This is a genomic window from Enterobacter sp. DVT3837, from assembly GCF_056238685.1.
In genome coordinates this window covers 1,093,605-1,208,947 of record NZ_JBWDLA010000001.1, presented here as the reverse complement: position 1 = coordinate 1,208,947, position 115,343 = coordinate 1,093,605, and the positions used below count along the sequence as shown (strand labels likewise).

99 protein-coding genes, 1 tRNA gene, 3 rRNA genes, 1 pseudogene and 1 riboswitch (2 of these 105 cut by a window edge) are annotated in these 115,343 nt (G+C 54.7%); of the genes and pseudogenes, 73 read left to right on the top strand and 31 right to left on the bottom strand.

What is annotated here, in order from left to right:
• The 5 genes from rplA to rpoC all read left to right on the top strand — a co-directional run.
• Positions 1–536: the 3' portion of a 50S ribosomal protein L1 gene (gene rplA / locus AC0XWG_RS05865; protein ID WP_013095000.1), read on the top strand. 169 nt of this gene lie to the left of the window's left edge; only the last 536 of its 705 coding nucleotides appear in the window; its start codon lies off the left edge, out of view; the stop codon is at positions 534–536.
• Positions 537–827: 291 nt separating this feature from the next.
• The gene (rplJ, locus tag AC0XWG_RS05860) at positions 828–1,325 is read left to right on the top strand and encodes a 50S ribosomal protein L10 (protein WP_004097644.1); all 498 of its coding nucleotides are present in this window, start codon (positions 828–830) and stop codon (positions 1,323–1,325) included.
• 66 nt (positions 1,326–1,391) lie between these two features.
• On the top strand, positions 1,392–1,760 hold the full coding sequence (gene rplL, locus AC0XWG_RS05855; protein ID WP_014882064.1) for a 50S ribosomal protein L7/L12: 369 nt from the start codon (positions 1,392–1,394) through the stop codon (positions 1,758–1,760).
• A gap of 319 nt (positions 1,761–2,079) precedes the next feature.
• Positions 2,080–6,108 (top strand): DNA-directed RNA polymerase subunit beta, encoded by a 4,029-nt coding sequence (gene rpoB, locus AC0XWG_RS05850; protein ID WP_014882065.1) that lies wholly within the window; start codon positions 2,080–2,082, stop codon positions 6,106–6,108.
• A gap of 76 nt (positions 6,109–6,184) precedes the next feature.
• Positions 6,185–10,408, top strand: coding sequence for a DNA-directed RNA polymerase subunit beta' (gene rpoC, locus AC0XWG_RS05845; protein WP_028018476.1), 4,224 nt, complete (start codon positions 6,185–6,187; stop codon positions 10,406–10,408).
• A gap of 55 nt (positions 10,409–10,463) precedes the next feature.
• On the opposite strand, the gene AC0XWG_RS05840 is transcribed toward rpoC, so the two are convergent.
• The 10 genes from AC0XWG_RS05840 to AC0XWG_RS05795 form a co-directional block, all read right to left on the bottom strand.
• A complete protein-coding gene (locus AC0XWG_RS05840; RefSeq protein WP_028018475.1) occupies positions 10,464–10,781 on the bottom strand; it encodes a PTS lactose/cellobiose transporter subunit IIA in 318 nt (105 codons plus the stop codon).
• Entirely contained in the window at positions 10,781–11,089 is a 309-nt protein-coding gene (locus AC0XWG_RS05835; protein ID WP_010425948.1) for a PTS sugar transporter subunit IIB, read from the bottom strand. Before AC0XWG_RS05835 ends, AC0XWG_RS05840 begins: the two co-directional genes overlap by 1 nt.
• A gap of 179 nt (positions 11,090–11,268) precedes the next feature.
• A complete protein-coding gene (locus tag AC0XWG_RS05830; RefSeq protein WP_128348909.1) occupies positions 11,269–12,810 on the bottom strand; it encodes a sensor domain-containing diguanylate cyclase in 1,542 nt (513 codons plus the stop codon).
• Positions 12,811–13,128: 318 nt separating this feature from the next.
• A complete protein-coding gene (gene thiH / locus AC0XWG_RS05825; protein ID WP_128348910.1) occupies positions 13,129–14,262 on the bottom strand; it encodes a 2-iminoacetate synthase ThiH in 1,134 nt (377 codons plus the stop codon).
• Positions 14,259–15,029 carry a thiazole synthase gene (thiG, locus tag AC0XWG_RS05820; protein WP_128348911.1) on the bottom strand — a complete coding sequence of 257 codons (771 nt, stop codon included), beginning with the start codon at positions 15,027–15,029 and terminating at the stop codon, positions 14,259–14,261. The genes thiH and thiG overlap by 4 nt, the downstream gene beginning before the upstream one ends.
• A gap of 1 nt (position 15,030) precedes the next feature.
• On the bottom strand, positions 15,031–15,231 hold the full coding sequence (gene thiS / locus AC0XWG_RS05815) for a sulfur carrier protein ThiS (protein WP_028018471.1): 201 nt from the start codon (positions 15,229–15,231) through the stop codon (positions 15,031–15,033).
• Positions 15,215–15,970, bottom strand: a complete 756-nt coding sequence (gene thiF / locus AC0XWG_RS05810) for a thiazole biosynthesis adenylyltransferase ThiF (protein WP_475680449.1) — start codon at positions 15,968–15,970, stop codon at positions 15,215–15,217. Before thiF ends, thiS begins: the two co-directional genes overlap by 17 nt.
• Positions 15,963–16,598 (bottom strand): thiamine phosphate synthase, encoded by a 636-nt coding sequence (thiE, locus tag AC0XWG_RS05805; protein ID WP_128348913.1) that lies wholly within the window; start codon positions 16,596–16,598, stop codon positions 15,963–15,965. The genes thiF and thiE overlap by 8 nt, the downstream gene beginning before the upstream one ends.
• Positions 16,598–18,496: a phosphomethylpyrimidine synthase ThiC gene (thiC, locus tag AC0XWG_RS05800; RefSeq protein ID WP_475680448.1), complete on the bottom strand. Its 1,899-nt coding sequence runs from the start codon at positions 18,494–18,496 to the stop codon at positions 16,598–16,600. Before thiC ends, thiE begins: the two co-directional genes overlap by 1 nt.
• Positions 18,497–18,574: 78 nt before the next feature.
• Positions 18,575–18,688, bottom strand: a riboswitch (TPP riboswitch).
• A gap of 54 nt (positions 18,689–18,742) precedes the next feature.
• Positions 18,743–19,240 (bottom strand): Rsd/AlgQ family anti-sigma factor, encoded by a 498-nt coding sequence (locus AC0XWG_RS05795; RefSeq protein ID WP_028018467.1) that lies wholly within the window; start codon positions 19,238–19,240, stop codon positions 18,743–18,745.
• Between the two features lie 95 nt (positions 19,241–19,335).
• On the opposite strand from AC0XWG_RS05795, the gene nudC reads away from it, so the two are divergent.
• The 6 genes from nudC to AC0XWG_RS05765 all read left to right on the top strand — a co-directional run bounded on the left by nudC (position 19,336) and on the right by AC0XWG_RS05765 (position 23,688).
• On the top strand, positions 19,336–20,109 hold the full coding sequence (gene nudC / locus AC0XWG_RS05790) for an NAD(+) diphosphatase (RefSeq protein WP_028018466.1): 774 nt from the start codon (positions 19,336–19,338) through the stop codon (positions 20,107–20,109).
• A 38-nt stretch (positions 20,110–20,147) separates the two neighbouring features.
• A complete protein-coding gene (hemE, locus tag AC0XWG_RS05785; RefSeq protein WP_114980110.1) occupies positions 20,148–21,212 on the top strand; it encodes a uroporphyrinogen decarboxylase in 1,065 nt (354 codons plus the stop codon).
• Between the two features lie 9 nt (positions 21,213–21,221).
• A complete protein-coding gene (nfi, locus tag AC0XWG_RS05780; RefSeq protein ID WP_128348916.1) occupies positions 21,222–21,893 on the top strand; it encodes a deoxyribonuclease V in 672 nt (223 codons plus the stop codon).
• A 41-nt stretch (positions 21,894–21,934) separates the two neighbouring features.
• Positions 21,935–22,525 carry a YjaG family protein gene (locus AC0XWG_RS05775; RefSeq protein WP_028018463.1) on the top strand — a complete coding sequence of 197 codons (591 nt, stop codon included), beginning with the start codon at positions 21,935–21,937 and terminating at the stop codon, positions 22,523–22,525.
• Positions 22,526–22,711: 186 nt separating this feature from the next.
• Positions 22,712–22,984 (top strand): nucleoid-associated protein HU-alpha, encoded by a 273-nt coding sequence (gene hupA, locus AC0XWG_RS05770; protein WP_002445246.1) that lies wholly within the window; start codon positions 22,712–22,714, stop codon positions 22,982–22,984.
• A gap of 11 nt (positions 22,985–22,995) precedes the next feature.
• Complete coding sequence (locus AC0XWG_RS05765) at positions 22,996–23,688, top strand: DUF1481 domain-containing protein (protein WP_108089376.1); 693 nt, start codon at positions 22,996–22,998, stop codon at positions 23,686–23,688.
• 57 nt (positions 23,689–23,745) lie between these two features.
• Here AC0XWG_RS05765 and purD read toward each other — a convergent pair whose 3' ends face one another.
• Positions 23,746–25,038, bottom strand: a complete 1,293-nt coding sequence (gene purD, locus AC0XWG_RS05760) for a phosphoribosylamine--glycine ligase (protein ID WP_128348917.1) — start codon at positions 25,036–25,038, stop codon at positions 23,746–23,748.
• Positions 25,039–25,053: 15 nt separating this feature from the next.
• On the bottom strand, positions 25,054–26,643 hold the full coding sequence (purH, locus tag AC0XWG_RS05755) for a bifunctional phosphoribosylaminoimidazolecarboxamide formyltransferase/IMP cyclohydrolase (RefSeq protein WP_475680447.1): 1,590 nt from the start codon (positions 26,641–26,643) through the stop codon (positions 25,054–25,056).
• Positions 26,644–27,207: 564 nt separating this feature from the next.
• On the opposite strand from purH, the gene AC0XWG_RS05750 reads away from it, so the two are divergent.
• The 8 genes from AC0XWG_RS05750 (at position 27,208) to aceK (ending at position 38,305) form a co-directional block, all read left to right on the top strand.
• Positions 27,208–28,747 (top strand): 16S ribosomal RNA (locus AC0XWG_RS05750).
• Between the two features lie 85 nt (positions 28,748–28,832).
• Positions 28,833–28,908 (top strand) — tRNA-Glu (locus AC0XWG_RS05745).
• A gap of 192 nt (positions 28,909–29,100) precedes the next feature.
• A 23S ribosomal RNA gene (locus tag AC0XWG_RS05740) occupies positions 29,101–32,005 on the top strand.
• Between the two features lie 70 nt (positions 32,006–32,075).
• Positions 32,076–32,191 (top strand): 5S ribosomal RNA (rrf, locus tag AC0XWG_RS05735).
• Together the 16S, 23S and 5S rRNA genes with 1 tRNA gene alongside form the textbook arrangement of a ribosomal RNA operon.
• A 179-nt stretch (positions 32,192–32,370) precedes the next feature.
• Positions 32,371–33,300: a homoserine O-acetyltransferase MetA gene (metA, locus tag AC0XWG_RS05730; protein WP_028017990.1), complete on the top strand. Its 930-nt coding sequence runs from the start codon at positions 32,371–32,373 to the stop codon at positions 33,298–33,300.
• A gap of 270 nt (positions 33,301–33,570) precedes the next feature.
• Positions 33,571–35,172 carry a malate synthase A gene (aceB, locus tag AC0XWG_RS05725; RefSeq protein WP_129325466.1) on the top strand — a complete coding sequence of 534 codons (1,602 nt, stop codon included), beginning with the start codon at positions 33,571–33,573 and terminating at the stop codon, positions 35,170–35,172.
• A 31-nt stretch (positions 35,173–35,203) separates the two neighbouring features.
• A complete protein-coding gene (gene aceA / locus AC0XWG_RS05720; protein WP_028017988.1) occupies positions 35,204–36,508 on the top strand; it encodes an isocitrate lyase in 1,305 nt (434 codons plus the stop codon).
• A gap of 51 nt (positions 36,509–36,559) precedes the next feature.
• The gene (gene aceK / locus AC0XWG_RS05715) at positions 36,560–38,305 is read left to right on the top strand and encodes a bifunctional isocitrate dehydrogenase kinase/phosphatase (protein WP_475680446.1); all 1,746 of its coding nucleotides are present in this window, start codon (positions 36,560–36,562) and stop codon (positions 38,303–38,305) included.
• Here aceK and iclR read toward each other — a convergent pair.
• Positions 38,277–39,104, bottom strand: coding sequence for a glyoxylate bypass operon transcriptional repressor IclR (gene iclR, locus AC0XWG_RS05710; protein WP_075204663.1), 828 nt, complete (start codon positions 39,102–39,104; stop codon positions 38,277–38,279). The two genes, aceK and iclR, sit on opposite strands and share 29 nt — an antisense overlap.
• 193 nt (positions 39,105–39,297) lie before the next feature.
• Here iclR and metH point away from each other — a divergent pair, with 193 nt between their 5' ends.
• From metH to rluF, 5 genes are all read left to right on the top strand, one after another.
• Positions 39,298–42,981, top strand: coding sequence for a methionine synthase (gene metH / locus AC0XWG_RS05705; RefSeq protein WP_475680445.1), 3,684 nt, complete (start codon positions 39,298–39,300; stop codon positions 42,979–42,981).
• Positions 42,982–43,097: 116 nt separating this feature from the next.
• Positions 43,098–44,729, top strand: coding sequence for a Na/Pi cotransporter family protein (locus AC0XWG_RS05700; RefSeq protein WP_049007762.1), 1,632 nt, complete (start codon positions 43,098–43,100; stop codon positions 44,727–44,729).
• 95 nt (positions 44,730–44,824) lie between these two features.
• The gene (locus AC0XWG_RS05695) at positions 44,825–45,118 is read left to right on the top strand and encodes a type II toxin-antitoxin system CcdA family antitoxin (protein ID WP_049007761.1); all 294 of its coding nucleotides are present in this window, start codon (positions 44,825–44,827) and stop codon (positions 45,116–45,118) included.
• On the top strand, positions 45,096–45,344 hold the full coding sequence (locus AC0XWG_RS05690; protein ID WP_240739595.1) for a CcdB family protein: 249 nt from the start codon (positions 45,096–45,098) through the stop codon (positions 45,342–45,344). Before AC0XWG_RS05695 ends, AC0XWG_RS05690 begins: the two co-directional genes overlap by 23 nt.
• A gap of 54 nt (positions 45,345–45,398) precedes the next feature.
• Positions 45,399–46,271 (top strand): 23S rRNA pseudouridine(2604) synthase RluF, encoded by an 873-nt coding sequence (gene rluF / locus AC0XWG_RS05685; RefSeq protein ID WP_475680444.1) that lies wholly within the window; start codon positions 45,399–45,401, stop codon positions 46,269–46,271.
• Here the strand turns inward: rluF and AC0XWG_RS05680 are convergent, their stop codons facing one another.
• The 3 genes from AC0XWG_RS05680 to lysC all read right to left on the bottom strand — a co-directional run bounded on the left by AC0XWG_RS05680 (position 46,272) and on the right by lysC (position 48,979).
• Positions 46,272–46,544, bottom strand: coding sequence for a YjbD family protein (locus AC0XWG_RS05680; protein ID WP_032662654.1), 273 nt, complete (start codon positions 46,542–46,544; stop codon positions 46,272–46,274).
• A 50-nt stretch (positions 46,545–46,594) separates the two neighbouring features.
• Positions 46,595–47,539 carry a ketopantoate/pantoate/pantothenate transporter PanS gene (gene panS, locus AC0XWG_RS05675; protein ID WP_407220085.1) on the bottom strand — a complete coding sequence of 315 codons (945 nt, stop codon included), beginning with the start codon at positions 47,537–47,539 and terminating at the stop codon, positions 46,595–46,597.
• A gap of 90 nt (positions 47,540–47,629) precedes the next feature.
• Positions 47,630–48,979: a lysine-sensitive aspartokinase 3 gene (gene lysC / locus AC0XWG_RS05670; RefSeq protein WP_134708598.1), complete on the bottom strand. Its 1,350-nt coding sequence runs from the start codon at positions 48,977–48,979 to the stop codon at positions 47,630–47,632.
• A gap of 375 nt (positions 48,980–49,354) precedes the next feature.
• On the opposite strand from lysC, the gene pgi reads away from it, so the two are divergent.
• From pgi to psiE, 6 genes are all read left to right on the top strand, one after another.
• Positions 49,355–51,004, top strand: a complete 1,650-nt coding sequence (gene pgi / locus AC0XWG_RS05665; RefSeq protein WP_108089384.1) for a glucose-6-phosphate isomerase — start codon at positions 49,355–49,357, stop codon at positions 51,002–51,004.
• Between the two features lie 366 nt (positions 51,005–51,370).
• Positions 51,371–51,613: an exopolysaccharide production protein YjbE gene (gene yjbE, locus AC0XWG_RS05660; protein ID WP_475680443.1), complete on the top strand. Its 243-nt coding sequence runs from the start codon at positions 51,371–51,373 to the stop codon at positions 51,611–51,613.
• 62 nt (positions 51,614–51,675) lie between these two features.
• Positions 51,676–52,314 carry a YjbF family lipoprotein gene (locus tag AC0XWG_RS05655; protein WP_475680442.1) on the top strand — a complete coding sequence of 213 codons (639 nt, stop codon included), beginning with the start codon at positions 51,676–51,678 and terminating at the stop codon, positions 52,312–52,314.
• Positions 52,311–53,048, top strand: a complete 738-nt coding sequence (locus tag AC0XWG_RS05650; protein WP_049007753.1) for a capsule biosynthesis GfcC family protein — start codon at positions 52,311–52,313, stop codon at positions 53,046–53,048. The genes AC0XWG_RS05655 and AC0XWG_RS05650 overlap by 4 nt, the downstream gene beginning before the upstream one ends.
• Positions 53,048–55,144: a YjbH domain-containing protein gene (locus AC0XWG_RS05645; protein WP_049007752.1), complete on the top strand. Its 2,097-nt coding sequence runs from the start codon at positions 53,048–53,050 to the stop codon at positions 55,142–55,144. The genes AC0XWG_RS05650 and AC0XWG_RS05645 overlap by 1 nt, the downstream gene beginning before the upstream one ends.
• A gap of 122 nt (positions 55,145–55,266) precedes the next feature.
• A complete protein-coding gene (gene psiE / locus AC0XWG_RS05640; protein ID WP_000202963.1) occupies positions 55,267–55,677 on the top strand; it encodes a phosphate-starvation-inducible protein PsiE in 411 nt (136 codons plus the stop codon).
• A 97-nt stretch (positions 55,678–55,774) separates the two neighbouring features.
• On the opposite strand, the gene malG is transcribed toward psiE, so the two are convergent.
• From malG to malE, 3 genes are all read right to left on the bottom strand, one after another.
• The gene (gene malG, locus AC0XWG_RS05635) at positions 55,775–56,665 is read right to left on the bottom strand and encodes a maltose ABC transporter permease MalG (RefSeq protein ID WP_014830272.1); all 891 of its coding nucleotides are present in this window, start codon (positions 56,663–56,665) and stop codon (positions 55,775–55,777) included.
• 14 nt (positions 56,666–56,679) lie between these two features.
• On the bottom strand, positions 56,680–58,224 hold the full coding sequence (gene malF / locus AC0XWG_RS05630) for a maltose ABC transporter permease MalF (RefSeq protein WP_475680441.1): 1,545 nt from the start codon (positions 58,222–58,224) through the stop codon (positions 56,680–56,682).
• A 121-nt stretch (positions 58,225–58,345) separates the two neighbouring features.
• Positions 58,346–59,536, bottom strand: a complete 1,191-nt coding sequence (gene malE / locus AC0XWG_RS05625; RefSeq protein ID WP_032666867.1) for a maltose/maltodextrin ABC transporter substrate-binding protein MalE — start codon at positions 59,534–59,536, stop codon at positions 58,346–58,348.
• A 372-nt stretch (positions 59,537–59,908) separates the two neighbouring features.
• Here malE and malK point away from each other — a divergent pair, with 372 nt between their 5' ends.
• The 5 genes from malK to ubiA all read left to right on the top strand — a co-directional run bounded on the left by malK (position 59,909) and on the right by ubiA (position 65,033).
• Positions 59,909–61,018: a maltose/maltodextrin ABC transporter ATP-binding protein MalK gene (gene malK, locus AC0XWG_RS05620; protein WP_028017971.1), complete on the top strand. Its 1,110-nt coding sequence runs from the start codon at positions 59,909–59,911 to the stop codon at positions 61,016–61,018.
• Between the two features lie 71 nt (positions 61,019–61,089).
• Positions 61,090–62,403, top strand: a complete 1,314-nt coding sequence (locus AC0XWG_RS05615; protein WP_128348333.1) for a maltoporin — start codon at positions 61,090–61,092, stop codon at positions 62,401–62,403.
• 113 nt (positions 62,404–62,516) lie between these two features.
• Complete coding sequence (gene malM, locus AC0XWG_RS05610) at positions 62,517–63,473, top strand: maltose operon protein MalM (protein ID WP_134708601.1); 957 nt, start codon at positions 62,517–62,519, stop codon at positions 63,471–63,473.
• Positions 63,474–63,653: 180 nt separating this feature from the next.
• A complete protein-coding gene (gene ubiC, locus AC0XWG_RS05605) occupies positions 63,654–64,151 on the top strand; it encodes a chorismate lyase (protein ID WP_028017968.1) in 498 nt (165 codons plus the stop codon).
• A 12-nt stretch (positions 64,152–64,163) separates the two neighbouring features.
• On the top strand, positions 64,164–65,033 hold the full coding sequence (ubiA, locus tag AC0XWG_RS05600) for a 4-hydroxybenzoate octaprenyltransferase (protein WP_134708602.1): 870 nt from the start codon (positions 64,164–64,166) through the stop codon (positions 65,031–65,033).
• 87 nt (positions 65,034–65,120) lie between these two features.
• Here the strand turns inward: ubiA and zntA are convergent, their stop codons facing one another.
• Together zntA and AC0XWG_RS05590 are read right to left on the bottom strand one after the other, a co-directional pair.
• Positions 65,121–67,292, bottom strand: a complete 2,172-nt coding sequence (gene zntA, locus AC0XWG_RS05595) for a Zn(II)/Cd(II)/Pb(II) translocating P-type ATPase ZntA (protein WP_475680440.1) — start codon at positions 67,290–67,292, stop codon at positions 65,121–65,123.
• 76 nt (positions 67,293–67,368) lie between these two features.
• Entirely contained in the window at positions 67,369–67,995 is a 627-nt protein-coding gene (locus AC0XWG_RS05590) for a lysoplasmalogenase (protein ID WP_114979566.1), read from the bottom strand.
• A gap of 129 nt (positions 67,996–68,124) precedes the next feature.
• On the opposite strand from AC0XWG_RS05590, the gene AC0XWG_RS05585 reads away from it, so the two are divergent.
• On the top strand, positions 68,125–68,481 hold the full coding sequence (locus tag AC0XWG_RS05585; protein ID WP_049007748.1) for a DUF2500 domain-containing protein: 357 nt from the start codon (positions 68,125–68,127) through the stop codon (positions 68,479–68,481).
• Between the two features lie 54 nt (positions 68,482–68,535).
• Here AC0XWG_RS05585 and AC0XWG_RS05580 read toward each other — a convergent pair whose 3' ends face one another.
• On the bottom strand, positions 68,536–68,817 hold the full coding sequence (locus tag AC0XWG_RS05580) for a DUF1145 family protein (protein ID WP_049007747.1): 282 nt from the start codon (positions 68,815–68,817) through the stop codon (positions 68,536–68,538).
• Entirely contained in the window at positions 68,801–69,403 is a 603-nt protein-coding gene (gene rsmD, locus AC0XWG_RS05575) for a 16S rRNA (guanine(966)-N(2))-methyltransferase (RefSeq protein ID WP_129324858.1), read from the bottom strand. Before rsmD ends, AC0XWG_RS05580 begins: the two co-directional genes overlap by 17 nt.
• A 127-nt stretch (positions 69,404–69,530) precedes the next feature.
• On the opposite strand from rsmD, the gene ftsY reads away from it, so the two are divergent.
• From ftsY to livJ, 6 genes are all read left to right on the top strand, one after another.
• A complete protein-coding gene (ftsY, locus tag AC0XWG_RS05570) occupies positions 69,531–70,991 on the top strand; it encodes a signal recognition particle-docking protein FtsY (RefSeq protein ID WP_128348331.1) in 1,461 nt (486 codons plus the stop codon).
• Between the two features lie 2 nt (positions 70,992–70,993).
• A complete protein-coding gene (ftsE, locus tag AC0XWG_RS05565; RefSeq protein ID WP_025758973.1) occupies positions 70,994–71,659 on the top strand; it encodes a cell division ATP-binding protein FtsE in 666 nt (221 codons plus the stop codon).
• Positions 71,652–72,707, top strand: a complete 1,056-nt coding sequence (ftsX, locus tag AC0XWG_RS05560; protein ID WP_028017960.1) for a permease-like cell division protein FtsX — start codon at positions 71,652–71,654, stop codon at positions 72,705–72,707. The genes ftsE and ftsX overlap by 8 nt, the downstream gene beginning before the upstream one ends.
• Positions 72,708–72,958: 251 nt before the next feature.
• A complete protein-coding gene (gene rpoH / locus AC0XWG_RS05555; RefSeq protein WP_028017959.1) occupies positions 72,959–73,816 on the top strand; it encodes an RNA polymerase sigma factor RpoH in 858 nt (285 codons plus the stop codon).
• A 136-nt stretch (positions 73,817–73,952) separates the two neighbouring features.
• Positions 73,953–75,218 carry a 4-aminobutyrate--2-oxoglutarate transaminase gene (locus AC0XWG_RS05550; RefSeq protein ID WP_128348330.1) on the top strand — a complete coding sequence of 422 codons (1,266 nt, stop codon included), beginning with the start codon at positions 73,953–73,955 and terminating at the stop codon, positions 75,216–75,218.
• 197 nt (positions 75,219–75,415) lie between these two features.
• The gene (livJ, locus tag AC0XWG_RS05545; RefSeq protein WP_152546598.1) at positions 75,416–76,516 is read left to right on the top strand and encodes a branched chain amino acid ABC transporter substrate-binding protein LivJ; all 1,101 of its coding nucleotides are present in this window, start codon (positions 75,416–75,418) and stop codon (positions 76,514–76,516) included.
• A 217-nt stretch (positions 76,517–76,733) separates the two neighbouring features.
• On the opposite strand, the gene panM is transcribed toward livJ, so the two are convergent.
• On the bottom strand, positions 76,734–77,123 hold the full coding sequence (panM, locus tag AC0XWG_RS05540) for an aspartate 1-decarboxylase autocleavage activator PanM (protein WP_028017956.1): 390 nt from the start codon (positions 77,121–77,123) through the stop codon (positions 76,734–76,736).
• A 424-nt stretch (positions 77,124–77,547) separates the two neighbouring features.
• Between panM and livK the strand changes: the two genes are divergently transcribed.
• The 10 genes from livK (at position 77,548) to ugpQ (ending at position 87,611) form a co-directional block, all read left to right on the top strand.
• On the top strand, positions 77,548–78,657 hold the full coding sequence (gene livK, locus AC0XWG_RS05535) for a high-affinity branched-chain amino acid ABC transporter substrate-binding protein LivK (protein ID WP_028017955.1): 1,110 nt from the start codon (positions 77,548–77,550) through the stop codon (positions 78,655–78,657).
• A gap of 46 nt (positions 78,658–78,703) precedes the next feature.
• Entirely contained in the window at positions 78,704–79,630 is a 927-nt protein-coding gene (gene livH / locus AC0XWG_RS05530; protein ID WP_028017954.1) for a high-affinity branched-chain amino acid ABC transporter permease LivH, read from the top strand.
• Positions 79,627–80,904 (top strand): branched chain amino acid ABC transporter permease LivM, encoded by a 1,278-nt coding sequence (livM, locus tag AC0XWG_RS05525; RefSeq protein ID WP_013099130.1) that lies wholly within the window; start codon positions 79,627–79,629, stop codon positions 80,902–80,904. The genes livH and livM overlap by 4 nt, the downstream gene beginning before the upstream one ends.
• Positions 80,901–81,668 (top strand): high-affinity branched-chain amino acid ABC transporter ATP-binding protein LivG, encoded by a 768-nt coding sequence (livG, locus tag AC0XWG_RS05520; protein ID WP_008500101.1) that lies wholly within the window; start codon positions 80,901–80,903, stop codon positions 81,666–81,668. Before livM ends, livG begins: the two co-directional genes overlap by 4 nt.
• 17 nt (positions 81,669–81,685) lie before the next feature.
• Entirely contained in the window at positions 81,686–82,399 is a 714-nt protein-coding gene (livF, locus tag AC0XWG_RS05515; RefSeq protein ID WP_022651964.1) for a high-affinity branched-chain amino acid ABC transporter ATP-binding protein LivF, read from the top strand.
• A 248-nt stretch (positions 82,400–82,647) separates the two neighbouring features.
• Positions 82,648–83,964 (top strand): sn-glycerol-3-phosphate ABC transporter substrate-binding protein UgpB, encoded by a 1,317-nt coding sequence (ugpB, locus tag AC0XWG_RS05510; protein WP_134708606.1) that lies wholly within the window; start codon positions 82,648–82,650, stop codon positions 83,962–83,964.
• Between the two features lie 102 nt (positions 83,965–84,066).
• Positions 84,067–84,954: a sn-glycerol-3-phosphate ABC transporter permease UgpA gene (ugpA, locus tag AC0XWG_RS05505; protein ID WP_023618241.1), complete on the top strand. Its 888-nt coding sequence runs from the start codon at positions 84,067–84,069 to the stop codon at positions 84,952–84,954.
• Positions 84,951–85,796, top strand: a complete 846-nt coding sequence (gene ugpE, locus AC0XWG_RS05500) for a sn-glycerol-3-phosphate ABC transporter permease UgpE (protein WP_028017952.1) — start codon at positions 84,951–84,953, stop codon at positions 85,794–85,796. Before ugpA ends, ugpE begins: the two co-directional genes overlap by 4 nt.
• Position 85,797: 1 nt before the next feature.
• Positions 85,798–86,868 carry a sn-glycerol-3-phosphate import ATP-binding protein UgpC gene (locus tag AC0XWG_RS05495; protein WP_028017951.1) on the top strand — a complete coding sequence of 357 codons (1,071 nt, stop codon included), beginning with the start codon at positions 85,798–85,800 and terminating at the stop codon, positions 86,866–86,868.
• Positions 86,865–87,611 carry a glycerophosphodiester phosphodiesterase gene (gene ugpQ / locus AC0XWG_RS05490; protein ID WP_128348328.1) on the top strand — a complete coding sequence of 249 codons (747 nt, stop codon included), beginning with the start codon at positions 86,865–86,867 and terminating at the stop codon, positions 87,609–87,611. The genes AC0XWG_RS05495 and ugpQ overlap by 4 nt, the downstream gene beginning before the upstream one ends.
• Here the strand turns inward: ugpQ and AC0XWG_RS05485 are convergent.
• Entirely contained in the window at positions 87,595–87,972 is a 378-nt protein-coding gene (locus tag AC0XWG_RS05485) for a DUF2756 family protein (RefSeq protein ID WP_108089399.1), read from the bottom strand. The two genes, ugpQ and AC0XWG_RS05485, sit on opposite strands and share 17 nt — an antisense overlap.
• A 123-nt stretch (positions 87,973–88,095) precedes the next feature.
• Here AC0XWG_RS05485 and ggt point away from each other — a divergent pair, with 123 nt between their 5' ends.
• Entirely contained in the window at positions 88,096–89,841 is a 1,746-nt protein-coding gene (ggt, locus tag AC0XWG_RS05480) for a gamma-glutamyltransferase (protein WP_206616253.1), read from the top strand.
• 60 nt (positions 89,842–89,901) lie between these two features.
• Here ggt and yhhY read toward each other — a convergent pair whose 3' ends face one another.
• Positions 89,902–90,390, bottom strand: a complete 489-nt coding sequence (gene yhhY / locus AC0XWG_RS05475) for an N-acetyltransferase (RefSeq protein ID WP_128348327.1) — start codon at positions 90,388–90,390, stop codon at positions 89,902–89,904.
• 254 nt (positions 90,391–90,644) lie between these two features.
• On the opposite strand from yhhY, the gene AC0XWG_RS05470 reads away from it, so the two are divergent.
• From AC0XWG_RS05470 to gntU, 5 genes are all read left to right on the top strand, one after another.
• Positions 90,645–91,682 carry an oxidoreductase gene (locus AC0XWG_RS05470; protein WP_028017946.1) on the top strand — a complete coding sequence of 346 codons (1,038 nt, stop codon included), beginning with the start codon at positions 90,645–90,647 and terminating at the stop codon, positions 91,680–91,682.
• Positions 91,683–91,805: 123 nt separating this feature from the next.
• Positions 91,806–92,501, top strand: coding sequence for a pirin family protein (locus tag AC0XWG_RS05465; RefSeq protein WP_108089401.1), 696 nt, complete (start codon positions 91,806–91,808; stop codon positions 92,499–92,501).
• A 101-nt stretch (positions 92,502–92,602) separates the two neighbouring features.
• A complete protein-coding gene (gntR, locus tag AC0XWG_RS05460; protein WP_028017944.1) occupies positions 92,603–93,598 on the top strand; it encodes a gluconate operon transcriptional repressor GntR in 996 nt (331 codons plus the stop codon).
• 126 nt (positions 93,599–93,724) lie between these two features.
• Entirely contained in the window at positions 93,725–94,252 is a 528-nt protein-coding gene (gene gntK, locus AC0XWG_RS05455; protein WP_008503362.1) for a gluconokinase, read from the top strand.
• Between the two features lie 3 nt (positions 94,253–94,255).
• On the top strand, positions 94,256–95,596 hold the full coding sequence (gntU, locus tag AC0XWG_RS05450) for a gluconate transporter (RefSeq protein ID WP_049007738.1): 1,341 nt from the start codon (positions 94,256–94,258) through the stop codon (positions 95,594–95,596).
• A 117-nt stretch (positions 95,597–95,713) separates the two neighbouring features.
• On the opposite strand, the gene plsB is transcribed toward gntU, so the two are convergent.
• A complete protein-coding gene (gene plsB, locus AC0XWG_RS05445) occupies positions 95,714–98,134 on the bottom strand; it encodes a glycerol-3-phosphate 1-O-acyltransferase PlsB (RefSeq protein ID WP_475680439.1) in 2,421 nt (806 codons plus the stop codon).
• A gap of 154 nt (positions 98,135–98,288) precedes the next feature.
• Here plsB and AC0XWG_RS05440 point away from each other — a divergent pair, with 154 nt between their 5' ends.
• The 5 genes and pseudogenes from AC0XWG_RS05440 (at position 98,289) to AC0XWG_RS05420 (ending at position 101,104) form a co-directional block, all read left to right on the top strand.
• Positions 98,289–98,657 carry a diacylglycerol kinase gene (locus AC0XWG_RS05440; protein WP_028017941.1) on the top strand — a complete coding sequence of 123 codons (369 nt, stop codon included), beginning with the start codon at positions 98,289–98,291 and terminating at the stop codon, positions 98,655–98,657.
• A gap of 108 nt (positions 98,658–98,765) precedes the next feature.
• Positions 98,766–99,374, top strand: coding sequence for a transcriptional repressor LexA (lexA, locus tag AC0XWG_RS05435; protein ID WP_025757830.1), 609 nt, complete (start codon positions 98,766–98,768; stop codon positions 99,372–99,374).
• Positions 99,375–99,437: 63 nt separating this feature from the next.
• The gene (dinF, locus tag AC0XWG_RS05430) at positions 99,438–100,775 is read left to right on the top strand and encodes an MATE family efflux transporter DinF (protein WP_128348326.1); all 1,338 of its coding nucleotides are present in this window, start codon (positions 99,438–99,440) and stop codon (positions 100,773–100,775) included.
• A pseudogene (locus AC0XWG_RS05425) lies at positions 100,772–100,846 on the top strand (hypothetical protein); the annotation flags it as partial. The gene dinF and the pseudogene AC0XWG_RS05425, both read left to right, overlap by 4 nt.
• Before the next feature lie 48 nt (positions 100,847–100,894).
• On the top strand, positions 100,895–101,104 hold the full coding sequence (locus AC0XWG_RS05420; protein ID WP_028017939.1) for a CsbD family protein: 210 nt from the start codon (positions 100,895–100,897) through the stop codon (positions 101,102–101,104).
• Positions 101,105–101,170: 66 nt separating this feature from the next.
• Here AC0XWG_RS05420 and zur read toward each other — a convergent pair whose 3' ends face one another.
• Complete coding sequence (gene zur / locus AC0XWG_RS05415) at positions 101,171–101,683, bottom strand: zinc uptake transcriptional repressor Zur (protein WP_028017938.1); 513 nt, start codon at positions 101,681–101,683, stop codon at positions 101,171–101,173.
• A 115-nt stretch (positions 101,684–101,798) separates the two neighbouring features.
• Between zur and AC0XWG_RS05410 the strand changes: the two genes are divergently transcribed.
• The 4 genes from AC0XWG_RS05410 (at position 101,799) to pspG (ending at position 105,161) form a co-directional block, all read left to right on the top strand.
• Positions 101,799–102,287: a cupin domain-containing protein gene (locus tag AC0XWG_RS05410; RefSeq protein ID WP_049007735.1), complete on the top strand. Its 489-nt coding sequence runs from the start codon at positions 101,799–101,801 to the stop codon at positions 102,285–102,287.
• A gap of 170 nt (positions 102,288–102,457) precedes the next feature.
• A complete protein-coding gene (locus AC0XWG_RS05405; RefSeq protein ID WP_108089405.1) occupies positions 102,458–103,705 on the top strand; it encodes a conjugal transfer protein TraF in 1,248 nt (415 codons plus the stop codon).
• A gap of 81 nt (positions 103,706–103,786) precedes the next feature.
• Positions 103,787–104,782, top strand: a complete 996-nt coding sequence (gene dusA / locus AC0XWG_RS05400; RefSeq protein WP_028017935.1) for a tRNA dihydrouridine(20/20a) synthase DusA — start codon at positions 103,787–103,789, stop codon at positions 104,780–104,782.
• Between the two features lie 136 nt (positions 104,783–104,918).
• Positions 104,919–105,161: an envelope stress response protein PspG gene (gene pspG / locus AC0XWG_RS05395; RefSeq protein WP_028017934.1), complete on the top strand. Its 243-nt coding sequence runs from the start codon at positions 104,919–104,921 to the stop codon at positions 105,159–105,161.
• Between the two features lie 184 nt (positions 105,162–105,345).
• Here pspG and AC0XWG_RS05390 read toward each other — a convergent pair whose 3' ends face one another.
• Complete coding sequence (locus AC0XWG_RS05390; protein WP_108089407.1) at positions 105,346–106,329, bottom strand: quinone oxidoreductase; 984 nt, start codon at positions 106,327–106,329, stop codon at positions 105,346–105,348.
• A gap of 66 nt (positions 106,330–106,395) precedes the next feature.
• Here AC0XWG_RS05390 and dnaB point away from each other — a divergent pair, with 66 nt between their 5' ends.
• From dnaB to AC0XWG_RS05365, 5 genes are all read left to right on the top strand, one after another.
• Positions 106,396–107,808, top strand: a complete 1,413-nt coding sequence (gene dnaB / locus AC0XWG_RS05385) for a replicative DNA helicase (protein WP_025757838.1) — start codon at positions 106,396–106,398, stop codon at positions 107,806–107,808.
• A 16-nt stretch (positions 107,809–107,824) separates the two neighbouring features.
• Positions 107,825–108,904, top strand: a complete 1,080-nt coding sequence (gene alr, locus AC0XWG_RS05380) for an alanine racemase (RefSeq protein WP_475680438.1) — start codon at positions 107,825–107,827, stop codon at positions 108,902–108,904.
• Positions 108,905–109,023: 119 nt separating this feature from the next.
• Entirely contained in the window at positions 109,024–110,217 is a 1,194-nt protein-coding gene (tyrB, locus tag AC0XWG_RS05375; protein ID WP_028017931.1) for an aromatic amino acid transaminase, read from the top strand.
• 174 nt (positions 110,218–110,391) lie between these two features.
• On the top strand, positions 110,392–111,105 hold the full coding sequence (aphA, locus tag AC0XWG_RS05370) for an acid phosphatase AphA (RefSeq protein WP_128348324.1): 714 nt from the start codon (positions 110,392–110,394) through the stop codon (positions 111,103–111,105).
• A 116-nt stretch (positions 111,106–111,221) separates the two neighbouring features.
• A complete protein-coding gene (locus AC0XWG_RS05365) occupies positions 111,222–111,575 on the top strand; it encodes an MmcQ/YjbR family DNA-binding protein (RefSeq protein ID WP_028017929.1) in 354 nt (117 codons plus the stop codon).
• A 3-nt stretch (positions 111,576–111,578) separates the two neighbouring features.
• On the opposite strand, the gene uvrA is transcribed toward AC0XWG_RS05365, so the two are convergent.
• Positions 111,579–114,401, bottom strand: coding sequence for an excinuclease ABC subunit UvrA (gene uvrA / locus AC0XWG_RS05360; protein ID WP_028017928.1), 2,823 nt, complete (start codon positions 114,399–114,401; stop codon positions 111,579–111,581).
• A 251-nt stretch (positions 114,402–114,652) separates the two neighbouring features.
• Here uvrA and ssb1 point away from each other — a divergent pair, with 251 nt between their 5' ends.
• Positions 114,653–115,177 carry a single-stranded DNA-binding protein SSB1 gene (ssb1, locus tag AC0XWG_RS05355; protein ID WP_257246744.1) on the top strand — a complete coding sequence of 175 codons (525 nt, stop codon included), beginning with the start codon at positions 114,653–114,655 and terminating at the stop codon, positions 115,175–115,177.
• 60 nt (positions 115,178–115,237) lie between these two features.
• Here ssb1 and AC0XWG_RS05350 read toward each other — a convergent pair whose 3' ends face one another.
• A protein-coding gene (locus tag AC0XWG_RS05350; protein WP_028017927.1) for a YjcB family protein crosses the window boundary here: on the bottom strand, positions 115,238–115,343 show its end. Its footprint extends 176 nt past the window's final position; only the last 106 of its 282 coding nucleotides appear in the window; its start codon lies beyond the right edge, outside the window; it ends in the stop codon at positions 115,238–115,240.

The window sequence follows — 115,343 nt, the reverse complement described above, 5'->3', positions numbered from 1 at the left end:
AGAACGTTCGTGGTGCAACTGTACTGCCACACGGTACTGGCCGTTCCGTTCGCGTAGCTGTATTTACTCAGGGTGCAAACGCAGAAGCTGCTAAAGCTGCTGGCGCTGAACTGGTAGGTATGGAAGATCTGGCTGACCAGATCAAGAAAGGCGAAATGAACTTCGACGTTGTTATCGCATCTCCAGATGCAATGCGCGTTGTTGGCCAGCTGGGCCAGGTTCTGGGTCCACGCGGCCTGATGCCAAACCCGAAAGTGGGTACCGTTACTCCTAACGTTGCTGAAGCGGTTAAGAACGCTAAAGCAGGTCAGGTTCGTTATCGTAACGACAAAAACGGCATCATCCACACCACCATCGGTAAAGTGGACTTCGACGCTGACAAACTGAAAGAAAACCTGGAAGCTCTGCTGGTTGCGCTGAAAAAAGCAAAACCAACTCAGGCGAAAGGCGTGTACATCAAGAAAGTTAGCATCTCCACCACCATGGGTGCAGGTGTTGCAGTTGACCAGGCTGGCCTGAGCGCTGCTGCAAACTAATGCCTTTACGTGGGCGGTGATTTTGTCTACAATCTTACCCCCACGTTTGCTAACGAAAGTTAGCGGCTAAAAGATTTGTTCGTTGGAGCCTGGCCTATCCAGGCCTCCGTCGAAGACCGCAGGTGTTTCGTAAGAGACTTAATCCCCTGCGTAGACGGTGACAGAACGCTAAGATTATTTTTTGAATACTCTGGCTTGTTTCTGCTCACCGTATTTAGACGCTCTTCCCGTTGGGTCGAGTGAAGTGAGTTCCGGAACATGAGTTCCGGCAAACATCCAGGAGCAAAGCTAATGGCTTTAAATCTTCAAGACAAACAAGCGATTGTTGCTGAAGTCAGCGAAGTAGCCAAAGGCGCGCTGTCTGCAGTAGTTGCGGATTCCCGTGGCGTTACTGTAGATAAAATGACTGAACTGCGTAAAGCAGGTCGTGAAGCTGGCGTATACATGCGTGTTGTTCGTAACACCCTGCTGCGTCGCGTAGTTGAAGGTACTCCATTCGAGTGCCTGAAAGACACGTTTGTTGGTCCGACCCTGATTGCATACTCTATGGAACACCCGGGCGCTGCTGCTCGTCTGTTCAAAGAGTTCGCGAAAGCGAATGCAAAATTTGAGGTCAAAGCTGCAGCCTTTGAAGGTGAGTTGATCCCGGCATCGCAAATCGATCGCCTGGCAACCCTGCCGACCTACGAAGAAGCAATTGCACGCCTGATGGCAACCATGAAAGAAGCTTCGGCTGGCAAACTGGTTCGCACTCTGGCTGCTGTTCGCGATGCGAAAGAAGCTGCTTAATCGCAGTTGTCTTTATAAAGCATTTGCTTACGTATAAACTTATTCTGATTTTCAGGAACAATTTAAATGTCTATCACTAAAGATCAAATCATTGAAGCAGTTGCAGCTATGTCCGTAATGGACGTTGTAGAACTGATTTCTGCAATGGAAGAAAAATTCGGTGTTTCTGCTGCTGCCGCTGTAGCTGTGGCTGCTGGCCCAGCTGCTGACGCTGCTGAAGAAAAAACTGAATTCGACGTAATTCTGAAAGCTGCAGGCGCTAACAAAGTTGCTGTTATCAAAGCAGTACGTGGCGCAACTGGCCTGGGTCTGAAAGAAGCTAAAGACCTGGTAGAATCTGCTCCAGCTGCGCTGAAAGAAGGCGTGAGCAAAGACGACGCAGAAGCACTGAAAAAATCTCTGGAAGAAGCTGGCGCTGAAGTTGAAGTTAAATAAGCCAACTTTTCTGGTTGCAGCCTAAGTAATTAGGCTGATGGCTGGTGACTTTTTAGTCACCAGCCTTTTTGCGCTGTAAGGCATCAGTAGCATTTCACACTGTTTGACTGCTGGTTGTCCTGACAATGCTTGTTTCTATCGACGACTTAATATATTGCGACAGGGTGCTCGCTCTGTGTAAATCGCAACGAAATGGTTTAAGCGTGATAGCAACAGGTATTGCGGAAAGTATTCGATTTTCCGGTCCACAAAATGGTGTTGCACAAACTGTCCCTTCGTCGGACAGATGGGTCGACTTGTCAGCGAGCTGAGGAACCCTATGGTTTACTCCTATACCGAGAAAAAACGTATTCGTAAGGATTTTGGTAAACGTCCACAAGTTCTGGACATTCCATATCTCCTTTCTATCCAGCTTGACTCGTTCCAGAAGTTTATCGAGCAAGATCCTGAAGGGCAGTACGGTCTGGAAGCAGCCTTCCGTTCCGTGTTCCCGATTCAGAGCTACAGCGGTAATTCCGAGCTGCAGTACGTCAGCTATCGCCTTGGCGAGCCGGTGTTTGACGTTCAGGAATGTCAGATCCGTGGCGTGACCTATTCCGCACCGCTGCGCGTAAAACTGCGTCTGGTGATCTATGAGCGCGAAGCGCCAGAAGGCACCGTAAAAGACATTAAAGAACAAGAAGTCTACATGGGTGAAATTCCACTCATGACAGACAACGGTACTTTCGTCATCAACGGTACTGAGCGTGTTATCGTTTCCCAGCTGCATCGTAGCCCGGGCGTCTTCTTCGACAGCGATAAAGGTAAAACACACTCTTCCGGTAAAGTACTGTATAACGCGCGCATCATTCCTTACCGTGGTTCATGGCTGGACTTCGAGTTCGATCCAAAAGACAACCTGTTTGTCCGTATCGACCGTCGTCGTAAACTGCCTGCAACCATCATTCTGCGTGCGCTGCAATATACCACTGAGCAGATCCTGGACCTGTTCTTTGAGAAAGTGATCTTTGAAATCCGCGACAACAAGCTGCAGATGGAGCTGGTGCCGGAACGTCTGCGTGGTGAGACCGCGTCGTTCGACATCGAAGCCGACGGCAAAGTGTATGTGGAAAAAGGTCGCCGTATCACCGCGCGCCACATCCGCCAGCTGGAAAAAGATGATATCAAACACATCGAAGTTCCAGTTGAATACATTGCAGGAAAAGTAGCCGCGAAAGATTACGTTGATGAATCAACTGGCGAGCTGATCTGCCCGGCGAACATGGAGCTGAGCCTGGATCTGCTGGCTAAGCTGAGCCAGTCTGGCCACAAACGTATCGAAACGCTGTTCACCAACGATCTGGACCATGGTCCATACATCTCTGAGACTATCCGCGTCGACCCAACGACCGATCGTCTGAGTGCGCTGGTTGAAATCTACCGCATGATGCGTCCTGGTGAGCCACCAACTCGCGAAGCGGCTGAAAGCCTGTTCGAGAACCTGTTCTTCTCCGAAGACCGCTACGATCTGTCCGCGGTTGGACGTATGAAGTTCAACCGTTCTCTGCTGCGTGATGAGATCGAAGGTTCCGGTATCCTGAGCAAAGACGACATCATCGAAGTGATGAAGAAGCTCATCGATATCCGTAACGGTAAAGGCGAAGTGGATGATATCGACCACCTCGGCAACCGTCGTATCCGTTCCGTTGGCGAAATGGCGGAAAACCAGTTCCGCGTTGGCCTGGTACGTGTAGAGCGTGCGGTGAAAGAGCGTCTGTCTCTGGGCGATCTGGATACCCTGATGCCTCAGGATATGATCAACGCCAAGCCGATCTCTGCAGCAGTGAAAGAGTTCTTCGGTTCCAGCCAGCTGTCTCAGTTCATGGACCAGAACAACCCGCTGTCTGAGATCACGCACAAGCGTCGTATCTCTGCACTCGGCCCAGGCGGTCTGACCCGTGAACGCGCAGGCTTCGAAGTTCGAGACGTACACCCGACTCACTATGGTCGCGTATGTCCAATCGAAACGCCTGAAGGTCCAAACATCGGTCTGATCAACTCCCTGTCCGTGTACGCACAGACAAACGAATACGGTTTCCTCGAGACCCCGTATCGTAAAGTGACCGACGGTGTTGTAACCGACGAGATTCATTACCTGTCTGCTATCGAAGAAGGCAACTACGTTATCGCTCAGGCGAACTCCAACCTGGATGACGAAGGCCACTTTGTAGAAGATCTGGTTACCTGCCGTAGCAAAGGCGAATCCAGCTTGTTCAGCCGCGACCAGGTTGACTACATGGACGTATCCACCCAACAGGTGGTATCCGTCGGTGCGTCCCTGATCCCGTTCCTGGAACACGATGACGCCAACCGTGCATTGATGGGTGCAAACATGCAACGTCAGGCCGTTCCGACTCTGCGCGCTGATAAGCCGCTGGTTGGTACCGGTATGGAACGTGCTGTTGCCGTTGACTCCGGTGTTACTGCGGTTGCTAAACGTGGCGGTACTGTTCAGTACGTGGATGCCTCTCGTATCGTTATCAAAGTTAACGAAGACGAGATGTACCCGGGTGAAGCAGGTATCGACATTTATAACCTGACCAAATACACCCGTTCTAACCAGAACACCTGTATCAACCAGATGCCTTGCGTATCTCTGGGTGAGCCAGTTGAGCGCGGCGACGTGCTGGCAGACGGTCCGTCCACCGACCTCGGTGAACTGGCGCTCGGTCAGAACATGCGCGTAGCGTTCATGCCGTGGAACGGTTACAACTTCGAAGACTCCATCCTCGTCTCCGAGCGTGTGGTTCAGGAAGATCGTTTCACCACCATCCACATTCAGGAACTGGCATGTGTGTCCCGTGACACCAAGCTGGGGCCCGAAGAGATCACCGCTGACATCCCTAACGTGGGTGAAGCTGCGCTCTCCAAACTGGATGAATCCGGTATTGTTTACATCGGTGCGGAAGTGACCGGCGGTGACATTCTGGTTGGTAAGGTAACGCCGAAAGGTGAAACCCAGCTGACGCCAGAAGAGAAACTGCTGCGTGCAATCTTCGGTGAGAAAGCGTCTGACGTTAAAGACTCTTCTCTGCGCGTACCAAACGGTGTTTCCGGTACGGTTATCGACGTTCAGGTCTTCACTCGTGATGGCGTTGAAAAAGATAAGCGTGCGCTGGAAATCGAAGAGATGCAGCTCAAACAGGCTAAGAAAGACCTGTCTGAAGAACTGCAGATCCTCGAAGCAGGTCTGTTCAGCCGTATTTATGCGGTGCTGGTTGCCGGTGGCGTTGAAGCTGAGAAGCTCGACAAACTGCCACGCGATCGCTGGCTGGAACTGGGCCTGACCGACGAAGAGAAACAAAATCAGCTGGAACAACTGGCTGAGCAGTATGACGAACTGAAACACGAGTTCGAGAAAAAACTCGAAGCGAAACGCCGTAAAATCACTCAGGGCGACGATCTGGCACCAGGCGTGCTGAAGATTGTTAAGGTATATCTGGCTGTTAAACGTCAGATCCAGCCTGGTGATAAGATGGCAGGTCGTCACGGTAACAAGGGTGTTATCTCTAAGATCAACCCGATCGAAGATATGCCGCACGATGCTAACGGTACGCCGGTAGATATCGTACTGAACCCACTGGGCGTACCGTCTCGTATGAACATCGGTCAGATTCTGGAAACCCACCTGGGTATGGCTGCAAAAGGTATTGGCGACAAGATTAACGCCATGCTGAAACAGCAGCAGGAAGTCGCGAAACTGCGCGAATTCATCCAGCGTGCCTACGATCTGGGTACCGACGTGCGTCAGAAAGTCGACCTGAACACCTTCAGCGATGAAGAAGTGCTGCGTCTGGCAGAGAACCTGCGCAAAGGTATGCCAATTGCAACGCCGGTATTCGACGGTGCAAAAGAAGCTGAAATTAAAGAGCTGCTGCAACTGGGTGGTCTGCCAACGTCTGGTCAGATTACGCTGTTTGACGGCCGTACCGGTGAACAGTTCGAACGTCCGGTAACCGTAGGTTACATGTACATGCTGAAACTGAACCACCTGGTCGACGACAAAATGCACGCTCGTTCTACCGGTTCTTACAGCCTGGTTACTCAGCAGCCGCTGGGTGGTAAGGCACAGTTCGGTGGTCAGCGCTTCGGGGAGATGGAAGTGTGGGCGCTGGAAGCATACGGCGCGGCATACACCCTGCAGGAAATGCTCACCGTTAAGTCTGATGACGTGAACGGTCGTACCAAGATGTATAAAAACATCGTGGACGGCAACCATCAGATGGAACCGGGCATGCCAGAATCCTTCAACGTACTGTTGAAAGAGATTCGTTCGCTGGGTATCAACATCGAACTGGAAGACGAGTAATTCTCGCTCAAACAGGTCACTGGTGCCGGGTTAACCCCCGGCACCAGATTGTGCTAACTCCGACGGGAGCAAATCCGTGAAAGATTTATTAAAGTTTCTGAAAGCGCAGACTAAAACCGAAGAGTTTGATGCGATCAAAATTGCTCTGGCTTCGCCAGACATGATCCGTTCATGGTCGTTCGGTGAAGTTAAAAAGCCGGAAACCATCAACTACCGTACGTTCAAACCTGAGCGTGACGGCCTTTTCTGTGCGCGTATTTTCGGGCCAGTAAAAGATTACGAGTGCCTGTGCGGTAAGTACAAGCGCCTGAAACACCGTGGTGTGATCTGTGAGAAGTGCGGCGTTGAAGTGACCCAGACCAAAGTGCGCCGTGAGCGCATGGGCCACATCGAGCTGGCATCTCCAACCGCTCACATCTGGTTCCTGAAATCTCTGCCGTCCCGTATCGGTCTGCTGCTGGATATGCCGCTGCGCGATATCGAACGTGTTCTGTACTTCGAATCTTATGTGGTTATCGAAGGCGGGATGACGAATCTGGAACGTCACCAGATCCTGACTGAAGAGCAGTATCTGGACGCGCTGGAAGAGTTCGGTGACGAATTCGACGCGAAGATGGGTGCGGAAGCTATTCAGGCCCTGCTGAAGAGCATGGATCTGGAGCAAGAGTGCGAGCAGCTGCGTGAAGAGCTGAACGAAACCAACTCCGAAACCAAGCGTAAAAAGCTGACCAAGCGTATCAAACTGCTGGAAGCGTTCGTTCAGTCTGGTAACAAACCAGAGTGGATGATCCTGACCGTTCTGCCGGTTCTGCCGCCAGATCTGCGTCCACTGGTTCCGCTGGATGGTGGTCGTTTCGCGACTTCTGACCTGAACGATCTGTATCGTCGCGTCATTAACCGTAACAACCGTCTGAAACGTCTGCTGGATCTGGCTGCGCCAGATATCATCGTACGCAACGAAAAACGTATGCTGCAGGAAGCAGTAGATGCCCTGCTGGATAACGGTCGTCGCGGTCGTGCGATCACCGGTTCTAACAAACGTCCTCTGAAATCTTTGGCCGACATGATCAAAGGTAAACAGGGTCGTTTCCGTCAGAACCTGCTCGGTAAGCGTGTTGACTACTCCGGTCGTTCTGTAATCACCGTAGGTCCATACCTGCGTCTGCATCAGTGCGGTCTGCCTAAGAAAATGGCACTGGAGCTGTTCAAACCGTTCATCTACGGCAAGCTGGAGCTGCGTGGCCTGGCCACCACCATCAAAGCCGCTAAGAAAATGGTTGAGCGTGAAGAAGCTGTCGTTTGGGATATCCTGGACGAAGTTATCCGCGAACACCCGGTACTGCTGAACCGTGCACCAACCCTGCACCGTCTGGGTATCCAGGCATTTGAACCAGTACTGATCGAAGGTAAAGCTATCCAGCTGCACCCGCTGGTTTGTGCGGCATATAACGCCGACTTCGATGGTGACCAGATGGCTGTTCACGTACCGCTGACGCTGGAAGCCCAGTTGGAAGCGCGTGCGCTGATGATGTCTACCAACAACATCCTGTCTCCAGCGAACGGTGAACCTATTATCGTTCCTTCTCAGGACGTTGTATTGGGTCTGTACTACATGACCCGTGACTGTGTTAACGCCAAAGGCGAAGGCATGGTGCTGACTGGCCCGAAAGAAGCTGAGCGTATTTATCGCGCTGGCCTGGCCTCTCTGCATGCGCGCGTTAAAGTGCGTATCACCGAATACGAAAAAGATGAAAACGGCGAGTTCGTTGCGAAAACCAGCCTGAAAGACACGACCGTTGGCCGTGCCATTCTGTGGATGATCGTACCGAAGGGGCTGCCTTTCTCCATCGTCAACCAGGCGCTGGGCAAGAAAGCGATCTCCAAAATGCTGAACACCTGTTACCGCATTCTGGGTCTGAAGCCGACCGTAATCTTCGCTGACCAGACAATGTACACCGGCTTTGCTTATGCAGCGCGTTCAGGTGCATCTGTTGGTATTGATGACATGGTCATCCCAGAGAAGAAACACGAGATCATCTCTGAAGCGGAAGCCGAAGTTGCTGAGATCCAGGAGCAGTTCCAGTCTGGTCTGGTAACCGCGGGCGAACGCTATAACAAAGTTATCGATATCTGGGCTGCGGCGAACGATCGTGTATCCAAGGCGATGATGGATAACCTGCAGACCGAAACCGTGATTAACCGTGACGGCGTTGAAGAACAGCAGGTTTCCTTCAACAGCATCTACATGATGGCCGACTCCGGTGCGCGTGGTTCTGCTGCACAGATTCGTCAGCTGGCAGGTATGCGTGGTCTGATGGCGAAGCCAGATGGCTCCATCATCGAAACGCCAATCACCGCGAACTTCCGTGAAGGTCTGAACGTACTCCAGTACTTCATCTCTACTCACGGTGCTCGTAAAGGTCTGGCGGATACCGCACTGAAAACAGCGAACTCCGGTTATCTGACGCGTCGTCTGGTTGACGTTGCGCAGGATCTGGTTGTAACCGAAGACGATTGTGGCACCCTCGAAGGTATCACCATGACCCCGGTTATCGAGGGTGGTGATGTTAAAGAGCCACTGCGCGATCGCGTACTGGGTCGTGTAACCGCGGAAGACATTCTGAAGCCGGGTACTGCAGACATTCTGGTTCCACGCAATACGCTGCTGCACGAACAGTGGTGTGACCTGCTGGAAGCAAACTCTGTTGACTCAGTGAAAGTACGTTCCGTTGTATCCTGTGACACCGACTTTGGTGTATGTGCGCACTGCTATGGTCGTGACCTGGCGCGTGGCCACATCATCAACAAAGGTGAAGCAATCGGTGTTATCGCGGCACAGTCCATCGGTGAGCCGGGTACACAGCTGACGATGCGTACGTTCCACATCGGTGGTGCGGCATCTCGTGCGGCTGCTGAATCCAGCATCCAGGTGAAAAACAAAGGTAGCATCAAGCTCAGCAACGCGAAGTCTGTTGTTAACTCCGCAGGCAAACTGGTTGTGACCTCTCGTAACACCGAGCTGAAACTGATCGACGAATTCGGTCGTACCAAAGAGAGCTATAAAGTACCTTACGGTGCGGTTATGGCGAAAGGTGATGGTGAGCAGGTTGCCGGCGGTGAAACCGTTGCAAACTGGGATCCACACACCATGCCAGTTATCACCGAAGTAAGTGGTTTCATCCGCTTCACTGACATGATCGACGGCCAGACCATTACTCGTCAGACTGACGAGCTGACTGGTCTGTCTTCTCTGGTGGTTCTGGATTCCGCAGAGCGTACTACTGGCGGTAAAGATCTGCGTCCTGCACTGAAAATCGTTGATGCTCAGGGTAACGACGTTCTGATCCCGGGTACCGATATGCCTGCGCAGTACTTCCTGCCAGGTAAAGCGATTGTACAGCTGGAAGATGGCGTACAGATCAGCTCTGGTGACACCCTGGCGCGTATTCCTCAGGAATCCGGCGGTACCAAGGACATCACCGGTGGTCTGCCACGCGTTGCGGACCTGTTCGAAGCACGTCGTCCGAAAGAGCCGGCAATCCTGGCTGAAATCAGCGGTATCATCTCCTTCGGTAAAGAGACCAAAGGTAAACGCCGTCTGGTTATCACTCCAGTAGATGGCAGCGAGCCGTACGAAGAGATGATTCCTAAGTGGCGTCAGCTCAACGTGTTCGAAGGTGAACGTGTAGAACGTGGTGACGTGGTTTCCGACGGTCCAGAAGCGCCGCACGATATCCTGCGTCTGCGTGGTGTGCATGCTGTTACTCGTTACATCGTTAACGAAGTACAGGACGTATACCGTCTGCAGGGCGTTAAGATTAACGATAAACACATCGAAGTTATCGTTCGTCAGATGCTGCGTAAAGCAACCATCGAAAACGCAGGTAGCTCTGAGTTCCTGGAAGGCGAGCAGGTTGAATACTCTCGCGTTAAGATCGCTAACCGCGATCTGGAAGCGAACGGCAAAATCGGTGCGACCTTCGCACGCGATCTGCTGGGTATCACCAAAGCGTCTCTGGCAACCGAGTCCTTCATCTCTGCAGCATCGTTCCAGGAAACTACTCGTGTCCTGACCGAAGCGGCTGTTGCAGGTAAACGTGATGAACTGCGCGGTCTGAAAGAGAACGTTATCGTGGGTCGTCTGATCCCGGCTGGTACCGGCTATGCGTACCATCAGGATCGTATGCGTCGTCGTGCTGCGGGTGAACTGCCAGCTGCACCGCAGGTCACTGCTGAAGATGCATCCGCGAGCCTGGCAGAACTGCTGAACGCAGGTCTGGGTGGTTCCGATAACGAGTAATTGTTGATTCAGCTAATAAAAAACCCGCTTCGGCGGGTTTTTTTATATCTTTTTTTCAGTTAATCAGCGGTAGCCGACGGTACAGCTCTATCATATCGCCCGCCAGGTCCTGAATGACCATCGCGTTCATCAGGTGATCCTGAGAATGGACGGTGATCAGGTTAACCGGCAGCTTCCCGGTACCTTCATCAAGACCAATAAGCTGCGTCTGAATCGTGTGCGCATGCTTCACATATTCGCGCGACTCTTCCATCGCCTTTTCGGCTTCGGCAAAGTCACCTTTACGTGCCATCTGCAACGCCGTAAGGGCAGCACTGCGTGCCGCACCTGCGTTGACCAGCAGTTCCATGATTGTGGTTTCTAAGTCTTCCATTATGACTCCAGCAGTTTGAGCGCTTTTTCCAGTACAGCATCGCCTTTCATCATGCCGTAATCCATCATGTCGATCACCGCGACCTTTTTACCCAGTGGGTCGGCCTGTGCCTGTAGTTTAGCCTGCTCGTATTTAACCTGTGGCCCCAGTAATACGATGTCGGCCGTCGCGATGTTGTCTTTAAACTCCGCAACCGGAACGGCTTTAATGGTGACTTCAACCCCTTTTTTCTGTGCGGCATCTTTCATACGTTGAACCAGCATGCTGGTTGACATTCCCGCTGCACAGCATAAAACGATGTTCTTCATAATCAGCCTCGATCTACATGTGTTTATTGATAATTATCCCGTGCAGAACGCTTCAACAACCGCTTTACCGTGATTGTGTGTGAGGCATCACAAAGAAACCGACGATTTTCTGAAACCGGTTACAATTTTGCATTGGTGAGCAGCTTACCCGCCGAAACGGGCAGGCTGAAAGATGAGGATTAGCTGATGGACGTGCGGATAATGCGATTTTTTCCCTGCTGCTTCGCGCTGTAAAGTGCGTTATCAACACTACCCACAAATTGTTCCAGCGGTTCGTGGTGCCATTCTCCCAAGCCACCACTGAACGTTACCCGCAGGTTTTCTTCTCGCCAGGCGCGTTTTTCAACGGCGGTACGCCACGCCTCAAGTAATGAAAGTGCAGAAGCAATCTGCTCAGCCTGGAAGACTACCGCGAACTCTTCCCCTCCGTAACGGTAAACCGAGACGTGATGTGGCTGCATTATCTGGAGCCCTTCGCGGGCCACGTTGCGCAGGACGATGTCACCGGTTAAGTGGCCCAGCGTATCGTTAATCGACTTGAAGTTATCAATATCCACCAGCGCCATTGCAAAAGGCTGGTGTGCTTCCAGAAGCTCCGCCACATCGCTATCGAACGCGCGACGGTTTTTGCAGCCCGTCAGCGAATCGTGCGTTGCCTGGCGGACATACGCCATCTCACGCTCTTTATTGGACTGGATAGTGTGGCTCAGCATCGCTTCCAGACGCGGCGCTTCGCTGACGTCGCCGGTTTTGATGGCATTGATAATGTGCATCAGCACGGTACGCGATGCATGGCGCAGGTATAAACCAAAGAGGATGATGATGATGGCCGCCAGGGCAAACCCCCAGCCAACAATCGTCGTTTCGTGGCGAGTAATATCAGTGAGCGTCGCACCCGATACCCGGTAAATAACAAACCAGTCCGGGTTGGTAAACGAATAATAGTAATACCAGGCGTTGCTTTTCTTGTCGTAAAGATGCCCTTCGCCGCTGGTCATTTTGTCCATCAGCGCTTCGCTCACGTACTGCTTGAAGAGTGCACCGGTATCCGGGTGCAGCACCACAGCGCCGTCGCGTTCGACGATGAAGAACTCCCCCTGAACGGGTGCTACCATCTGGCGCAGAGTATAGCCCATTGACGTGAGATCGAGATGAAAAGCGAGCGTTCCCTTCAGCCTGCCTTCTGGTGAAATCACGGGCTTATAAAGAGTGACCGTGGGGTGACCCGTAAAGTAATCCATATAAGGGCGGGTATAGTGGCTGAAGATGCTGGCTTCCGCCTGGGCGACAAACCACGGTCGCGTCCGGGGATCGAAGGTTTTACTCGTCTCCGTGGGGAGCACTTCCGGTGCGCGGAGATAATGCCCCTGCGTGTCTGCCAGTGAAATGGATGAGACGGTCGGCATCAGGTTCTGCAAATGCATCATCATCTGCAGCCCCTGCGTCGGGTTAACGTTTAGCGTCTCGTTTAGCCTGTCGTCGCGCGCGAAGTACATTGCGGAGCGGCCAAGGATATAGTCATTTTCACGCAGGATGGATTCGGTGTAATTCACCGCCAGGTTATGCGTGAAATTGCTATTAATCTTGTGATAATCCTCAAGAAAATCCTTTCGTTGCGAAAGCGTCACCGCGACCGCGATCAGCACAAAACTGCACAGGATCCCCGCGAAGCTGAGCATAATTGGCCGGGTGAAAGAGAGTTTTTTGCTGTGAAGTGCCATGAGTTGTACATCGATCCTGATGGTGAATGCTTTTTGTCTGCCGATATCCTCTCAGCATAGTCGCTGTCCTGCGATTGGCTGTGAATTATACGATGTACGGTTTCAGACGAGATGATTTATATTAAGAATCACTAAGAAATTACTTATGAACATTCTGGATTCAGGCAGAGGCAGGGCGAAACGAGGAAGAAGCTTTTTCGCCCTGGCCAGCGTCCGTTGCTGGCCTTGAGACAATAAAAAACCGGACGATTGCTGACAATCATCCGGTTTTGCCTTTTCGTCGCGTCTCGACAATTTTTTAACGTGTTGCAGTGCGTTTCAACGCAATTGCGAGGCTCTTCCCAGCCAGCTGTCCCAGTCTTTCCAGACAGGCTGTAGACCCTGTTCAATCAGGGCGGCAGCGACGGCTTCCGGACGTCGCCCGTCATGTGGCGCAAACTGCTCCAGTTCCGGATGGTCGTCGGCGTAGCCGCCAGGCTGCGTTTTGGAAAATGCGCTAACGTTGTTGATCGCAAGTGGGATCACGCGATCGCGAAACGCCGGGGACTCGCGCGTTGAGAGAGACAACTCAACCTCCGGAGCAAGCAGGCGGAATGCACAGATGGTTTGCACCAGTTGACGCTCATCCATCAGAGAAGCCGGTTCAACCCCTCCCGTGCAAGGCCGCAGCCGGGGGAAGGAGATAGAGTAACGGCTCTGCCAGTAGCGTTGCTGGAGCCATAGCAGATGTTCTGCCACCATGTAGCAATCTACCCGCCAGCTATCCGATAGCCCGATCAGCGCCCCCAGACCGATTTTGTCGATCCCGGCGCGTCCCAGTCTGTCCGGTGTCTCCAGCCGGAAAAAGAAATCCTGTTTCTTTCCCTTGAGGTGGTGCCGGGCATATGTCGCCTCGTGGTAGGTTTCCTGATAAACCATGACCCCGTCCAGCCCGAGCGTTTTTAACTCCGCGTATTCCTCTTGCGACAGGGGCTGCACTTCCATTTGCAAAGAGGCAAACTGACGACGAATGGCGGGGAGGTGCTGACGAAAATAGTCCATCCCCACTTTCCCCTGATGTTCACCCGTGACCAGCAGAAGATGCTCAAAGCCCATTTCACGAATGGCCGCACACTCACGCGCAATTTCACTCTCATCGAGCGTTTTCCGCTTGATGCGGTTACTCATGGAGAAACCGCAATAGGTACAGTCATTGGCGCACAGGTTAGAGAGGTAAAGCGGGACGTAAAAACTCACCGTGTTGCCAAAGCGCTGGCGTGTCAGCCTCTGAGCACGCTGTGCCATCGGTTCAAGATAGGCGCTGGCTGCCGGGGAGAGCAGGGCCATCAAATCCTCACGGGTGAGGTGACGGGCGTTCAATGCTCGCTCCACGTCAGCAGCCGTCTTGCTGTTGATGCGCAGGGCAATGTCGTCCCAGTTAAGCTGCCGCCAGCGCTCGGTAAACGTGCTCATGAGATTGCCTCCAGAAAACCGGTCAACGGGCTGGTGGCCTGAGCCTGAAAACTGCGCGAGCCGGGGCCGGACTCCCTTGCCAGCACGCCGGCCTCTACAGCCATGCGGAACGCGCGCGCCATCATGACCGGGTCATCAGCTACCGCGATGGCCGTATTCACCAGCACAGCGTCTGCACCCATCTCCAGCGCCTGTGCAGCATGGCTGGGCACGCCAATGCCCGCATCCACAACGACTGGCACGGTGGCCTGCTCAATAATGATTTCAAGCATCGCACGGGTTTCCAGCCCCTGATTGGAGCCGATGGGGGCGCCCAGCGGCATGACGGCGGCACAGCCGACCTCTTCCAGACGCTTGCATAGTACGGGGTCGGCTCCGCAGTAAGGCAGAACGATAAACCCCTGCTGAACCAGTTTTTCGGCTGCTTTCAGCGTTTCGATAGGGTCAGGCAGCAGCCAGCGGGCATCCGGGTGAATTTCCAGCTTCAGCCAGCGGGTGCCGAGCGCTTCTCGCGCCAGTTGTGCGGCAAAAATCGCCTCCTCTGCCGTTTTCGCGCCGGACGTATTGGGCAGCAGCGTAACGCCTGCTTCCAGTAAAGGTGCCAGAATGGCATCGCTGTGGTGACGCAGGTCCACGCGCTTCATGGCCAGCGTCACCAACTGGCTGCCGCTTTCCCGGATGGCCTCCACCATCAGCTGTGGAGAGGCGAATTTTCCAGTTCCGGTAAACAGATGTGAATCAAAGACTTTATCGGCAATACGTAACATCTCAGCCCCCTGCGATAACCTGAAACAGCAGGATCTGATCACCTTCATTGACCTGCTGAAGCTCCCACTGCTCGCGCGGCAGGATCTGTTGATTGAGCGCCAGCGCTGTGCCTGGTTTAAGCTGACGTAATTTATCGAGCAAAACGGCAACGGTAAGCCCGTCGTCGCAGCTCATCGGCTCATCGTTAAACAGAATGCGCATCGTGGCCTCCGCATACCGGGCAGTGGCTGGCACGGTGAAGCGCCAGCTGTCGCCAGCCGCTGGAGCGGGCATCAAACAAGCGCAGCGTATTGCGTTCCGTCTCCATGCCGCTAAGCAGCTTGATAGCTTCCAGCGCCTGCATTGTGCCCATCACGCCGACCACCGGACCAAGAATGCCCGCCGTCCGGCAGTTGCGCGTTGACTCGGCATCATCCGGCCACAGGCAGCGATAGCAGCCCTGCGACCACGGCGGAGTCAGGACCATCATCTGCCCGCCGAAACCCACCGCGCTGGCGGTGATAAGCGGCGTATTATTTGCCACGCAGGCGGCGTTGATCGCCTGACGCGTCGCCATATTGTCGGTGCAGTCCAGCACCACGTCGGCCAGGGCAACTTCGCGTTGCAGGCTTTCACCGCTGAGCCGTTGCTGTAAGGCAATCAGTTCGATATCCGGGTTAAGCTGGTTCAGCCGCTGGCGGGTGATTTGCGCTTTAGGCTGGTTAATATCCTCGGTGGTAAAGAGAATTTGCCGTTGCAGGTTGCTGAGGTGAACGTCGTCGTCATCGGCCAGTACCAGCGTGCCGACGCCCGCCCCTGCCAGATAGAGCGCGGCAGGGGCTCCTAACCCGCCCAGACCCACAATCAGAACCCGGCTGGCGAGCAGCTTTTGCTGTCCGTCAATGGCGATATCCTCCAGCAGAAGCTGACGGCTGTAGCGCATAAAATCACGATCATTCATCGCCTGCTCCTGCCAGCTGTAACAGCTGCTCGGTAGCCGACTGCCAGTCTGCTGCCTGGGTAATGGCGCTGACGACGGCAATGCTGCCGACCCCGGTCTCCAGCACCGCCGGGGCACGTTCAAGGCTAATGCCGCCGATGGCAACGGTGGGATAATCGGCAAGGCGTTCAACGTGACTCGCCAGCTGCGCCAGACCTTGCGGTGCGGAGGGCATCTGCTTGGTTTGCGTCGGGAAGACGTGGCCGAGGGCGATGTAAGAAGGGCGGGCGGTCAGCGCGACGTCGATTTCCATATCGTCATGCGTTGATACCCCCAGACGCAGCCCTGCGTCGCGGATCGCATTGAGGTCGGTTGTCTCAAGGTCTTCCTGACCCAGATGTACGCCGTAAGCCTGATGTTTGATCGCCAGTCGCCAGTAGTCGTTGATAAACAGGCGAGCGTCATAGCGACGCCCCAGCGCGATGGCAGAAACCACATCCGTCTCTACCTCTTCATCGTGTTTATCTTTAATGCGTAGCTGGATTGTGCGAACGCCCGTCGCAAGCAGGCGCTCTATCCATTCCACGCTATCCACCACCGGATAGAGCCCTAAACGAAAGGGCACAGGTGGAAAATCGGGCTGGTACATTACGCCTCCTCTTTTTTGAGGTAGATTTCACCGCCTTTGGCGCGGAAGGTTTCTGACATATCCGCCATGCCCACTTCAATGGTTTGTGCGGCAGCGTAGTCACGTACCTCCTGGCTGATTTTCATCGAGCAGAATTTCGGCCCGCACATGGAGCAGAAGTGTGCCACTTTGCCTGATTCCTGCGGCAGTGTTTCGTCGTGATAGGCGCGAGCAGTGAATGGGTCGAGCGCCAGGTTGAACTGATCTTCCCAGCGGAATTCGAAGCGTGCTTTCGACATGGCGTTATCACGGATTTGCGCTCCCGGGTGGCCTTTCGCCAGATCGGCTGCGTGGGCGGCAATCTTGTAGGTGATCAGACCCTGTTTTACATCTTCTTTGTTTGGCAGGCCGAGGTGCTCTTTCGGCGTGACGTAGCAGAGCATGGCGCAGCCGAACCAGCCAATCATTGCCGCACCAATCCCGGAGGTGAAATGGTCATAGCCCGGCGCGATATCGGTGGTCAATGGCCCGAGGGTGTAGAACGGCGCTTCGTGGCAGTGCTCCAGCTCTTCGGTCATGTTGCGACGGATCATCTGCATTGGCACATGTCCCGGGCCTTCAATCATCACCTGTACGTCATATTCCCAGGCGATTTTGGTGAGTTCACCCAGCGTGTGCAGTTCGGCAAACTGCGCTTCGTCATTGGCATCGCGGATGGAGCCAGGACGCAGGCCGTCGCCCAGCGACAGAGAGACATCGTACGCGGCGCAGATTTCGCAAATCTCACGGAAGTGTTCGTAGAGGAAGTTTTCCTGATGATGGGACAGACACCACTTCGCCATGATCGAACCGCCGCGCGAGACGATGCCGGTCAGACGTTTCGCCGTCATCGGTACGTAGCGCAGCAGGACACCTGCGTGAATAGTGAAGTAGTCTACGCCCTGTTCAGCCTGTTCCAGTAACGTGTCGCGGAAGGCCTCCCAGGTAAGATCTTCGGCAATGCCGTTGACCTTCTCCAGCGCCTGATACACAGGCACCGTCCCGATTGGTACCGGGCTGTTACGTAGGATCCATTCGCGGGTTTCGTGAATATAACGGCCAGTGGAGAGGTCCATCACCGTGTCCGCACCCCAGCGCGTCGACCAGACCAGTTTTTCCACCTCTTCTTCGATAGACGAAGTAACGGCCGAGTTACCGATGTTAGCGTTGACCTTCACCAGGAAATTACGGCCAATAATCATTGGCTCAGATTCCGGGTGGTTGATGTTGGCAGGGATAATCGCGCGGCCAGCGGCGACTTCATCACGCACAAATTCCGGCGTAATGTTTTCCGGCAGGCGAGCGCCAAAAGATTCTCCCGGATGCTGGTGGCGCAGAATTTCGCTACGGATGCGCTCACGGCCCATGTTTTCGCGAATGGCGATGAACTCCATTTCGGGGGTGACGATCCCCTGACGCGCGTAGTGCAACTGGGTCACGCATTTGCCCGCTTTAGCGCGTTTCGGTGTCAGCAGGCCGGAGAAGCGCAGCTCGTCCAGACCGTCGTCGGCCAGGCGCTCTTTGGTATAGGCAGAACTTTGCTCGTTTAGCTCCTCGCTGTCCTGGCGGGCGTCGATCCACGGTTGACGCAGCTTAGCCAGGCCTTTCTGAACGTTGATGGCAATTTCAGGGTCACCGTAGGGACCGGAGGTGTCATACACCGGCACAGCTTCGTTGTCTTCATACTGTGGGTTATCTTTGCTGCCGCCGATAAGCGTTGGGCTAAGCTGAATTTCACGCATCGGCACGCGGATATCCGCCTGAGAGCCGGTGATGTAGATGCGTTTAGAGTTCGGGAAAGCGGTGCCTTCCAGGGTATCAATGAAGTGTTGGGCGTGTGCGCGCTGTTCGCGGCGGGTCAGTTTAGTAGTGGTAGACATAGCTCATTCCAAAAGTGAAGGACATGGCTTGTCAGACGACGGATGAAGCAAGAGAAGATCGCCCGCAGGCGATACAACAGCAGTGTGACTCTTGTTCCCTTCGCAGGTATTAGCCTGATCAGGTTCCGCGGATCCCGAATTAACGGTCTCAGCCCGCGTTTTTGCAAACGCTGGGCACTCCGACAAGAAAAATCCCCCTCGTGAGAGGGGCGAATGTTTGTAAATTACTCGTTAACGATTAAGAACTCAAGCAGGGCGCGCGATGTTATCTTCGTTGCTGGCACTGAGATTGCTATCCAGCACGAGGGCGATCAGCTTATCTTCCAGTGTGAATCGCTCTTCCAGCGCTTCGCCAAGGTCGGAAAGCGCCTGCTGAAACTCAAGATAGTTATCGTGATCGATCGCATTCTCAAGCGTGGAATCGTAGTAGTCCATAATCTGCTGGGTATTGGCTTCCAGCAGCGGATAGAGTTTGCTGGCCGCTAAATACGGCGTAGTCCCTTCCATTTCGCGGATAATGCGTTCATAAATATTGAAATGGCCGTCGGACAGGTAGTCGACCAGGCTCTGACAAAAATCATCCAGCGCTTTTTCATTCAGACGCATAAACGATTCTTTGCCAGGCTTAATACCGACCAGATTGTAATAAGCCACGAGTAGATGCTTGCGCACATGTAGCCAGCGATCCACCAGTTTGTTACTTCCTCTAACGCGCTCAGTCAGGCTTTCTAGCTGGTTTAACATGTTCGACTCCGCAAAGTTTAGAATTGAATCTGCTTATCCAAAATGTAACCACAATGCTAACAACATGTCAGTGAAGCGAAGGTAGTGCAATAGATATGGATCGTATTATTGAAAAATCAGATCTTGGTTGGTGGATCGTCAGTCACGAACAAAAATTATGGCTCCCCGTCGGGGAAATTCCCTATGGTGCGGCGGAAAAATTCGATCTTGTTGGTCAACCTGCACTGAGGATCGGTGAGTGGCAGGGCGATCCCGTGTGGATGGTCCAGCAGGCTCGACGTCAGGACATGGGATCGGTTCGTCAGGTGCTGGATCTGGATGTGGGGCTGTTCCAGCTGGCGGGCCGTGGTGTACAGCTGGCGGAGTTTTATCGTTCGCATAAATACTGCGGTTACTGCGGGCATACCATGCACCCGAGCAAAACCGAGTGGGCGATGCTCTGCAGCCACTGCCGTGAACGCTACTATCCGCAGATCGCGCCGTGCATTATCGTCGCTATCCGTCGCGAGGATTCCATCCTGCTGGCGCAGCATACCCGTCACCGCAACGGCATTCACACTGTGCTGGCCGGGTTTGTCGAAGTGGGCGAAACGCTGGAGCAGGCGGTGGCGCGCGAAGTGATGGAGGAGAGCGGGATTAAAGTGAAGAACCTGCGCTATGTTACCTCCCAGCCGTGGCCGTTCCCGCAGTCATTAATGACGGCATTTATGGCCGAATATGATAGCGGGGACATCGTCATCGACCAGAAAGAGTTACTGGAAGCGAACTGGTATCGGTATGACGATTTACCTCTGTTACCGCCGCCAGGTACGGTGGCGCGTCGGCTAATAGAAGATACTGTGGCAATGTGTCGGGCTGAGTATGAGTAGTGTTACACTGAGGCCATGACGCTTAAGGAACTGCAAAAATGACCGAACTGAAGAACGATCGTTATCTGCGTGCGCTGCTGCGCCAGCCCGTTGATGTCACCCCGGTGTGGATGATGCGCCAGGCGGGACGCTATCTGCCAGAGTACAAAGCCACGCGCGCGCAGGCAGGCGATTTTATGTCGCTGTGCAAAAACGCTGAGCTGGCCTGTGAAGTGACGCTCCAGCCGCTGCGCCGCTTCCCGCTGGATGCTGCGATCCTCTTCTCGGATATTCTGACCATCCCGGATGCGATGGGCCTTGGGCTCTATTTTGAAACCGGTGAAGGTCCACGTTTCACCTCCCCAATCAAAAGCAAAGCCGACGTCGACAAGCTGCCTGTTCCCGATCCTGAAGATGAACTGGGCTATGTGATGAATGCCGTGCGCACTATTCGCCGTGAGCTGAAAGGTGAAGTGCCGCTGATCGGTTTCTCTGGCAGTCCGTGGACGCTGGCGACTTACATGGTTGAAGGTGGCAGCAGCAAGGCTTTCACCGTGATTAAAAAGATGATGTACGCGGAGCCGCTGGCGTTGCATGCGCTGCTCGACAAGCTGGCGAAGAGCGTCACGCTCTACCTCAACGCGCAGATTAAAGCGGGCGCACAGTCGGTGATGATTTTCGACACCTGGGGCGGCGTACTTACCGGACGCGATTATCAGCAGTTTTCGCTCTATTACATGCACAAGATCGTTGATGGCCTGCTGCGTGAAAACGAAGGCCGCCGCGTGCCGGTGACCTTGTTCACTAAAGGCGGCGGTCAGTGGCTGGAGGCGATGGCTGCAACGGGATGTGACGCGCTGGGTCTCGACTGGACAACCGATATTGCCGATGCGCGCCGTCGCGTGGGTGACAAGGTGGCGCTGCAGGGCAATATGGATCCGTCCATGCTTTATGCACAGCCGGCTCGCATTGAAGAAGAGGTGGCAACTATTCTCGCCGGTTTCGGCCAGGGCGAAGGGCACGTCTTTAACCTCGGGCATGGTATTCATCAGGACGTGCCGCCAGAACACGCTGGCGCGTTTGTGGAGGCGGTACACCGACTCTCTGCGCAATACCACAAGTAAGGAATCTCTATGGATCTCGCGTCATTACGCGCCCAACAAATTGAACTGGCTTCATCCGTGATCCGCGAGGATCGTCTGGATAAGGATCCCCCGCAGTTTATCGGTGGAGCTGACGTCGGGTTTGAGCAGGGTGGGGACGTGACGCGAGCAGCGATGGTGGTACTGAAATATCCCTCGCTTGAGCTGGTGGAGTACAAAGTGGCGCGTATTGCCACCACTATGCCGTACATCCCGGGCTTTCTCTCCTTCCGCGAATACCCCGCGCTGCTGGCAGCGTGGGAGCAGCTCTCGCAAAAACCTGACCTGCTGTTTGTTGATGGACACGGTATCTCACACCCGCGCCGTTTAGGCGTGGCCAGCCACTTTGGCCTGCTGGTGGATGTTCCCACCATCGGCGTTGCTAAGAAACGCTTGTGTGGTGCGTTTGAACCGCTTTCTGCCAAGCCTGGCGCGCTGGCACCGCTCATTGATAAAGGTGAGCAACTGGCGTGGGTATGGCGCAGCAAAGCCCGTTGTAACCCGCTGTTTATTGCCACCGGACATCGGGTGAGCATGGATAGCGCTCTGGCGTGGGTGCAGCGCTGTATGAAGGGATACCGTTTGCCTGAGCCAACACGCTGGGCAGACGCGGTAGCTTCTTCACGCCCGGCTTTTGTTCGTTGGCAGGAAATTCAGCGATGATTCAGGTAAACTGCGCCTAATTTTCGATTCGAGAGATCATCATGTTACAAAACCCGATTCACCTGCGCCTTGAGAAGCTGGAAAGCTGGCAGCACGTCACCTTTATGGCTTGCCTGTGCGAGCGCATGTATCCCAACTATGCCGCGTTCTGCAAGCAGACGGGCTTTGGTGATGGTCATATTTATCGCCGAATTCTGGATCTGATCTGGGAAACGCTGACGGTGAAAGACGCGAAGGTGAATTTCGACTCTCAGCTCGAAAAGCTGGAAGAGGCGATTCCGGTCGCGGATGATTTTGACCTGTACGGTGTCTATCCGGCGATCGATGCTTGTGTGGCGTTAAGCGAGTTGATTCACTCCCGCCTGAGTGGTGAAACGCTGGAGCATGCTATCGAAGTCAGTAAGGCATCAATTACGACCGTTGCGATGCTGGAAATGACTCAGGAAGGTCGTGAAATGACCGACGAAGAGCTGCGTGCGAACCCGGCGGTAGAACAAGAATGGGACATTCAGTGGGAAATTTTCCGCCTGCTGGCAGAGTGTGAAGAACGCGATATCGAGCTGATAAAAGGGCTGCGCGCGGACTTACGTGAGGCCGGCGAGAGCAATATTGGTATAATTTTTAACCAATGAGACAATAAAACTTGAGATAACGCCCGTTTTGTCGCTCCTCGACTCTTCCCTTTCGCCCCTTGTCTGGTCTACATTTGGGGGGCGAAAAAAAGTGGCTATCGGTGCGTGTATGCAGGAGAGTGCTTTTTTGGCATTTTCGTCGCACTCGATGCTTAGCAAGCGATAAACACATTGAAAGGATAACTTATGAACAAGACTCAACTGATTGATGTAATTGCGGACAAGGCTGATCTGTCTAAAGTGCAGGCTAAAGCTGCTCTGGAATCTACCCTGGCTGCTATTACTGAGTCTCTGAAAGAAGGCGATGCTGTACAACTGGTTGGTTTCGGTACCTTCAAAGTGAACCACCGTGCTGAGCGCACTGGCCGCAACCCGCAGACCGGTAAAGAAATCAAAATCGCCGCAGCTAACGTGCCAGCATTCGTTTCTGGTAAAGCTCTGAAAGACGCTGTTAAGTAAGACGCGTGGCAGTGAACAGTTTTAACGAAGGGGCGGTAACGCCCCTTTTGTCTGTCTGGCGTGGTGCGCTCACGTTAGCGGGCGTGCTGTTGCTGTCAGCCTGTAGCCATGACTCCACTCTGCCACCGTTTACTGCCAGCGGCTACGCTGACAATCAGGGGGCGGTCAGGATCTGGCGCAAAGATTCCGGCGGTGAAGTGCATCTGCTTTCTGCTTTTAGCCCGTGGCATAACGGCAATACCTCGACCGCGGAGTATCGCTGGCAGGGCGATGACCTCACGCTGATCGAACTGAACGTCTACAGTAAAACCCCCGAACATGTGAAAGTGCGTTTTGATGACCATGGTGAGCTGAGCTTTATGCAGCGTGAAGTGAGTGGTCAAAAACAGCAGCTTTCCAGCGATCAAATTGCTCTCTATCGTTATCGTGCCGAACAGATCCGCCAGACCAGCGATGCGCTGCGTCAGGGGCGCGTTGTACTGCGCCAGGGGCGCTGGCACGCCGATGGGACGGTAACAACTTGCGAAGGGCAGACAGTGAAGCCTGAGCTTGAATCCTGGGCAACCGAACATATTGAACGTCGTCAGCGTCATTCATCTATGGAGGTGAGTGTGGCGTGGCTTGAAGCACCGGAAGGTTCTCAACTGCTGCTGGTGGCGAACGAAGACTTCTGCACCTGGCAGCCGACAGAAAAAAGTTTCTGACGTAAATCCCCTCTCCCTTGAGGGAGAGGAGTTGGGTGAGTGTAACAGACGCTTCCGTTACTCCCTTTGCTCACGCGCAATCGCGCGATAGCCGATATCCTGACGGCTAAAGCTACCGTTCCAGTGAATATCCGCCATCAGCGCATAGGCGCGCTTCTGTGCTTCTGCAACGCTATGACCCAATGCGGTCGCACACAGCACGCGGCCACCGTTGGTCAGTACGCGATCGTCGTCAGACAGTTTCGTACCCGCATGGAACACTTTACCGCCTTCGAGCTCTTCCAGCGGCAGACCGTGGATCTCATCTCCGGTGTTGTAATTGCCTGGATAGCCGCCAGCGGCAATCACCACGCCCAGAGACGCACGTTCGTCCCACTCGGAAGTTTTCTCATCCAGCTTACCTTCACAGGCTGCCAGGCACAGATCGACCAGATCGGATTTCATGCGCAGCATGATCGGCTGAGTTTCTGGATCGCCAAAGCGGCAGTTGAACTCGATGACCTTCGGGTTACCCTGTTTGTCGATCATCAGACCCGCATAGAGGAAACCGGTGTAAGTATTCCCTTCTGCTGCCATACCTTTTACGGTTGGCCAGATGATGCGATCCATCGTGCGCTGATGTACTTCGTCAGTCACGACCGGAGCGGGTGAGTAAGCGCCCATACCGCCGGTGTTCGGGCCGGTATCCGCATTGCCTACGCGTTTATGATCCTGGCTGGTAGCCATCGGTAGAACGTGCTCGCCGTCGACCATTACAATGAAGCTCGCCTCTTCACCATCGAGGAACTCTTCGATCACGATGCGATGGCCTGCGTCGCCGAATGCGTTACCTGCCAGCATGTCCTGCACCGCGGCCTCCGCTTCTTCGAGAGTCATCGCCACGATAACGCCTTTACCGGCAGCCAGGCCGTCGGCCTTAATGACAATCGGCGCGCCTTTTTCACGCAGATAAGCCAGGGCTGGCTCAACTTCCGTGAAGTTCTGATATTCCGCCGTCGGGATGTTGTGACGCGCGAGGAAATCTTTGGTGAAGGCTTTGGAGCCTTCGAGCTGTGCTGCACCTTCGGTTGGCCCGAAGATTTTAAGGCCGGCCGCGCGGAACGCATCCACCACGCCAATCACCAGCGGCGCTTCCGGGCCGACGATGGTCAGATCGATTTTCTCGTTCTGGGCAAAGCTCAGCAGTGCTGGAATATCGGTCACGCCGATAGCCACGTTCTGCAGCGCAGGCTCCAGCGCCGTACCGGCGTTGCCCGGTGCCACAAAGACGGTTTTCACCAGCGGAGACTGTGCCGCTTTCCACGCCAGAGCGTGCTCGCGTCCGCCATTACCAATCACTAATACTTTCATTTTCTACTCCGGGAATTAATGGCGGAAGTGGCGCATGTCGGTGAAGATCATCGCAATACCGTGTTCATCGGCAGCGGCAATCACTTCGTCATCACGAATGGAACCGCCAGGCTGGATCACACAGGTGATGCCTACTGCTGCGGCAGCATCGATACCGTCACGGAACGGGAAGAAGGCGTCAGACGCCATGGCGGAGCCTTTCACTTCCAGACCTTCATCACCTGCTTTAATCCCGGCAATTTTTGCAGAGTAGACACGGCTCATCTGGCCTGCACCTATCCCGATGGTCATGTTCTCTTTCGCGTAGACAATGGCGTTGGATTTCACGAATTTCGCCACTTTCCAGCAGAACAGCGCGTCACGCAGTTCCTGCTCGGTTGGTTGACGTTTGGTCACCACGCGCAGGTCGGCTTCTGTCACCATACCCAGGTCGCGGTCCTGAACCAGCAGACCGCCGTTCACGCGTTTGAAGTCCAGGCCTGGTACACGCTCAGCCCACTGGCCGCAAACCAGCACGCGCACGTTCTGTTTTGCAGAGGTGATTTTCAGCGCTTCTTCAGATGCGGATGGCGCGATGATCACTTCGACAAACTGACGGGAGATGATGGCCTGTGCCGTTTCAGCATCCAGCTCGCGGTTGAAGGCGATAATGCCGCCGAACGCCGAGGTCGGGTCGGTTTTATACGCACGATCGTAGGCGTCCAGAATAGAGGTGCTTACCGCCACGCCGCATGGGTTTGCGTGCTTCACGATAACGCAGGCTGGTTCGCTGAACTCTTTTACACATTCCAGCGCGGCATCGGTGTCGGCAATGTTGTTATAAGAGAGCGCTTTACCCTGAACCTGCTGTGCAGTCGCCACAGACGCTTCTTTGACTTCTTCTTCTATATAGAAAGCAGCCTGCTGGTGGCTGTTCTCACCGTAACGCATATCCTGCTTCTTAATGAAGTTCAGGTTCAGGGTACGTGGGAAGCGACCAGACGGCTCATTGCTTTCGCCATGGTAAGCCGGGACCAGGCTACCGAAGTAGTTGGCAATCATGCTGTCGTAAGCGGCGGTGTGTTCGAATGCTTTAATGGCGAGGTCGAAACGCGTATCCAGAGTCAGGGAGCCTTCGTTGGCATCCATCTCTTTAATAATGGCAGCGTAGTCGTTGCTCTTTACTACGATGGCGACATCTTTATGGTTCTTGGCCGCGGAGCGCACCATGGTTGGGCCACCAATATCAATATTCTCCACTGCATCTTCCAGAGAGCAGCCTTCGCGGGCAACGGTCTGGGCAAACGGGTAGAGGTTAACAACAACCATATCGATAGGTGCGATATCGTGTTGTTCCATAATACCGTCATCCTGGCCGCGACGACCAAGGATGCCGCCATGCACTTTCGGGTGCAGGGTTTTCACGCGTCCATCCATCATTTCCGGGAAACCGGTGTAATCGGACACTTCGGTTACCGGCAAGCCTTTATCTGCTAACAGGCGAGCAGTTCCGCCAGTAGAAAGCAGCTCTACACCACGTGCAGAAAGTGCCTGAGCGAATTCGACGATACCGGCTTTATCAGAAACACTGAGCAGAGCGCGGCGGATTGGACGACGTTGTTGCATGGTAAATCCCCTGGATTTCACGATTACAGAGAGCGTTAGATGAATTTTCCACAAAAAAACTCAGCTAACACCCCTAACGGGGCATCCTTGTCAGGCGCGAGCATTTTAACGAAAACGTTTGCGCAACGCTCGCGAATTTTCACTTTTTCGTAGCATTGTGGATAAGTCTGTGTGTAAAAAGGTATAAGGCGGGGTTTTGCTGTGGAATGCAGCAGTCAGTCATTTTTCTGCAATTTTTCTATTGCGGCCTGCGGAGAACTCCCTATAATGCGCCTCCATCGACACGGCGGATGTGAATCACTTCACAAACAAGCCGGTCGGTTGAAGAGAAAAAATCCTGAAATAACGGGTTGACTCTGAAAGAGGAAAGCGTAATATACGCCACCTCGCAACGGTGAGCTGAAAGCCGCGTTGCACTGCTCTTTAACAATTTATCAGACAATCTGTGTGGGCACTCAAAGTGACATGGATTCTTAACGTCCTCGGACGAAAAATGAATACCAAGTCTCAACGAGTGAACACGTAATTCATTACGAAGTTTAATTCATTGAGCATCAAACTTTTAAATTGAAGAGTTTGATCATGGCTCAGATTGAACGCTGGCGGCAGGCCTAACACATGCAAGTCGAGCGGTAGCACAGAGAGCTTGCTCTCGGGTGACGAGCGGCGGACGGGTGAGTAATGTCTGGGAAACTGCCTGATGGAGGGGGATAACTACTGGAAACGGTAGCTAATACCGCATAACGTCGCAAGACCAAAGAGGGGGACCTTCGGGCCTCTTGCCATCAGATGTGCCCAGATGGGATTAGCTAGTAGGTGGGGTAACGGCTCACCTAGGCGACGATCCCTAGCTGGTCTGAGAGGATGACCAGCCACACTGGAACTGAGACACGGTCCAGACTCCTACGGGAGGCAGCAGTGGGGAATATTGCACAATGGGCGCAAGCCTGATGCAGCCATGCCGCGTGTATGAAGAAGGCCTTCGGGTTGTAAAGTACTTTCAGCGGGGAGGAAGGTGCTGAGGTTAATAACCTCAGCAATTGACGTTACCCGCAGAAGAAGCACCGGCTAACTCCGTGCCAGCAGCCGCGGTAATACGGAGGGTGCAAGCGTTAATCGGAATTACTGGGCGTAAAGCGCACGCAGGCGGTCTGTCAAGTCGGATGTGAAATCCCCGGGCTCAACCTGGGAACTGCATTCGAAACTGGCAGGCTAGAGTCTTGTAGAGGGGGGTAGAATTCCAGGTGTAGCGGTGAAATGCGTAGAGATCTGGAGGAATACCGGTGGCGAAGGCGGCCCCCTGGACAAAGACTGACGCTCAGGTGCGAAAGCGTGGGGAGCAAACAGGATTAGATACCCTGGTAGTCCACGCCGTAAACGATGTCGACTTGGAGGTTGTGCCCTTGAGGCGTGGCTTCCGGAGCTAACGCGTTAAGTCGACCGCCTGGGGAGTACGGCCGCAAGGTTAAAACTCAAATGAATTGACGGGGGCCCGCACAAGCGGTGGAGCATGTGGTTTAATTCGATGCAACGCGAAGAACCTTACCTACTCTTGACATCCAGAGAACTTTCCAGAGATGGATTGGTGCCTTCGGGAACTCTGAGACAGGTGCTGCATGGCTGTCGTCAGCTCGTGTTGTGAAATGTTGGGTTAAGTCCCGCAACGAGCGCAACCCTTATCCTTTGTTGCCAGCGGTCCGGCCGGGAACTCAAAGGAGACTGCCAGTGATAAACTGGAGGAAGGTGGGGATGACGTCAAGTCATCATGGCCCTTACGAGTAGGGCTACACACGTGCTACAATGGCGCATACAAAGAGAAGCGACCTCGCGAGAGCAAGCGGACCTCATAAAGTGCGTCGTAGTCCGGATTGGAGTCTGCAACTCGACTCCATGAAGTCGGAATCGCTAGTAATCGTAGATCAGAATGCTACGGTGAATACGTTCCCGGGCCTTGTACACACCGCCCGTCACACCATGGGAGTGGGTTGCAAAAGAAGTAGGTAGCTTAACCTTCGGGAGGGCGCTTACCACTTTGTGATTCATGACTGGGGTGAAGTCGTAACAAGGTAACCGTAGGGGAACCTGCGGTTGGATCACCTCCTTACCTTAAAGAACCTGCCTTTGCAGTGCTCACACAGATTGTCTGATGAAAAGTAAATAGCAAGGCGTCTTGCGATTGAGACTTATACGTCCCCTTCGTCTAGAGGCCCAGGACACCGCCCTTTCACGGCGGTAACAGGGGTTCGAATCCCCTAGGGGACGCCACTTGCTGGTTCGTGAGTGAAAGTCACCTGCCGTCATATCTCAAAACTGACTTGCGAGTCATGTTTGAGATATTTGCTCTTTAAAAATCTGGATCAAGCTGAAAATTGAAACGACACACATGTTATGTGTGTTCGAGTCTCTCAAATTTTCGCAAGTCGATGGTGAATCGAAAGAAACATCTTCGGGTTGTGAGGTTAAGCGACTAAGCGTACACGGTGGATGCCCTGGCAGTCAGAGGCGATGAAGGACGTGCTAATCTGCGAAAAGCGCCGGCGAGGTGATATGAACCTTTGACCCGGCGATGTCCGAATGGGGAAACCCAGTGTGATTCGTCACACTATCGTTAACTGAATACATAGGTTAACGAGGCGAACCGGGGGAACTGAAACATCTAAGTACCCCGAGGAAAAGAAATCAACCGAGATTCCCCCAGTAGCGGCGAGCGAACGGGGAGCAGCCCAGAGTCTGAATCAGCTTGTGTGTTAGTGGAACGGTCTGGAAAGTCCGACGGTACAGGGTGATAGTCCCGTACACGAAAATGCACAGGTTGTGAACTCGAAGAGTAGGGCGGGACACGTGGTATCCTGTCTGAATATGGGGGGACCATCCTCCAAGGCTAAATACTCCTGACTGACCGATAGTGAACCAGTACCGTGAGGGAAAGGCGAAAAGAACCCCGGCGAGGGGAGTGAAAAAGAACCTGAAACCGTGTACGTACAAGCAGTGGGAGCACCTTCGTGGTGTGACTGCGTACCTTTTGTATAATGGGTCAGCGACTTATATTCTGTAGCAAGGTTAACCGTATAGGGGAGCCGAAGGGAAACCGAGTCTTAACTGGGCGTTAAGTTGCAGGGTATAGACCCGAAACCCGGTGATCTAGCCATGGGCAGGTTGAAGGTTGGGTAACACTAACTGGAGGACCGAACCGACTAATGTTGAAAAATTAGCGGATGACTTGTGGCTGGGGGTGAAAGGCCAATCAAACCGGGAGATAGCTGGTTCTCCCCGAAAGCTATTTAGGTAGCGCCTCGTGAACTCATCTTCGGGGGTAGAGCACTGTTTCGGCTAGGGGGCCATCCCGGCTTACCAACCCGATGCAAACTACGAATACCGAAGAATGTTATCACGGGAGACACACGGCGGGTGCTAACGTCCGTCGTGAAGAGGGAAACAACCCAGACCGCCAGCTAAGGTCCCAAAGTCATGGTTAAGTGGGAAACGATGTGGGAAGGCACAGACAGCCAGGATGTTGGCTTAGAAGCAGCCATCATTTAAAGAAAGCGTAATAGCTCACTGGTCGAGTCGGCCTGCGCGGAAGATGTAACGGGGCTAAACCATGCACCGAAGCTGCGGCAGCGACACTATGTGTTGTTGGGTAGGGGAGCGTTCTGTAAGCCGTTGAAGGTGTCCTGTGAGGGGTGCTGGAGGTATCAGAAGTGCGAATGCTGACATAAGTAACGATAATGCGGGTGAAAAGCCCGCACGCCGGAAGACCAAGGGTTCCTGTCCAACGTTAATCGGGGCAGGGTGAGTCGACCCCTAAGGCGAGGCCGAAAGGCGTAGTCGATGGGAAACAGGTTAATATTCCTGTACTTGGTGTTACTGCGAAGGGGGGACGGAGAAGGCTATGTTAGCCGGGCGACGGTTGTCCCGGTTTAAGCATGTAGGCGGAGGTTCCAGGTAAATCCGGTACCTTATTAACGCTGAGGTGTGATGACGAGGCACTACGGTGCTGAAGTAACAAATGCCCTGCTTCCAGGAAAAGCCTCTAAGCATCAGGTAACATCAAATCGTACCCCAAACCGACACAGGTGGTCAGGTAGAGAATACCAAGGCGCTTGAGAGAACTCGGGTGAAGGAACTAGGCAAAATGGTGCCGTAACTTCGGGAGAAGGCACGCTGATATGTAGGTGAAGCCCCTGCGGGTGGAGCTGAAATCAGTCGAAGATACCAGCTGGCTGCAACTGTTTATTAAAAACACAGCACTGTGCAAACACGAAAGTGGACGTATACGGTGTGACGCCTGCCCGGTGCCGGAAGGTTAATTGATGGGGTTAGCGGCAACGCGAAGCTCTTGATCGAAGCCCCGGTAAACGGCGGCCGTAACTATAACGGTCCTAAGGTAGCGAAATTCCTTGTCGGGTAAGTTCCGACCTGCACGAATGGCGTAATGATGGCCAGGCTGTCTCCACCCGAGACTCAGTGAAATTGAACTCGCTGTGAAGATGCAGTGTACCCGCGGCAAGACGGAAAGACCCCGTGAACCTTTACTATAGCTTGACACTGAACACTGGTCCTTGATGTGTAGGATAGGTGGGAGGCTTTGAAGCGTGGACGCCAGTCTGCGTGGAGCCGCCCTTGAAATACCACCCTTTAATGGCTGGTGTTCTAACGTAGACCCGTAATCCGGGTTGCGGACAGTGTCTGGTGGGTAGTTTGACTGGGGCGGTCTCCTCCCAAAGAGTAACGGAGGAGCACGAAGGTTAGCTAATCCTGGTCGGACATCAGGAGGTTAGTGCAATGGCATAAGCTAGCTTGACTGCGAGAGTGACGGCTCGAGCAGGTGCGAAAGCAGGTCATAGTGATCCGGTGGTTCTGAATGGAAGGGCCATCGCTCAACGGATAAAAGGTACTCCGGGGATAACAGGCTGATACCGCCCAAGAGTTCATATCGACGGCGGTGTTTGGCACCTCGATGTCGGCTCATCACATCCTGGGGCTGAAGTAGGTCCCAAGGGTATGGCTGTTCGCCATTTAAAGTGGTACGCGAGCTGGGTTTAGAACGTCGTGAGACAGTTCGGTCCCTATCTGCCGTGGGCGCTGGAGAATTGAGGGGGGCTGCTCCTAGTACGAGAGGACCGGAGTGGACGCATCACTGGTGTTCGGGTTGTCATGCCAATGGCATTGCCCGGTAGCTAAATGCGGAAGAGATAAGTGCTGAAAGCATCTAAGCACGAAACTTGCCCCGAGATGAGTTCTCCCTGACCCTTTAAGGGTCCTGAAGGAACGTTGAAGACTACGACGTTGATAGGTCGGGTGTGTAAGCGCAGCGATGCGTTGAGCTAACCGATACTAATGAACCGTGAGGCTTAACCTTACAACGCCGAAGCTGTTTCGGCGAAGAGAGACAGAAGATTTTCAGCTTTGATACAGATTAACAGAATTTGCCTGGCGGCTTTAGCGCGGTGGTCCCACCTGACCCCATGCCGAACTCAGAAGTGAAACGCCGTAGCGCCGATGGTAGTGTGGGGTCTCCCCATGTGAGAGTAGGGAACTGCCAGGCATCAAACAAGAAGAACCCCGTACCGTAAGGTGCGGGGTTTTTTGCTTTGGATCTTACACATTCCCTCCTTGAAACTTTCTCACCTTTCACTTGCAGACTCGACATTCAGATCATTTCTGGTTATCGTTAGCTGTCTGGATGTCTAAACGTTTATACGTATGCTGTGAGGATATAAGGTTATGCCGATTCGGGTGCAGGACGAGCTACCAGCCGTCAATTTCTTACGTGAAGAAAATGTCTTTGTCATGACGGCTTCACGCGCTACAGGTCAGGAAATTCGCCCGCTGAAGGTGCTTATTCTCAATCTGATGCCAAAAAAGATCGAAACAGAAAACCAGTTTCTTCGTCTGCTTTCGAACTCCCCGCTTCAGGTTGACATCCAGCTGCTACGAATTGATGCCCGTGAGTCGCGAAATACACCTTCTGAGCATCTGAACAATTTCTACTGTAACTTCGATGACATCCGCGATGAAAACTTCGATGGACTGATTGTAACGGGAGCACCACTGGGCCTGGTTGAATTCAATGATGTTGCCTACTGGCCGCAGATAAAACAGGTGCTGGAGTGGGCAAAAGATCACGTCACCTCCACGCTTTTTGTCTGTTGGGCGGTCCAGGCGGCACTGAATATCCTGTATGGCATTCCAAAGCAAACCCGCACTGAAAAGCTCTCTGGCGTATATGAACACCATATTCTGCATCCACACGCATTACTGACGCGCGGATTTGATGACACTTTCCTTGCCCCACACTCTCGCTATGCCGATTTCCCGGCACAACTGATCCGCGATTACACCGATCTGGAGATCCTGGCTGAAACGGAAGACGGTGATGCCTACCTGTTTGCCAGCAAAGATAAGCGTATTGCTTTTGTCACCGGGCATCCCGAGTATGACCCAAACACCCTCGCGGCTGAGTTTTTCCGTGACGTCGAAGCGGGTCTGAATCCGGATGTTCCGTACAACTATTTCCCGAAAAACGATCCGCAAAACAAACCGAGAGCAACCTGGCGCAGCCACGGGAATTTGCTGTTTACGAACTGGCTCAACTATTACGTCTACCAAATCACACCATACGATCTGCGTCACATGAATCCGACGCTGGAGTAATCTTCTGCACTAAACGATCCTAAAGCGTTTCAGCTATTCAGATCAGGCACCTTCGGGTGCCTTTTTTATTTCCGAAATGCCACTCACCACTCAATAAAACTTTAATTTCAATTAAATCAATAAATTGAATCTAAAATTAAATTAAAATGGAAATTGTTTTTGATTTTGGAAAAAATATAGATAGTCTTAATTCTGCTGAGCGAAAACTACACAACGATCTTTCGTTCGCATTGGGGATGTGAATTTGGATCTTTGATGAGGAGCAGAGTGATGACTCAACAGGCAACGACGGTCGATGAACTGGCCTTTACCCAGCCGTATGGCGAGCAAGAACAGCAAGTTTTGACGGCGGAAGCGGTAGAATTCCTGACTGAACTGGTAACGCGCTTTACGCCACAGCGTAATAAGCTGCTGGCAGCGCGCATTCATCAGCAGCAGGAAATTGACGATGGCAAGTTGCCTGGTTTTATTTCGGAAACCGCTTCCATTCGCCGTGGCGAGTGGAAAATCCGTGGCATTCCTGAAGATTTGCAGGATCGCCGGGTTGAGATCACGGGGCCGGTAGAGCGCAAAATGGTGATCAACGCCATGAACGCGAACGTTAAAGTCTTTATGGCTGATTTTGAAGATTCTCTGGCTCCGGACTGGCGTAAGGTCATTGAGGGGCAGATCAATCTGCGCGACGCCGTGAACGGCACCATCAGCTATACCAACGAAGCCGGCAAAATTTACCAGCTCAAACCGAATCCGGCGGTGCTGATATGCCGCGTACGCGGGCTGCACCTGCCTGAAAAACACGTCACCTGGCGTGGGGAAGCCATTCCGGGCAGCCTGTTTGATTTCGCGCTCTATTTCTTCCACAACCACAAAAACCTGCTGGCAAAAGGTAGCGGCCCTTACTTCTATCTGCCGAAAACCCAATCCTGGCAGGAAGCGGCCTGGTGGAGTGAGGTGTTTAGTTATGCGGAAGATCGATTCAACCTGCCGCGCGGCACCATCAAAGCCACGCTGCTGATTGAAACGCTGCCTGCCGTGTTCCAGATGAATGAAATTCTGCATGCCCTGCGCGATCACATTGTCGGCCTGAACTGCGGGCGCTGGGACTACATTTTCAGCTACATCAAGACCCTGAAGAATTATCCCGATCGCGTACTGCCGGATCGTCAGGTTGTCACCATGGATAAACCGTTCCTGAGCGCCTACTCGCGTCTGCTGATCAAAACCTGCCACAAGCGTGGTGCCTTTGCGATGGGCGGCATGGCCGCGTTTATTCCAAGCAAAGATGCGGAGCGTAATAGCCAGGTACTCAACAAGGTGAAAGCCGATAAAGAGCTTGAAGCACGCAATGGTCATGACGGGACGTGGATTGCACATCCGGGCCTGGCCGATACCGCGATGGAGGTATTCAACCGCGTGCTTGGCGACAATAAAAACCAGCTGTTTGTCACGCGTGAAGACGATGCGCCAACAGCCGAAGAGCAACTGCTGGCACCGTGTGCGGGTGAACGCACTGAAGAGGGCATGCGTGCCAATATTCGCGTCGCCGTGCAATACATCGAAGCGTGGATCTCCGGCAACGGCTGTGTGCCGATCTACGGCCTGATGGAAGATGCCGCGACGGCAGAGATCTCACGGACCTCCATCTGGCAGTGGATCCACCATCAAAAAACGCTCAGCAACGGTAAGCCGGTAACCAAATCCCTGTTCCGCCAGATGCTGGCTGAAGAGATGCGGGTGATCCAGGACGAGCTGGGCGAACACCGCTTCAGCAGCGGACGTTTTGACGACGCTGCGCGCCTGATGGAGCAAATCACCACATCAGATGACTTAATCGACTTCCTGACCCTGCCGGGCTACCGCTTCCTGGCGTAACTCACCACATAACAATATGGAGCATCTGCACATGAAAACCCGTACCCAACAAATCGAAGAATTAAAGAAAGAGTGGACACAACCTCGCTGGGAAGGCATCCGCCGTCCGTACAGCGCGGAGGAAGTGGTGAAATTACGCGGCTCGGTCAATCCGGAATGCACGCTGGCGCAAAATGGCGCGGCGAAAATGTGGAAGCTGCTGCACGGTGGTTCCAAAAAAGGTTACATCAACAGCCTTGGCGCGCTGACGGGCGGTCAGGCACTGCAGCAGGCAAAGGCGGGGATAGAAGCCATTTACCTGTCCGGCTGGCAGGTCGCGGCGGACGCTAACCTGGCCTCCAGCATGTACCCGGATCAGTCGCTCTATCCGGCTAACTCCGTACCGTCGGTCGTGGATCGGATCAACAACACCTTCCGCCGTGCGGATCAGATCCAGTGGGCGGCAGGCATTGAGCCAAACGATCCGCGCTTTATTGATTACTTCCTGCCGATAGTTGCGGATGCGGAAGCGGGTTTCGGTGGCGTGCTGAACGCCTTCGAGCTGATGAAATCGATGATTGAGGCCGGTGCAGCGGCCGTTCACTTCGAAGACCAGCTGGCGTCAGTGAAGAAATGCGGACATATGGGCGGCAAAGTGCTGGTCCCGACCCAGGAGGCGATTCAGAAACTGGTTGCGGCGCGTCTGGCTGCTGACGTGCTCGGCGTGCCGACATTGGTCATTGCCCGTACGGATGCGGATGCAGCTGACCTGATTACCTCAGATTGCGACCCGTACGACAGCGAGTTCATTACCGGTGAACGTACCAGCGAAGGGTTCTATCGTACCCATGCCGGTATTGAGCAGGCGATAAGCCGTGGTCTGGCGTACGCTCCTTATGCGGACCTGGTCTGGTGCGAAACCTCCACGCCGGATCTGGCTCTGGCAAAACGCTTTGCCGATGCCATTCATGCGAAGTACCCGGGCAAACTGCTGGCCTACAACTGCTCACCGTCCTTCAACTGGCAGAAAAAACTGGACGACAAGACAATCGCCAGCTTTCAGCAGCAGCTGTCCGACATGGGCTACAAATACCAGTTCATTACTTTGGCAGGCATCCACAGCATGTGGTTCAACATGTTCGACCTGGCGCACGCCTATGCGCAGGGTGAGGGCATGAAGCACTACGTTGAGAAGGTGCAGCAGCCGGAATTTGCCGCGGGTAAAGATGGCTACACCTTCGTGTCTCACCAGCAGGAGGTGGGAACTGGCTACTTTGATAATGTGACCACGATTATTCAGGGCGGCACCTCCTCCGTCACCGCCTTAACGGGCTCAACCGAAGAAGCACAGTTCTAATCTTTTCCCCCTCTCCCCCCTCGGGGAGAGGCTTGGGGGTGAGGGGGATATATGTCGCGTGGTCTGGAATTACTGATTGCCCAAACTATTCTGCAGGGCTTCGATGCCCAGTATGGCCGTTTTCTGGAAGTGACCTCCGGCGCGCAGCAGCGCTTCGAACATGCAGACTGGCATGCGGTTCAGCAGGCCATGAAGCAGCGTATCCATCTCTACGACCACCATGTGGGTCTGGTGGTGGAGCAGCTACGCTGTATCACCGACGGTAAAAGTCCAGACGCGGAATTTTTACTGCGCGTGAAAGAGCACTACACCCGTTTGTTACCCGATTACCCGCGCTTCGAGATTGCGGAGAGCTTCTTTAACTCCGTCTATTGTCGGTTATTTGACCACCGCTCATTATCTCCTGAGCGGTTATTTATTTTCAGCTCCCAGCCCGAGCGGCGTTTTCGTACTATTCCTCGTCCGCTGGCGAAAGATTTCTTTCCCGATCGCGGGTGGGAAAAGCTCCTGCACCGCGTGTTAACAGACTTGCCGCTGCGTTTACCCTGGGAGAATAAAACCCGGGATATCGGCTATATCCACGCGCATCTCACTGAAACCTTCGGCGAGGACGTTCTTGGGCACAGCCATTTGCAGGTCGCCAATGAACTGTTCTATCGCAATAAAGCCGCCTGGTTGGTGGGCAAACTGGTTACGCCGGCAGCCATCGTGCCGTTTCTGTTACCGATCCACCGCACCGACGACGGCGAACTGTTTGTCGATACCTGTCTGACCACCAGCGCCGAAGCCAGCATTGTGTTTGGCTTCGCCCGTTCCTACTTTATGGTCTACGCGCCGTTACCTGCCGCGCTCGTGGAATGGTTGCGCGAGATCCTGCCGGGCAAAACCACCGCCGAGCTGTATATGGCGATTGGCTGTCAGAAGCACGCCAAAACGGAAAGCTATCGGGAGTATTTGCGCTATGTCACCACGGCGGATGAACAGTTTATCGAAGCACCGGGCATTCGCGGTATGGTGATGCTGGTCTTCACCCTGCCGGGTTTTGACCGCGTCTTTAAGGTGATTAAAGATAAATTCGCGCCGCAGAAAGAGATGACGGCTGCACATGTCCGCGCCTGCTACCAGCTGGTTAAAGAGCACGACCGTGTTGGACGCATGGCCGATACCCAGGAATTCGAAAACTTTGTGCTGGATAAGCAGCAGATCGATCCAGCACTCATGGCGCTTTTAATGCAGGAAGTACCCGGCAAAATCACCGATATTGGTGACAAAATTGTGATTAGCCATCTCTACATTGAACGCCGTATGGTGCCCCTGAACATCTGGCTGGAGCAGTCCGAAGGTCAGGCGCTTCGCGATGCCATTGAAGAGTATGGCAATGCGATTCGCCAGCTTGCTGCCGCCAATATCTTCCCGGGGGATATGCTGTTTAAAAACTTCGGCGTCACCCGCCACGGACGCGTCGTGTTCTACGATTACGATGAAATTTGTTACATGACCGAGGTGAATTTCCGCGACATCCCGCAGCCCCGCTATCCGGAAGATGAACTCTCCGGTGAGCCGTGGTACAGCGTCTCGCCGGGCGATGTATTTCCTGAGGAGTTCCGCCACTGGCTGTGCGCTGACCCGCGAATTGGGCCATTATTCGCAGAGATGCACGACGATCTGTTCCACGCCAGCTACTGGCATGGATTGCAAACGCGAATTAAGAATGGGCATGTGGAAGATGTGTACGCCTATCGACGTAAGCAGCGGTTTTGCGTGCGGTTTAACGAATCCCACCATACGCCAGCGTAACCTCTTTCGCCGCCTTAATCACCAGCGCGCCCAGCTCAGTCACGCGATCATCCGTCATGCGTGAAATCGGCCCGGAGATGGAGATGGCGGCGAACGGCTCGCGGTGTTCGTCAAAGATACAGGCTGCAATGCAACGCAGGCCCAGAGCATGTTCCTCGTCATCAAACGAATAGCCGCGTTTGCGGGTCAGGGCCAGATCCTCTTTAAGATGCACCGGCGAAACCAGCGTCGCGTGGGTGTAGGCGTGCAACCCTTTACGGTGCAATAACCCCGTCACCTGCTCTTCGCTCAGTTGCGACAGAAACGCCTTCCCCGCCCCGGAGGCGTGCATAGGGAGCTTGCCGCCAATGGGTGCCGACATACGCATCAGCTGCGTACACTGCACCTGGTCGATGATGATCGCCTGATGGTCGCTCTGGTCGAGTACCGCCAGGTTTACCGTCTCGCCGGAATCTTCCATCAGCTTGCGCAGGATTGGGTGCACAATCGCCAGCAGATTACGGCTTTGCAGGAAGCTGCTGCCGACGATAAACGCATGCGCGCCTACAGCCCAGTGTCCCAGCTCACCGACCTGACGGACAAAGCCCAGCTGCTGCATGGTGGTCAGCAGTCGATGCGTTGTGGAGTTCGGCAGGCCAGCCTGCTGAGCCAGCTCCGTCAGGGCCACGCTATTGTGCGACTCGGCTATCCACTCCAGCAGCTTCAAACCGCGCGTGAGCGATTGAACCTGTCCGCCCTGTTGTGCGGCGGTGGTAGCAGCAGGTTTTCTGCCGCGTTTAGCGGGAACGGTCGCGACCATGACGATCTCCTTTTTCTGTATCGTGGAAATCATTTTCGTTTTATTTGGTGAATTTGCAACCGTTATCCTGACTGATCGGAGGAGTGATAGTGAACATGTCTCATGTTACTCCTGTGTGACTTTTCCACCCTGCGAGATTATGCCAGTATGGAATGCAGCCTTTTGGCCTTGTTGAGCGTTGTCGGGAGCAAGTGTGAGCAGCAAAGTAGAGCAACTGCGTGCGCAGTTAAAAGAACGAATTCTGGTGCTGGACGGCGGCATGGGCACCATGATCCAGGGCTATCGTCTGAGTGAAGACGATTTCCGCGGCGAGCGTTTTGCCGACTGGCCATGTGACCTGAAGGGTAATAACGACCTGCTGGTGCTCAGCAAGCCGTCGGTTATTAAAGATATCCACAACGCCTACTTTGAAGCGGGTGCGGATATCATTGAAACCAACACCTTTAACTCGACAACCATCGCCATGGCGGATTACCAGATGGAATCCCTGTCGGCGGAAATCAACTTTGAAGCTGCGAAGCTGGCGCGCGCCTGCGCCGACGAGTGGACGGCCCGCACGCCGGACAAGCCGCGCTACGTTGCCGGGGTGCTTGGCCCTACCAACCGCACCGCGTCGATTTCACCGGACGTGAACGACCCGGCGTTTCGTAATATCACCTTTGACCAGCTGGTTGCCGCCTACCGCGAATCGACCAAAGCGCTGGTGGAAGGGGGTTCCGATCTGATCCTGATTGAAACCGTATTCGATACCCTCAACGCCAAAGCCGCGATTTACGCGGTGAAAGAGGAGTTCGAGGCGCTGGGCGTTGACCTGCCGATCATGATTTCCGGCACCATTACTGACGCCTCCGGCCGTACCTTATCCGGCCAGACAACCGAAGCCTTTTATAACTCTCTGCGCCACGCTGAAGCGCTCTCCTTCGGCCTGAACTGCGCGCTGGGGCCAGATGAACTCCGCCAGTACGTACAGGAACTGTCGCGCATTGCGGAATGTTACGTCACCGCGCACCCGAACGCCGGTCTGCCGAACGCGTTTGGTGAATACGATCTCGATGCCAACACCATGGCGGCGCAAATCCGCGAGTGGGCCGAGTCTGGCTTCCTGAACATCGTCGGTGGCTGCTGCGGCACGACGCCTGAGCATATCGCGGCCATGAGCAATGCGGTGGCCGGGCTGCCGCCGCGAAAATTACCTGAGCTGCCTGTGGCCTGTCGACTCTCCGGCCTTGAGCCGTTGACCATCGGTGACGACAGCCTGTTTGTGAACGTGGGTGAGCGTACTAACGTCACCGGTTCAGCAAAGTTCAAACGTCTGATTAAAGAAGAGAAGTACAGCGAAGCGCTGGACGTCGCCCGCCAGCAGGTTGAGAGCGGTGCTCAAATTATTGATATCAACATGGATGAGGGGATGCTCGACGCCGAAGCGGCGATGGTGCGTTTCCTCAACCTGATTGCCGGTGAACCGGACATCGCCCGCGTGCCGATCATGATTGACTCCTCTAAGTGGGAAGTCATCGAGAAAGGGCTGAAATGCATTCAGGGTAAAGGCATCGTTAACTCCATCTCGATGAAAGAAGGCGTTGATATCTTTATCCATCACGCGAAGCTGGTACGCCGTTACGGCGCGGCCGTTGTGGTTATGGCCTTTGATGAAGTGGGCCAGGCAGACACCCGCGAGCGCAAAATTGAGATTTGCCGCCGTGCGTACAAAATTTTGACCGAAGAGGTAGGCTTCCCCCCGGAAGACATCATCTTTGACCCGAACATTTTCGCTGTGGCGACCGGGATTGAAGAGCACAACAACTACGCCCAGGACTTTATCGGCGCGTGTGAAGACATTAAGCGCGAGCTGCCGCATGCGCTGATCTCCGGCGGTGTATCGAACGTATCGTTCTCGTTCCGCGGTAACGATCCGGTGCGTGAAGCTATTCACGCCGTGTTCCTCTACTACGCCATCCGTAACGGGATGGATATGGGGATCGTTAACGCCGGACAGCTCGCGATTTACGACGACCTGCCGGCAGAACTGCGCGACGCGGTAGAAGACGTGATCCTGAACCGTCGTGACGATGCCACCGAGCGGATGCTGGATCTGGCGGAGAAATACCGTGGCAGTAAATCGGATGAAGCAGCCAACGTTCAGCAGGCCGAGTGGCGTTCCTGGGATGTGAAAAAGCGTCTGGAATATTCGCTGGTGAAAGGTATTACCGAGTTTATCGAACTGGATACCGAAGAAGCGCGTCTTCAGTCCGCACGTCCGATTGAAGTGATCGAAGGGCCACTGATGGACGGCATGAACGTGGTTGGCGATCTGTTCGGTGAGGGCAAAATGTTCCTGCCGCAGGTAGTGAAATCCGCCCGCGTGATGAAGCAGGCGGTGGCCTACCTTGAACCGTTTATCGAAGCCAGCAAAGAGAAAGGCTCCAGCAACGGGAAAATGGTGATCGCCACCGTGAAGGGCGATGTTCACGACATCGGCAAGAATATCGTCGGCGTGGTGCTGCAGTGTAATAACTACGAGATTATCGATCTTGGCGTGATGGTACCTGCGGACAAAATCCTCAAAACCGCACGTGAAGTGAATGCCGACCTGATTGGCCTCTCCGGGCTGATCACCCCGTCGCTTGATGAGATGGTCAACGTGGCGAAAGAGATGGAGCGTCAGGGCTTTACCATTCCGCTGCTGATTGGTGGGGCGACCACCTCAAAAGCGCACACGGCGGTGAAAATCGAGCAGAACTACAGTGGTCCAACGGTCTACGTGCAAAATGCCTCGCGAACGGTAGGCGTGGTGTCCGCGCTGCTCTCTGACACCCAGCGCGACGAGTTTGTTACGCGCACCCGCAAAGAGTACGAAACCGTCCGTATTCAGCACGGTCGCAAGAAACCGCGCACACCGCCTGTTACGTTGCAGGCGGCACGCGATAACGATCTGGCGTTTGACTGGCCGAGCTATACGCCACCTGTCGCGCATCGTCTGGGCGTGCAGGATGTGACTGCCAGCATCGAGACGCTGCGCAACTACATCGACTGGACGCCGTTCTTTATGACCTGGTCGCTGGCGGGCAAATATCCGCGCATCCTCGAAGACGAAGTAGTCGGTGAAGAAGCACAGCGCCTGTTTAAAGATGCGAACGAGATGCTCGACAAACTGAGTGTGGAGAAAACCCTCAACCCGCGTGGCGTGGTGGGGCTGTTTCCGGCGAACCGCGTGGGCGACGATGTTGAAATCTATCGCGATGAAACCCGCACTCACGTGCTGGCGGTGAGTCACCATCTGCGTCAGCAAACCGAGAAAGTGGGTTTCGCGAACTACTGCCTGGCCGATTTCGTTGCGCCGAAGCTTTCTGGTAAAGCCGATTACATCGGCGCATTTGCTGTAACCGGTGGTCTGGAAGAAGATGCCCTGGCGGATGCGTACGAAGCGCAGCACGATGATTACAACAAAATCATGGTCAAAGCGATTGCCGACCGTCTGGCGGAAGCCTTCGCCGAGTACCTGCACGAGCGCGTACGTAAGGTACTCTGGGGCTACGCGGCCAATGAGAACCTCAGCAACGAGGAACTGATCCGCGAAAACTATCAGGGGATTCGTCCGGCACCTGGCTACCCGGCCTGCCCGGAACACACCGAAAAGGGAACCATCTGGAAGCTGCTGGATGTTGAAGCGCATACAGGGATGAAACTCACCGAGTCGTTCGCCATGTGGCCAGGGGCGTCCGTTTCCGGCTGGTATTTCAGCCATCCTGACAGCAAGTACTTCGCCTTGGCGCAGCTGCAACGCGATCAAATCGAAGATTACGCCCTGCGCAAAGGTATGAGTGTCTCTGAAGTGGAGCGTTGGCTAGCGCCGAATTTAGGCTACGACGCGGACTGACGTCACTTTTCCTTACAACAAACAGGGCGCTCATTGGGCGCCCTGTCTCTTTATTACGTTTAAACCCTTATACTGAACCAAGGGAAAACGAATAACGATAAGGAGGAACATCTTCCGTGCTGATTCTGTTACATCTGCTCTCCGCAGTCGCACTTCTGGTATGGGGCACCCATATTGTCCGTACCGGCGTGATGCGCGTATTTGGTGCCCGTTTACGTACCGTTCTCAGCAGCAGCGTTGAGAAGAAACCGCTCGCCTTCTGTGCGGGTATTGGCGTGACGGCACTGGTTCAGAGCAGCAACGCCACGACGCTGCTTGTCACCTCGTTTGTGGCGCAGGATCTGGTGGCGCTGGCCCCGGCGCTGGTGATTGTACTGGGTGCTGATGTGGGTACCGCGTTGATGGCGCGTATCCTGACCTTTGATCTCTCCTGGCTGTCGCCGTTGCTGATTTTCATTGGCGTCATCTTCTTCCTTGGCCGCAAACAAACGCGGGCCGGACAGCTCGGACGCGTAGGGATTGGCCTGGGGCTTATCCTGCTGGCGCTGGAACTGATTGTGCAGGCGGTTACTCCCATTACCGAGGCTAATGGTGTTCAGGTCATCTTCGCTTCGCTGACCGGCGACATCATGCTGGACGCGCTGATCGGTGCAGTGTTTGCCATCGTCAGTTACTCGAGCCTGGCCGCAGTATTGCTGACGGCAACACTCACCGCTGCAGGGGTGATCTCCTTCCCGGTCGCGTTATGTCTGGTGATCGGGGCTAACCTTGGCTCCGGCCTGCTGGCGATGCTCAACAACAGCGCCGCCAATGCTGCCGCCCGCCGCGTAGCCCTCGGCAGCCTGCTGTTTAAGCTGGTGGGGAGCCTGATTATCCTGCCCTTTATCCATCCGCTGGCGAACCTGATGGATAACCTCCCGCTACCAAAAGCGGAGCTGGTGATCTATTTTCACGTTTTCTATAACCTGGTGCGCTGCCTGGCGATGGTACCTTTTGCTGAGCCGATGGCCCGTTTCTGTGAACGACTTATTCAGGATGAACCGGAGCTGGATGCGCGTCTGAAACCTAAGCATCTGGATACGTCTGCGCTGGACACCCCTGCACTGGCGCTGGCGAATGCTGCCCGTGAGACGCTGCGCATAGGCGATGCGATGGAAACCATGCTCGAAGGGCTGCAAAAGGTGATGCACGGCGAGCCGCGTGAAGAGAAAGAGCTGCGCAGACTGGCGGACGACATCAACGTGCTCTATACCGCCATCAAGCTCTATCTTGCGCGTATTCCGCAGGATGAACTGGCGGAGGAAGAGTCCCGCCGCTGGGCGGAAATTATCGAGATGTCGCTTAACCTGGAGCAGGCCTCGGATATCGTTGAGCGCATGGGTAGCGAGATTGCCGACAAATCCCTTGCCGCGCGTCGCGCATTTTCAGGTGAAGGCCTGAAGGAGCTGGAGGCGCTGCACGAACAGCTGGTCAGCAACCTCAAGCTGGCGATGTCGGTGTTCTTCTCCAGCGACGTGCCGAGTGCGCGCCGCCTGCGCCGCAACAAGCATCGTTTCCGTATTCTGAACCGCCGCTACTCGCACGCCCACGTTGAGCGTCTGCATCAGCAGAACGTGCAGAGTATCGAAACGAGTTCGCTGCACCTGGGGCTGCTGGGGGATATGAAACGTCTCAACTCGTTGTTCTGCGCGGTGGCGTACAGCGTGATGGAACAGCCGGATGAAGACGACGAGCGGGATGAATATTAATCTCTGAAAGCGCCTCGCAAAACCGTTTTGCGAGGCGTGACACCTTATAAAGCGCCATTTACTCTTCAGACCTTACATTTTTAAGGGAATAGAAAATGCTCGTTTATTACGCTACTCTTCGCCAATTCATGCGCATTCCGATGGGGGTTCTCATGCGCACTACTCAAGGCATTAAAAAATCAGTTAATGTGTCGTTAGCACCAGAAATTCTTGAAGAGGCGCGACGGCTTAAACTTAATCTATCCGCTGTACTCACGGCTGCGCTGCAGGAGCAGTTTCGTGCGCATCAGCGCGCCGAGTGGTTAGCAGAAAATAAAGCTTCTATTGAGGCCATTAACCAGTGGGTTGATGAAAACGGCTCTTTTAGTGACTTTCAGAGGTCGTTCTGATGAAGCAGTCCTGGTCGCCCCCGCAGTTGAGCTTAGCCACCTGGGAGGCATTCAACCGCCTGCGAAAGTGTGCCCTGTCGTTGAGATAGCGGGTAAGCCCTGCGTGGTCATGATGCACATGATGGCAGGCATATCGCCAAAAGAGTTAGGCGAGCGTGTCGCCGATCTTACGCAAAACCGGGCTTCATTGCGGGATGCACTCGATTTTTTGATCAACGGTTACTAACACTTTTTTGTCAGCCGCAAGGTAAGGTATATTTCGCCCTTCACAGGAGAAACTATGCTGCCAACTCAATCAACCCGATTAAACAAATACATTAGCGAGAGCGGGATCTGCTCACGTCGCGAGGCTGACCGTTACATTGAACAGGGTAACGTGTTCCTGAACGGCAAACGCGCCACCATTGGCGACCAGGTCGTCCCTGGCGATGTGGTTAAAGTGAATGGTCAGGTTATCGAACCCCGCGATGCCGAAGACCTGGTGTTTATCGCGTTGAATAAACCGGTTGGTATCGTCAGTACCACGGAAGATGGCGAGCGAGACAACATCGTTGATTTCGTTAATCACAGCAGCCGTGTCTTCCCGATTGGTCGACTGGATAAAGACTCCCAGGGGCTGATTTTTCTCACCAACCACGGCGATCTGGTGAACAAAATTCTGCGCGCCGGAAACGACCATGAGAAAGAGTACATCGTCACGGTGAATAAGCCTGTGACGGATGAGTTTATCCGTGGGATGGGGGCGGGCGTGCCAATTCTGGGCACCGTTACGAAGAAGTGTAAGGTGAAGAAAGAAGCACCGTTCGCGTTTCGTATTACGCTGGTCCAGGGTTTAAACCGCCAGATCCGCCGTATGTGTGAGCACTTCGGTTATGAAGTGACGAAGCTGGAACGCACGCGCATCATGAACGTCAGCCTGTCCGGTATCCCGCTGGGCGAGTGGCGCGACTTAACGGATGACGAGCTGATTGAACTGTTCAAGCTTATCGAGAACTCGTCGTCTGAAGCGAAGCCAAAAGCTAAAGCCAAACCGAAAACCCAGGCGATTAAGCGCCCGGTGGTGAAGGCGCCGCAGGCGGAAGAGAAAGGGCGAGGCAAGCCGGGCAACGGAAAGCGCTTTACCCAGCCGGGGCGTAAAAAGAAAGGGCGCTGATTAGCGCCTTCCACGGGTTGATGTAGTGGCGGACCAGGAGAAGGTCGCCTCTGCATCGGGTTTATAAGCCTGCTCTTTTTTCAGCTTGCGGGCTTTTTTCGCCGCGGCCTCACGCTGCGCCATCAGCTTATCGATGTACTCTTTTTTCACCTGATTGGTTTCGGCGTTCGTCAGCGTGCGGCCATGTGCGATACGGGCGCGGTCGAGAAGCGTTTTCAGTTCGCGCTGCTCAGCTTCCGTCATGTCTTTCTGGGTCAAACGTGGTGTAGCCATTGCTGAAGCCTCCTGATGGGGAGGCTTCAGTGTAAAGCAAGCCGCGTAAATTAACCCTGCTTCACTGCATCTTTTTTCGTTTGCTCATCAATCGGTTTGCCGGACCAGTAGCCCGCCAGTAGCGAGCCGGAGAGGTTATGCCAGACGGAGAACAGCGCGCCAGGTAGGGCCGCCAGTGGTGAGAAGTAAATCTTACCGAGTGCTGCCGCCAGACCGGAGTTCTGCATTCCCACCTCGATTGCCAGCGTGCGGCAGGTGGACTCGTCAAAGCCAAACAGCTTCCCGCCCCAGTAACCACCGAGTAATCCAATGGTGTTATGCAGCACTACCGCGACGATCACCACAAAGCCTACAGAAGCAATGTGTGAGGCGGAACCCGCGACCACGGCGCTGATGATCGCCAGAATGCAGACCATCGAGAACGCCGGCAGATACGGTTCAACCGTTTTCACCACGCGCGGGAAAAGATGGTGAATGACCAGCCCTAGCGCAATCGGGATCACCACGATTTGCAGGATGCTGAGCAGCATGCCCATGACGTCCACCTGAATATGTGCGTCCACATATAAGCGCGTTAACAGTGGGGTAGCAATCACGCCAACCAGCGTGGAAACGGAAGAGATAGTGACGGAGAGTGCCACATCGCCTTTCGCAAGGTAGATCATCACGTTGGATGCTGTACCGCTGGCCACGCTGCCCACCAGCACCATCCCGGCGGAGAGATCGGGCGGCATCTTAAAGGCCATCGCCAGAAGCCACGCGGCGAGCGGCATCACCAGGTAGTGCAGGAATATGCCTGCAGCGACGGGGGCCGGGCGCGACAGCACGCGTTTAAAATCGTCGATTTTCAGATGCACGCCCATACCGAGCATGATCAGCATCAGCAGGGTGGTGACCCATGGACCAATACCGGTGAACGAGGTGGGCGTGTAATACGCGACTACGGAGAGCAGCAGCGCCCATAACGGGAACAGCCGTGTGATGGCGGATAACATAGGTATTTCCTTGCGATTGTGTTGTGTTTAGTTATGAAAAAGCCGGGTCTGTGCCCGGCTTATCGTTATTGTTTATCGTGCTAACGAATTTTATTCAAACAAATTCTGATGAAGTTTCTGCACCACCTGCTCCGCCTGATCGGCAGGGACCAGGAAGCAGAGGTTATAGCTGGATGCACCGTAACAAATCATGCGGATGTTGAACGGGTCGAGTACGCCGAAGACCTCTTTCCCTACGCCGCAGGCACGCGACAGCTTGTTTCCGATGATGGCAACCAGCGCCAGATTTTCTTCTACTTCCACGCGGCACAGTTCAGAAAGCTCAATCAGCAGTGACTGCGTCAGCAGGGTGTCACCAGTGGAGGTGGAACCGGTGGTGTCCAGCGTCAGCGCGATGCTCACTTCGGAGGTGGTGATCAAGTCTACAGAGATGTTATGGCGCGCCAGAATGCCAAACACTTCCGCCAGGAAGCCACGGGAGTGCAGCATATTGTGGCTGTGCAGGGTGACCAGCGTCTGGCGACGGCGCAGGGCTAACGCGCGGAACAGTGGTGGATTTTCCGTTTTCTTGCAGACCAGCGTCCCGCCCGCTTTCGGATCTTTACTGGAGCCGACGAAGACCGGAATATCGCTACGTACGGCTGGCAAAAGGGTTGCCGGATGCAGCACTTTCGCACCGAAGGTGGCCATTTCAGCCGCTTCTTCAAAGGCGATCACATCAATACGTTTCGCCGCAGAAACAACGCGCGGGTCGGTGGTGTAAATGCCCGGAACGTCAGTCCAGATATCCACGCGCGTTGCATGCAGGGCTTCGCCCAACAGTGCGGCGGTGTAGTCGCTGCCGCCACGGCCAAGCGTGGTGGTACGGCCTTTAGATTCGCTGCCGATAAAGCCCTGGGTGATCACAATACCATCTGCCAGACGGGGAGCCAGCTGCTGGTTGGTCAGCTCCGCCAGCGCTTCAACGTCCGGCTCGGCGCGGCCAAAGCGATCGCTGGTACGCATCACTTTGCGCACGTCAAACCACTGCGCCTGAATGTTACGCTCGCGCATGATTTCCACAAACAGCAGGGTGGACATCAGCTCGCCGTGGCTGACCAGCTCGTCGGTCAGGGCGGTGGAGGTGGCCAGAGAAGCCGCTTCTGCCAGCGTGGTGATATTTTCCAGCAGGCGTTCCACTTCTTCGCGGATGACATTCGGGTTCTGCAGACGTTCAAGGATGTCGAACTGAATTTTGCGCAGTGCATCCAGCTTAACGAAACGCTCGGTCGCTTCCAGTCCTTCAGACAGAGAAACCAGCAGGTTCGTCACGCCAGCAGAGGCAGAAAGCACCACCAGGCGGGTATTCGGATCGGCTAGCACCACATCGGCGCTGCGGTTCATGGCATCGTAATCGGCCACACTGGTGCCGCCAAATTTGGCGACCACAAAACTCGTCATAACAACCTCGTGTCAGGGAATGAATAAAGCGACCTTGGCACAAGAATGAAACGAAAACAGGTGCAGGCGCAAAATACGGCCCTATAAATAAAATGCGGGGGAGGTCCTGTCAATGCCGGGATTATGCGGATTTTTCATGGGGGGGTACCCCTGAGAAACAGGACTTATAACAGGGCCATATTTTATGCTTCATTTTACCCGGTTTTGACCGACATTTCGCCGCCGCAGGAGCGCTCTCCAGCAGCTATACTTTTCGGGTCTTTTCACCTGCGTTTGATGCAGGCCAGGGCAATGGCATAAAAACCATCACAATTTTTATTTGCAGGCGCTACAATCGACCGCAGTCACAATTCTCAAATCAGAAGAGTATTGCTAATGAAAAACATCAACCCAACGCAGACCGCTGCCTGGCAGGCACTACAAAAACATTTTGATGAAATGAAAGACGTCACTATCGCGGAGCTGTTCGCGAAAGATGCCGATCGTTTCAACAAATTCTCCGCGACCTTTGATGACCTGATGCTGGTGGATTTCTCCAAAAACCGCATTACCGAAGAGACGCTGGCGAAACTGCAGGATCTGGCAAAAGAGACGCAGCTTGCTGACGCCATCAAATCCATGTTCTCCGGTGAGAAGATCAACCGCACCGAAGACCGTGCCGTGCTGCACGTGGCGCTGCGTAACCGTAGCAATACGCCAATCATCGTTGACGGCAAAGATGTAATGCCGGAAGTGAACGCGGTGCTGGAAAAGATGAAAGCCTTCTCCGAAGCGATCATCTCTGGTAGCTGGAAAGGCTACACCGGCAAAGCCATCACCGACGTGGTTAACATCGGTATCGGCGGTTCTGATCTCGGTCCATTCATGGTGACCGAAGCGCTGCGTCCATATAAAAACCACCTCAACATGCACTTTGTCTCTAACGTCGATGGTACCCACATCGCCGAAGTGCTAAAGAACGTGAACCCGGAAACCACTCTGTTCCTGGTCGCATCTAAAACCTTCACCACTCAGGAAACCATGACCAACGCCCACAGCGCGCGCGACTGGTTCCTGAAGACTGCAGGCGACAACAAGCACGTGGCGAAACACTTCGCGGCGCTGTCCACCAACGGCAAGGCAGTTGGCGAGTTCGGGATTGATACCGCGAACATGTTTGAGTTCTGGGACTGGGTGGGCGGCCGTTACTCTCTGTGGTCTGCAATCGGTCTGTCCATCATCCTGTCTGTCGGCTTCGACAACTTCGTTGAGCTGCTCTCAGGCGCACACGCGATGGATAAACACTTCTCCAGCACCGCACCAGAGAAAAACCTGCCTGTGCTGCTGGCGCTGATTGGTATCTGGTACAACAACTTCTTCGGCGCTGAAACCGAAGCGATCCTGCCATACGATCAGTACATGCACCGTTTCGCGGCCTACTTCCAGCAGGGTAACATGGAATCTAACGGTAAATACGTTGACCGTAACGGCAACGCCGTGGATTACCAGACCGGTCCAATCATCTGGGGTGAGCCGGGCACGAACGGTCAGCACGCGTTCTACCAGCTGATTCACCAGGGCACCAAAATGGTACCGTGCGATTTCATCGCCCCGGCTATCACCCATAACCCACTGTCCGACCACCATCCGAAGTTGCTGTCTAACTTCTTCGCCCAGACTGAAGCGCTGGCATTTGGTAAATCCCGCGAGGTGGTAGAGCAGGAATACCGTGACCAGGGTAAAGATCCGGCAACCCTGGATCACGTTGTGCCGTTCAAAGTGTTCGAAGGCAACCGTCCAACCAACTCCATCCTGCTGCGCGAAATCACGCCGTTCAGCCTGGGGGCGCTGATTGCCCTGTACGAGCACAAAATCTTCACGCAGGGCGCGATCCTGAACATCTTCACCTTTGACCAGTGGGGCGTTGAGCTGGGCAAACAGCTGGCAAACCGTATCCTGCCAGAGCTGGGTGACGATAAAGCGATTGCCAGCCATGACAGCTCGACAAATGGTTTGATTAACCGTTATAAAGCATGGCGTGCGTAATTAAAATGTCATGAAAAATGCCGGCGATATGCCGGCATTTTTTTATCGGATAATTCCTGATGTCTGTTATTTAACTCAAATTCTGGTTCTGAGTTTAATCCGAAAAAGACGCTTAACCCGTTAATTGCTGCGGTTTATTTTAAGAAAATACGCACTAAGTTGTTAATATGTATATATTATAACCTATTGATTTTAATTGGTTATATATTTATTTTATTTTTATTCTATTTCCATTTTAACCATTATTCCGAAAACCCTACCCCTATTTCCCCTTACGGCAATCCCACGGCAGTAGTTGTGTATACTCGATTCCGCCTGAAATTCTTATCGGGCAAATCTCCATTCATTCATTGAAGGGAAATTGTTATGAAAAAAGTACTGTATGGCATTTTTGCCATATCTGCGCTTGCGGCGACATCTGTCTATGCAGCTCCGGTTCAGGTCGGGGAAGCGGCAGGGTCGGCTGCGACGTCTGCGTCTGCGGGAAGTTCTACCGCAGCCAGCGTCAGCACCGTAAGTTCAGCCGTGGGTGTCGCGCTGGCGGCAACCGGTGGCGGTGATGGCTCCAATACCGGAACCACGACCACCACAACGACCAGCACCCGATAATTCCGGGTGTTTTAATCATAACCACACTTCGGTGTGGTTATTTCGCCCTTCGGAGAAGAGTCGTGAAGCGACCTGCAATCATCATGATTTGCCTGCTCTTGCAGGCGTGCTCAGCCACCACCAAAGGGCTGGGGAACTCACTGTGGGACAGCATGTTCGGCACACCGGGTGTACATCTGACCGATGATGAACTTCAGAACATGCCGTATGCCAGCCAGTACATGCAGTTAAACGATGGCCCGCAACTGTTTGTGGTGCTCGCTTTCGATGAAAACGGGCAGCAGAAATGGGTGACGCAGGATCAGGCCACCATCGTGACGCAGCATGGACGTCTCGTGAAAACCCTGTTGGGCGGAGACAACCTGCTTGAGGTGAACAATATCGCTGCTGACCCGCTTATCAAACCCAACCAGATCACCGACGGCGCAAGCTGGACGCGCACGATGGGCTGGACCGAGCATAAACAGGTGCGTTACGCCACCGCACGCTCCACCTTCCGTTGGGAGGGGACGGACAGTGTCAGCGTGGGAAGTGACACAACCCAGGTTCGCGTGCTCGATGAAGAAGTGATCACCGACCAGGCCACGTGGCATAACCGTTTCTGGGTCGACGATGACGGACAAATCCGTCAGTCCCTGCAGTATCTCGGAGCCGGATTCTTCCCGGTCAAAACTACGCTTATCAAGGCCGCGAAATCATGAAAACACTTATTCGCGTGGCGCTGATCGCCAGTTTTGCCGCGCCGCTTGCCTGGTCTGCCGGAACGGTGAAGGTCTATATCCCGGACAGCACGCAGCCCAAAACACTGACCAACGCCGGGCATCTGTTCGATCTCGTCGGCCAGCCCAGACTGGCGAACAGCTGGTGGCCTGGCGCGGTGATCGCTGAACGCCAGAAAACCGCTGAAGCGGAACAACAATACAAGGCGCTCCTCGCCAGGCTGACGGGATTAGCGGAGCAGGAAGAGGGTGACGATGCGGCGGCGATTAACAGCGTTCGCCAGCAGGTTCAGGCCCTGAAAATCACCGGTCGGCTGCCGGTGAACCTCGATCCGGATGACGTGCGCGTGTCGGAGAACGGTAACCCGGCTCTGGAAGGGGAATACACGCTCTGGCTGCCTGCACAACCCTCAACCATCACCGTCTTTGGTCTTATCAGCCACCCCGGGAAAAAGCCCTTTACACCCGGTCGTGACGTGGCGAGCTATCTCGACGAGCAGAGCCTGTTAAGCGGTGCGGATAACAGCTACGCCTGGGTGGTTTACCCTGACGGGCACACACAAAAAGCGCCAGTGGCCTACTGGAACAAACGCCATATCGAACCTATGCCTGGCAGCATCATTTTTGTCGGTTTTGCCGACCATTTCTGGACGAAGGGGTATGACGGACTTAACGCCGATATCCTTCGCTCCCTGATACAGCGGATTCCGGAATAATGAAAAGAACCTATCTCTACAGCATGCTGGCACTTTGTGTGAGTGCCGCCTGCCATGCAGAAACGTATCCGGCACCTATTGGCCCGTCCCAGTCAGACTTCGGTGGCGTCGGTTTACTGCAAACGCCCACCGCACGTATGGCGCGTGAGGGTGAGTTGAGCCTTAACTATCGCGATAACGATCAATACCGCTACTACTCCGCGTCGGTGCAACTGTTTCCGTGGCTTGAAACCACGCTGCGCTATACCGACGTGCGTACGAAACAGTACAGCAGCGTAGAGGCGTTCTCCGGCGATCAGACCTACAAAGATAAAGCCTTCGACCTCAAAGTACGTCTGTGGGAAGAGAGTTACTGGATGCCGCAGGTCTCCGTCGGCGCAAAAGATATCGGCGGTACCGGTCTGTTTGATGCGGAATACATCGTTGCCAGTAAAGCCTGGGGACCATTTGATTTCTCACTCGGTCTGGGCTGGGGTTATCTCGGTACCAGCGGCAACGTCAAAAACCCGTTTTGCTCCTACAGCGATAAATATTGCTACCGCGATAATAGTTACCAGAAAGCGGGTTCGATCAACGGCGACCAGATGTTCCACGGACCGGCGTCGCTGTTTGGTGGCGTCGAATACCAGACACCCTGGCAGCCGCTGCGCCTGAAGCTGGAGTATGAAGGGAATGACTACTCGCAGGATTTCGCTGGCAAGATTGAACAGAAGAGCAAGTTTAACGTCGGCGCCATTTATCGCGTCACCGATTGGGCCGACGTTAACCTCAGCTACGAGCGTGGCAATACCTTCATGTTTGGCTTCACGCTGCGCACTAACTTCAACGACATGCGCCCGCACTACAACGATAACGCACGGCCTGCATACCAGCCGGAGCCGCAGGACGCCATCCTGCAGCACTCGGTGGTGGCAAACCAGCTGACGTTGCTGAAATATAATGCGGGTCTGGCGGATCCGAAAATTCAGGTAAAAGGCGATACGCTGTACGTTACCGGCGAGCAGGTGAAATACCGCGACTCACGTGAAGGGATCGAGCGCGCCAACCGGATCGTCATGAACGATCTCCCGGATGGGATCCGCACGATCCGCGTGACGGAGAACCGTCTCAACCTGCCGCAGGTGACGACGGAAACGGACGTCGCCAGCCTCAAGCGCCATCTGGAAGGTGAACCGCTCGGGCATGAAACCGAGCTGGTGCAAAAACGCGTAGAGCCGATCGTGCCAGATACCACCGAGCAGGGCTGGTATATCGACAAGTCGCGCTTCGATTTCCATATCGATCCGGTGCTGAATCAGTCCGTCGGCGGGCCAGAGAACTTCTACATGTATCAGCTGGGCGCGATGGCGACAGCGGATCTGTGGCTCACCGACCACCTGCTGACCACCGGTAGCCTGTTTGGCAACATTGCTAACAACTACGACAAGTTCAACTACACCAATCCGCCAAATGACTCGACGCTGCCGCGCGTGCGCACCCGCGTGCGTGAGTACGTGCAGAATAATGTCTATGTGAACAACCTGCAGGCCAACTACTTCCAGTACTTCGGCAACGGCTTCTACGGCCAGGTGTACGGCGGATATCTGGAAACCATGTTTGGCGGCGCTGGGGCAGAAGTGCTTTATCGTCCTGTCGACAGCAACTGGGCGTTCGGGATTGATGCCAACTACGTCAAACAGCGTGACTGGCGCAGCGCCCAGGACATGATGAAGTTCACTGACTATAGCGTCAAAACCGGTCATCTGACCGCCTACTGGACGCCGTCGTTTGCCCCTGACGTGCTGGTGAAAGCCAGCGTCGGCCAGTACCTGGCGGGTGATAAGGGCGGCACACTCGATATATCCAAACACTTTGACAGCGGCGTCGTGGTGGGCGGTTATGCCACCATCACCAACGTCTCCCCGGACGAATACGGGGAAGGGGACTTCACCAAAGGCGTATACGTGTCGATTCCGCTGGATCTGTTCTCGTCAGGCCCAACTCGCAGCCGTGCGGCGATTGGCTGGACGCCGCTGACGCGCGACGGTGGCCAGCAGCTTGGGCGTAAGTTCCAGCTGTATGATATGACCAGCGATAAAAACATTAACTTCCGCTGATGCCTGACCAGCCCGGTGGTACTTCACCACCGGGCGATCGCACGAAATATAAACAAAAAATATAGATCTCCGTCACATTTTTGCGTTATACAGGAACCTCGCCCCGGAGAATGAGGTGCTGTATGACATCCCTGACTCGCCCGCGCGTTGAGTTTATCTCAACTATCCTCCAGACCGTGCTGAACCTCGGTCTGTTGAGCCTTGGACTGATACTGGTCGTCTTTTTGGGTAAAGAGACGGTGCATCTGGCGGATGTGCTGTTCGCCCCCGAGCAAACCAGCAAATATGCGCTGGTAGAAGGACTGGTGGTCTACTTTCTCTACTTTGAATTTATCGCCCTGATTGTGAAGTACTTTCAGTCCGGCTTTCACTTCCCGCTGCGTTATTTCGTCTACATTGGGATCACCGCGATAGTGCGGCTGATCATCGTCGATCATAAATCCCCGCTCGACGTGCTGATCTACTCGGCGGCGATCCTGCTGCTGGTAATCACCCTCTGGCTGTGTAACTCGAAGCGGCTGAAACGCGAATAAAAAAATGGCGGCCCGGAGGCCGCCTAATAACAGTCACAAGTTGGGTCAATACAATACGTCTAAAGTTGAGGGTTGCAGTGGCATAACAAAATGAAACTTAACCTTTCACACCGCCCGCCGTCAGGCCATTCACCAGCCAGCGCTGCGCCAGCAGGAATACCACGGTAATCGGGATGGCGGAGAGCACGGCCGCCGCGGCAAAGTCGCCCCACAGGTAGTTTTGCGGGTTGAGGTATTGCTGCATACCGACGGCCAGGGTGTAGCTATTCACATCACGCAGTAACAGAGAAGCGACGGGCACTTCGGTGATGGCGGCGATAAACGACAGGATAAACACCACCGCCAGGATAGGCACCGACAGCGGCAGCAGCACCAGACGGAACGCCTGCCACGGGGTTGCACCATCCAGTGCCGCAGCTTCTTCCAGCGAGCCGTCGATGGTTTCGAAATAGCCTTTGATGGTCCACACATGCAGTGCGATACCGCCAAGATAGGCGAAGATTACGCCACCGTGGGTGTTCAGGCCGATAAACGGCACGTACTGGCCCAGACGGTCAAACAAGGCATACAACGCGACCAGCGACAGTACCGCCGGGAACATCTGGAAAATCAGCATCCCTTTCAGCAGCGAGGCCTTGCCCGGGAACTTCATACGGGCAAAAGCGTACGCACACGTGGTGGAGAGCGTCACGATACCTATCGCGGTGATCCCGGCGATTTTCACCGAGTTCCACAGCCATAACAGCACCGGGAACGGCGGCGGTGTGACGCGACCATCTGCGTGTTCCACGCTGAAGCCCAGCGCGAGCTTCCAGTGCTCCCAGGAGATTTCATCCGGGATCAGGCTCCCGGTGGCGAAGTTACCCGAACGCAGGGAGATGGCGATGACCATCAGTAGCGGGAACATGATCGCCGCGATGAAAATCAGCAGGCCTAAATGCGTCGCCAGGAGGCGCAGTTTCTGAGATTTGGGTTGTACCATAGCCATGATCGATGCCCTCCTTAGTCAAATTTCATTCGTGTGGCTTTCAGGTTCACAATCGCCAGAGCGCCAACCAGCAGGAAGATCAGGGTGGCAATCGCCGCCGCCAGACCGAAGTCCTGACCACCGCCGCCTTCGAAAGCAATACGGTAGGTGTAGCTCACGAGCAGGTCGGTATAGCCCGCTGGCGTGGTGGTGCCAAGACGGTCAGGGCCGCCGTTGGTCAACAGTTGAATCAGCACAAAGTTGTTAAAGTTGAAGGCGAAGCTGGCAATCATCAGCGGCGTCAGCGGCTTAATGAGCAGTGGCAGCGTAATCTTAAAGAAGTTCTGGAACGGACCCGCTCCGTCCATCGCCGAGGCTTCGTACAGATCGTCCGGGATCGCCTTCAACAGCCCCATGCACAGGATCATCATGTACGGATAGCCCAGCCAGGTATTGACGATGATAATCATCGAACGGGCAGTCGTCGGGTCGCTGAACCAGGCCGGTTTGATACCAAACAGCGCGCTCAGCATCATGTTGATTTCACCGAAGCTCTGGTTAAACAGCCCTTTGAAAATCAGAATCGAAATAAACGACGGTACGGCATACGGCAGAATCAGCAGTACGCGATAAATCGCTTTGCCTTTCAGGGCTTCCCACTGCACGAGACAGGCCAGAACCATGCCCACAGCCACGGTCAGGATCACGGTCAGAACCGAGAAGACCACCGTCCAGACGAAGATGGCGAAGAACGGTTTCTGAATACCTTCGTCGGTAAACACGCGGGTAAAGTTGTCCCAGCCAATGGTGACGGTATAGCCAGGGCTGAGCTTGTCATCACCCCATTTGCCATCGGCTGTAATGGACTGATAGAAACCAATGGCGTTGTTCGGACGATATTTCACGCCGCTCTGGTTGTTGGTCAGCGTGCCGTCATCCGCCAGCGTGTAGAGTGGCTGCGTGCCGGAGAACTGGCGCAGTGAGCTCATGGTCACTTTGCTTTCGTCTGGCAGTACGGCGGTGAGCTGGGTCAGTGCCTGACGGTTTTGGGTAATGACGCGCAGGTTGGCACGTTCGCCTTCCGGCAGCGCTGCGGCCTCTTTTAAGGCCAGCTTCTGCTCGCCGCCAAATTTGAACGCGTCGGAAACATAGTATTTGCTGCTTGCTTCGTCAGTAAGCGCTAACTTCCACTCGTTCCCCGCAGGATACAGACCGAAATTAAAGGTCTTGCCTGCCTGATAGGAGCGATCCAGAAGCACCTGCGTTGCGCGTTCTTGCGCCAGCTGGTTGGTGCTGCTGTAGTTGGTGAACGCAATGGCAATAGTACAAATCAGCGGGAAGAGAACAAACAGCCCCATCCCGGCGACGCCTGGATAAACATAACGCCAGGCATAGGCTTTACGGTTGGCGAAAATATACAGGCCAGCAGAGCTTAAAATCAGCGTCATGATGGCAAACAGATATTCCCCTTGTACGTACATTAAAACAACAAGGTAACCCACCAGCAGACACAGCAGACCCATCACTGACCATTTCAGCGCGTCGCTTTGCCACCAGCGTTTCTTTTTAATGACATCCATGGGGTTCTTCCTCTACAACGGTGGAAACTTATCGTCAGGTGGCGCTGCGCTTACCTGACCTACGGATCGTGCCGTAGTCGTAGGGCGGGTAAGCGCATGCGCCACCCGCCGTTTTTCAGACTTACTTAGTAATACGACCCTGCGCATCTTTCAGCGCGGCATCAACAGTCTGACGACCGCTTGCCGCATTGATGACCGCAGTACGGGTGGCGTACCAGAACGCTGCCATTTGCGGGATGTTCGGCATAATTTCGCCTTTCTGAGCGTTATCCATGGTGGCCGCAATACGTGGGTCTTTTGCCAGATGATCCTGGAAGGATTTCAGCGCAACGGCACCCAGCGGTTTGTCCTTGTTCACTTCATCCAGACCCTGATCGGTCAGCAGGTAGTTTTCGAGGAACTCTTTCGCCAGCTCTTTGTTCGGGCTTGCTGCGTTGATACCTGCGCTCAGCACACCAACGAATGGTTTAGACGGCTTGCCTTTGAAGGTTGGCAGCAGCGTCACGCCGTAGTTGATTTTGCTCTTGTCGATGTTGGTCCAGGCCCACGGACCGTTGATGGTCATCGCGGTTTCGCCTTTGTTGAACGCCGCTTCCGCGATGGAGTAATCGGTATCCGCGTTCATATGTTTGTTCTTGATGAGGTCAACCAGGAAGGTCAGACCCGCTTTCGCGCCAGCGTTGTCCACGCCCACGTCTTTCACGTCATACTTGCCGTTTTCAAACTTGAACGCGTAACCGCCGTCCGCAGCAATCAGCGGCCAGGTGAAGTATGGTTCTTGCAGGTTGAACATCAGCGCGCTCTTACCTTTCGCTTTCAGCTCTTTATCCAGTTTCGGGATCTCTTCCCAGGTTTTCGGTGGGTTAGGTACCAGGTCTTTGTTGTAAATCAGAGAAAGGGCTTCAACCGCGATTGGGTAAGCGATCAGCTTGCCGTTATAGCGAACGGCGTCCCAGGTGAACGGGAACAGTTTGTCCTGGAAGGCTTTGTCCGGCGTGACTTCTGCCAGCAGACCCGACTGCGCGTAGCCACCGAAACGGTCATGCGCCCAGAAGATGATGTCCGGGCCGTCACCGGTTGCTGCAACCTGTGGGAATTTCTCTTCCAGCTTATCCGGGTGTTCTACGGTCACTTTGATACCGGTGTCTTTCTCGAATTTTTTACCCACTTCGGCCAGGCCGTTATAGCCCTTATCGCCGTTAATCCAGATTACCAGCTTACCTTCTTCAATTTTGGCGAGAGCCGGTGCGGAAATCATCATTGCTGCAAGGGCGGACAATGCGAAAACACGTGCGCCAGTCTTGATCTTCATATCTGCCATCCTTTTTTGGTGATGTGCTCGTGGATACAATGAGGTGGTTCAACGTGACTCAGTCTCCTTATTTGACATCCTCTTTCCATCCTCCCAACTCCTACGCCCCACCCCCGGTTTGTGTGATCTTCGTTGCATAAATTTAAGTTATGAGTGCTGGCGCACATAAAAACACACTGAATTTTGCAGGTGGCTTCACGAATTTCGCCTCAGCCCTCCAGCCGCGGTCGCAGAGCCTGCTCTCTCATCCTCCCGCCTCCTCCCCCATAAAAAAGCTGGGGGGTGGAGGATTCGGGAAAGTAATGGATACCCCATAGTGAACTTATCTTGAATGTTTCTGTCGGCGACAGGTTGTAACGAAGGGAGAAGGGCATGGCGAGCGTACAGCTGCGTAATGTAACGAAAGCCTGGGGTGACGTTGTGGTGTCGAAAGACATCAATCTGGACATCCACGAAGGTGAATTCGTGGTATTTGTCGGCCCATCAGGCTGCGGTAAATCTACTCTGCTGCGTATGATTGCCGGTCTTGAAACTATCACCAGTGGCGATTTGTTTATTGGTGACACCCGTATGAACGACATCCCACCTGCCGAACGTGGAGTAGGCATGGTGTTCCAGTCTTATGCGCTTTACCCCCATCTGTCCGTTGCCGAAAACATGTCCTTTGGCCTGAAACTGGCGGGTGCGAAGAAAGACGTGATTAACCAGCGCGTCACGCAGGTGGCGGAAGTGTTACAGCTGGCGCACCTGCTTGAGCGTAAACCAAAAGCGCTTTCCGGTGGTCAGCGTCAGCGTGTGGCGATTGGCCGTACGCTGGTGGCGGAACCGCGTGTGTTCCTGCTCGATGAACCCCTTTCCAACCTGGATGCCGCCCTGCGTGTCCAGATGCGTATTGAAATCTCCCGTCTGCACAAACGTCTTGGCCGCACGATGATTTACGTCACCCACGATCAGGTCGAAGCGATGACCCTCGCCGACAAAATCGTGGTGCTGGACGCCGGTCGCGTGGCGCAGGTGGGCAAACCACTCGAGCTTTATCACTACCCGGCAGACCGCTTTGTTGCGGGCTTCATTGGCTCGCCAAAGATGAACTTCCTGCCCGTCAAAGTGACGGCAACTGCGATCGAACAGGTACAGGTGGAGCTGCCAAACCGCCAGCAGGTCTGGCTGCCGGTCGACAGCGCCAACGTACAGGTCGGGGCAAACATGTCCCTCGGTATTCGTCCTGAGCACCTGCTGCCGAGCCACATCGCTGATGTGACGCTGGAAGGTGAAGTTCAGGTTGTCGAACAGCTTGGTCACGAAACACAGATTCATATCCAGATCCCCGCCATCCGTCAGAACCTGGTCTACCGCCAGAATGACGTGGTGTTGGTAGAAGAGGGTGCCACATTCGCTATCGGCTTGCCGCCAGAGCGTTGCCATCTGTTCCGTGAGGATGGCACTGCATGTCGTCGGTTGCACAAAGAGCCAGGCGTTTAAGCAATCCCAAAAGAAGACACGAAACCGACAGGTGAAGTGTTCAAAGAAAAGCAATGATCTCAGGAGATAGAATGATGATTACTCTGCGCAAACAAGTCCCTCTGGCAATCGCCATTGCGGCAGGCATCCTGTCTGCCCAGGCAGGCGCCGTGGACTTTAAAGGTTATGCTCGTTCCGGCATTGGCTGGACCGGGAGTGGCGGTGAGCAACAGTGTTTCCAGGCAACCGGTGCACAAAGTAAATACCGTCTCGGTAACGAATGTGAAACCTATGCGGAATTGAAACTGGGCCAGGAAGTGTGGAAAGAAGGCGATAAGAGCTTCTATTTCGACACCAACGTTGCGTATTCCGTCTCTCAGCAGAACGACTGGGAATCTACCAGCCCGGCCTTCCGTGAAGCTAACGTGCAGGGTAAAAACCTGATTGACGCACTGCCAGGTTCCACCATCTGGGCCGGTAAGCGCTTCTATCAGCGTCATGACGTTCACATGATCGACTTCTACTACTGGGATATTTCTGGTCCTGGTGCGGGTATCGAAAACATCGACCTGGGCTTCGGTAAGCTCTCTCTGGCTGCAACTCGTTCTTCTGAAGCGGGCGGCTCAGCGACCTTTGCCGATCGTGACGCGCTGGGTAACCGTATTTATGACAACCTGGTACCGAACGATGTCTTCGACGTCCGTTTAGCACAGATGCAGGTCAATGAAGGCGGTACGCTGGAGTTCGGTGTTGATTATGGTCACACCAATATTCCAGATGACTACTACCTGCAGCCTGGCGCATCTAAAGACGGTTGGATGTTCACCGCTGAACATACCCAGAGCATGCTGAAGGGCTTTAACAAGTTTGTGCTGCAGTACGCAACTGACTCTATGACCTCCAACGGCAAGGGCCGTCCGGAAGGTGGTAGCATCAACAACAACGGCGACATGTGGCGTGTTCTGGACCACGGTGCGATCTCTCTGGGCGACTCCTGGGATCTGATGTACGTAGGTATGTACCAGGACATCAACCTGGATAACAACAACGGCACCAAATGGTGGACCGTCGGTGTGCGTCCTATGTACAAATGGACGCCAATCATGAGCACCCTGTTAGAAGTGGGCTACGACAACGTTAAGTCTCAGAAAACCGACGACACCAACAGTCAGTACAAAATTACCCTGGCACAGCAATGGCAGGCTGGCGACAGCATCTGGTCCCGTCCGGCTATCCGTGTCTTCGCAACTTACGCGAAGTGGGATGAAAAATGGGGCTACGCGAACGGCGACTCCGGTGCAGGCTATGACTCTGGTATTGCGTACAGCGACACGTCCGCAAAAACCTTCAGCCGAGGCGACTCTGATGAGTGGACCTTCGGTGCCCAGATGGAAATCTGGTGGTAATTCGTTAGACCTGACGTAATGACCTAAAAGAGGGGCGCAAGCCCCTCTATCCTTAGGGTGCTGCGCGCTATTGCCTGGCCACCGCAGTGCTCACGCTATCAGAGGTAATAACAATGAAAATGAAGAAAAGTCTCGTCGCGCTGTGCCTCTCTGCGGGGCTGATGGCCTGTGTTCCGGCGGTCTCCTTTGCAGACGTGAATTTCGTACCACAAAATACCAGCGCTGCGCCGGCTATCCCGGCGGCGGCGCTCCAGCAACTGACCTGGACGCCAGTTGATCAATCCAAAACGCAGTCGACACAGCTTTCTACGGGCGGCCAGCAACTGAACGTGCCAGGGATCACCGGGCCGGTTGCCGCCTACAGCGTGCCGGCCAACATTGGTGAGCTAACCCTGACGCTGACCAGCGAAGTGAACAAGCAAACCAGCGTCTTCGCACCTAACGTACTGATTCTGGATCAGAACCTGACGCCATCTGCTTTCTTCCCAAGCGAATATTTTAGTTACCAGGAACCAGGCGTGATGAGCGCTGACCGTCTGGAAGGTAAAATGCGCCTGACGCCTGCCCTGGGCCAGCAGAAGATTTATGTTCTGGTTTTCACGACCGAAAAAGATCTGCAGCAGACCACTAAGCTTATCGATCCGGCAAAAGCCTATGCGAAAGGCACCGGCAACTCGGTTCCGGATATTCCGGATCCATTAGCGCGTCACGTCACCGACGGTTTGCTTAAGCTGAAAGTCTCAACAAACAATGCATCCAGCGTGCTGGTTGGCCCACTGTTTGGCTCTTCCGGTACTGGCCCTGTCACAGTAGGCAATACAGCCGCGCCTGTGTATGCCGCTCCAGCCGCCGCAGCCGCTGCCGCACCGGTAGCCGCCGCTGCACCCGCCCCATCGAAGAAAGCTGAACCGGTTCTGAACGACACCGAAGAGTACTTCAACAACGCCATTAAGCAGGCGGTGAAGCGCGGCGATGTCGATAAAGCGCTGAAACTGCTTGATGAAGCCGAACGTTTAGGTTCAACCACTGCCCGTTCCACCTTTATCAGCAGTGTAAAAGGCAAGGGGTAACCGTTTCCCCACAGTGCTGATTTGTTAGTAGTTTGGTGCGCCTGAGTGGGCGCACTTTTTTTGGTATTCTCCGGGCTGTTGCGCTCTTGTTGCGATAGTGATCGTTAAATAACGTTTGGCCGCCCTCAATCTGCTTTTCTGCGATACAATGCCATCACGTTATGTATCGGAGAGTCTGGCATGTCACACCCTGCGCTAACGCAACTGCGTGCGCTGCGCTATTTCGACCAAATACCTGCGCTTGATCCGCAGCAACTGGACTGGTTGCTGCTGGAAGATTCCATGACGAAACGTTTTGAGCAGCAGGGTAAAACGGTCACGGTGACCCTGATTCAGGAAGGGTTTGTCTCTGGCGATGAGATTGCTGCCGAGCTGCCGCTATTGCCGCAAGAGCCACGTTACTGGCTGCGTGAAATTTTACTCTGCGCTGATGGCGAGCCATGGCTTGCCGGGCGGACGGTGGTGCCCGAATCCACCCTTTCCGGGCCCGAGCTGGCGCTGCAACGGCTGGGGAAAACGCCTCTGGGGCGTTATCTTTTCACCTCGTCTGAGCTTACCCGAGATTTTATTGAGATTGGTCGTGATGCCGAACTGTGGGGGCGTCGTTCCCGCCTTCGCCTGAGCGGTAAACCGTTAATACTGACGGAGCTTTTTTTACCGGCATCGCCGTTGTACTAAGAGGAAGAAAAAATGGAGTGGAGCCTGACGCAGAATAAGCTGTTGGCCTATCACCGCTTAATGCGTACCGATAAACCGATTGGCGCGTTACTGTTGCTGTGGCCGACCTTATGGGCGCTGTGGGTCGCGACGCCGGGCGTGCCGCCGCTGTGGATCCTGGGCGTATTCGTTGCCGGCGTCTGGCTGATGCGCGCGGCAGGCTGTGTGGTCAATGACTATGCCGATCGTAAATTCGACGGGCACGTAAAACGTACTGCCGGTCGTCCGTTACCCAGCGGGCAAGTCACCGGGAAAGAAGCCCGCGTGCTGTTCATTGTTCTGGTGCTGCTCTCTTTCCTGCTGGTGTTAACCCTTAACACCATGACCATTCTGCTTTCCGTTGCGGCGCTGGCCCTGGCCTGGGTTTATCCGTTTATGAAACGCTATACCCATCTGCCTCAGGTGGTGCTGGGGGCGGCATTTGGCTGGTCGATTCCGATGGCATTTGCGGCTGTTAGTGAGTCCTTACCACTCAGCTGCTGGCTGATGTTCCTGGCGAATATTCTCTGGGCCGTGGCATATGACACGCAATACGCGATGGTAGACCGCGACGATGACCTGAAAATTGGCATCAAATCAACCGCTATCCTCTTTGGTCGTCAGGACAAGCTGATTATCGGTATCCTGCAGGTCGCGGTACTGGCACTGATGGTCGCGATTGGTCGCCTGAACGGGCTGAACTGGGAGTTTTACTGGTCCGTGCTGGTGGCGGGCTTGCTGTTTGCGTACCAGCAAAAGCTGATTGCGAAGCGCGAGCGTGAAGCCTGTTTTAAGGCGTTTATGAATAATAACTACGTCGGTCTGGTGCTATTTTTAGGCCTGGCGATGAGCTATTTCTTATAAAAAAGTCGGGTGGCGACTTCGCCTTACCCGACCTACGAGTTAGCAGAACATGTAGGCCCGGTAAGCGTTAGCGCCACCGGGCTTTTTTTACCGGCGACGTAGCAGCCGAAGCGCGTTCGCCGTCACCAGCACCGTTGCCCCGGTATCCGCCAGCACCGCCAGCCACAGCCCGGTCATGCCGAGCAGGGTGGTCACCAGGAATATCCCTTTCAGCCCGAGCGCAATACCGATGTTCTGGAGGATATTGGCACGCGTCGCTCGCGCAAGATCGATCATCTGCGCCAGCCCGGTCAGGCGGTTGTGGGTCAGCGCCGCGTCGGCCGTTTCCAGCGCCACGTCGGTACCGCTGCCCATCGCAATACCAATGGTGGACGCTTTCATCGCCGGGGCATCGTTAATCCCGTCACCAACCATCGCCAGCGGGGCATGAGCGTTCAACTCTGTGACTGCGCTGACCTTATCTGCAGGCAACAATCCGGCTTTAAATTCCAGCCCCAGTTCATCGGCAATTGCGGCTGCCGCACGAGGGTTATCGCCTGTAAGAATAACGCCCTGTACGCCCAGTTGATGTAGCGCCGCCACGGCTTCTTTTGCATCATCACGCAGGGTATCGCGCAATGCCAGCATTCCCCTCGCCACGCCGTCCTGCATGACGACTACGACCGTTTGCCCGGCCTGTTCTAACGCCTCAACCTCTGGAGTAGAAGACTTGCCAGCCGCGACAATCAGCACCTTTTTACCGTCGACGACGGCCTCAATGCCTGAGCCCATCAGTGCCCGCTGGGAAGTTGCCGCAGGGATGGTGAGTTCACGCGCCTTCGCTTCACGCACAATCGCCTGCGCCAGCGGGTGGGTTGAACCTTGCTCTACGGCAGCTGCCAATGTCAGCAGTTCGTTTTCACTGATTTCCTGCGGATAAACACCGGTCACCTGCGGCTTACCTACGGTCAGCGTACCGGTTTTATCGAAGGCAATGTGCTGAACCTGGCTTAGCTGTTCCAGGGCGGCTCCGCCTTTGATCAGCGCTCCGCGACGTGCCGCCGCCGCAAGCCCGGATGTGATGGCCGCCGGGGTGGAGATCACCAGCGCACACGGACAGCCAATCAACAACAGCGTCAGACCTTTATAAATCCAGCCTTCCCACGGTGCGCCGAAAAACAGGGGTGGAACGACAGTGACCAGCAGGGCAACCAGCATGATGGCGGGGGTGTAAATCCTGCTGAAGCGATCGATAAACCGCTCAACTGGCGAGCGACGCTCTTCGGCTTCCTCAATCAGCTTCAGAATACGGTCGATGGCGCTGTCACCGGGTTCGGAAAGCACCGTCAGTTGCACCAGACGATCAACACTGGTGGCACCCGCAGGCACTTTTTCACCGGTTGTACGTTCAACCGGAATCGATTCTCCGGTGAGGGCACTTTCGTCGAAGCTTGCTGTTGCGGTGAGCAACTCACCGTCTGCAGGCAGACGCCCGCCTGCGGCGACTTCAATCACATCGCCCGGGCGCAGCGTGTTGATGGCGACGGTTTCCCGGTTGTCGTTGATCACGCGTGTGGCGGTTTCAGGTTTCAGGGCCATTAGCGCGCTGACTCCTTTACGCGCGCGGCTGGCGGCCCAGCCCTCAAGACGTTCACCGATTAAGAACAGCAGCAGCACCATTGCCGCTTCTGCTGTCGCACCAATAAACAGCGCGCCAATAGCGGCCACGCTCATCAGCGTTTCGATGGCAAACCAGCTTCCGCTTTTCATCAGCCGCAATGCCTGACGGGCAATTGGGAACAGCCCAACCAGCGTGGTGGCGATGAATGCCAGATTGCCGAACGGATGGTTAATCTGTTCCAGTCCCCAGCTCAGGGCCATCATGATGATGAGGGTAATAAGCGGTAGATTTTCTCGCAGGGAAGAGGTTTTTTCTGCCGGTGCATTTTCGCTACGCAGACTGTAACCCGCCTGACTTACGGCAGCTTCAACCTGTTGGATAACGTCGTTATCCGCGCTGACCAGCAGCTTTTCAGTGGCAAACAGAACCTGTACATGACTCACGCCCGGCACCTGTTTTACCGCGTTTTCAACTTTACGGGCGCAGGCGGCGCAGTCCATACCGTTGACGACCCAGCTGTAGCGGTTGCCGTTTTCAGGGAGTATTTCGGTTTGTGTTTCGCACGCACCATCGCAGCAGCAGTCGTCCTTCGGCGGAACCGGACTGAGCTTAAATGCTGAGAATTGAGGGGCTTTTTTTGGTGTTTCTGGAGTCGACATGGCAGTCTCCGGCAATGATAATTTTCTCATTAACCGCAGCATACACTCTGGAGTCGACTCCAGAGTCAAGGCTTATTTAAATATACAGCGAGCGTACGATCAGGAAGTGTCCGGCAAAGTAGCAGGCGGCGGCAATCGCGTTATCCGCCCGGAAACGACGGCGATAGTGGCTGCCCAGCCACACGATATTCCCGAGTAACAACAGTGCTGCACCGAAGAACGCCGACATCGCCGGCGCCGTTGGACGGAAGAACCAGAGTTCGCCTGCCAGCCATACCATCACCAGCGTCATGGCGATAAAGGTGCAGACCGGCAAACGCATCTCTTCCAGACGCGACCAGATCACCGCGATAAGCAGTGCGCCAATCACCAGCAGTACCAGCGGCAGCGGCCAGAAGAATGAAAGCGTCATCTGGCTGGCAAAGTAGATGGTATAGAGCAGATGCGACAGGAAAAATGCCCCCACGGCATACAGCAGACGCTGACGTGGCAGCAGGGTTAAGGCATCGCCAATCAGGGAAGCACACAGCCCGGCGAGGACCAGATAGCTTATGGCGTTAAACATCGGCGCTTGCCAGGCCAGCAGCAGCAGGAGCAACAGCGTGACCGGTTTAAACAACCAGCGCTGCCAGGTGGGACCGCGGTACGACGCATCGACATAAAGCCATGCGGAAAAACAGACAGCGATAAATGACCAAAGCATATTAACTCCCTGTATCTGTTAAGGCTGAATAATCAGTTTCTGATCCAGTGTAGTGATGCGGACGGGCGTTTGGCAATGGCAGGGAAGGCAGGGTATCCTGAATTCCGCATAATCTGATGGGATTTTAGAATGAGCAAGATGCCGCTGTTTTTCATTATCGTGGTGGCGATTATCGTCATTGCCGCCTCGTTCCGTTTCGTACAGCAGCGCCGCGAAAAGGCGGATAACGATGCTGCACCGCTACTGCAAAAGCGCGTGGTAGTGACGAACAAACGCGAAAAACCGCTTAACGACCGCCGTTCACGCCAGCAGCAGGTGACGCCAGCAGGCACGACAATGCGCTATGAAGCGAGCTTTAAGCCGGAAACCGGCGGGCTCGAGATGACCTTCCGCCTGGAGGCGCAGCAGTACCATCAGTTGACGGTGGGGGAGAAAGGGACGCTGAGTTATAAAGGGTCCCGATTCGAAGGTTTTACGCCTGAATAATGCTCGATCGGTTCCCTCTCCCTGTGGGAGAGGGTGAGAGCATCAGGCCGCACCTTACTTCTTCACCTGCGCCTTAAATTTCTTCATCCACACCAGCAGTTCAAACACGCCGAAAATAAAGACGCGCAGCTGCTGCCAGCCGGTCATCTGCGGGCCATCTTTTGGCAGACCATTTTTCAGCATTACCATCTGCAGGGCGTGCATAAACGATGTGAAAACCAGCGCGACGTTAACAAAAATATTCATCGGTCGCGGGAACGGGTGCACCAGGTTGAGAATTAAAAACGCCCAGACGCCCAGCATCAACAAACGTCCCAGATTAATCAGTACCGGCATCGGATTCTCCTTGAGCCTGACGGTGATACAGACGATAAGCGACCTGACCTGCCACTTTTTCACGGTGCAGATCCCAGTGAGCGGGAACTGGCGGTAAACCGTTTTCCACTTCACTTTCCACGTAAATTAATGCGTCATCTGCCAGCCAGCCATTTTGCTCCAGCAGGGATAACGTCTCTTCCAGCAGCCCCTTACGGAACGGTGGGTCGACAAACACCACGTTATGTGGCGTACCTTTCTGCGCGAGGAAACTCAACGTGTTGGTGTTCACGACTTTAGCGTTGGTTGCCTTTAGCGTCGCCAGATTTTGCTGTAGCGTCTGCGACACGCCGCGTTCCATCTCCAGCAGCGTGGCGCTGGCGGCATAGCGTGACAGCGCTTCCAGTCCGAGTGCGCCGCTTCCGGCGAAACAGTCGAGACAGTGGGCGTCTACCATTGACGGGGCCAGCCAGTTAAACAGCGTCTCGCGTACGCGGTCGGTAGTAGGGCGTAAACCGGGGCTGTCCGGCACCGGTAGTTTCCGGCCTCGCCACTGACCGCCGATAATACGAATTTGACCGGCCGGGGCGCGGTTGGGTTTCTTCATCTCAGGAAAGCTCTGTTAACAATTGGCCTGCGATTGCGGGCGGTGATGTCAATTAAGTAAAGTGTTAGACTATTTCATCATTTTTTTAGCTTCCATGTATATAGCGCCGCGAGGAGTGTAGTCGCAGATGGCAAAACAAAAAAAACGTGGCTTCTTTTCCTGGCTGGGCTTCGGTGAAAAAGAGCAAGAAACAGAACAGAAAACCGAAGAGCAACATGCCGTTGAAGAGCAGTCGCAGCCTGAAACGCCTGTAGAAACCGCCGCGGTTGTCGAAGCGGAAGAGACGGCACACAGCAAAGAAGAGATTGAATCTTTCGCTGAAGAGGTGGTTGAGGTCACTGAACAGGTTCAGGAAAGCGAGAAGCCAGAACCGGTTGTCGCCGAAGAGATTCCCGAAGCGCCACAGGCCGTCATCGAACACGAAGAACTGCCGCTGCCGGAAGAGGTGAAAATCGAAGCCGTTTCTGCCGAAGAGTGGCAGGCCGAAGCGGAAACCGTTGAAATTGTTGAGGCGGTGGAAGAAGAAGCCGAAAACGAACCTGAACTAACCGACGAAGAGCTGGAAGCGCAGGCGCTGGCAGCAGAAGCGGCTGAAGAAGCGGTTATCGTGGTGCCAGTGGAAGAGCAGGCCGAAGAGGAGATCGTTCAGGAACAGGAAAAACCGACCAAAGAAGGTTTCTTCGCCCGCCTGAAACGCAGCCTGCTTAAAACAAAAGAAAACTTAGGTTCCGGATTTATCAGTCTTTTCCGCGGCAAGAAGATCGACGACGATCTGTTTGAAGAGCTGGAAGAGCAACTGCTGATCGCCGACGTCGGTGTGGAAACCACCCGTAAGATCATCACCAACCTGACCGAAGGGGCGAGCCGCAAACAGCTGCGCGACGCCGAAGCGCTGTATGGCCTTCTGAAAGACGAGATGGGTGAAATTCTCGCAAAAGTTGACGAACCGCTTAATATTGAAGGCAAAACGCCATTTGTTATTCTGATGGTTGGCGTGAACGGTGTGGGTAAAACCACCACCATCGGCAAGCTGGCGCGCCAGTTCGAACAGCAGGGTAAATCGGTGATGCTGGCGGCAGGTGATACCTTCCGTGCAGCAGCGGTTGAGCAGCTGCAGGTCTGGGGCCAGCGCAATAACATCCCGGTGATTGCCCAGCATACCGGCGCGGATTCCGCATCCGTTATCTTTGACGCCATCCAGGCGGCGAAGGCGCGCAACGTGGATGTACTGATTGCCGATACCGCAGGGCGTTTGCAGAACAAATCGCACCTGATGGAAGAGTTGAAGAAAATCGTCCGTGTGATGAAAAAACTGGACGAAGAAGCACCGCATGAAATTATGCTGACCATTGATGCCAGCACCGGACAGAATGCCATTAGTCAGGCAAAACTGTTCCATGAAGCGGTAGGACTGACGGGGATCACGCTGACCAAACTGGACGGCACCGCCAAAGGCGGGGTGATCTTCTCCGTGGCCGATCAGTTCGGCATTCCTATCCGTTACATCGGTGTGGGCGAGCGTATTGAAGATTTACGTCCGTTTAAGTCGGACGACTTTATTGAGGCACTATTTGCCCGAGAGGACTAACAATGATTCGCTTTGAACACGTCAGCAAGGCCTATCTCGGTGGGAGACAAGCGTTGCAGGGGGTGACATTCCACCTGCAACCGGGCGAGATGGCATTCCTGACCGGCCATTCCGGCGCGGGGAAAAGTACCCTGCTCAAGCTTATCTGTGGGATCGAACGGCCAAGTGCCGGGAAAATCTTTTTCGGCGGCCATGAGATAAGCCGCCTGAAAAATCGCGAAGTGCCGTTTCTGCGTCGGCAGATCGGCATGATTTTCCAGGACCACCACCTGCTGATGGATCGCACCGTTTTCGATAACGTGGCGATTCCGCTGATTATTGCCGGTGCCAGCTATGATGATATCCGCCGTCGCGTCTCTGCGGCGCTGGATAAGGTCGGGCTGCTGGACAAAGCGAAGAATTTCCCGATCCAGCTCTCCGGCGGTGAACAGCAGCGCGTGGGCATTGCCCGTGCGGTGGTGAACAAACCTGCGGTGCTGCTGGCGGATGAGCCGACCGGTAACCTGGACGACGCCCTGTCAGAAGGGATTTTGCGTCTGTTTGAGGAGTTCAACCGCGTAGGGGTGACGGTTTTGATGGCGACGCACGATATCGGGCTCATTTCCCGCCGTTCGTACCGCATGCTGACCCTGAGCGACGGTCATTTGCACGGAGGCCATGGTGAATAAGCGTGATGCAATAAACCAGATTCGACAGTTCGGGAACCGGTTTGATCGTTTCCGTAAGTCGCAGGGCGGTGGTGATGGCAATCGTAATGCGCCAAAGCGCCAGAAAGCCGCGCCAAAGCCTGCCTCCCGCAAAACCAACGTGTTTAACGAGCAGGTGCGTTATGCCTTCCACGGCGCGCTGCAGGACCTGAAAAGCAAACCGCTGGCGACGTTCCTGACGGTGATGGTGATTGCCATCTCCCTGACGCTGCCAAGCGTCTGCTATATGGTCTATAAAAACGTCAACCAGGCGGCCTCACAGTACTATCCGTCCCCGCAGATCACGGTCTATCTGGATAAAGCGCTCGACGATAACGCCGCAGCGCAGGTGGTCGGGCAAATTCAGGCCGAGCAGGGTGTGGAGAAGGTTAACTATCTCTCGCGTGAAGACGCGCTGGGCGAGTTCCGTAACTGGTCTGGTTTTGGTGGTGCGCTGGATATGCTCGAAGAGAACCCGCTGCCTGCCGTGGCGGTGGTGATCCCGAAGCTGGATTTCCAGGGGACCGATTCGCTTAACACCCTGCGCGATCGCATCACGCGCATTAAGGGCATTGATGAAGTGCGCATGGATGACAGCTGGTTTGCGCGTCTCTCTGCCCTGACCGGGCTGGTAGGCCGCGTGGCGGCGATGATTGGCGTGCTGATGGTGGCGGCGGTCTTCCTCGTCATCGGTAACAGCGTGCGCCTGAGCATCTTCGCCCGTCGCGATACCATCAACGTGCAGAAACTGATTGGTGCGACGGATGGTTTCATCCTGCGTCCGTTCCTCTATGGCGGCGCACTGCTCGGTTTTTCCGGCGCATTTCTTTCACTGATATTGTCAGAAATTTTGGTGATGCGTCTGTCGTCGGCAGTCACAGAAGTGGCGCAGGTTTTCGGAACGAAGTTTGATATCAGCGGTTTAGGGTTCGATGAGTGCCTGTTGCTGCTGCTGGTGTGTTCGATGATTGGGTGGGTGGCAGCCTGGCTGGCAACCGTTCAACATTTACGTCACTTTACTCCCGATTAATAAAAGCGTGATATAATCTTTCCCTGCACCGAGATGTTCGCTCTGCAGGGAAAGCGTCCCTGTTGTCTCTTCCCCTGTTATCATCTTCATGTCACATTTTGTGCGTAATTTATTCACCGTTGCACCTGGAACTTGTGGATAAAATCACTGTCTGATACAAGAGTGAATGCTAATCTCGTTGCTCAAACGCTTTGGCATGGTTGTTGCCTGATGGGGATAACCTGGACCAGAAGAAACATTGAGAGGAATGAATGACCAAAGAAATGCAAACTTTAGCTTTAGCCCCTGTTGGTAACCTGGAGTCTTACATCCGGGCTGCGAACACCTGGCCGATGTTAACGGCCGAGGAAGAAAAGGAGCTTGCTGAAAAGCTGCATTACCAGGGCGATCTGGAAGCAGCTAAGACGCTGATCCTGTCTCACCTGCGCTTTGTTGTTCACGTTGCTCGTAATTATGCGGGCTACGGCCTGCCGCAGGCGGACTTGATTCAGGAAGGTAACATCGGTCTGATGAAGGCTGTGCGTCGCTTCAACCCGGAAGTGGGTGTGCGACTGGTCTCCTTCGCCGTGCACTGGATCAAAGCAGAGATTCACGAATACGTTCTGCGTAACTGGCGTATTGTGAAAGTCGCCACGACAAAAGCGCAACGCAAACTGTTCTTTAACCTGCGTAAAACCAAGCAGCGTCTGGGCTGGTTCAATCAGGATGAAGTTGAAATGGTGGCGCGTGAGCTGGGCGTATCCAGCAAAGATGTGCGTGAGATGGAATCCCGTATGGCCGCGCAGGACATGACCTTTGATATGTCCTCCGACGACGACGCATCCGACAGCCAGCCGATGGCACCGGTACTGTATCTGCAGGATAAAACCTCTAACTTTGCTGACGGCATTGAAGAGGATAACTGGGAAGATCAGGCCGCGAACAAGCTGACCCATGCGATGGAAGGCCTCGACGAACGTAGCCAGGATATTATCCGCGCCCGCTGGCTGGACGAAGACAATAAGTCCACGCTGCAGGAACTGGCCGACCGCTACGGCGTTTCCGCTGAACGTGTTCGTCAGCTTGAGAAGAACGCCATGAAAAAACTTCGCGCCGCTATCGAAGCGTAAGATAAGCGAAGTACACCGAGAACCCTCGAATGCAAATTCGGGGGTTTTGTTTTTTTAGCGCCCGCTCTGGCGAATTCCTTCCCCCTGGCAAACACTTACTGATGCGCTAAGCAGGCGACTTTCTCAGGGGGACAGGGTGAAAAATAACGAACTGAACGACCGGCGTCTACAGGCGACGCCGCGCGGCATCGGCGTGATGTGTAATTTTTATGCCGATAAAGCTGAAAACGCCACGGTGTGGGACGTGGAGGGTAATGAGTACATCGACTTCGCTGCGGGGATCGCGGTACTGAATACCGGCCATCGCCACCCCAAAGTCATTGCCGCCATCGAAAAGCAACTCCATGCCTTTACCCACACGGCCTACCAGATTGTGCCGTACGAAGGCTACGTGGCGCTTGCCGAACGTCTCAACGAACGCGTGCCCATTGAGGGCCCGGCGAAAACGGCGTTCTTCTCCACGGGGGCCGAGGCTGTCGAAAACGCCGTAAAAATTGCCCGCGCGTATACCAGGCGTCCTGGCCTTATCACCTTCGGTGGTGCATTCCACGGCCGCACCTTTATGACGATGGCTTTAACGGGGAAAGTGGCACCCTACAAACTGGGTTTTGGCCCGTTTCCCGGATCGGTTTACCACGCGCAATATCCTAATGAACTGCACGGCGTCAGCACGGCGGAAGCGTTAAAAAGCCTGGAACGCATCTTTAAAGCGGATATCGCACCCGACCAGGTCGCGGCTATTATTCTCGAGCCGGTTCAGGGGGAAGGTGGTTTCAACATTGCGCCTGCTGATTTTATGCAGGCCCTGCGCGCCCTGTGCGATACCCACGGCATTTTGCTGATTGCCGACGAGGTGCAAAGCGGCTTCGCCCGTACCGGCAAGCTGTTTTCGATGGAACACCACTGCGTGAAGCCCGATCTGATCACTATGGCGAAAAGCCTGGCGGGCGGGATGCCGCTTTCAGCGGTGTCGGGTAGGGCTGAGGTGATGGATGCACCTGCGCCTGGTGGGTTGGGCGGAACCTACGCCGGTAACCCGCTGGCGATTGCGGCGGCGCATGCCGTGCTGGACGTGATTGATGAAGAGGATCTCTGCACGCGCTCGGCGCACCTTGGTCATCACCTGGTGGAAGTGCTGAGCAAAGCGAAGGAACATTGCCCGTATATCGCTGACATTCGCGCGCAAGGCTCGATGGTGGCGGTGGAGTTTAACGACCCGCAATCAGGGCTCCCGTCGCCGGAATTCACCCGTCAGGTACAAGAACGCGCGTTGCAGGAAGGGCTACTTCTTCTGAGCTGCGGCGTCTACGGCAACGTTATTCGTTTCCTGTATCCGCTGACTATCCCTGAAGTGCAGTTCCGTAAAGCGCTGGACATCATCTCCGCGTCGCTGACACGTTAAAGACATATGCCCGGCGGAAATCTCTGCCGGGCTTATCATATATTCATTTCAAATTAGCTATTCCAAAATCATAAAAATGGGGTATGTTTTAGCAGAGTATGCTGAAAAAGCGCGAGTGGCATACCTATAACTGAAATAAAGCGCTACACAACAACATCACAATAATCGTAATAACCATAATAATGGGGAATCTCAGGATGAACATGAAGGGTAAAGCGTTACTGGCAGGATGTATCGCGTTGGCATTTAGCACGATGGCACAGGCAGATATTAAAGTGGCTGTCGTAGGAGCGATGTCCGGTCCGGTAGCACAGTATGGTGACCAGGAATTTACTGGCGCAGAACAGGCGGTTGCAGACATTAATGCCAAGGGCGGTATTAAGGGCGAAAAACTGCAGATCGTAAAATATGATGATGCCTGTGACCCGAAACAAGCGGTCGCGGTCGCGAACAAAGTGGTGAACGACGGGATCAAATACGTCATCGGTCACCTGTGCTCTTCCTCTACTCAGCCAGCGTCTGACATCTACGAAGACGAAGGCATTCTGATGATCACCCCGGCAGCGACGGCACCAGAGCTGACCTCTCGCGGCTACAAGCTGACCCTGCGCACCACCGGCCTGGACTCTGACCAGGGCCCAACTGCGGCGAAATACATCGTTGAAAAAGTGAAGCCGAAGCGCATTGCCATCGTTCATGACAAGCAGCAGTACGGTGAAGGTCTGGCGCGTTCCGTGCAGGACAACCTCAAGAAAGCGAATGCCGACGTAGTGTTCTTTGACGGTATTACTGCCGGTGAGAAAGACTTCTCCACCCTGGTGGCGCGTCTGAAGAAAGAGAATATTGATTTCGTTTACTACGGTGGTTACCACCCGGAAATGGGCCAGATCCTGCGCCAGGCGCGTGCTGCAGGCCTGAAAACCCAGTTCATGGGCCCGGAAGGCGTGGCGAACGTCTCTCTGTCTAACATCGCGGGTGAATCCGCTGAAGGCCTGCTGGTGACCAAACCGAAGAACTACGACCAGGTTCCGGCGAACAAACCAATCGTAGATGCCATCAAGGCGAAGAAACAGGATCCAAGCGGTGCGTTCGTGTGGACCACCTACGCTGCGCTGCAGTCGCTGCAGGCGGGCCTGAACCAGTCAGCCGATCCGGCAGAGATTGCCACCTGGCTGAAAGCGAATACTGTTGAGACCGTGATGGGGCCACTCTCCTGGGATGAGAAGGGCGACCTGAAGGGCTTCGAGTTCGGCGTGTTTGACTGGCATGCTAACGGCACGGCGACAGACGCCAAATAATTTTCCCGTCGCCTTTCGCGCCGCAGGTGCGTTGGCTGCGTTATTCAACCCCGGTCACTTACTTATGTAAGCTCCCGGGGATTTCATAACTTGCCGCCTTCCTGCAACACGAAATTCTTGGGAAAAGCCGCAAAAAGGCAACGTAAGTTGCCTTTTTTAATGTTTTCTCCCTCTCCCTGTGGGAGAGGGGCGGGGTGAGGGCATCAGGCAGCACAGATCATCTCTGGCGCTTCTCCCACCCATTCTCCTGCGCCGTAAACCCTAACGCCTGCATAAATGCCGCCATCACGCCACGGTCTTCCACGCCCACGTCGGCCATCCACCAGGAGGTCACGCTCGGGTTTTCGCGGATCACTTCTTCAATCAAATACTGCCCTACACCACGACGACGGGTGACGTCACGCACGCGCAGTGAATCCAGCGCCCCTTCGGTGCCGCTCAGAGTCACGCGAACCGCAGCCAGTAAACGTTCATTAAATCGCGCAGCATAAATGCGGTGAGTCTCGTCGACGTGCAGTGACGAAGGGGAATATTCCGGCCAGATCTTGCCCAGGTCGATATGATCCTGGTCGCTAAAGGTCACCAGACGAACGATTGTCAGTTTCATTAGCTTGTTGTCCAAATCAAATTGAGTAGGGGCAGTGTACTCAATTTATTCACTCAGCGGCTTCCTCTTTTTATTCTCATTAACCAGGTGATTAGTTTTTTGGCAGCGCGATGGGCAGTTTGAAAACACATGGATCGAAAAATAAGCAGAATTTTAACCTGAATGGTAGTGATTTATTCGGCGCTTTGTACCGTTATTTTATGCTGCAAACTGCACTTTTATTTGTTTATCTCTGCCTGATTTCAGAATATTATCTTTGCTTAATAGCCTGAAAAATAGAGATTTTAGTCTGGTTTTTGACAAAAACCTGCGCTAAACCATTAAAGGCACTGGTAAAAATAGCGTTGTGCATTAAAAGTACAGAATGCTTTTTAACCAGAATAAAACAAAATATAAACACGACATCACGAATGGGGATTCAGAGATGAGAAGGAACGCGAAAACGTTACTCGCGGGGATGGTTGCATTGTCGATTTCGCATGCGGCCATGGCGGAAGAGATTAAAGTTGCTGTAGTCGGTGCGATGTCCGGTCCTGTTGCCCAGTGGGGGGATATGGAGTTCAACGGTGCGCGCCAGGCCATCAAAGACATCAACGCCAAAGGCGGTATCAAAGGCGACAAACTGGTCGGTGTGGAATACGACGATGCCTGCGATCCCAAACAGGCCGTTGCGGTCGCCAACAAAATCGTCAACGACGGTATTCAGTATGTGATCGGCCACCTGTGCTCATCCTCCACCCAGCCTGCGTCTGATATCTACGAAGACGAAGGCATTCTGATGATCACCCCAGGTGCGACCAACCCGGAGCTGACCCAACGCGGCTATCAGCACATTATGCGTACCGCGGGTCTGGACTCCTCTCAGGGCCCAACCGCCGCCAAATACATCCTCGACACCGTTAAGCCACAGCGCATTGCCATTATTCATGACAAACAGCAGTACGGTGAAGGCCTGGCGCGTTCCGTTCAGGACGGCCTGAAAAAAGGCGGCGCGAATGTCGTCTTCTTCGATGGAATTACCGCCGGTGAGAAAGACTTCTCCGCGCTGATCGCCCGTCTGCAAAAAGAGAATATTGATTTCGTTTATTACGGTGGCTACTACCCGGAAATGGGCCAGATGCTGCGCCAGGCGCGGTCAGTAGGGCTGAAAACCCAGTTTATGGGGCCGGAAGGCGTGGGTAACGCCTCCCTGTCAAACATCGCGGGTGATGCCGCCGAAGGCATGCTGGTTACGATGCCAAAACGCTATGACCAGGATCCGGCCAACAAGGCTATCGTTGATGCGCTCAAGGCGCAGAAGAAGGATCCGAGTGGTCCATACGTCTGGATCACCTACGCGGCTGTACAGTCTCTGGCAACCGCACTGGATCGCTCCGGCAGCAAAGAACCGCTGGATCTGGTGAAAGATTTAAAAGCACACGGGGCGAACACCGTGATTGGGCCGCTGAACTGGGATGAGAAAGGCGATCTGAAGGGATTTGAGTTTGGTGTCTTTAAGTGGCACGCCGACGGTTCATCCTCGGCCGCCAAATAATTATCCCACCGCCCGGACTGACGGGCGGGTATAAAAAGGTTTGCATATGTCCGAGCAGTTTCTCTATTTCCTGCAGCAGATGTTTAACGGCGTCACGCTGGGAAGCACCTACGCGCTGATCGCCATCGGCTATACGATGGTTTACGGTATTATCGGCATGATTAACTTCGCCCACGGCGAGGTGTACATGATCGGTAGTTATGTCTCCTTTATGATCATCGCCGCGCTGATGATGATGGGTATCGACAGCAGCTGGCTGCTGGTCGCTGCCGGGTTTGTCGGCGCGATCGTGATTGCCAGTGCCTACGGCTGGAGCATCGAACGCGTGGCCTACAGGCCGGTGCGCAGCTCCAAGCGCCTGATTGCCCTGATCTCCGCCATCGGTATGTCAATCTTCCTGCAAAACTACGTCAGCCTGACCGAAGGCTCGCGCGACGTGGCGCTGCCAAGCTTGTTTAATGGCCAGTGGGTTGTCGGGGCGAGTGATAACTTCTCTGCGTCTATTACCACCATGCAGTTGGTTATCTGGATCGTGACCTTCATTGCGATGCTGGCGCTGACCTTGTTCATTCGTTATTCCCGCATGGGGCGCGCCTGTCGTGCCTGCGCGGAAGACCTGAAGATGGCGAGCCTGCTTGGCATTAACACGGACCGTGTGATTGCACTTACCTTCGTGATTGGTGCGGCAATGGCTGCCGTCGCAGGTGTGCTGCTTGGTCAGTTCTACGGTGTGATTAACCCGTACATCGGCTTTATGGCCGGGATGAAAGCCTTCACCGCAGCGGTGCTGGGTGGTATCGGCAGCATTCCGGGCGCGATGATTGGCGGTCTTATCCTCGGCGTGGCGGAAGCGCTCTCCTCGGCGTATCTGAGTACGGAATATAAAGATGTGGTGTCGTTTGCCCTGCTGATTCTGGTTCTGCTGGTAATGCCTACCGGTATTCTGGGTCGTCCGGAGGTAGAGAAAGTATGAAACCGATGCATTTTGCAATGGCGCTGCTCTCTGCCGCCATGTTCTTCGTGCTGGCGGGCGTCTTTATGGGCGTTCAGTTAGAGCTGAACGGTACTAAGCTGGTGGTGGACACCGCAGCAGACATCCGCTGGCAGTGGGTGTTTATCGGCACTGCCGTGGTGTTCCTGTTCCAGCTGCTGCGTCCGCTGTTCCAGAAGACGCTGAAAGGCGTTTCTGGCCCGAAATTCGTGCTGCCTGCGATTGATGGTTCAACTGTTAAACAGAAGCTGTTCCTCGTCGCCCTGCTGGTGGCGGCGGTGGCGTGGCCGTTCGTGGTGTCGCGCGGGACGGTAGACATTGCCACTCTGACCATGATCTACGTGATCCTCGGTCTCGGTCTGAACGTGGTCGTGGGTTTGTCAGGCCTGCTGGTGCTGGGCTACGGCGGCTTCTACGCCATCGGCGCCTACACTTTTGCGCTGTTGAACCACTATTACGGCCTCGGCTTCTGGACGTGTCTGCCGCTGGCGGGGTTGGTTTCTGCGGCTGCGGGCTTCCTGCTGGGCTTCCCGGTGCTGCGCCTGCGCGGTGACTACCTGGCGATCGTGACCTTAGGCTTTGGTGAAATCGTCCGTATCCTGCTGCTCAACAACACCGAAGTGACCGGTGGCCCGAACGGTATCAGCCAGATCCCGAAACCGACCTTCTTTGGTCTGGAATTCAGCCGTACCGCTCGTGAAGGCGGCTGGGATACCTTCAGCAACTTCTTTGGCGTGAAATACGACCCGTCTGACCGTGTCATCTGGCTCTACCTGGTGGCGCTGCTGCTGGTGGTGATTACCCTGTTCGTGATCAACCGTCTGCTGCGCATGCCGCTGGGCCGCGCGTGGGAAGCACTGCGTGAAGATGAGATCGCCTGCCGCTCCCTGGGCCTGAACCCGACCCGCATCAAGCTGACCGCGTTCACCATCAGTGCCGCGTTTGCCGGTTTTGCCGGAACGCTGTTTGCCGCGCGCCAGGGCTTTGTCAGCCCGGAATCCTTCACTTTTGCCGAATCTGCCTTTGTGCTGGCGATTGTGGTGCTCGGCGGGATGGGTTCGCAGTTCGCCGTTATCCTGGCGGCCATCCTGCTGGTGGTCTCACGTGAGCTGATGCGCGACTTTAACGAATACAGCATGCTGATGCTGGGTGGTTTAATGGTGCTGATGATGATCTGGCGTCCGCAGGGCTTGCTGCCGATGACCCGTCCACAGCTGAAGCTGAAGAACGGGCAAGCGAAAGGAGAGCAGGCATGAGTCAGCCATTATTATCCGTTAACGGTCTGATGATGCGTTTTGGCGGCCTGCTGGCGGTCAACAACGTGAATCTGGATCTGCACAAGAAAGAGATTGTCTCCCTGATTGGCCCGAACGGCGCGGGGAAAACCACGGTCTTCAACTGTTTGACCGGTTTCTACAAGCCGACGGGCGGCACCATTATGCTGCGCGACCAGCACCTTGAAGGCCTGCCCGGGCAACAGATCGCCCGTATGGGCGTGGTGCGTACTTTCCAGCACGTGCGTCTGTTCCGCGAGATGACGGTCATTGAGAACCTGCTGGTGGCGCAACATCAGCAGCTGAAAACCGGGCTTTTCTCTGGCCTGCTGAAAACCCCGGCCTTCCGTCGCGCGCAGGATGAAGCGCTGGATCGCGCTGCCACCTGGCTCGACCGCATCGGTCTGTTGCAGCACGCTAACCGTCAGGCTAGCAACCTGGCTTACGGCGACCAACGCCGTCTGGAGATTGTGCGTTGCATGGTGACGCAGCCGGAAATCCTGATGCTCGACGAACCTGCTGCTGGCCTCAACCCGAAAGAGACCAAAGAGCTGGACGAGCTGATTGCCGAGCTGCGCGATCATCACGACACCACCATCCTGCTGATTGAGCACGATATGAAGCTGGTGATGGGCATTTCTGACCGTATCTACGTGGTAAACCAGGGCACGCCGCTGGCAAACGGCACGCCGGAAGAGATCCGCAACAATCCGGACGTGATCCGCGCCTATTTAGGCGAAGCATAATGGGGGCGAGCCATAAGATGGAAAAAGCGATGTTAACGTTCGACAAGGTCAATGCGCACTACGGCAAGATTCAGGCGCTGCACGATGTCAGCCTTCATATCAATCAGGGGGAAATCGTCACCCTGATTGGGGCCAACGGCGCGGGCAAAACCACACTGCTCGGCACCCTGTGCGGTGACCCGCGCGCGACCAGCGGGCGAATTGTGTTTGATGGCAAAGACATTACCGACTGGCAGACCGCCAGAATCATGCGTGAAGCCGTGGCGATTGTGCCGGAAGGGCGCCGCGTGTTTTCCCGCATGACGGTGGAAGAGAACCTGGCGATGGGCGGGTTTTTCGCCCACCGCGATGAATACCAGACCCGTATCAAGTGGGTGTATGAACTCTTCCCGCGCCTGTGGGAACGCCGTATTCAGCGTGCGGGTACTATGTCCGGTGGTGAACAGCAGATGCTGGCGATTGGCCGTGCGCTGATGAGCCAGCCGCGATTGTTGCTACTCGATGAACCGTCGCTGGGGCTTGCGCCAATCATCATCCAGCAGATTTTCGACACCATCGAACAGTTGCGTAAAGAGGGGATGACCATCTTCCTCGTCGAGCAGAATGCTAACCAGGCGCTGAAGCTTGCAGACCGTGGCTACGTGCTGGAGAACGGCCGCGTGGTGCTTTCTGATACCGGAGACGCGCTGCTCGCGAACGAGGCGGTGCGGAGCGCTTATTTAGGCGGCTGAGCCGTCTTCATCGCCCGGTGGCGCTTACGCTTACCGGGCCTACAGGATCGAGTAGGCCGGGTAAGGCGTAGCCGCCACCCGGCTTTTTTTCACCCCCAACCCCCTTCACACAACCATCATCCCCCTGACGCCTGGCTGTCACTTATCTGTAAACAAACAGTTATTTTTCTGTCATTCGAGCATGTCATGTTACCTCGCGAGCATAAAACGCGTGATATCGCGCATCCGGCACAATAAGAGAGATGACAATGACATCGTTACGACACACAGCTTTGGGTCTGGCAATTGGTCTGGCTTTTGCGACGAACGCAATGGCAGTCACCACCATTCCGTTCTGGCATTCCATGGAAGGGGAGTTGGGTAAAGAAGTTGACTCCCTGGCACAGCGTTTCAACGACACCCATCCGGATTACAAAATTGTGCCGGTGTATAAAGGTAACTACGAGCAGAGCCTGAGCGCAGGTATTGCTGCTTTCCGTACCGGCAACGCGCCTGCGCTGTTACAGGTTTATGAAGTGGGTACCGCCACCATGATGGCCTCTAAAGCCATCAAACCGGTGTACGAAGTCTTTAAAGACGCGGGTATCAACTTCGACGAATCCCAGTTCGTACCGACCGTTTCCGGTTACTACACCGATTCCAAAACTGGCCACCTGCTGTCCCAGCCGTTTAACAGCTCCACCCCTGTGCTGTACTACAACAAAGACGCCTTCAAAAAAGCCGGTTTAGATCCAGAGCAGCCGCCAAAAACCTGGCAGGATCTGGCGGAGTACACCGCGAAGCTGAAAGCGGCAGGGATGAAGTGTGGTTATGCGAGCGGCTGGCAGGGCTGGATCCAGATTGAAAACTTCAGCGCCTGGCATGGCCTGCCGGTGGCGACCAAAAACAACGGTTTCGACGGCACTGACGCGGTCCTGGAGTTCAATAAGCCAGAGCAGGTGAAACACATTGCGCTGCTGGAAGAACTCAACAAGAAGGGCGATTTCAGCTACTACGGCCGTAAAGACGAATCCACCGAGAAGTTCTACAACGGCGATTGCGCTATTACTACCGCTTCTTCCGGCTCGCTGGCAGACATCCGTCATTACGCCAAATTCAACTACGGCGTGGGCATGATGCCTTACGACGCTGACGTGAAAGGCGCACCGCAGAACGCCATCATCGGCGGGGCAAGCCTGTGGGTGATGCAGGGCAAAGACAAAGGGACCTACAAAGGCGTAGCCGAATTCCTCGACTTCCTGGCAAAACCAGAAAATGCCGCCGAATGGCACCAGAAAACCGGCTACCTGCCAATCACCAAAGCCGCCTATGACCTGACCCGCGAGCAGGGCTTCTACAGCAAGAACCCGGGCGCGGACATCGCGACGCGCCAGATGCTGAACAAGCCGCCGTTGCCGTTCACCAAAGGCCTGCGTCTGGGCAACATGCCGCAGATCCGCACCATCGTCGATGAAGAACTGGAAAGCGTGTGGACCGGGAAGAAAACGCCACAGCAGGCGCTGGACTCTGCGGTAGAGCGCGGAAATCAGCTACTGCGCCGCTTTGAGCAGTCGACCAAATCGTAAAAAAATGCCCGGTGGCGCTGCGCTTACCGGGCCTACGACGTGCCCCATGTAGGCCGGGTAAGGCGTAGCCGCCACCCGGCATTGTTCAGGAACCAAATCTCAATGTCATCATCCCGTCCGGTGTTCCGGTCCCGCTGGCTGCCCTATCTGCTGGTCGCGCCACAGCTGGTCATCACCGTTATCTTCTTTATCTGGCCTGCAGGCGAAGCGCTGTGGTACTCGGTGCAAAGCGTCGATCCGTTCGGGCTTTCCAGCCAGTTTGTTGGCCTGGACAACTTCACCGCGCTGTTCCATGACAGCTACTACCTGGACTCCTTCTGGACGACGATGAAATTCAGCGCGCTGGTGACCGTCAGCGGTCTGGTTGCCTCGCTATTTTTCGCCGCGCTGGTGGATTACGTGGTGCGCGGCAGCCGCCTGTATCAGACCCTGATGCTGCTGCCTTACGCCGTAGCGCCCGCCGTCGCTGCCGTGTTGTGGATCTTCCTGTTTAACCCCGGGCGCGGGCTGATTACCCACTTCCTGGCAGAATTCGGCTACGACTGGAACCACGCACAGAACAGCGGCCAGGCGATGTTCCTGGTGGTATTCGCCTCGGTGTGGAAGCAGATCAGCTACAACTTCCTGTTCTTCTTTGCCGCGCTGCAGTCCATTCCGCGCTCGCTGGTGGAAGCTGCGGCAATTGACGGCGCAGGGCCCATTCGTCGTTTCTTCAGGCTGTCGCTGCCGCTGATCGCCCCGGTGAGTTTCTTCCTGCTGGTGGTCAACCTCGTGTACGCCTTCTTCGATACCTTCCCGGTGATCGACGCAGCGACCGCAGGCGGCCCGGTGCAGGCGACAACGACGCTTATCTATAAGATCTACCGCGAAGGTTTTGCTGGCCTGGATCTCTCAGCCTCCGCAGCGCAATCCGTCGTGCTGATGTTCCTTGTCATCATCCTCACGGTGGTGCAGTTCCGTTATGTCGAAAGTAAGGTGCGCTACCAATGATTGAGAACCGTCGCGGGCTGACGATTTTCAGCCATACCATGCTGATTTTAGGGATTATTGTCATCCTGTTCCCGCTGTACGTGGCCTTTGTCGCCGCCACGCTGGACACCAAAGCGGTGTTTGATACGCCGATGACGCTGATCCCGGGCGGTCATCTTTTCGAGAATATGTCGACCATCTGGACGCAGGGCGTGGGCGTTAACAGCGCGCCGTTCTGGTTGATGATGCTCAACAGCTTCATCATGGCGTTCGGTATCACGGTGGGCAAAATTACGGTGTCGATGCTCTCGGCCTTTGCCATCGTCTGGTTCCGCTTTCCGCTGCGCAACCTGTTCTTCTGGATGATCTTCATCACCCTGATGTTGCCGGTGGAGGTGCGTATCTTCCCGACGGTGGAGGTCATCGCCAATCTTGGGATGCTCGACAGCTATGCGGGCTTAACCCTGCCGTTGATGGCCTCGGCGACCGCCACTTTCCTGTTCCGCCAGTTCTTTATGACCCTGCCGGACGAGCTGATTGAAGCCGCGCGTATCGACGGCGCTTCACCGATGCGCTTCTTCCGCGACATCGTGCTGCCGCTGTCGAAAACCAACCTCGCGGCGCTGTTTGTGATCACCTTTATTTACGGCTGGAACCAGTACCTGTGGCCGCTGCTGATTATTCAGGATGTCAACCTCGGCACTGCCGTGGCGGGCATCAAAGGCATGATCGCCACTGGTGAAGGCACCACCCTCTGGAACCAGGTGATGGCGGCGATGCTGCTCACCCTTATCCCCCCGGTCGTTATCGTTTTAGCCATGCAGCGTGCGTTTGTGCGTGGTTTAGTGGACAGTGAGAAATAAGATGGCAGGTTTAAAACTTCAGGCAGTGACTAAAAGCTGGGATGGCAAAACCCAGGTTATTCAGCCGTTAACGCTCGACGTGGCGGACGGCGAATTTATCGTGATGGTCGGGCCGTCCGGCTGCGGTAAATCAACCTTGTTGCGCATGGTGGCGGGGCTTGAGCGCGTGACCTCCGGGGATATCTGGATTGACCGTCAGCGCGTCACCGAAATGGAGCCGAAAGACAGAGGCATCGCGATGGTGTTCCAGAACTACGCGCTCTATCCGCACATGAGTGTGGAAGAGAACATGGCCTGGGGGCTGAAAATCCGCGGAATGGGCAAAGGGCATATTGAGGAGCGCGTGAGAGAAGCGGCCCGCATTCTGGAGCTGGATGGCCTGCTGAAGCGCCGACCGCGTGAGCTTTCCGGCGGTCAGCGTCAGCGTGTGGCGATGGGGCGCGCGATTGTGCGTGACCCAGCGGTGTTCCTGTTTGATGAACCGCTCTCCAACCTCGACGCCAAGCTGCGTGTGCAGATGCGCCTGGAGCTACAGCAGCTGCATCGCCGCCTGAAAACCACCTCTTTGTACGTGACCCACGATCAGGTCGAAGCGATGACGCTCGCCCAGCGCGTGATGGTGATGAACAAGGGGATAGCTGAGCAGATCGGCACCCCGGTTGAAGTGTATGAAAAACCGGCCACTCGCTTTGTGGCGAGCTTTATCGGCAGCCCGGCAATGAACCTTCTGGAAGGGCGTATCAGCAGCGCGGGAACTCATTTTGAGCTGGAAAGCGGGATGGCATTGCCGATCAACTGGTACTATCGTGGCTACGCCGGGCGTAAAATGACGCTCGGTATCCGCCCGGAGCATATTGGTTTAACCTCTCAGGCGGAAGGCGGCGTACCGCTGGTGATGGATACGCTGGAGATGCTGGGCGCTGATAACCTGGCGCACGGACGTTGGGGCGAGCAAAAAATGGTGGTGCGTCTGGCGCATCAGGAACGCCCTAAAGCAGGCAGCACGCTATGGCTGCATCTGCCGGAAAATCACCTGCACTTATTTGACGGTGAAACAGGACAACGAGTATGAGCAACTGGCCTTATCCCCATATTGTCGCCCACCGTGGCGGCGGTAAACTGGCGCCGGAAAACACCCTGGCGGCAATTGATGTTGGCGCGCGTTACGGCCACACGATGATCGAGTTCGACGCCAAGCTGTCGAAAGACGGCGAAATTTTCCTGCTGCATGACGATAACCTCGAACGCACCAGCAACGGCTGGGGTGTGGCGGGTGAATTGCCGTGGCGCGATCTGCTGAAAGTGGATGCCGGAAGCTGGTACAGCGGTGAATTCAAAGGCGAGCCGCTGCCGCTGCTGGCGGAAGTGGCGGACCGCTGCCGTCAGCACGGGATGATGGCCAATATTGAAATCAAACCGACAACCGGCACCGGGCCGCTAACGGGCAAGGTCATCGCGCTGGCAGCGCGTGAGTTGTGGGAAGGAATGACCGCGCCGTTGCTCTCCTCGTTTGAAATTGACGCCCTGGAGGCGGCGCAGGCGGCCGTGCCGGAACTGCCGCGCGGGCTATTGCTGGACGAGTGGCGCGAAGACTGGCGCGAGCTGACTACCCGTTTAGCGTGTGTCTCTATTCATCTCAACCACAGGCTGCTGGATGAGGCGCGGGTGAAGATGTTGAAAGCGGCGGGTCTGCATATTCTGGTTTATACGGTCAACAAGCCCCAGCGCGCGGCCGAGCTGCTGCGCTGGGGTGTGGACAGTGTCTGTACCGATGCGATTGACCTGATCGGCCCGGACTTTAGTTCTGCGGATTAAGCATACTGCCGTTCGACTGTTGCGGCAGCATATGCTGCTGTCCGCTGCTCTGCATTGTTCCGTTGCCTAACATGCCACCGTTATGGTTGGGCAGCGGCTGTTCCCGTACCTGACCCTGCTGCACGCGCTGAGTGTTGGCGTTCATCTGATTTTGCAGGCTCTGCTGTTGCATCTGGGTCTGCGTTTTCAACTGCTGGTTAAGCATCCCTTTTTGCTGCTGCTGTTGGCTCATCATCTCCGTCTGCATACGCTGCTGGCTCGGAATGACATAACCCTGCTGGTTCGGATTGTTCATGGTATTCAGTGGCTGTGCGAGCGCGGTAAACGGTAACAGCGCGGTAAGAATCAGTAAGCGTTTCATTGTCATTTCCTCCTTTTGAGGCCTCTCTTAAGTTTACCCTGATTTCACCATGACGATGATTTTTTAGGAGTTGTGAACCAGGCTTAAGCGGGGAATATGGATCCCTTCACCTGGAGAACAATAATGATGAAACCAACATTTTTACGCTGGGTAGCGATCGCCGCGCTAATGGCAGGCGGCACATTTAGCGTGGCGGCCAACCCGCCAGCGGCACCGCCAGTCTCTTACGGCGTAGAGGAAGATGTTTTCCATCCCGTGCGGGCGACACATGGCATGGTGGCTTCGGTGGATGCGCTGGCAACAAAAGTGGGCGTCGATATTCTCAAGCAGGGCGGTAACGCGGTGGATGCGGCTGTTGCCGTCGGGTACGCGCTGGCGGTGACGCATCCGCAGGCGGGTAACCTGGGGGGCGGGGGGTTTATGATGCTGCGCACCAAAGACGGGAAAACCACGGCTATCGACTTCCGTGAAATGGCTCCCGGCAAGGCTTCCCGCGATATGTTCCTTGACGATCAGGGCAATCCGGACAGCAAAAAATCGCTGACCTCGCATCTCGCGTCCGGCACGCCGGGCACCGTGGCGGGTTTCTCGCTGGCGCTGGAAAAATACGGCACTCTGCCGCTGAACAAAGTCGTGCAGCCTGCCATCAAGCTGGCGCGGGATGGCTTTATTGTGAATGACGCCCTGGCCGACGATCTCAAAACCTACGGTAGTGAAGTCATTCCGAACCATGAAAACAGCAAGGCGATCTTCTGGAAAGACGGTGAGCCGCTGAAGAAGGGCGATAAGCTGGTGCAGAAGAACCTTGCCAAAAGCCTGGAGCTGATTGCGGAGCACGGCCCGGACGCCTTCTACAAAGGCGCGATTGCAGACCAGATTGCTGAAGAGATGCAAAAGAACGGCGGGCTCATCACCAAAGCGGATCTGGCAGAATACAAGGCGGTGCAGCGTGCGCCGATCAGTGGAACCTATCGCGGCTACGAAGTCTTTTCCATGCCACCGCCGTCCTCTGGTGGCATTCACATCGTGCAGATCCTCAACATTCTTGAAAACTTCGATATGCACAAATTCGGCTTCGGCAGTGCCGATGCCATGCAGGTGATGGCCGAGGCGGAAAAGCATGCCTACGCTGACCGTTCGGAATATCTCGGCGATCCGGACTTCGTGAAGGTGCCGTGGCAGGCGCTGACCAATAAGGCTTATGCCAAATCGATTGCAGAACAGATCGACATCAACAAGGCTAAGCCGTCGAGTGAGATCCGCCCGGGCAAGCTGGCACCGTACGAAAGCAACCAGACCACCCATTTCTCGGTGGTGGATAAAGACGGTAACGCGGTGGCGGTGACCTATACGCTGAATACCACCTTCGGCACCGGGATTGTGGCGGGCAATAGCGGCATTCTGCTGAATAACGAGATGGATGATTTCTCTGCCAAACCGGGTGTGCCGAACGTCTACGGGCTGGTCGGTGGTGATGCGAATGCGGTGGGGCCGAAGAAGCGTCCATTGTCTTCCATGTCGCCTACCATCGTGGTGAAAGACGGTAAAATCTGGCTGGTGACCGGTAGCCCGGGCGGCAGCCGCATTATCACGACTGTGCTGCAAATGGTCGTGAACAGTATCGACTTTGGGATGAACGTTGCCGAAGCGACCAATGCCCCGCGTTTCCACCATCAGTGGCTGCCGGATGAGCTGCGTGTCGAGAAGGGCTTTAGCCCGGATACGATCAAACTGCTGGAGCAGCGCGGACAGAAGGTGGCGGTGAAAGAGGCGATGGGGAGCACCCAGAGCATTATGGTCGGGCCGGATGGCGCACTGTTTGGGGCATCGGACCCGCGTTCGGTGGATGATTTAACGGCGGGGTATTGATTGTTCCCCTCACCCTAACCCTCTGCTCATAGGGGAGAGGGCCGGGGTGAGGGCAACAAACTACTTCATTCTCGCCATATAATACGCATCGACATACTCACCGTTGCGCAGCCCGTAACGTTTGCCGGTGCCTTCAATTTCGAACCCGTGCTTCTTGTAGACCGCAATGGCCGGTTCGTTGTCGACAAACACCGTCAGCTCAATACGATCAACCCGCAGCCAGTTGTCGCACATATCAATCATGGTGCGAAGCAGCGCGCTGGCAACGCCGCGGTTGTGCCACTGCGCCCCTACACAAATACCGAAATCAGCGACGTGGCTGCGGCGTGGCCGCTGTGCGACATCAATCGTGAGATGCCCGACGACGATATCATCAATGCAGGCAACTAACTGCTTAATCCCAGGCTGATCGCTTAGCCGCATCTGCCACATTTCCATAGAAGGATGAGGGACTTGTAGCGTGTTGTGGTACACCTCCGGCTGGGCGTGAATCTGACGAATAGCGTCATAATCTTTCGGTTCAGCGTGGCGTATCACTATCTCACTCATTCCTTCGTCCTCTGTGGGTTAATGTCCTCTTTAACATCAGTGACTTTAAAATTTGAGTCAACCGCTATTTTTTGCAAAAAGTATTGGACAACTGCGAATGAGAATGATTATTATTGTCCTGCATTCAGGAAGACCGCTACGGGAACCTGAAAGCACGACATTGCTCACATTGCTTTCAGTATTACTTTAGCCAGCTTTTAGCTGGCTTTTTTTTGTTATGGTAGATCTCAGTAACCTTCCAAAAGGACTGAGCCATGACACTACATTGCGCATTTATTGGATTTGGTAAAAGTACGACCCGCTATCACCTTCCGTATGTCCTTCATCGTAAAGATTCCTGGCATGTGGCCCATATCTACCGCCGCCGCGCGAAGCCAGAGGAGCAGTCTCCGCAGTATTCCCACATCCATTTCACCAGCGATCTGGACGAAATCCTTAACGATCCGCAGGTGAAACTGGTCGTTGTCTGTACTCATGCTGACAGCCATTTTGACTACGCGAAACGCGCCCTGGAAGCAGGCAAAAACGTGCTGGTGGAAAAACCGTTTACGCCGACCATCGCCGAAGCGAAGGCGTTGTTCGCACTGGCGAAAAGCAAAGGGCTGACCGTTACGCCATATCAAAACCGTCGCTTTGACAGCTGTTTCCTGACGGCGAAAAAAGCGATTGAGAGCGGTAAGCTCGGTGACATCGTCGAGATTGAAAGTCATTTTGACTACTATCGCCCGGTGGCAGAAACCCAACCTGGTCTGCCGCAGGATGGCGCATTCTATGGGCTGGGTGTACACACCATGGATCAGGTCATCTCCCTGTTTGGTCGCCCGGACCACGTGGCATATGACATCCGCAGCTTGCGTAACAAAGCCAACCCGGACGACACGTTTGAAGCGCAGCTGTTCTACGGCGACCTGAAAGCCATTGTCAAAACCAGCCATCTGGTGAAAATCGACTATCCGAAATTTATCGTTCACGGTACGAAAGGCTCGTTTATCAAATACGGTATTGACCAGCAGGAGACCAGCCTGAAGGCCAATATCATGCCAGGTGAACCGGGCTTTGCGGCGGATGATTCGGTTGGCGTGCTGGAATATGTGAAGGCGGATGGCACGACGGCCAGAGAAGAGCTGAAGCCCGAGGTGGGTGATTATGGCCGCGTGTACGATGCACTGTTTGCGACTATCCATAGCGGCGCGGCGAATTACGTCAAGGAATCTGACGTTCTGACTAACCTTGAAATCCTTGAACGGGCCTTTGAACAGGCTTCTCCTGCCACGGTAACCCTCGCGAAATAAGCAAAAATGGCTCCTCTGCGCTTGTTCATAATTTTTGAACAGAGGAGTCAATTTTCACCCTCTATGATCCCAGGCCATTTGCGTCCACACTTACTCCATCGAAACGAACTGAGGGTGAAAACAATGATCTACTTACGCAAAGCAAACGAACGTGGTCACGCGAATCATGGCTGGCTGGACTCATGGCATTCATTCTCGTTTGCCGACTACTACGACCCGAACTTCATGGGCTTCTCCGCACTGCGCGTGATTAACGACGACGTGATTGATGCAGGACAGGGCTTCGGCACTCACCCGCACAAAGACATGGAAATTCTGACCTATGTGCTGGAAGGCGCGGTTGAACACCAGGACAGCATGGGCAACAAAGAGCAGGTTCCTGCGGGCGAATTCCAGATTATGAGCGCGGGTACCGGGGTGCGTCACTCTGAGTACAACCCGAGCAAAACGGAAAAACTGCACCTGTATCAAATCTGGATTATTCCAGAAGAAACCGGCATCACGCCACGCTATGAGCAGCGCCGCTTCGACGCCAAACAGGGTAAACAGCTGGTGCTGTCCCCGGATGCGCGAGAAGGCTCCCTGAAGGTATATCAGGATATGGAACTGTATCGCTGGGCGCTGGCGAAAGACGAACAGTCTGTTCATCAGATTGCTGCTAACCGCCGCATCTGGATCCAAGTGGTGAAAGGTGAAGTCACCATCAACGGTACTAAAGCAACAACGGCTGATGGCCTGGCCATCTGGGACGAGCAGGCGATCTCCGTACACGCTGACAGCGAGAGTGAAATTCTGCTGTTTGACCTGCCTCCGGTGTAATAAATCATAAATAAATGCCCAACCTTCCCTCTGACAGGGGAAGGTTGGGCTTTGTCCGTGATAAACTGAGCAAATCTCTCACTTCAAGATTTCTCAGGACGATGAAAAAGAAACGCCCCGTACTTCAGGATGTCGCTGACCGCGTTGGTGTGACCAAAATGACGGTCAGCCGCTTTTTACGTAACCCGGAGCAGGTTTCCGTGGCGCTGCGTGGCAAGATTGCCGCGGCTCTTGATGAACTGGGTTATATCCCTAACCGCGCACCCGATATTCTCTCCAATGCGACCAGTCGTGCGGTGGGCGTCCTGCTTCCCTCTTTAACCAACCAGGTTTTCGCCGAAGTGCTGCGCGGAATTGAAAGTGTGACCGATGCGTTTGGTTATCAGACCATGCTTGCGCACTATGGTTACAAGCCGGAGCTGGAAGAGGAACGTCTTGAGTCCATGCTTTCCTGGAACATCGACGGCCTGATCTTAACGGAACGTACCCACACGCCGCGCACGCTGAAGATGATCGAAGTGGCGGGCATTCCGGTGGTGGAGCTAATGGACAGCCAGTCCCCATGCCTCGATATCGCCGTGGGTTTTGATAACTTCGAAGCGGCACGTCAGATGACGGCGGCGATTATCGCGCGCGGTCATCGTCACATTGCCTATCTGGGAGCGCGTCTTGATGAACGTACTATCATCAAACAGAAGGGATACGAGCAGGCGATGCTCGACGCGAACTTAATCCCGTATAGCGTGATGGTGGAGCAGTCCTCTTCCTATACGTCGGGTATTGAGCTGATGCGTCAGGCGCGGCGTGAGTATCCGCAACTGGACGGTATTTTCTGTACCAACGATGACCTTGCTGTCGGTGCAGCGTTCGAATGTCAGCGTCTGGGACTTTCCATCCCGCGTGATATGGCGATTGCCGGTTTCCACGGCCACGATATCGGCCAGGTCATGGAGCCTCGTCTGGCGAGCGTTCTGACACCGCGTGAACGTATGGGGCGTATTGGCGCAGAACGCCTGCTGGCGCGCATTCGTGGCGAGACGGTTACCCCTAAAATGTTAGATTTAGGTTTCACCTTGTCACCGGGTGGATCTATTTGAGCTGACAAATTTGAGCTAGCTCACACTTATTCACTTCTCGCACGTTTGGATATTGCTTCTCTTTTGCCCCGGCAGGACAATGTTACCGATAACTGTTACCCGTAACAATTGACTGAGGGACACCCTTTGAGCACGACTAATCATGATCACCACGTCTACGTCCTGATGGGCGTTTCCGGTAGCGGGAAATCAGCCGTGGCCAGCGAAGTGGCGCATCAACTCCAGGCTGCGTTTCTTGATGGTGACTTCCTCCATCCGCGCAGCAATATCATGAAAATGGCCTCCGGCGAGCCGCTGAACGACGACGACCGCAAACCGTGGTTGCAGGCGCTGAATGACGCCGCGTTCGCGATGCAGCGCACCAACAAAGTTTCCCTTATCGTTTGCTCCGCGCTGAAGAAAACCTACCGTGACCTGCTGCGTGACGGCAACCCGAACCTCTCTTTCATCTACCTGAAAGGGGATTTTGAGGTGATTGAAAGCCGTCTGAAGGCGCGCAAAGGTCACTTCTTCAAGACTCAGATGCTGGTGACGCAGTTCGAAGCGCTGCAGGAACCGGGTGAAGATGAGAAAGATGTCTTAGTGGTTGATATCGATCAGTCACTGGAAGGTGTTGTTGCCAGCACCATCGAGGTCATTAATAAAAGGCAGTAAGTTTTGAGTACATTAACGCTTGTTTTGACAGCAGTGGGTTCCGTGTTGCTGCTGCTGTTTTTAGTGATGAAGGCGCGTATGCACGCTTTCGTTGCTTTGATGGTGGTTTCTATTGGTGCAGGTCTCTTTTCCGGGATGCCGCTCGACAAAATCGCAGCGACCATGGAAAAAGGGATGGGCGGTACGCTGGGCTTCCTGGCGATTGTCGTCGCGCTTGGGGCGATGTTTGGCAAGATTTTACATGAGACAGGCGCTGTTGATCAGATAGCCGTCAAGATGCTGAAATCCTTCGGACATAACCGTGCGCATTATGCGATTGGTCTGGCCGGTCTGATTTGTGCCCTGCCGCTGTTCTTTGAAGTGGCGGTTGTGTTGCTGATTAGCGTGGCGTTCTCTATGGCGCGCCACACCGGGACTAACCTCGTGAAGCTGGTTATCCCACTGTTTGCGGGCGTGGCAGCGGCAGCGGCGTTCCTGCTGCCCGGGCCAGCGCCGATGCTGCTGGCATCTCAGATGCACGCTGATTTCGGCTGGATGATCCTGATTGGTCTGTGTGCGGCGATCCCGGGGATGATTATTGCCGGTCCGCTGTGGGGCAACTTCATCAGCCGTTACGTTGAACTGCACATTCCGGATGACATCACCGAGCCGCACCTCGGCGAAGGTAAAATGCCATCCTTCGGCTTCAGTCTGTCACTGATCCTGCTCCCGCTGGTGCTCGTTGGGCTGAAAACCATTGCCGCGCGCTTTGTGCCGGTAGGTTCCAGCGCGTACGAATGGTTTGAGTTTATTGGCCATCCGTTCACGGCGATCCTGGTGGCGTGTCTGGTGGCGATTTATGGCCTGGCGATGCGCCAGGGGATGCCGAAAGACCGGGTCATGGAGATTTGCGGCGCAGCGCTGCAACCGGCTGGCATTATTCTGCTGGTGATCGGTGCGGGTGGGGTGTTCAAGCAGGTACTGGTGGATTCCGGCGTGGGTCCCGCTCTGGGTGAAGCGCTGACCGGAATGGGCTTGCCGATAGCCGTGACCTGCTTCGTGCTGGCGGCTGCGGTGCGTATCATTCAGGGTTCTGCGACCGTCGCGTGTTTAACCGCCGTGGGTCTGGTGATGCCGGTGATTGAACAGCTGCATTACTCCGGTGCGCAAATGGCTGCGCTGTCTATCTGTATTGCGGGCGGGTCTATCGTGGTTTCTCACGTGAATGACGCAGGCTTCTGGCTGTTCGGTAAATTTACCGGTGCCACCGAGGCGCAGACGCTGAAAACCTGGACGCTGATGGAAACCATCCTCGGTACGACAGGCGCAATTGTCGGGATGATTGCCTTTACGCTGCTGAGCTAAATGCGGTGATTTGCCAAGGCTAAAAATAAGGCCCGGTAGCGTTAGCGCTTACCGGGCCTTAATCATTCTGCGAATGACAGGCCGGGAAGAGTGAAAACTCCGCCCGGCTTTTTATTATCACTCGCCCTGCGTTGAACTCTCAATCGTCAGACGCACATCAGACGTAATCAGTTCAGCCAGCATCTGGTAGACCTTCAGCGTCTCTTCCGGTTCGGCATCGCCCGTATCACTGATAAAGCCTTCATCACGCAGCGTCAGAACCAGTGAACTGAAGACCGCTTTGTCGAAGAATTCAGGAGCGTTAATACCGTGCAGAACGGACAGGCGCTGTGCCAGCGTCCGGCTCTCTTTCTCCAGCGTTCCACGGTTGATAGACGGGTTCGCACTGAGCAACCAGAATGTAATGGCATAACGCTGCAGCGTTTCACGCGCACCGGCCGCCAGCAGTTGCAGGGTACGGGAACGTGACGGATTGATATGCAGCTCGTCGTTCACAACAGTGATCAGCCCCTGACGACGCAGTTCTTCCGTCAGTTTATCCAGCTCGCCAGCCAGTTCATCCTTGCTCCAGCGCAGGAACAGCTCCGCTTTCAGCATCGGGTAGAGCGTGTCAACGTGACGCAATAGCTCCTGGCGTGAAATACGACGATGCTGGGTGATGATTGCTGCCATGAGTGACGGCAGCATCAGCATATGGGCGATATTGTTGCGATAGTACGTCATCAGTACGGCCTGCTCGCGCGGCAGAATGATGATGTCGCCGATCGTGTCCTTTTCGACTTCGAACTTGTTCATCTGCAACGCGTGATCGATAAGCTCACTGGCGCTCGCAGAAGGTACCGTCGAGTCAACCGAGTACGGGACGTTGCGCATCATATCGAGATAACAATCGAGCTGCTCTGTCAGCTGTTCGCGAGTCAGTGAGCGCTGGCGAGACGCCAGAAGCGCCGTGCAACACAGGTTCATGGCGTTAGCCGCACCGGCGTTGTTAATACGCACCATCAGCTCATACGCGATGCCGTTGACCGTTGGCGTCAGCCAGGCCGGACGCACCGCTTCGATAGGATCGATGGACTCGCGCCACTCCGGAACGTGATGGTTCAGGTACGTCATCAGCGGCATCGGCTCGCCGAAGTTCACGTAGCCCTGACCGAGATTGCGCAGCTTGCTCAAGCCGCGCAGCATTTGCGGCAGGCTCTCTTTCTCTTTAGTCGCGCCACGCAGCTCTTTAGCGTAAGTCCCCACCTCCATCACATGCTCATAGCCGATGTAGATTGGCACCAGCGTGATTGGACGAGTTCCTCCGCGCAGCATGGCCTGAATGGTCATGGACAGCGTGCCGGTCTTCGGATCGAGCAGACGGCCGGTACGGGAGCGACCACCTTCCACAAAGTACTCAACGGAATATCCGCGGCTGAACAACTCACCCAGATACTCGCGGAACACCGTGGAGTAGAGCTTATTGCCCTTGAAGGTACGGCGAATAAAGAAGGCGCCCAGTCGACGGAAAATCGGGCCAGCTGGCCAGAAATTCAGGTTAATACCGGCCGCGATATGCGGCGGTACCAGCCCCTGGTGATAAAGCACATAGGAGAGAAGCAGGTAGTCCATGTGGCTGCGGTGGCAGGGGACATAGACAATTTCATGGCCATCATGCGCCAGTTGGCGTACACGCTCGGCGTTATGGACGTTGATGCCCTGATAGAGACGGTTCCAGGTAAAGCTGAGAATGCGATCGGACAGACGAATCATCTCGTAAGAGAAGTTCGCTGCAATCTCTTCCATCAGTGCAATGGCGTTCTGCTGGGCTTTCTCATGTGAAATCTTCTTGCTGCGCGCTTCGTCTTCGACGGCACGGGCAATCGCTTTGGAGGCCAACAGCTTGTTGAACAGATCCTGACGCGCCGGGAGACGCGGCCCAACGGCAGCGAGGCGCTGACGGGCGAAGTGCATTCGCGCTACGCGCGCCAGTTTTTGCGCGATGATCTTGTCGGTGCCATGCTCGTCCGCCATTCGACGCAGCGAAACGGAAGGGGAGAAACGCACAAAGCTGTCGCGTCCCAGCCAGGAGACTGCGAAGAACTTCTGGATGCCGTTAAGCATGCGCAGCGGTGGATTCTCTTCACCTTTTTCACGACCCGGGCGACGACCAAACATCACCGATACTGGCACCATCTGCACATCCAGATCAGGATTGCTGCGGTGCAGGTCGAGATAGTCATGGAACAGCTTGATGGACTCTTCTTTTGGCGTGTAATAGGTAAACACGCGCGGTCCACCGTGAATGAACACGTAGCGCGGCAGCAGAGTACCGTCAACTTCTAGCGGTTCAAGCGGGTCAGGTAAGTCATGCGCCAGGCACTGGGCGCGAAGCGTCAGTAAGTCTGCCTTCGAGTTATAAGGCAAAACGTACATAATGGGGCGCGACGTATCGAGCCCCAATTCCAGCGCGGGTTCTGCTGGGATAGACTTGCTTTTTACCAGGATGCTTAATGGTAAATTAAGTAATTTGTAGTAAATTCGTGGCCAGCCGGACATAAACGATGTAAAGCCTCTGGTTAATAATGCAATTGCGGCGCAAGGATAACAGAAAGCGCGCAAAATTTCTGTTGTTACCCGTCATACTTCAGGCGGCAGCGAAACGCGCTGCCACTATAGTTACTGACGCTATTTCCAATAAAAGGTTCTTTTAATGGCCAATAATACCACTGGGTTAACCCGAATCATCAAAGCCGCCGGCTATTCCTGGAAAGGTTTCCGTGCCGCGTGGATCAATGAAGCCGCCTTTCGCCAGGAGGGCGTCGCCGCTATCATCGCGGTGATTATCGCCTGCTTCCTTGATATTGATGCAATAACACGCGTTCTTCTGATCGGCTCCGTACTGTTGGTGATGATAGTGGAAATTCTCAATAGCGCTATTGAGGCCGTTGTTGACCGGATTGGTTCAGATTTCCACGAGCTCTCTGGCCGGGCAAAAGACATGGGTTCCGCTGCCGTGTTGCTGGCGATTATTACTGCGGTCATTACATGGGTCACGCTGCTTTGGTCACATTTCCGATGAGCCTCGAGGAATAATTAAGTCCCTGGTTTTTTGTGCAGTTTTTGGTTCCAAAATCGCCTTTGACTGTATATACTCACAGCATAACTGTATATACACCCAGGGGGCGGAATGAAAGCGTTAACGACCAGGCAGCAAGAGGTGTTTGATCTCATCCGGGATCATATCGGCCAGACGGGTATGCCACCCACGCGTGCGGAAATCGCTCAGCGTCTGGGCTTCCGTTCTCCGAATGCTGCCGAAGAACACCTGAAAGCGCTGGCGCGTAAGGGCGTGATTGAGATTGTTTCGGGCGCGTCACGCGGTATCCGCCTGCTGGTGGAAGAAGAGACGGGCATTCCGCTGGTGGGGCGTGTTGCTGCCGGTGAGCCTTTACTGGCACAGCAGCATATTGAAGGCCACTACCAGGTCGATCCGGGGATGTTTAAACCGAGCGCTGATTTCCTGCTGCGCGTAAGCGGCATGTCGATGAAAGACATCGGTATTCTTGACGGTGATCTGCTTGCGGTTCACAAAACGCAGGATGTGCGAAACGGCCAGGTTGTGGTCGCGCGTATTGATGACGAAGTGACCGTTAAGCGTCTGAAAAAACAGGGTAATACCGTACAGCTGCTGCCTGAAAACAGCGAATTCTCCCCGATTGTGGTGGATCTTCGCGAACAGAACTTCTCTATCGAAGGGCTGGCAGTAGGGGTGATTCGCAACGGCGAATGGCTGTAATCTCTTCCTGACAGGCTACGGCGTTGCTGTAGCCTGCTTCCTTTACCTCTCCCGGTATTTTTCATGTCACTGCTGACGGCATCAGATAAGGCATTGTGGCGTCTTGCACTGCCGATGATTTTCTCCAATATTACCGTGCCCTTGCTGGGTCTGGTCGATACTGCTGTTATTGGTCATCTGGATTCACCTGTTTATCTTGGCGGCGTGGCGATTGGCGCGACGGCAACCAGCTTCCTGTTTATGCTGCTGCTCTTTTTGCGCATGAGTACTACCGGGCTCACGGCACAGGCGTATGGTGCCAGAGATCCTCTGCGTCTGGCCCGCGCGCTGGTGCAGCCGCTCATTCTTGCGCTTGGTGCGGGAGTATTAATCGTTGTATTGCGCTCGCCCCTGATTGACCTCGCGCTTCACATCGTTGGCGGTAACGAGGCAGTGCTGGAGCAGGCGAGACGTTTCCTGGAAATTCGCTGGCTCAGTGCGCCGGCATCACTGGCTAACCTGGTTCTGCTGGGGTGGTTACTGGGCGTGCAGTATGCCCGCGCGCCCGTCATTTTGCTGGTGGTGGGAAACCTTCTCAACATTGTGCTTGATGTCTGGCTGGTAATGGGTCTGCATATGAACGTGCAGGGGGCTGCACTGGCGACGGCAATTGCCGAATACGGGACTTTTATCATCGGTCTGTGGATGGTCTGGCGCGTGCTGGCGATGCGCGGGATCTCTCTTGCGCTACTCAAAACCGCATGGCGCGGCAATATCCGTAAGCTGCTGGCACTCAACCGCGACATCATGCTGCGCTCACTTCTCCTTCAGCTCTGTTTTGGCGCGCTGACGGTTTTCGGGGCTCGGCTGGGGCCAGACATCGTCGCGGTCAATGCCGTATTGATGACGCTACTGACCTTTACCGCCTACGCGCTGGACGGTTTTGCCTATGCTGTGGAAGCACATTCCGGGCAGGCGTACGGTGCGCGCGAAAGCGGGCAGCTTCAGGATGTCTGGCGGGCAGCCTGTCGTCAGTCAGGGCTGGTGGCACTGGCATTTGCGCTGGTTTATGCCGTTTTTGGCGAGCAGATCATTGCATTACTCACCTCACTTCCCACACTGCGTGAACTGGCGAGCCACTATCTCATCTGGCAGGTGATCTTACCGGTGGTCGGTGTCTGGTGTTATCTGCTGGACGGCATGTTCATTGGGGCTACGCGCGGAGCCGAAATGCGTAACAGTATGGCGGTGGCAGCAGCAGGGTTTGGTCTGACGCTGCTGACGCTTCCCTGGCTTGGCAATCACGGTTTGTGGCTGGCGTTGGCCGTTTTCCTCTCGTTGCGGGGCCTGTCTCTGGCCTTTATCTGGCGCCGTCACTGGCGAAATAATACCTGGTTTCCTTCCCATCACGATATATCGTGACGGTTAAAGATTCCGAATATCAAAATAGCTGCAGAATCCTTAACTACAATTATTATCACGTCCAGCAGAAAAGAACGTAACGGACGTTACGACCCGACGCTTAACAAGAGGACACGATGATGAATAAAGACGAAATCAGCGGCAACTGGAAGCAGTTCAAAGGTAAAGCGAAAGAGCAGTGGGGGAAGCTGACAGATGACGATATGACCGTCATTGAAGGTAAACGCGATCAGCTTGTCGGTAAAATCCAGGAACGCTACGGCTACGCAAAAGACCAGGCGGAAAAGGAAGTCGGCGACTGGGAAAAACGCAACGACTACCGCTGGTAACCGGGTTATACCCGAAAGTACAAGGAAGTACACCCTGAGGGCGGCCATGAGCCGCCTTTTTCATTGCTAGCGAGGTTTTTTCTTCACAACGATTGTGTGGTCGTGCTGGCACTTATCGTGATGGCTGCATGATTCCACCTCGACACAGGCAGAACACAGCCCATGTGCTTCAATAACATTATGACGCAAGGCAAAGCCCATTTTGGCCGCCAGCGTATGCATAATGTCTTCAACACCTTCAGCCCCTTCTTCTTTTACCACGCCGCAGCGGTCGCAGATAAACATGGCTGATGTATGGGTTGGCTGGTCAAACAGGTGGCACAGCACATAGCTGTTTGTGGATTCAACCTTATGCACGAACCCTTGTTCCAGCAGAAAATCGAGCGCGCGATACACCGTAGGCGGTTTGGCCTGCGGCTCGCTTTCGCGGAGCAGGTCGAGCAGATCGTACGCGCTGATGGCTCCCTGTTGCAGGCTCATCAGGCGTAATACCTCAAGGCGCTGCGGAGTCAGGCGCACATTGCGTTGCGCGCAGAGCTTTTCGGCCTGCGCTAACAGCTCTTTTGTGGACTTATCCATTTAGCACCCCGGATGTTATAGGACGGAAAACCCTCACTTTATCATGTTCTGGTAAAAACACCGAGATCCGCCTGTCTGTGCTATACCTGACGCATTGCAAACCGGGAAACGAACAATGAAAAGACCTGACTGTATTCGACACTGGCGCGACGTGGAAGGCGCTGATAACTCAACCTATCCCGACAGCGACGAGCGTTTTTCCATCGGTGCGCCGCTGGCTCGCAAGCTCGGGCTGGGGCGTATTGGTATCCATCATGAGCGTTTACCCCCCGGACGTCGGACATCCTATCCTCATGCGGAAAGCGACGAAGAAGAGTTCATTTACGTGCTTGAAGGCTATCCTGAAGCCTGGATTAATGGCTATTTGTGGAAACTTGAACCCGGCGATAGCGTAGGGTTTCCCGCCGGAACCGGCGTCTGCCACACCTTTATCAACAACACGGACGAAGAGGTTCGACTCCTGGTAGTTGGCGAAGCCAACAAGAAGCACAACCGCATCTACTATCCGCTCAACCCAGTGTATGCCGCCACGCGAGAAGATCGCTGGGTCGATCACCCGCCCCAGTTTTTTGGGCCGCATGATGGAAAACCTGGGAAAAAATAATTTCCTCTTCTATAAATATTGAGGGCCGTCACAAATTACAACAGGTCTGGTTAGAATTTAACTTAAGGAAATAGCGGGTCTTTTTGTACTTATTCACAGCAATAGTTCGTACCTGTTTGGGTGATAACAGACAGGGGTTATTTCATAACAGACTATAAGACGAGCATACTGTGAAAAAACATTTTAAATTTTCGGTGGTTAGCATCGCCGTCTCCTTGTTTATGGCAAATCAGGCCGGAGCAGCCAATACCTGGACAGAAGCACGTAGCGATGCGATGGGGGGGACGGGGGTCGCGGCTGGGAGCTATGGCAGCGGGGTGTTAATCAACCCGGCGTTGCTTGCAAAGGCGAAACCTGACGATGGTATCACGGTGATCCTGCCATCTATCGGTGCGCAAATTTCAGACAAAGACAACCTGCGCGATAAGATTGATGACATCAGCGATGATGTCAGCGCCTATCGCAGTACCCTGGATAATATCAATCTTATCGATCTCCTTAATCCTTCCAGTGCTGCATCGCGGCAGGTCTCTGCCGCTGCAGGCGACCTTGCCGATCAACTGGATTCACTGAAAGGGAAAACCGCCAGCGGTAAAGCGGGAGGTGGGATCGCTGTAAGTATTCCTAATGACGTGCTCTCAGTGGCTTTCGTGGCCAAAGCCAATGCGCGTGCTCGCGTGAGTTCTTACATCGATCAGGGTGATATCGACAAATTGCGCGCGGTGGAAGCCGTTCCGGCGGCCGTATTTGGGGTTGACCCGAATGATTTGAAATCAAAGGGTTTTGGTCGTGCTGCAATCGTTTCAGACTATGGCGTTGCAGTGGCGCGTCAGTTTGATATCAGCGGTGTGCCTGTTTCCGTGGGTATCACTCCTAAGCTGCAACAGACCTGGCTCTACAACTACACGGTTTCGATCTACAACTTTGACAGTGGCGATATCAACAGCAGTCGCTATCGCAACGACGATACTGGGTTTAACGTTGATGCCGGTCTTGCTGCTGATTTCGGTGAAAACTGGACGGTGGGTTTGACCGGTAAAAACCTGTTCTCGCGTGATATCGACACCAAAGAGGTGGATGGCGTGCGCGATACTTACCAAATCAGCCCTGTCGTTACGGCGGGTGCGGCCTGGCATACCGATCTCCTGACGCTGACGGCGGATGGTGACCTGACCGAAACCAAAGGTTTTAAAAGCGAAGAGAACTCCCAATATGTTGGCGTGGGTGCGGAAGTGACGCCATTGAGCTGGCTGGCGGTTCGTGCAGGTTATCGTGCTGATGTGAAAGACAATGACAGCAATGTCTTTACCGCAGGTGTGGGGTTTGCACCGCTTAACACGGTTCATATCGACCTGATGGGTCTGTATGGTGAAGACGAAACCTGGGGCGCGGGGGCGCAACTGAGCATGACGTTCTAAAGTCCACCGGAGGCGCTGCGCCTCCGGCTTTTCTTTGTGCTATAGTAGCGCCCCTTTTCACCAGATGCTTAAAACTTCGCCATGTCGTCAGAATTACAGACTGCTTTCCCTGCACACCGTTTCTCCATTGCGCCAATGCTCGACTGGACGGACAGACACTGCCGCTACTTCCTGCGTCAGCTCTCCCGCCATACGCTGCTGTACACCGAAATGGTGACCACCGGTGCGATTATTCACGGTAAAGGAGACTATCTGGCTTACAGCGAAGAGGAGCACCCGGTTGCCCTGCAGCTTGGTGGTAGCGATCCGGCCGCGCTGGCGCAGTGTGCGAAGCTTGCAGAAGCGCGTGGCTACGACGAGATCAACCTCAACGTTGGCTGCCCGTCTGACCGCGTGCAAAACGGTATGTTTGGCGCGTGCCTGATGGGGAACGCACAGCTGGTGGCGGACTGCATTAAGGCGATGCGCGATGTCGTCTCCATTCCGGTCACGGTCAAAACCCGTATCGGCATTGACGACCAGGACAGCTACGAATTCCTGTGCGACTTTATCAATACGGTATCCGGGAAGGGTGAGTGCGAGATGTTTATCATCCACGCGCGAAAAGCCTGGCTCTCTGGCCTCAGCCCGAAAGAGAACCGTGAGATCCCGCCGCTGGACTACCCGCGCGTGTATCAGCTGAAGCGTGACTTCCCGCACCTGACGATGTCAATCAACGGTGGCATCAAGTCGCTGGAAGAGGCCAAAGCGCATCTGGAACATATGGATGGCGTGATGGTCGGGCGCGAGGCGTATCAGAACCCGGGCATTCTGGCGACGGTCGATCGCGAAATCTACGGTGTAGAAGGCGCAGATACCGATCCGGTTGCGGTGGTTCGTGCCATGTATCCGTACATCGAACGCGAGCTGAGCAACGGCACATATCTTGGCCATATCACCCGCCACATGCTTGGCCTTTTCCAGGGTATTCCGGGAGCGCGTCAGTGGCGACGTTACCTGAGCGAGAACGCGCATAAAGCCGGTGCCGACATCGAGGTGCTGGAACATGCGCTGAGACTGGTGGCTGATAAGCGATAAATTTCGCTAAAAGATGGTCAAATTCACCACGCCCTGCAAATCTTTGCGGGGCGTTTTGCTTTAAGAACAATGAGTTAGTTTTGGCATGCTTTTTGTAATGGTTACTGCATTACTCAGGAGCGTGTGGGAGAAAAACATGCTGGAACTACTTTTTGTGATTGGCTTTTTCGTCATGCTATTAGCCACAGGCGTTTCGCTGCTCGGCATTCTGGCCGCTATCGTTGTCGCCACGGTGGTGATGTTTATCGGCGGATTATTTGCCCTGACGATCAAGCTGTTGCCGTGGCTACTGCTGGCTATTGTGGTGGTGTGGGTGATACGGGCGATTAAAACGCCAAAAGTGTCCACTTATCAGCGCAATAACCGCTTTCGTTACTAAGGTATTGAGGGGTTCGTCACATACTTGTAACTTTTCTGGTGGCATTGCTTAGAACAGAATAGGATTTACTTATCGAATCTGTCACTATGACTGCCGCTAAAGAATTCATCGAGCTGTACCCTACATACAGCCGAACTAAAAAAAGAAATGGCTTCCTCAGGGAAGCCCAATTTCTTTTCTGGATTCAGGGAATTAACAGACTTGAACCCTCCGTCACCCTGCTCTCAAGTACCTCATGCGCGCGCTGTGCATCGGCAAGCGGATATTTCTGTGCATCTGTCACATCCACTTTAATCACCCCACTGGCGATCAGCGAGAACAGCTCGTTACTGGCTTCCTCAAGCTCTTCCCGGTTAGTGATGTAACCTTGCAGCGAAGGGCGAGTCACATACAGTGAGCCTTTCTGGTTCAGAATACCAAGGTTAACCCCGGTCACAGCGCCTGACGCATTCCCGAAACTCACCATTAGCCCGCGGCGCTGCAGGCAATCGAGAGACGCTTCCCAGGTGTCTTTCCCCACCGAGTCATACACCACCCGCACTTTTTTGCCGTTGGTGATTTCTTTCAGCCGCTCGACGATGTTCTCTTCACGATAGTTAATTACCTGCCAGGCTCCCGCCTGCAATGCGCGCTGCGCTTTTTGCGCGTTGCCCACGGTACCGATCAGTTTCGCCCCCAGCGCTTTTGCCCACTGACACGCGATCAGCCCCACACCACCCGCAGCAGCATGGAACAGGAACTGCTCGTCAGGTTTAATTTCGTAGGTTTTACGCAGCAGGTAATAGACCGTAAGCCCTTTCAGAAATGAGGCTGCAGCTTGCTCAAAGGAGATGGCGTTGGGCAGCAGGGCGGCTTTATCCGCCGGGACGTTGTGGACGGAACTGTATGCCCCCAGAGCAGATTGGGCGTACACCACGCGATCGCCCTCTTTAAGGTGCTTAACGGCGCGGCCAGTTTTGATAACCACTCCTGCCGCTTCGGTACCCAGGCCACTCGGCAGTGATGGAGGCGGGTAGAGGCCTCCGCGAATATAGGTATCAATGTAGTTGATACCTATGGCCTTGTTTTCAACCTGAACTTCGTTTTCGCCTGGTGCTACTGGGGTAAATTCCACCGCTTTCAGCACTTCTGGCCCACCGTGTTTCTGGAATTCAATGCGCGTTGCCATGCTCCCTCCGTAAGAAAAATATGGTAATCTTTCGGCCCACTCTTTATCTCGGTAACTCCATTCACTATGGCAGGAAACAAACCCTTCAACAAACAGACTGAACCTCGCGAACGTGATTACCAGGTCGCAGGCTTAAAAGTCCCGCCGCACTCGATTGAAGCGGAACAGTCGGTGTTGGGCGGTTTAATGCTGGATAACGAACGCTGGGACGACGTCGCTGAGCGCGTGGTGTCTGAGGATTTCTACACCCGACCGCATCGTCATATCTTTACCGAAATGGCGCGTCTGCAGGAGTCGGGTAGCCCGATTGACCTGATCACACTTGCGGAATCGCTGGAGCGACAGGGACAACTGGACAGCGTCGGTGGGTTTGCCTACCTGGCAGAGTTATCAAAAAACACGCCAAGTGCGGCGAATATCAGTGCATACGCCGATATCGTGCGTGAACGTGCTGTAGTTCGTGAGATGATCTCGGTGGCGAATGAGATCGCCGAGGCTGGTTTTGATCCGCAGGGTCGCACCAGTGAAGATCTGCTCGATCTCGCTGAATCCCGGGTCTTTAAAATCGCCGAAAGCCGCGCAAATAAAGATGAAGGCCCGAAAAACATTGCTGATGTGCTCGACGCCACCGTCGCCCGTATCGAACAACTGTTCCAGCAGCCACATGACGGTGTGACCGGTGTGAACACCGGTTATGACGATCTCAATAAGAAAACCGCTGGCCTGCAGCCGTCGGATCTGATTATCGTCGCGGCGCGTCCGTCGATGGGTAAAACGACATTTGCGATGAACCTCGTCGAAAATGCGGCGATGTTGCAGGATAAGCCGGTGCTGATTTTCAGTCTTGAGATGCCCTCCGAGCAGATTATGATGCGTTCCCTGGCGTCACTCTCGCGCGTGGATCAGACCCGCATTCGTACCGGTCAGCTGGATGACGAAGATTGGGCGCGGATCTCCGGCACCATGGGCATTCTGCTGGAAAAACGGAATATCTATATTGATGACTCCTCCGGCCTGACGCCGACGGAAGTCCGCTCCCGTGCGCGTCGTATCGCCCGTGAACACGGCGGTATCGGCCTTATCATGATCGACTACCTTCAGCTGATGCGCGTCCCGTCGCTCTCCGACAACCGTACGCTGGAAATTGCAGAGATTTCCCGCTCACTCAAGGCGTTAGCCAAAGAGCTGCACGTGCCCGTGGTGGCACTCTCACAGCTTAACCGCTCCCTGGAACAACGCGCCGACAAACGCCCGGTCAACTCCGACCTGCGTGAGTCTGGCTCCATCGAGCAGGATGCTGACTTAATCATGTTTATTTACCGTGATGAGGTTTATCACGAGAACAGCGACCTGAAAGGGATCGCCGAAATTATTATAGGTAAGCAACGTAACGGCCCAATCGGTACGGTACGTTTGACCTTTAACGGACAGTGGTCGCGTTTCGACAACTATGCCGGTCCTCAATATGATGATGAGTAATTTCTAAGGAATTCAAATGCAAGCGGCAACAGTAGTCATTAACCGCCGCGCTCTGCGACACAACCTGCAACGTCTGCGTGAACTGGCTCCCGCCAGTAAGCTCGTTGCAGTCGTGAAAGCGAACGCTTACGGACACGGTCTTCTTGAGACCGCGCGAACGCTCCCCGATGCCGACGCCTTTGGCGTCGCCCGTCTTGAAGAAGCCATCCGACTGCGTGCGGGTGGGATCACACAACCCATTTTGCTGCTGGAAGGCTTTTTCGAAGCCACTGATTTGCCTACTATTGCCGATCAGCACCTGCACACCGCCGTTCACAACGAAGAACAGCTGGCTGCGATGGAAACCGCCGAGTTAAGCGAGCCGGTAACCGTGTGGATGAAGCTCGATACGGGCATGCACCGACTGGGCGTCCGTCCGGAAAACGCACAAGCGTTTTATCAGCGTTTATGCCAGTGCAAAAATGTGCGCCAGCCAGTGAACATCGTCAGTCACTTTGCTCGTGCCGACGAGCCTGAATGTGGTGCGACCGAACAACAGCTCGATATCTTTAATACCTTCTGCGAAGGTAAGCCGGGAATGCGCTCTATTGCCGCGTCTGGCGGTATTTTGCTGTGGCCACAATCCCACTTCGACTGGGCGCGTCCGGGCATTATTCTTTACGGCGTATCGCCGCTGGAGAACAAACCCTGGGGACCGGATTTTGGCTTCCAGCCGGTGATGTCATTGGTGTCTAACCTGATTGCCGTGCGTGAGCACAAAGCGGGTGAACCCGTAGGCTACGGTGGAACCTGGATCAGCGAGCGTGATACCCGGTTGGGCGTTGTGGCGATGGGTTATGGTGACGGCTATCCACGTGCCGCACCGTCGGGTACGCCAGTGTTGGTCAATGGCCGTGAAGTGAAGATTGTTGGTCGCGTGGCGATGGACATGATTTGCGTCGATCTGGGGCCGGAAGCGCAGGAGAAAGCGGGTGACGCAGTGGTGATGTGGGGTGAAGGCTTGCCCGTTGAACGCATTGCTGAAATCACGAAAGTGAGTGCTTACGAACTTATTACACGCCTGACGTCGCGGGTGGCGATGAAGTACATAGATTAACTTATAGCTGGAGTGAGAGTGTTACTCTCACTCCACGTTTATTAACATCCCCTCGATCTTCTGCCATATCCGGTTTATTGTTGAAATCCCTGCCTCATCGAATTCCGGAGAATCATCGCGTGTTTCAGAAAGTTGACGCCTATGCCGGCGACCCCATTCTCTCCTTAATGGAGCGTTTCAAAGAAGATCCTCGCAGCGACAAAGTGAACCTCAGCATCGGTCTGTATTACAACGAGGATGGCATTATTCCTCAATTAAAAGCCGTTGCCGAAGCTGAAGCACGCCTTAACGCTGTACCACATGGCGCATCGCTTTATCTGCCGATGGAAGGGTTAAATACTTACCGTAACACTATCGCGCCGCTGCTGTTTGGTGCCAATCATCCGGTGCTCGCGCAAAAACGTGTCGCCACCATCCAGACGCTTGGCGGATCGGGTGCGCTAAAAGTCGGCGCAGACTTCCTGAAAAAATACTTCCCGGATTCCGGGGTGTGGGTCAGTGATCCTACGTGGGAAAACCACGTGGCTATCTTTGAAGGCGCAGGTTTTAAGGTCGCGACTTATCCATGGTTCGACAGCGAAACCAACGGTGTGCGTGTAGAGGCATTACTGGAAAAACTGCACACCTTGCCGGAGCGCAGTATTGTGCTGCTGCATCCATGTTGCCATAACCCGACCGGCGCGGACCTCACTAATGACCAGTGGGATGCAGTAATTGAGGTACTGAAAGCGCGTAATCTGATCCCGTTCCTCGACATTGCCTATCAGGGCTTTGGCGCAGGCATGGAAGAAGATGCTTACGCCATTCGCGCCGTTGCCAGCGCAGGTCTGCCGGCGCTGGTGAGTAACTCTTTCTCTAAAATCTTCTCTCTGTACGGCGAACGCGTCGGCGGTCTGTCCGTGGTGTGTGAAGATGCCGAAGCCGCCAGCCGCGTGCTGGGTCAGCTGAAGGCGACGGTGCGCCGCATTTACTCCAGCCCGCCAAACTTTGGTGCGCAGGTCGTCGCCACGGTTCTTGGTGATGCGCAACTGAAAGCATCCTGGCTTGCTGAAGTGGAATCAATGCGTACGCGCATTCTGGCGATGCGTCAGGAGCTGGTTAACGTCCTGAAAGAGGCCGTGCCGGGCCATAACTTCGACTATCTGCTCAAGCAGCGCGGGATGTTCAGCTATACCGGCCTGAGTGCCGCTCAGGTCGATCGTCTGCGCGAAGAGTTCGGCGTCTATCTGATTGCCAGCGGCCGTATGTGCGTGGCGGGGCTGAATGCCAGCAATGTTCAGCGCGTGGCGCAGGCCTTTGCCGCTGTAATGTAAGTAAGTGATCACATTCTCTGTTCTTTCAGAAGAGAGAATGTGATCTTTCTTCTTTTTCGCTGATCCATAAGCAAAAACTCCTTTCCTTCGCTTCCCGCTGGGGTTATGGTCGGATAGTTTTTTGACCATTCGCTCAAAATAAAACGATAACAAACTGAATATTCAGGGGAAAACATGCGCAAGATCACACTGGCGCTCAGCGCCGCCTGCTTATTGTTCTCGCTTAATAGCGCAGTCGTTGCGCGAGCTTCCGCACCGACGCCGCTTTACACCGGAACCACCGCCGCCATCCTTGCCGAGCAGGCGCCTGTTCACTGGGTCTCTGTGGCACAAATCGAAAATAGTCTGATGGGGCGTCCGCCAATGGCCGTGGGCTTCGATATTGACGATACCGTCCTGTTCTCAAGCCCGGGTTTCTGGCGCGGTAAGAAAACATATTCACCGGACAGCGAAGACTATCTGAAAAACCCGGAGTTCTGGGAAAAAATGAACAACGGCTGGGATGAGTTCAGTATCCCGAAAGAGATCGCCCGATCGCTTATTGCCATGCATGTTAAGCGCGGCGACAGCATTTACTTTGTTACCGGACGCAGCCAGACCAAAACGGAAACAGTATCTAAAACCTTGCAGGATGATTTTCTGATCCCTGCCGCCAACATGAATCCGGTCATTTTTGCGGGAGATAAACCCGGTCAGAACAGCAAAACGCAGTGGCTGGAGCAGAAAAATATCAAAGTGTTTTATGGCGATTCTGATAACGATATCACCGCTGCGCATGATGTAGGGGCAAGAGGGATCAGGGTGTTACGCGCCTCTAATTCGACCTATCGACCACTGCCGATGGCCGGGAAATTTGGTGAAGAGGTGATTGTTAATTCTGAATACTGAGGTATGCTGGTTTTTTGTACAAATCACGCCTGCCGGGTTTACCTTTTGTCGTCTTGCTGCACACTTAAAGAGGCAGGAACTCAGGCCGTGTCCAACCCATTTAGAGGGGAGCTAAGATGACAATTTCGGAGATACTCCAGTACTGCATGAGTAAGCCCGGCGCGGAACAAAGCGTCCACAGCGACTGGAAAGCCACGCAGATCAAAGTGGGTGACGTGCTGTTTGCGATGGTGAAAGAGGTTGAAGGCCGTCCGGCGGCTGCACTGAAAACCAGCCCGGAACTGGCTGATTTATTACGCCAGCAGCACCATGACGTCCGACCGAGCCAGCATCTCAACAAGGCTCACTGGAGCACTGTCTACCTCGACGGTTCTCTGCCGGGCTCGCAAATTTACTATCTGGTGGATGCATCGTACAAGCAGGCGGTTGAACTGCTGCCGGAAACGACCCGACAGCAGCTTTCCGTGTGACAATTACAGCAACGGTTTAAGGAAGCGTGCGGTGTGCGAGGCTTCGCACTCTGCAACGGTCTCTGGCGTACCGGAGACGAGGATTTCACCGCCACCGCTACCGCCTTCCGGGCCAAGATCGACAATCCAGTCCGCGGTTTTAATCACGTCCAGGTTGTGTTCAATGACCACAATGGTGTTGCCCTGGTCTCTGAGCTGATGCAGAACGTCCAGCAACTGCTGGATATCGGCAAAGTGCAGGCCGGTGGTTGGCTCATCCAGAATGTAGAGCGTCTGACCGGTGCCGCGTTTCGACAGCTCACGCGCCAGCTTCACGCGCTGCGCTTCACCACCCGAGAGCGTCGTTGCTGACTGTCCGAGACGGATATAGGTCAGCCCCACATCCATTAACGTTTGCAGCTTACGCGCCAGCGCCGGGACGGCATCGAAGAACTCGCGTGCTTCTTCAATGGTCATATCCAGCACTTCATGGATAGTCTTGCCTTTGTACTTAATTTCCAGCGTTTCGCGGTTATAGCGTTTGCCTTTGCACTGGTCGCACGGCACGTAGATATCCGGCAGGAAGTGCATCTCAACTTTGATCACTCCGTCGCCCTGGCACGCTTCACAGCGCCCACCACGCACGTTGAAGCTGAAACGTCCTGGTGTATAGCCGCGTGAACGAGATTCCGGTACGCCAGCAAAGAGTTCACGTACAGGCGTAAAGACGCCAGTATAGGTCGCCGGGTTAGAACGTGGGGTACGGCCAATCGGGCTCTGGTCGATGTCGATAACCTTGTCGAAATGCTCCAGGCCCTGAATATCGCGGTACGGTGCTGGCTCGGCAAGCGTTGCGCCGTTCAGTGCCGTCTGTGCAATCGGGAATAGCGTATCGTTGATAAGCGTTGATTTGCCGGAACCGGACACGCCAGTAATACAGGTAAACAGCCCGACAGGCAGCGTCAGGGTGACGTCTTTCAGGTTGTTGCCGCGTGCACCGGTCAGCTTCAGGACTTTTTCCGGGTTTGCTGCCACGCGCTGTTTCGGCACGTCGATCTTGCGCTTGCCGCTCATGTACTGGCCGGTCAACGATTCAGGTACCGCCATGATATCTTTCAGCGTCCCTTCCGCGACCACCTGGCCGCCATGCACGCCTGCGCCCGGGCCAATGTCGATAACGTGGTCAGCGGCGCGGATCGCGTCTTCGTCGTGCTCAACCACAATTACCGTGTTACCGAGGTTACGCAGGTGGATCAGCGTGCCGAGCAGACGTTCGTTATCACGCTGGTGCAGGCCGATAGACGGCTCATCCAGGACGTACATCACGCCGACTAAACCTGCGCCGATCTGGCTGGCAAGACGGATACGCTGGGCTTCACCGCCGGAGAGCGTTTCAGCGGAGCGTGAAAGCGTCAGGTAGTTCAGGCCGACGTTCACCAGGAATTTCAAACGATCTCCGATCTCTTTCAGCACTTTCTCGGCGATTTTCGCGCGCTGTCCGGAGAGCTTCAGGTTGTTGAAGAAGTCCATCGCGTGGCCGATGCTCATGTCTGAGATGGTCGGCAGCGCCGTATTTTCGACAAAGACGTGGCGCGCTTCGCGACGCAGACGCGTGCCGTCACAGGTGGCGCACGAGCGGTTGCTGATGAATTTCGCCAGTTCTTCGCGTACCGCGCTGGATTCGGTCTCTTTGTAGCGGCGCTCCATGTTGTGCAGCACACCTTCAAACGGATGGCGACGCACAGAGGTATCACCGCGATCGTTCATGTACTTGAACTCGATGTTCTCTTTGCCGGAACCGAACAGGATCACTTTGTGCACACTCGGGCTCAGGCTGGCCCACGGGGCTTCAACATCGAACTTATAGTGCTCTGCCAGCGATTTCAGCATCTGGAAGTAGTAGAAGTTACGCTTGTCCCAGCCGCGAATGGCACCGCCCGCCAGAGACAGCTCCGGGTTCTGGATCACTCGGTCCGGGTCGAAATACTGCTGAACGCCAAGGCCGTCACACGTCGGGCACGCGCCCGCCGGGTTATTAAAGGAGAACAGGCGCGGTTCCAGCTCGCGCATGCTGTAGCCGCAAATCGGGCAGGCAAAGTTAGCGGAGAAGAGCAGCTCTTCTGCTTTCGGATCGTCCATGTCGGAGACCACGGCCGTGCCGCCGGAGAGTTCCAGCGCCGTTTCAAAGGATTCCGCCAGACGCGTCGCGAGATCGTCACGTACTTTGAAGCGGTCAATCACCACTTCGATGGTGTGCTTTTTCTGCAGCTCCAGCTTGGGGGGATCTGACAGATCACACACTTCACCGTCGATACGGGCGCGGATATAACCCTGGCTTGCGAGGTTTTCCAGCGTTTTGGTGTGTTCGCCTTTACGCTCTTTAATGATGGGTGCCAGCAGCATCAGGCGTTTGCCTTCCGGCTGCGACAGCACGTTATCCACCATCTGGCTCACGGTCTGGGCCGCCAGCGGGACGTCGTGGTCCGGGCAGCGCGGCTCACCCACACGGGCATACAGCAGACGCAGGTAGTCGTGAATTTCGGTAATGGTACCGACCGTTGAACGCGGGTTGTGCGAGGTAGACTTCTGCTCAATAGAGATAGCAGGAGACAACCCTTCAATGTGGTCGACATCCGGTTTTTCCATCAACGACAGGAACTGACGCGCGTACGCAGAGAGTGATTCAACGTAACGACGCTGTCCTTCGGCATATAAAGTGTCGAAAGCCAGTGAGGATTTGCCAGACCCCGAAAGCCCAGTCACGACAATCAGCTTGTCGCGAGGGATTATGAGGTTGATATTCTTGAGATTGTGGGTGCGGGCGCCCCGAACTTCGATCTTATCCATTCACCTTTCCCGGTTGGAACACGGATTGCCTGGTTTGTTTGAAGGACAAACGGCTGTCAGAAACGGCTAATTATGACACAATTTAACCTGTTTGAATATACAGTATTGGAATGCATTTTCCGATTGGCTATGTAACAATGTAGCGTTCGCACGAGAACTCTGGAATCCATCTCGCAGCTATCAAAATGCAGCGTGGAAATGGTACACTCGCGCGTTTACACTATTAAGAAACGTATTCAGGAGACACGAACATGGCCAGCAGAGGCGTAAACAAGGTGATTCTCGTCGGTAATCTGGGCCAGGACCCGGAAGTACGCTACATGCCGAGTGGTGGCGCAGTTGCCAACATTACGCTGGCTACTTCCGAATCCTGGCGTGATAAAGCGACCGGTGAGATGAAAGAGCAGACTGAATGGCACCGCGTTGTGCTGTTTGGCAAACTGGCAGAAGTGGCCGGTGAATATCTGCGTAAAGGTTCTCAGGTGTATATCGAAGGCCAGCTGCGTACCCGCAAATGGACCGATCAGTCCGGCGCTGATAAATACACTACTGAAGTTGTGGTAAACGTTGGCGGCACCATGCAGATGCTGGGTGGCCGTCAGGGCGGTGGCGCACCAGCAGGTGGCGGCCAGCAGCAGGGCGGTTGGGGTCAGCCTCAGCAGCCGCAGGGTGGCAACCAGTTTAGCGGTGGCGCACAGTCCCGCCCGCAGCAGCAGTCTGCTCCTGCACCGTCTAACGAACCGCCAATGGATTTCGACGACGATATTCCGTTCTGATCCCCTGATATCCAAACAAAAAACCCAGACAATAGTCTGGGTTTTTTATTCCGTAAGGGATCAGGTAATCACCATCGGCCAGTCTGGTGGCGTGTGGCTCATCGCTTCAACCATCACCACTTTAATATTTTCCCAGACGGCAGCGATATCCAGCAGGGTGATGCCA

Bases quoted from the DNA above. Each gene is read 5' to 3' on its own strand.
- ubiA (WP_134708602.1), top strand. From the start codon at position 64,164: ATGGAGTGGAGCCTGACGCAGAATAAGCTGTTGGCCTATCACCGCTTA.
- lexA (WP_025757830.1), top strand. From the start codon at position 98,766: ATGAAAGCGTTAACGACCAGGCAGCAAGAGGTGTTTGATCTCATCCGG.
- pgi (WP_108089384.1), top strand. From the start codon at position 49,355: ATGAAAAACATCAACCCAACGCAGACCGCTGCCTGGCAGGCACTACAA.
- AC0XWG_RS05410 (WP_049007735.1), top strand. From the start codon at position 101,799: ATGAAAAGACCTGACTGTATTCGACACTGGCGCGACGTGGAAGGCGCT.
- malG (WP_014830272.1), bottom strand. From the start codon at position 56,665: ATGGCTATGGTACAACCCAAATCTCAGAAACTGCGCCTCCTGGCGACG.
- rplL (WP_014882064.1), top strand. From the start codon at position 1,392: ATGTCTATCACTAAAGATCAAATCATTGAAGCAGTTGCAGCTATGTCC.
- yjbE (WP_475680443.1), top strand. From the start codon at position 51,371: ATGAAAAAAGTACTGTATGGCATTTTTGCCATATCTGCGCTTGCGGCG.
- malM (WP_134708601.1), top strand. From the start codon at position 62,517: ATGAAAATGAAGAAAAGTCTCGTCGCGCTGTGCCTCTCTGCGGGGCTG.
- pspG (WP_028017934.1), top strand. From the start codon at position 104,919: ATGCTGGAACTACTTTTTGTGATTGGCTTTTTCGTCATGCTATTAGCC.
- malF (WP_475680441.1), bottom strand. From the start codon at position 58,224: ATGGATGTCATTAAAAAGAAACGCTGGTGGCAAAGCGACGCGCTGAAA.
- livF (WP_022651964.1), top strand. From the start codon at position 81,686: ATGGAAAAAGCGATGTTAACGTTCGACAAGGTCAATGCGCACTACGGC.
- malK (WP_028017971.1), top strand. From the start codon at position 59,909: ATGGCGAGCGTACAGCTGCGTAATGTAACGAAAGCCTGGGGTGACGTT.
- hemE (WP_114980110.1), top strand. From the start codon at position 20,148: ATGACCGAACTGAAGAACGATCGTTATCTGCGTGCGCTGCTGCGCCAG.
- nfi (WP_128348916.1), top strand. From the start codon at position 21,222: ATGGATCTCGCGTCATTACGCGCCCAACAAATTGAACTGGCTTCATCC.
- panM (WP_028017956.1), bottom strand. From the start codon at position 77,123: ATGAAACTGACAATCGTTCGTCTGGTGACCTTTAGCGACCAGGATCAT.
- ugpE (WP_028017952.1), top strand. From the start codon at position 84,951: ATGATTGAGAACCGTCGCGGGCTGACGATTTTCAGCCATACCATGCTG.
- AC0XWG_RS05695 (WP_049007761.1), top strand. From the start codon at position 44,825: ATGCTCGTTTATTACGCTACTCTTCGCCAATTCATGCGCATTCCGATG.
- livK (WP_028017955.1), top strand. From the start codon at position 77,548: ATGAGAAGGAACGCGAAAACGTTACTCGCGGGGATGGTTGCATTGTCG.
- AC0XWG_RS05585 (WP_049007748.1), top strand. From the start codon at position 68,125: ATGAGCAAGATGCCGCTGTTTTTCATTATCGTGGTGGCGATTATCGTC.
- livM (WP_013099130.1), top strand. From the start codon at position 79,627: ATGAAACCGATGCATTTTGCAATGGCGCTGCTCTCTGCCGCCATGTTC.
- AC0XWG_RS05465 (WP_108089401.1), top strand. From the start codon at position 91,806: ATGATCTACTTACGCAAAGCAAACGAACGTGGTCACGCGAATCATGGC.
- aceB (WP_129325466.1), top strand. From the start codon at position 33,571: ATGACTCAACAGGCAACGACGGTCGATGAACTGGCCTTTACCCAGCCG.
- purD (WP_128348917.1), bottom strand. From the start codon at position 25,038: ATGAAAGTATTAGTGATTGGTAATGGCGGACGCGAGCACGCTCTGGCG.
- malE (WP_032666867.1), bottom strand. From the start codon at position 59,536: ATGAAGATCAAGACTGGCGCACGTGTTTTCGCATTGTCCGCCCTTGCA.
- dinF (WP_128348326.1), top strand. From the start codon at position 99,438: ATGTCACTGCTGACGGCATCAGATAAGGCATTGTGGCGTCTTGCACTG.
- lysC (WP_134708598.1), bottom strand. From the start codon at position 48,979: ATGACGAGTTTTGTGGTCGCCAAATTTGGCGGCACCAGTGTGGCCGAT.
- AC0XWG_RS05830 (WP_128348909.1), bottom strand. From the start codon at position 12,810: ATGGCACTTCACAGCAAAAAACTCTCTTTCACCCGGCCAATTATGCTC.
- AC0XWG_RS05485 (WP_108089399.1), bottom strand. From the start codon at position 87,972: ATGAAACGCTTACTGATTCTTACCGCGCTGTTACCGTTTACCGCGCTC.
- rpoB (WP_014882065.1), top strand. From the start codon at position 2,080: ATGGTTTACTCCTATACCGAGAAAAAACGTATTCGTAAGGATTTTGGT.
- thiC (WP_475680448.1), bottom strand. From the start codon at position 18,496: ATGTCTACCACTACTAAACTGACCCGCCGCGAACAGCGCGCACACGCC.
- psiE (WP_000202963.1), top strand. From the start codon at position 55,267: ATGACATCCCTGACTCGCCCGCGCGTTGAGTTTATCTCAACTATCCTC.
- rluF (WP_475680444.1), top strand. From the start codon at position 45,399: ATGCTGCCAACTCAATCAACCCGATTAAACAAATACATTAGCGAGAGC.
- rsmD (WP_129324858.1), bottom strand. From the start codon at position 69,403: ATGAAGAAACCCAACCGCGCCCCGGCCGGTCAAATTCGTATTATCGGC.
- iclR (WP_075204663.1), bottom strand. From the start codon at position 39,104: ATGGTCGCGACCGTTCCCGCTAAACGCGGCAGAAAACCTGCTGCTACC.
- AC0XWG_RS05495 (WP_028017951.1), top strand. From the start codon at position 85,798: ATGGCAGGTTTAAAACTTCAGGCAGTGACTAAAAGCTGGGATGGCAAA.
- panS (WP_407220085.1), bottom strand. From the start codon at position 47,539: ATGTTATCCGCCATCACACGGCTGTTCCCGTTATGGGCGCTGCTGCTC.
- AC0XWG_RS05775 (WP_028018463.1), top strand. From the start codon at position 21,935: ATGTTACAAAACCCGATTCACCTGCGCCTTGAGAAGCTGGAAAGCTGG.
- AC0XWG_RS05470 (WP_028017946.1), top strand. From the start codon at position 90,645: ATGACACTACATTGCGCATTTATTGGATTTGGTAAAAGTACGACCCGC.
- rplJ (WP_004097644.1), top strand. From the start codon at position 828: ATGGCTTTAAATCTTCAAGACAAACAAGCGATTGTTGCTGAAGTCAGC.
- dnaB (WP_025757838.1), top strand. From the start codon at position 106,396: ATGGCAGGAAACAAACCCTTCAACAAACAGACTGAACCTCGCGAACGT.
- yhhY (WP_128348327.1), bottom strand. From the start codon at position 90,390: ATGAGTGAGATAGTGATACGCCACGCTGAACCGAAAGATTATGACGCT.
- gntR (WP_028017944.1), top strand. From the start codon at position 92,603: ATGAAAAAGAAACGCCCCGTACTTCAGGATGTCGCTGACCGCGTTGGT.
- AC0XWG_RS05390 (WP_108089407.1), bottom strand. From the start codon at position 106,329: ATGGCAACGCGCATTGAATTCCAGAAACACGGTGGGCCAGAAGTGCTG.
- thiF (WP_475680449.1), bottom strand. From the start codon at position 15,970: ATGAATGATCGTGATTTTATGCGCTACAGCCGTCAGCTTCTGCTGGAG.
- AC0XWG_RS05680 (WP_032662654.1), bottom strand. From the start codon at position 46,544: ATGGCTACACCACGTTTGACCCAGAAAGACATGACGGAAGCTGAGCAG.
- uvrA (WP_028017928.1), bottom strand. From the start codon at position 114,401: ATGGATAAGATCGAAGTTCGGGGCGCCCGCACCCACAATCTCAAGAAT.
- hupA (WP_002445246.1), top strand. From the start codon at position 22,712: ATGAACAAGACTCAACTGATTGATGTAATTGCGGACAAGGCTGATCTG.
- thiS (WP_028018471.1), bottom strand. From the start codon at position 15,231: ATGCGCATTCTGTTTAACGATGAGCCGATGAGCTGCGACGACGGGCTT.
- AC0XWG_RS05420 (WP_028017939.1), top strand. From the start codon at position 100,895: ATGAATAAAGACGAAATCAGCGGCAACTGGAAGCAGTTCAAAGGTAAA.
- ssb1 (WP_257246744.1), top strand. From the start codon at position 114,653: ATGGCCAGCAGAGGCGTAAACAAGGTGATTCTCGTCGGTAATCTGGGC.
- ugpA (WP_023618241.1), top strand. From the start codon at position 84,067: ATGTCATCATCCCGTCCGGTGTTCCGGTCCCGCTGGCTGCCCTATCTG.
- metA (WP_028017990.1), top strand. From the start codon at position 32,371: ATGCCGATTCGGGTGCAGGACGAGCTACCAGCCGTCAATTTCTTACGT.
- AC0XWG_RS05650 (WP_049007753.1), top strand. From the start codon at position 52,311: ATGAAAACACTTATTCGCGTGGCGCTGATCGCCAGTTTTGCCGCGCCG.
- AC0XWG_RS05645 (WP_049007752.1), top strand. From the start codon at position 53,048: ATGAAAAGAACCTATCTCTACAGCATGCTGGCACTTTGTGTGAGTGCC.
- AC0XWG_RS05440 (WP_028017941.1), top strand. From the start codon at position 98,289: ATGGCCAATAATACCACTGGGTTAACCCGAATCATCAAAGCCGCCGGC.
- AC0XWG_RS05840 (WP_028018475.1), bottom strand. From the start codon at position 10,781: ATGGAAGACTTAGAAACCACAATCATGGAACTGCTGGTCAACGCAGGT.
- AC0XWG_RS05795 (WP_028018467.1), bottom strand. From the start codon at position 19,240: ATGTTAAACCAGCTAGAAAGCCTGACTGAGCGCGTTAGAGGAAGTAAC.
- ftsY (WP_128348331.1), top strand. From the start codon at position 69,531: ATGGCAAAACAAAAAAAACGTGGCTTCTTTTCCTGGCTGGGCTTCGGT.
- aceA (WP_028017988.1), top strand. From the start codon at position 35,204: ATGAAAACCCGTACCCAACAAATCGAAGAATTAAAGAAAGAGTGGACA.
- plsB (WP_475680439.1), bottom strand. From the start codon at position 98,134: ATGTCCGGCTGGCCACGAATTTACTACAAATTACTTAATTTACCATTA.
- nudC (WP_028018466.1), top strand. From the start codon at position 19,336: ATGGATCGTATTATTGAAAAATCAGATCTTGGTTGGTGGATCGTCAGT.
- thiG (WP_128348911.1), bottom strand. From the start codon at position 15,029: ATGTTACGTATTGCCGATAAAGTCTTTGATTCACATCTGTTTACCGGA.
- purH (WP_475680447.1), bottom strand. From the start codon at position 26,643: ATGCAACAACGTCGTCCAATCCGCCGCGCTCTGCTCAGTGTTTCTGAT.
- AC0XWG_RS05590 (WP_114979566.1), bottom strand. From the start codon at position 67,995: ATGCTTTGGTCATTTATCGCTGTCTGTTTTTCCGCATGGCTTTATGTC.
- livG (WP_008500101.1), top strand. From the start codon at position 80,901: ATGAGTCAGCCATTATTATCCGTTAACGGTCTGATGATGCGTTTTGGC.
- thiH (WP_128348910.1), bottom strand. From the start codon at position 14,262: ATGAGCACGTTTACCGAGCGCTGGCGGCAGCTTAACTGGGACGACATT.
- aphA (WP_128348324.1), top strand. From the start codon at position 110,392: ATGCGCAAGATCACACTGGCGCTCAGCGCCGCCTGCTTATTGTTCTCG.
- zur (WP_028017938.1), bottom strand. From the start codon at position 101,683: ATGGATAAGTCCACAAAAGAGCTGTTAGCGCAGGCCGAAAAGCTCTGC.
- aceK (WP_475680446.1), top strand. From the start codon at position 36,560: ATGTCGCGTGGTCTGGAATTACTGATTGCCCAAACTATTCTGCAGGGC.
- AC0XWG_RS05365 (WP_028017929.1), top strand. From the start codon at position 111,222: ATGACAATTTCGGAGATACTCCAGTACTGCATGAGTAAGCCCGGCGCG.
- ugpQ (WP_128348328.1), top strand. From the start codon at position 86,865: ATGAGCAACTGGCCTTATCCCCATATTGTCGCCCACCGTGGCGGCGGT.
- dusA (WP_028017935.1), top strand. From the start codon at position 103,787: ATGTCGTCAGAATTACAGACTGCTTTCCCTGCACACCGTTTCTCCATT.
- rpoH (WP_028017959.1), top strand. From the start codon at position 72,959: ATGACCAAAGAAATGCAAACTTTAGCTTTAGCCCCTGTTGGTAACCTG.
- ftsE (WP_025758973.1), top strand. From the start codon at position 70,994: ATGATTCGCTTTGAACACGTCAGCAAGGCCTATCTCGGTGGGAGACAA.
- alr (WP_475680438.1), top strand. From the start codon at position 107,825: ATGCAAGCGGCAACAGTAGTCATTAACCGCCGCGCTCTGCGACACAAC.
- AC0XWG_RS05835 (WP_010425948.1), bottom strand. From the start codon at position 11,089: ATGAAGAACATCGTTTTATGCTGTGCAGCGGGAATGTCAACCAGCATG.
- zntA (WP_475680440.1), bottom strand. From the start codon at position 67,292: ATGTCGACTCCAGAAACACCAAAAAAAGCCCCTCAATTCTCAGCATTT.
- thiE (WP_128348913.1), bottom strand. From the start codon at position 16,598: ATGTACCAGCCCGATTTTCCACCTGTGCCCTTTCGTTTAGGGCTCTAT.
- AC0XWG_RS05580 (WP_049007747.1), bottom strand. From the start codon at position 68,817: ATGCCGGTACTGATTAATCTGGGACGTTTGTTGATGCTGGGCGTCTGG.
- livJ (WP_152546598.1), top strand. From the start codon at position 75,416: ATGAACATGAAGGGTAAAGCGTTACTGGCAGGATGTATCGCGTTGGCA.
- ubiC (WP_028017968.1), top strand. From the start codon at position 63,654: ATGTCACACCCTGCGCTAACGCAACTGCGTGCGCTGCGCTATTTCGAC.
- AC0XWG_RS05615 (WP_128348333.1), top strand. From the start codon at position 61,090: ATGATGATTACTCTGCGCAAACAAGTCCCTCTGGCAATCGCCATTGCG.
- livH (WP_028017954.1), top strand. From the start codon at position 78,704: ATGTCCGAGCAGTTTCTCTATTTCCTGCAGCAGATGTTTAACGGCGTC.
- ugpB (WP_134708606.1), top strand. From the start codon at position 82,648: ATGACATCGTTACGACACACAGCTTTGGGTCTGGCAATTGGTCTGGCT.
- ggt (WP_206616253.1), top strand. From the start codon at position 88,096: ATGATGAAACCAACATTTTTACGCTGGGTAGCGATCGCCGCGCTAATG.